Annotated in this window: 104 protein-coding genes and 1 tRNA gene (2 of these 105 running past the window's edge); 66 read left to right on the forward strand and 39 right to left on the reverse strand. The window is 61.3% G+C overall.

From position 1 onward, the window contains the following. Positions 1-507 (reverse strand): peptide chain release factor 2 gene (gene prfB, locus B6S08_RS08995; protein WP_141202184.1). Its coding sequence is split into 2 segments (ribosomal slippage): positions 1-431 and positions 433-507, totalling 1,098 coding nucleotides (it extends 592 nt beyond the left edge of the window); the frame shifts between segments, so codons are not numbered across the junction. 269 nt (positions 508-776) lie between these two features. On the opposite strand from prfB, the gene B6S08_RS09000 reads away from it, so the two are divergent. The 5 genes from B6S08_RS09000 to B6S08_RS09020 all read left to right on the forward strand — a co-directional run bounded on the left by B6S08_RS09000 (position 777) and on the right by B6S08_RS09020 (position 6,925). After that, on the forward strand, positions 777-1,790 hold the full coding sequence (locus B6S08_RS09000) for an amino acid ABC transporter substrate-binding protein (protein ID WP_094200373.1): 1,014 nt from the start codon (positions 777-779) through the stop codon (positions 1,788-1,790). 75 nt (positions 1,791-1,865) lie between these two features. Next, positions 1,866-3,050 carry an amino acid ABC transporter permease gene (locus B6S08_RS09005; RefSeq protein ID WP_094200374.1) on the forward strand — a complete coding sequence of 395 codons (1,185 nt, stop codon included), beginning with the start codon at positions 1,866-1,868 and terminating at the stop codon, positions 3,048-3,050. Between the two features lies 1 nt (position 3,051). Then, a complete protein-coding gene (locus B6S08_RS09010) occupies positions 3,052-4,152 on the forward strand; it encodes an amino acid ABC transporter permease (RefSeq protein WP_094200375.1) in 1,101 nt (366 codons plus the stop codon). Between the two features lie 12 nt (positions 4,153-4,164). Next, positions 4,165-4,917 (forward strand): amino acid ABC transporter ATP-binding protein, encoded by a 753-nt coding sequence (locus tag B6S08_RS09015; protein ID WP_425435350.1) that lies wholly within the window; start codon positions 4,165-4,167, stop codon positions 4,915-4,917. Positions 4,918-5,044: 127 nt separating this feature from the next. Continuing rightward, entirely contained in the window at positions 5,045-6,925 is a 1,881-nt protein-coding gene (locus B6S08_RS09020; RefSeq protein ID WP_094200376.1) for a methyl-accepting chemotaxis protein, read from the forward strand. Positions 6,926-6,994: 69 nt separating this feature from the next. Here B6S08_RS09020 and recJ read toward each other — a convergent pair whose 3' ends face one another. Both recJ and xerD read right to left on the reverse strand, forming a co-directional pair. Next, positions 6,995-8,731, reverse strand: a complete 1,737-nt coding sequence (gene recJ, locus B6S08_RS09025; RefSeq protein WP_094200377.1) for a single-stranded-DNA-specific exonuclease RecJ — start codon at positions 8,729-8,731, stop codon at positions 6,995-6,997. Between the two features lie 529 nt (positions 8,732-9,260). Then, the gene (gene xerD, locus B6S08_RS09030; protein WP_094200378.1) at positions 9,261-10,148 is read right to left on the reverse strand and encodes a site-specific tyrosine recombinase XerD; all 888 of its coding nucleotides are present in this window, start codon (positions 10,146-10,148) and stop codon (positions 9,261-9,263) included. Between the two features lie 74 nt (positions 10,149-10,222). On the opposite strand from xerD, the gene fldB reads away from it, so the two are divergent. Then, positions 10,223-10,738 carry a flavodoxin FldB gene (gene fldB, locus B6S08_RS09035; protein WP_094200379.1) on the forward strand — a complete coding sequence of 172 codons (516 nt, stop codon included), beginning with the start codon at positions 10,223-10,225 and terminating at the stop codon, positions 10,736-10,738. A 63-nt stretch (positions 10,739-10,801) separates the two neighbouring features. On the opposite strand, the gene brnQ is transcribed toward fldB, so the two are convergent. After that, complete coding sequence (brnQ, locus tag B6S08_RS09040; RefSeq protein WP_211284182.1) at positions 10,802-12,118, reverse strand: branched-chain amino acid transport system II carrier protein; 1,317 nt, start codon at positions 12,116-12,118, stop codon at positions 10,802-10,804. 152 nt (positions 12,119-12,270) lie between these two features. Continuing rightward, a complete protein-coding gene (locus tag B6S08_RS09045) occupies positions 12,271-12,978 on the reverse strand; it encodes a tRNA1(Val) (adenine(37)-N6)-methyltransferase (protein WP_094200381.1) in 708 nt (235 codons plus the stop codon). A gap of 70 nt (positions 12,979-13,048) precedes the next feature. Between B6S08_RS09045 and srmB the strand changes: the two genes are divergently transcribed. After that, the gene (gene srmB / locus B6S08_RS09050) at positions 13,049-14,344 is read left to right on the forward strand and encodes an ATP-dependent RNA helicase SrmB (protein ID WP_094200382.1); all 1,296 of its coding nucleotides are present in this window, start codon (positions 13,049-13,051) and stop codon (positions 14,342-14,344) included. A gap of 56 nt (positions 14,345-14,400) precedes the next feature. Then, entirely contained in the window at positions 14,401-14,562 is a 162-nt protein-coding gene (locus B6S08_RS18405; RefSeq protein WP_165661233.1) for a hypothetical protein, read from the forward strand. Positions 14,563-14,692: 130 nt separating this feature from the next. Here the strand turns inward: B6S08_RS18405 and yaaA are convergent, their stop codons facing one another. The 3 genes from yaaA to B6S08_RS09065 are packed head-to-tail and all read right to left on the reverse strand — an operon-like array spanning position 14,693 to position 17,664. Beyond that, positions 14,693-15,472, reverse strand: coding sequence for a peroxide stress protein YaaA (gene yaaA / locus B6S08_RS09055; RefSeq protein WP_094200383.1), 780 nt, complete (start codon positions 15,470-15,472; stop codon positions 14,693-14,695). A 7-nt stretch (positions 15,473-15,479) separates the two neighbouring features. Continuing rightward, positions 15,480-16,589 carry a PilT/PilU family type 4a pilus ATPase gene (locus tag B6S08_RS09060; RefSeq protein WP_094200384.1) on the reverse strand — a complete coding sequence of 370 codons (1,110 nt, stop codon included), beginning with the start codon at positions 16,587-16,589 and terminating at the stop codon, positions 15,480-15,482. Between the two features lie 40 nt (positions 16,590-16,629). After that, on the reverse strand, positions 16,630-17,664 hold the full coding sequence (locus tag B6S08_RS09065; protein WP_094200385.1) for a type IV pilus twitching motility protein PilT: 1,035 nt from the start codon (positions 17,662-17,664) through the stop codon (positions 16,630-16,632). Between the two features lie 31 nt (positions 17,665-17,695). Here B6S08_RS09065 and B6S08_RS09070 point away from each other — a divergent pair, with 31 nt between their 5' ends. From B6S08_RS09070 to B6S08_RS09115, 10 genes are all read left to right on the forward strand, one after another. After that, positions 17,696-18,388 (forward strand): YggS family pyridoxal phosphate-dependent enzyme, encoded by a 693-nt coding sequence (locus B6S08_RS09070; RefSeq protein WP_094200386.1) that lies wholly within the window; start codon positions 17,696-17,698, stop codon positions 18,386-18,388. Positions 18,389-18,398: 10 nt separating this feature from the next. After that, entirely contained in the window at positions 18,399-19,223 is an 825-nt protein-coding gene (proC, locus tag B6S08_RS09075) for a pyrroline-5-carboxylate reductase (RefSeq protein WP_094200387.1), read from the forward strand. Positions 19,224-19,232: 9 nt separating this feature from the next. Continuing rightward, on the forward strand, positions 19,233-19,784 hold the full coding sequence (locus B6S08_RS09080) for a YggT family protein (protein ID WP_094200388.1): 552 nt from the start codon (positions 19,233-19,235) through the stop codon (positions 19,782-19,784). Positions 19,785-19,873: 89 nt separating this feature from the next. Next, entirely contained in the window at positions 19,874-20,287 is a 414-nt protein-coding gene (locus B6S08_RS09085) for a DUF4426 domain-containing protein (protein WP_094200389.1), read from the forward strand. Between the two features lie 160 nt (positions 20,288-20,447). Next, entirely contained in the window at positions 20,448-21,080 is a 633-nt protein-coding gene (gene rdgB / locus B6S08_RS09090; protein ID WP_165661230.1) for an RdgB/HAM1 family non-canonical purine NTP pyrophosphatase, read from the forward strand. Then, complete coding sequence (gene hemW / locus B6S08_RS09095; protein WP_094200391.1) at positions 21,080-22,225, forward strand: radical SAM family heme chaperone HemW; 1,146 nt, start codon at positions 21,080-21,082, stop codon at positions 22,223-22,225. The genes rdgB and hemW overlap by 1 nt, the downstream gene beginning before the upstream one ends. 51 nt (positions 22,226-22,276) lie before the next feature. Further along, complete coding sequence (gene zapD, locus B6S08_RS09100) at positions 22,277-23,011, forward strand: cell division protein ZapD (RefSeq protein ID WP_094200392.1); 735 nt, start codon at positions 22,277-22,279, stop codon at positions 23,009-23,011. Then, complete coding sequence (gene yacG / locus B6S08_RS09105) at positions 23,008-23,199, forward strand: DNA gyrase inhibitor YacG (protein ID WP_094200393.1); 192 nt, start codon at positions 23,008-23,010, stop codon at positions 23,197-23,199. Before zapD ends, yacG begins: the two co-directional genes overlap by 4 nt. Beyond that, a complete protein-coding gene (mutT, locus tag B6S08_RS09110; protein WP_094200394.1) occupies positions 23,189-23,593 on the forward strand; it encodes an 8-oxo-dGTP diphosphatase MutT in 405 nt (134 codons plus the stop codon). Before yacG ends, mutT begins: the two co-directional genes overlap by 11 nt. Positions 23,594-23,707: 114 nt before the next feature. Further along, on the forward strand, positions 23,708-25,666 hold the full coding sequence (locus B6S08_RS09115) for a methyl-accepting chemotaxis protein (RefSeq protein ID WP_094200395.1): 1,959 nt from the start codon (positions 23,708-23,710) through the stop codon (positions 25,664-25,666). A 46-nt stretch (positions 25,667-25,712) separates the two neighbouring features. Here B6S08_RS09115 and parC read toward each other — a convergent pair whose 3' ends face one another. The 7 genes from parC to B6S08_RS18410 all read right to left on the reverse strand — a co-directional run bounded on the left by parC (position 25,713) and on the right by B6S08_RS18410 (position 33,047). Continuing rightward, a complete protein-coding gene (parC, locus tag B6S08_RS09120; protein ID WP_094200396.1) occupies positions 25,713-27,965 on the reverse strand; it encodes a DNA topoisomerase IV subunit A in 2,253 nt (750 codons plus the stop codon). Between the two features lie 14 nt (positions 27,966-27,979). Beyond that, positions 27,980-29,875 (reverse strand): DNA topoisomerase IV subunit B, encoded by a 1,896-nt coding sequence (parE, locus tag B6S08_RS09125; protein ID WP_094200397.1) that lies wholly within the window; start codon positions 29,873-29,875, stop codon positions 27,980-27,982. 474 nt (positions 29,876-30,349) lie between these two features. Further along, entirely contained in the window at positions 30,350-30,919 is a 570-nt protein-coding gene (locus tag B6S08_RS09130; protein WP_094200398.1) for a YqiA/YcfP family alpha/beta fold hydrolase, read from the reverse strand. Between the two features lie 2 nt (positions 30,920-30,921). Then, positions 30,922-31,752 (reverse strand): 3',5'-cyclic-AMP phosphodiesterase, encoded by an 831-nt coding sequence (cpdA, locus tag B6S08_RS09135; protein WP_094200399.1) that lies wholly within the window; start codon positions 31,750-31,752, stop codon positions 30,922-30,924. Between the two features lie 8 nt (positions 31,753-31,760). Next, positions 31,761-32,201: a DUF1249 domain-containing protein gene (locus B6S08_RS09140; RefSeq protein ID WP_094200400.1), complete on the reverse strand. Its 441-nt coding sequence runs from the start codon at positions 32,199-32,201 to the stop codon at positions 31,761-31,763. A gap of 29 nt (positions 32,202-32,230) precedes the next feature. Then, a complete protein-coding gene (gene nudF / locus B6S08_RS09145; protein ID WP_094200401.1) occupies positions 32,231-32,848 on the reverse strand; it encodes an ADP-ribose diphosphatase in 618 nt (205 codons plus the stop codon). 34 nt (positions 32,849-32,882) lie between these two features. Beyond that, positions 32,883-33,047, reverse strand: a complete 165-nt coding sequence (locus B6S08_RS18410; RefSeq protein WP_165661224.1) for a hypothetical protein — start codon at positions 33,045-33,047, stop codon at positions 32,883-32,885. A 27-nt stretch (positions 33,048-33,074) separates the two neighbouring features. Here B6S08_RS18410 and tolC point away from each other — a divergent pair, with 27 nt between their 5' ends. Then, a complete protein-coding gene (gene tolC, locus B6S08_RS09150) occupies positions 33,075-34,382 on the forward strand; it encodes an outer membrane channel protein TolC (RefSeq protein ID WP_094200402.1) in 1,308 nt (435 codons plus the stop codon). A gap of 92 nt (positions 34,383-34,474) precedes the next feature. Then, complete coding sequence (gene bamJ / locus B6S08_RS09155) at positions 34,475-34,948, forward strand: BamJ family beta-barrel-assembly machinery protein (RefSeq protein ID WP_094200403.1); 474 nt, start codon at positions 34,475-34,477, stop codon at positions 34,946-34,948. A gap of 5 nt (positions 34,949-34,953) precedes the next feature. Here the strand turns inward: bamJ and B6S08_RS09160 are convergent, their stop codons facing one another. Genes B6S08_RS09160 through B6S08_RS09175 form a run of 4 tightly spaced genes read right to left on the reverse strand, consistent with a single transcriptional unit; the run spans position 34,954 to position 38,924 of the window. Continuing rightward, positions 34,954-35,976, reverse strand: a complete 1,023-nt coding sequence (locus tag B6S08_RS09160; protein ID WP_094200404.1) for an AbrB family transcriptional regulator — start codon at positions 35,974-35,976, stop codon at positions 34,954-34,956. After that, entirely contained in the window at positions 35,973-37,487 is a 1,515-nt protein-coding gene (locus tag B6S08_RS09165) for a tripartite tricarboxylate transporter permease (protein ID WP_094200405.1), read from the reverse strand. The genes B6S08_RS09160 and B6S08_RS09165 overlap by 4 nt, the downstream gene beginning before the upstream one ends. 4 nt (positions 37,488-37,491) lie before the next feature. Continuing rightward, positions 37,492-37,926 (reverse strand): tripartite tricarboxylate transporter TctB family protein, encoded by a 435-nt coding sequence (locus B6S08_RS09170; protein WP_094200406.1) that lies wholly within the window; start codon positions 37,924-37,926, stop codon positions 37,492-37,494. 11 nt (positions 37,927-37,937) lie between these two features. Next, complete coding sequence (locus B6S08_RS09175; RefSeq protein WP_094200407.1) at positions 37,938-38,924, reverse strand: Bug family tripartite tricarboxylate transporter substrate binding protein; 987 nt, start codon at positions 38,922-38,924, stop codon at positions 37,938-37,940. Positions 38,925-39,084: 160 nt separating this feature from the next. On the opposite strand from B6S08_RS09175, the gene B6S08_RS09180 reads away from it, so the two are divergent. The 10 genes from B6S08_RS09180 to nirD all read left to right on the forward strand — a co-directional run bounded on the left by B6S08_RS09180 (position 39,085) and on the right by nirD (position 52,294). Beyond that, positions 39,085-39,768, forward strand: coding sequence for a response regulator transcription factor (locus B6S08_RS09180; RefSeq protein WP_094200408.1), 684 nt, complete (start codon positions 39,085-39,087; stop codon positions 39,766-39,768). Further along, positions 39,765-41,168 carry a sensor histidine kinase gene (locus B6S08_RS09185; RefSeq protein WP_094200409.1) on the forward strand — a complete coding sequence of 468 codons (1,404 nt, stop codon included), beginning with the start codon at positions 39,765-39,767 and terminating at the stop codon, positions 41,166-41,168. Before B6S08_RS09180 ends, B6S08_RS09185 begins: the two co-directional genes overlap by 4 nt. After that, positions 41,165-42,193 carry an ABC transporter substrate-binding protein gene (locus B6S08_RS09190; protein ID WP_094200410.1) on the forward strand — a complete coding sequence of 343 codons (1,029 nt, stop codon included), beginning with the start codon at positions 41,165-41,167 and terminating at the stop codon, positions 42,191-42,193. Before B6S08_RS09185 ends, B6S08_RS09190 begins: the two co-directional genes overlap by 4 nt. Before the next feature lie 149 nt (positions 42,194-42,342). Continuing rightward, positions 42,343-44,952: a nitrate reductase gene (locus B6S08_RS09195; RefSeq protein WP_094200411.1), complete on the forward strand. Its 2,610-nt coding sequence runs from the start codon at positions 42,343-42,345 to the stop codon at positions 44,950-44,952. A gap of 282 nt (positions 44,953-45,234) precedes the next feature. Beyond that, entirely contained in the window at positions 45,235-46,602 is a 1,368-nt protein-coding gene (locus B6S08_RS09200) for a CmpA/NrtA family ABC transporter substrate-binding protein (protein ID WP_094200412.1), read from the forward strand. 17 nt (positions 46,603-46,619) lie between these two features. Next, positions 46,620-47,591: an ABC transporter permease gene (locus tag B6S08_RS09205; protein ID WP_094200413.1), complete on the forward strand. Its 972-nt coding sequence runs from the start codon at positions 46,620-46,622 to the stop codon at positions 47,589-47,591. 11 nt (positions 47,592-47,602) lie between these two features. Next, positions 47,603-48,418, forward strand: a complete 816-nt coding sequence (locus B6S08_RS09210) for an ABC transporter ATP-binding protein (protein ID WP_094200414.1) — start codon at positions 47,603-47,605, stop codon at positions 48,416-48,418. Positions 48,419-48,461: 43 nt separating this feature from the next. Then, positions 48,462-49,223, forward strand: a complete 762-nt coding sequence (cobA, locus tag B6S08_RS09215) for a uroporphyrinogen-III C-methyltransferase (protein ID WP_094200415.1) — start codon at positions 48,462-48,464, stop codon at positions 49,221-49,223. A gap of 225 nt (positions 49,224-49,448) precedes the next feature. Next, the gene (gene nirB / locus B6S08_RS09220; protein WP_094200416.1) at positions 49,449-51,962 is read left to right on the forward strand and encodes a nitrite reductase large subunit NirB; all 2,514 of its coding nucleotides are present in this window, start codon (positions 49,449-49,451) and stop codon (positions 51,960-51,962) included. After that, entirely contained in the window at positions 51,959-52,294 is a 336-nt protein-coding gene (gene nirD, locus B6S08_RS09225) for a nitrite reductase small subunit NirD (protein ID WP_094200417.1), read from the forward strand. Before nirB ends, nirD begins: the two co-directional genes overlap by 4 nt. A gap of 40 nt (positions 52,295-52,334) precedes the next feature. On the opposite strand, the gene hldE is transcribed toward nirD, so the two are convergent. Next, the gene (gene hldE / locus B6S08_RS09230) at positions 52,335-53,759 is read right to left on the reverse strand and encodes a bifunctional D-glycero-beta-D-manno-heptose-7-phosphate kinase/D-glycero-beta-D-manno-heptose 1-phosphate adenylyltransferase HldE (RefSeq protein ID WP_094200418.1); all 1,425 of its coding nucleotides are present in this window, start codon (positions 53,757-53,759) and stop codon (positions 52,335-52,337) included. A 129-nt stretch (positions 53,760-53,888) separates the two neighbouring features. Here hldE and lpxL point away from each other — a divergent pair, with 129 nt between their 5' ends. Continuing rightward, positions 53,889-54,815: an LpxL/LpxP family Kdo(2)-lipid IV(A) lauroyl/palmitoleoyl acyltransferase gene (gene lpxL / locus B6S08_RS09235; RefSeq protein ID WP_094200419.1), complete on the forward strand. Its 927-nt coding sequence runs from the start codon at positions 53,889-53,891 to the stop codon at positions 54,813-54,815. Between the two features lie 59 nt (positions 54,816-54,874). On the opposite strand, the gene glnE is transcribed toward lpxL, so the two are convergent. Next, positions 54,875-57,748, reverse strand: coding sequence for a bifunctional [glutamate--ammonia ligase]-adenylyl-L-tyrosine phosphorylase/[glutamate--ammonia-ligase] adenylyltransferase (gene glnE, locus B6S08_RS09240; RefSeq protein ID WP_094200420.1), 2,874 nt, complete (start codon positions 57,746-57,748; stop codon positions 54,875-54,877). A gap of 156 nt (positions 57,749-57,904) precedes the next feature. Here glnE and B6S08_RS09245 point away from each other — a divergent pair, with 156 nt between their 5' ends. The 3 genes from B6S08_RS09245 to B6S08_RS09255 are packed head-to-tail and all read left to right on the forward strand — an operon-like array spanning position 57,905 to position 59,290. After that, positions 57,905-58,318 (forward strand): YjfI family protein, encoded by a 414-nt coding sequence (locus B6S08_RS09245; RefSeq protein ID WP_094200421.1) that lies wholly within the window; start codon positions 57,905-57,907, stop codon positions 58,316-58,318. Positions 58,319-58,328: 10 nt separating this feature from the next. Next, a complete protein-coding gene (locus B6S08_RS09250; protein WP_169716381.1) occupies positions 58,329-58,955 on the forward strand; it encodes a hypothetical protein in 627 nt (208 codons plus the stop codon). After that, the gene (locus B6S08_RS09255; protein ID WP_094200422.1) at positions 58,952-59,290 is read left to right on the forward strand and encodes a hypothetical protein; all 339 of its coding nucleotides are present in this window, start codon (positions 58,952-58,954) and stop codon (positions 59,288-59,290) included. The genes B6S08_RS09250 and B6S08_RS09255 overlap by 4 nt, the downstream gene beginning before the upstream one ends. A gap of 70 nt (positions 59,291-59,360) precedes the next feature. Here the strand turns inward: B6S08_RS09255 and B6S08_RS09260 are convergent, their stop codons facing one another. Next, positions 59,361-60,872 (reverse strand): CYTH and CHAD domain-containing protein, encoded by a 1,512-nt coding sequence (locus B6S08_RS09260; protein WP_094200423.1) that lies wholly within the window; start codon positions 60,870-60,872, stop codon positions 59,361-59,363. Between the two features lie 168 nt (positions 60,873-61,040). Here B6S08_RS09260 and B6S08_RS09265 point away from each other — a divergent pair, with 168 nt between their 5' ends. The 3 genes from B6S08_RS09265 to B6S08_RS09275 all read left to right on the forward strand — a co-directional run bounded on the left by B6S08_RS09265 (position 61,041) and on the right by B6S08_RS09275 (position 63,725). Then, on the forward strand, positions 61,041-61,721 hold the full coding sequence (locus tag B6S08_RS09265) for a TIGR00153 family protein (protein ID WP_094200424.1): 681 nt from the start codon (positions 61,041-61,043) through the stop codon (positions 61,719-61,721). 22 nt (positions 61,722-61,743) lie between these two features. Continuing rightward, complete coding sequence (locus tag B6S08_RS09270; RefSeq protein WP_094200425.1) at positions 61,744-63,009, forward strand: inorganic phosphate transporter; 1,266 nt, start codon at positions 61,744-61,746, stop codon at positions 63,007-63,009. 98 nt (positions 63,010-63,107) lie between these two features. Further along, positions 63,108-63,725: a TIGR04211 family SH3 domain-containing protein gene (locus B6S08_RS09275; RefSeq protein WP_094200426.1), complete on the forward strand. Its 618-nt coding sequence runs from the start codon at positions 63,108-63,110 to the stop codon at positions 63,723-63,725. A 91-nt stretch (positions 63,726-63,816) separates the two neighbouring features. Here B6S08_RS09275 and B6S08_RS09280 read toward each other — a convergent pair whose 3' ends face one another. Next, on the reverse strand, positions 63,817-64,791 hold the full coding sequence (locus B6S08_RS09280; protein ID WP_094200602.1) for a hypothetical protein: 975 nt from the start codon (positions 64,789-64,791) through the stop codon (positions 63,817-63,819). A gap of 141 nt (positions 64,792-64,932) precedes the next feature. Here B6S08_RS09280 and putA point away from each other — a divergent pair, with 141 nt between their 5' ends. Together putA and B6S08_RS09290 are read left to right on the forward strand one after the other, a co-directional pair. Further along, entirely contained in the window at positions 64,933-68,100 is a 3,168-nt protein-coding gene (gene putA / locus B6S08_RS09285) for a bifunctional proline dehydrogenase/L-glutamate gamma-semialdehyde dehydrogenase PutA (protein ID WP_094200427.1), read from the forward strand. A 181-nt stretch (positions 68,101-68,281) separates the two neighbouring features. Continuing rightward, positions 68,282-69,511 (forward strand): multifunctional CCA addition/repair protein, encoded by a 1,230-nt coding sequence (locus B6S08_RS09290; protein ID WP_094200428.1) that lies wholly within the window; start codon positions 68,282-68,284, stop codon positions 69,509-69,511. Here the strand turns inward: B6S08_RS09290 and B6S08_RS09295 are convergent. Then, the gene (locus tag B6S08_RS09295; protein ID WP_094200429.1) at positions 69,502-70,302 is read right to left on the reverse strand and encodes an undecaprenyl-diphosphate phosphatase; all 801 of its coding nucleotides are present in this window, start codon (positions 70,300-70,302) and stop codon (positions 69,502-69,504) included. The two genes, B6S08_RS09290 and B6S08_RS09295, sit on opposite strands and share 10 nt — an antisense overlap. A 63-nt stretch (positions 70,303-70,365) precedes the next feature. Then, on the reverse strand, positions 70,366-70,734 hold the full coding sequence (gene folB / locus B6S08_RS09300; protein ID WP_094200430.1) for a dihydroneopterin aldolase: 369 nt from the start codon (positions 70,732-70,734) through the stop codon (positions 70,366-70,368). A gap of 103 nt (positions 70,735-70,837) precedes the next feature. Here folB and plsY point away from each other — a divergent pair, with 103 nt between their 5' ends. Continuing rightward, on the forward strand, positions 70,838-71,446 hold the full coding sequence (plsY, locus tag B6S08_RS09305) for a glycerol-3-phosphate 1-O-acyltransferase PlsY (protein WP_094200431.1): 609 nt from the start codon (positions 70,838-70,840) through the stop codon (positions 71,444-71,446). Between the two features lie 65 nt (positions 71,447-71,511). On the opposite strand, the gene tsaD is transcribed toward plsY, so the two are convergent. After that, positions 71,512-72,537 (reverse strand): tRNA (adenosine(37)-N6)-threonylcarbamoyltransferase complex transferase subunit TsaD, encoded by a 1,026-nt coding sequence (tsaD, locus tag B6S08_RS09310; RefSeq protein WP_094200603.1) that lies wholly within the window; start codon positions 72,535-72,537, stop codon positions 71,512-71,514. Positions 72,538-72,711: 174 nt separating this feature from the next. Between tsaD and rpsU the strand changes: the two genes are divergently transcribed. The 5 genes from rpsU to B6S08_RS09335 all read left to right on the forward strand — a co-directional run bounded on the left by rpsU (position 72,712) and on the right by B6S08_RS09335 (position 77,670). Then, complete coding sequence (gene rpsU, locus B6S08_RS09315) at positions 72,712-72,927, forward strand: 30S ribosomal protein S21 (RefSeq protein WP_014293599.1); 216 nt, start codon at positions 72,712-72,714, stop codon at positions 72,925-72,927. A gap of 15 nt (positions 72,928-72,942) precedes the next feature. Then, positions 72,943-73,386, forward strand: a complete 444-nt coding sequence (locus B6S08_RS09320) for a GatB/YqeY domain-containing protein (protein ID WP_094200432.1) — start codon at positions 72,943-72,945, stop codon at positions 73,384-73,386. Between the two features lie 75 nt (positions 73,387-73,461). After that, positions 73,462-75,237, forward strand: coding sequence for a DNA primase (gene dnaG, locus B6S08_RS09325; protein ID WP_094200433.1), 1,776 nt, complete (start codon positions 73,462-73,464; stop codon positions 75,235-75,237). Between the two features lie 192 nt (positions 75,238-75,429). Then, entirely contained in the window at positions 75,430-77,313 is a 1,884-nt protein-coding gene (gene rpoD / locus B6S08_RS09330) for an RNA polymerase sigma factor RpoD (RefSeq protein ID WP_281254926.1), read from the forward strand. A gap of 280 nt (positions 77,314-77,593) precedes the next feature. Further along, positions 77,594-77,670: transfer RNA gene (locus B6S08_RS09335), tRNA-Ile, on the forward strand. Positions 77,671-77,797: 127 nt separating this feature from the next. Here B6S08_RS09335 and B6S08_RS09340 read toward each other — a convergent pair. Next, entirely contained in the window at positions 77,798-78,343 is a 546-nt protein-coding gene (locus B6S08_RS09340; RefSeq protein ID WP_094200435.1) for a TetR/AcrR family transcriptional regulator, read from the reverse strand. Positions 78,344-78,689: 346 nt separating this feature from the next. Here B6S08_RS09340 and B6S08_RS09350 point away from each other — a divergent pair, with 346 nt between their 5' ends. Further along, positions 78,690-79,130, forward strand: a complete 441-nt coding sequence (locus B6S08_RS09350) for a hypothetical protein (RefSeq protein ID WP_211284183.1) — start codon at positions 78,690-78,692, stop codon at positions 79,128-79,130. 73 nt (positions 79,131-79,203) lie between these two features. On the opposite strand, the gene B6S08_RS09355 is transcribed toward B6S08_RS09350, so the two are convergent. Genes B6S08_RS09355 through B6S08_RS09365 form a run of 3 tightly spaced genes read right to left on the reverse strand, consistent with a single transcriptional unit; the run spans position 79,204 to position 82,893 of the window. Continuing rightward, positions 79,204-80,310: a mandelate racemase/muconate lactonizing enzyme family protein gene (locus B6S08_RS09355; protein ID WP_094200438.1), complete on the reverse strand. Its 1,107-nt coding sequence runs from the start codon at positions 80,308-80,310 to the stop codon at positions 79,204-79,206. Between the two features lie 13 nt (positions 80,311-80,323). Further along, the gene (locus tag B6S08_RS09360) at positions 80,324-81,721 is read right to left on the reverse strand and encodes a YfcC family protein (protein WP_094200439.1); all 1,398 of its coding nucleotides are present in this window, start codon (positions 81,719-81,721) and stop codon (positions 80,324-80,326) included. A gap of 14 nt (positions 81,722-81,735) precedes the next feature. Next, entirely contained in the window at positions 81,736-82,893 is a 1,158-nt protein-coding gene (locus B6S08_RS09365; RefSeq protein ID WP_094200440.1) for a M20 metallopeptidase family protein, read from the reverse strand. 221 nt (positions 82,894-83,114) lie between these two features. On the opposite strand from B6S08_RS09365, the gene B6S08_RS09370 reads away from it, so the two are divergent. From B6S08_RS09370 to B6S08_RS09400, 7 genes are all read left to right on the forward strand, one after another. After that, positions 83,115-84,014: a LysR family transcriptional regulator gene (locus B6S08_RS09370; protein ID WP_169716382.1), complete on the forward strand. Its 900-nt coding sequence runs from the start codon at positions 83,115-83,117 to the stop codon at positions 84,012-84,014. 196 nt (positions 84,015-84,210) lie between these two features. Continuing rightward, positions 84,211-85,098, forward strand: coding sequence for a dihydrodipicolinate synthase family protein (locus tag B6S08_RS09375; protein WP_094200442.1), 888 nt, complete (start codon positions 84,211-84,213; stop codon positions 85,096-85,098). Positions 85,099-85,209: 111 nt separating this feature from the next. Beyond that, positions 85,210-86,061: an NAD-dependent protein deacetylase gene (locus tag B6S08_RS09380; RefSeq protein ID WP_245849837.1), complete on the forward strand. Its 852-nt coding sequence runs from the start codon at positions 85,210-85,212 to the stop codon at positions 86,059-86,061. Between the two features lie 242 nt (positions 86,062-86,303). Further along, positions 86,304-86,636, forward strand: a complete 333-nt coding sequence (locus B6S08_RS09385; RefSeq protein WP_094200443.1) for a gamma-glutamylcyclotransferase family protein — start codon at positions 86,304-86,306, stop codon at positions 86,634-86,636. A 275-nt stretch (positions 86,637-86,911) separates the two neighbouring features. Continuing rightward, complete coding sequence (locus tag B6S08_RS09390; protein WP_094200444.1) at positions 86,912-88,588, forward strand: sensor histidine kinase; 1,677 nt, start codon at positions 86,912-86,914, stop codon at positions 88,586-88,588. Then, positions 88,585-89,295 carry a two-component system response regulator BtsR gene (gene btsR / locus B6S08_RS09395; RefSeq protein ID WP_094200445.1) on the forward strand — a complete coding sequence of 237 codons (711 nt, stop codon included), beginning with the start codon at positions 88,585-88,587 and terminating at the stop codon, positions 89,293-89,295. The genes B6S08_RS09390 and btsR overlap by 4 nt, the downstream gene beginning before the upstream one ends. A gap of 140 nt (positions 89,296-89,435) precedes the next feature. Continuing rightward, positions 89,436-90,872, forward strand: a complete 1,437-nt coding sequence (locus B6S08_RS09400) for a carbon starvation CstA family protein (RefSeq protein ID WP_094200446.1) — start codon at positions 89,436-89,438, stop codon at positions 90,870-90,872. Positions 90,873-90,935: 63 nt separating this feature from the next. Here B6S08_RS09400 and B6S08_RS09405 read toward each other — a convergent pair whose 3' ends face one another. Continuing rightward, entirely contained in the window at positions 90,936-91,754 is an 819-nt protein-coding gene (locus B6S08_RS09405) for a DUF2797 domain-containing protein (RefSeq protein ID WP_094200447.1), read from the reverse strand. Between the two features lie 69 nt (positions 91,755-91,823). Next, on the reverse strand, positions 91,824-92,513 hold the full coding sequence (locus tag B6S08_RS09410; RefSeq protein WP_094200448.1) for a GntR family transcriptional regulator: 690 nt from the start codon (positions 92,511-92,513) through the stop codon (positions 91,824-91,826). Positions 92,514-92,715: 202 nt separating this feature from the next. Here B6S08_RS09410 and B6S08_RS09415 point away from each other — a divergent pair, with 202 nt between their 5' ends. The 5 genes from B6S08_RS09415 (at position 92,716) to B6S08_RS09435 (ending at position 97,480) form a co-directional block, all read left to right on the forward strand. Then, on the forward strand, positions 92,716-93,054 hold the full coding sequence (locus tag B6S08_RS09415; protein WP_094200449.1) for an SAF domain-containing protein: 339 nt from the start codon (positions 92,716-92,718) through the stop codon (positions 93,052-93,054). Beyond that, positions 93,051-94,229, forward strand: a complete 1,179-nt coding sequence (locus B6S08_RS09420; RefSeq protein ID WP_094200450.1) for a UxaA family hydrolase — start codon at positions 93,051-93,053, stop codon at positions 94,227-94,229. Before B6S08_RS09415 ends, B6S08_RS09420 begins: the two co-directional genes overlap by 4 nt. Before the next feature lie 11 nt (positions 94,230-94,240). Further along, entirely contained in the window at positions 94,241-95,359 is a 1,119-nt protein-coding gene (locus B6S08_RS09425; protein WP_094200451.1) for a mandelate racemase/muconate lactonizing enzyme family protein, read from the forward strand. Positions 95,360-95,379: 20 nt separating this feature from the next. Continuing rightward, on the forward strand, positions 95,380-96,939 hold the full coding sequence (locus tag B6S08_RS09430; protein ID WP_165661185.1) for a BCCT family transporter: 1,560 nt from the start codon (positions 95,380-95,382) through the stop codon (positions 96,937-96,939). A 121-nt stretch (positions 96,940-97,060) separates the two neighbouring features. Continuing rightward, positions 97,061-97,480, forward strand: a complete 420-nt coding sequence (locus B6S08_RS09435) for a VOC family protein (RefSeq protein ID WP_094200453.1) — start codon at positions 97,061-97,063, stop codon at positions 97,478-97,480. Here the strand turns inward: B6S08_RS09435 and B6S08_RS09440 are convergent. Beyond that, positions 97,443-99,371 carry a metallophosphoesterase family protein gene (locus B6S08_RS09440; protein WP_094200454.1) on the reverse strand — a complete coding sequence of 643 codons (1,929 nt, stop codon included), beginning with the start codon at positions 99,369-99,371 and terminating at the stop codon, positions 97,443-97,445. The two genes, B6S08_RS09435 and B6S08_RS09440, sit on opposite strands and share 38 nt — an antisense overlap. A 205-nt stretch (positions 99,372-99,576) precedes the next feature. Between B6S08_RS09440 and B6S08_RS09445 the strand changes: the two genes are divergently transcribed. Both B6S08_RS09445 and B6S08_RS09450 read left to right on the forward strand, forming a co-directional pair. Next, positions 99,577-101,247 carry a methyl-accepting chemotaxis protein gene (locus B6S08_RS09445; protein ID WP_094200455.1) on the forward strand — a complete coding sequence of 557 codons (1,671 nt, stop codon included), beginning with the start codon at positions 99,577-99,579 and terminating at the stop codon, positions 101,245-101,247. A 135-nt stretch (positions 101,248-101,382) separates the two neighbouring features. Then, a complete protein-coding gene (locus B6S08_RS09450) occupies positions 101,383-102,420 on the forward strand; it encodes an AI-2E family transporter (RefSeq protein ID WP_094200456.1) in 1,038 nt (345 codons plus the stop codon). 68 nt (positions 102,421-102,488) lie between these two features. Here the strand turns inward: B6S08_RS09450 and B6S08_RS09455 are convergent, their stop codons facing one another. Genes B6S08_RS09455 through puuE form a run of 3 tightly spaced genes read right to left on the reverse strand, consistent with a single transcriptional unit; the run spans position 102,489 to position 104,492 of the window. After that, complete coding sequence (locus B6S08_RS09455; RefSeq protein ID WP_094200457.1) at positions 102,489-102,998, reverse strand: ureidoglycolate lyase; 510 nt, start codon at positions 102,996-102,998, stop codon at positions 102,489-102,491. Positions 102,999-103,056: 58 nt separating this feature from the next. Next, the gene (uraD, locus tag B6S08_RS09460; RefSeq protein WP_094200458.1) at positions 103,057-103,572 is read right to left on the reverse strand and encodes a 2-oxo-4-hydroxy-4-carboxy-5-ureidoimidazoline decarboxylase; all 516 of its coding nucleotides are present in this window, start codon (positions 103,570-103,572) and stop codon (positions 103,057-103,059) included. After that, positions 103,572-104,492 carry an allantoinase PuuE gene (puuE, locus tag B6S08_RS09465; protein ID WP_094200459.1) on the reverse strand — a complete coding sequence of 307 codons (921 nt, stop codon included), beginning with the start codon at positions 104,490-104,492 and terminating at the stop codon, positions 103,572-103,574. The genes uraD and puuE overlap by 1 nt, the downstream gene beginning before the upstream one ends. A gap of 360 nt (positions 104,493-104,852) precedes the next feature. Between puuE and uraH the strand changes: the two genes are divergently transcribed. Then, positions 104,853-105,206, forward strand: a complete 354-nt coding sequence (uraH, locus tag B6S08_RS09470) for a hydroxyisourate hydrolase (RefSeq protein ID WP_094200460.1) — start codon at positions 104,853-104,855, stop codon at positions 105,204-105,206. Positions 105,207-105,297: 91 nt separating this feature from the next. Beyond that, on the forward strand, positions 105,298-106,641 hold the full coding sequence (locus B6S08_RS09475) for an NCS2 family permease (RefSeq protein WP_094200461.1): 1,344 nt from the start codon (positions 105,298-105,300) through the stop codon (positions 106,639-106,641). Positions 106,642-106,783: 142 nt separating this feature from the next. Here B6S08_RS09475 and B6S08_RS09480 read toward each other — a convergent pair whose 3' ends face one another. Continuing rightward, on the reverse strand, positions 106,784-107,122 hold the full coding sequence (locus B6S08_RS09480) for a DUF3461 family protein (RefSeq protein ID WP_094200462.1): 339 nt from the start codon (positions 107,120-107,122) through the stop codon (positions 106,784-106,786). A gap of 210 nt (positions 107,123-107,332) precedes the next feature. Here B6S08_RS09480 and B6S08_RS09485 point away from each other — a divergent pair, with 210 nt between their 5' ends. Next, positions 107,333-107,581, forward strand: a complete 249-nt coding sequence (locus tag B6S08_RS09485; RefSeq protein ID WP_094200463.1) for a hypothetical protein — start codon at positions 107,333-107,335, stop codon at positions 107,579-107,581. Positions 107,582-107,623: 42 nt separating this feature from the next. On the opposite strand, the gene B6S08_RS09490 is transcribed toward B6S08_RS09485, so the two are convergent. Both B6S08_RS09490 and B6S08_RS09495 read right to left on the reverse strand, forming a co-directional pair. Then, positions 107,624-108,028 (reverse strand): DUF3461 family protein, encoded by a 405-nt coding sequence (locus tag B6S08_RS09490; RefSeq protein WP_094200464.1) that lies wholly within the window; start codon positions 108,026-108,028, stop codon positions 107,624-107,626. 209 nt (positions 108,029-108,237) lie between these two features. Next, on the reverse strand, positions 108,238-109,563 hold the full coding sequence (locus tag B6S08_RS09495) for an aldehyde dehydrogenase family protein (protein WP_094200465.1): 1,326 nt from the start codon (positions 109,561-109,563) through the stop codon (positions 108,238-108,240). Positions 109,564-109,729: 166 nt separating this feature from the next. Here B6S08_RS09495 and B6S08_RS09500 point away from each other — a divergent pair, with 166 nt between their 5' ends. The 3 genes from B6S08_RS09500 to B6S08_RS09510 form a co-directional block, all read left to right on the forward strand. Continuing rightward, the gene (locus B6S08_RS09500) at positions 109,730-111,511 is read left to right on the forward strand and encodes a SulP family inorganic anion transporter (RefSeq protein ID WP_094200466.1); all 1,782 of its coding nucleotides are present in this window, start codon (positions 109,730-109,732) and stop codon (positions 111,509-111,511) included. Between the two features lie 142 nt (positions 111,512-111,653). Further along, positions 111,654-112,634 carry an AAA family ATPase gene (locus B6S08_RS09505; RefSeq protein ID WP_094200467.1) on the forward strand — a complete coding sequence of 327 codons (981 nt, stop codon included), beginning with the start codon at positions 111,654-111,656 and terminating at the stop codon, positions 112,632-112,634. Positions 112,635-112,636: 2 nt separating this feature from the next. Beyond that, positions 112,637-113,492: the beginning of a cobaltochelatase CobT-related protein gene (locus B6S08_RS09510; RefSeq protein WP_094200468.1), read on the forward strand. It continues 899 nt past the right edge of the window; only the first 856 of its 1,755 coding nucleotides appear in the window; the start codon lies at positions 112,637-112,639; its stop codon lies off the right edge, out of view.

Genomic DNA, 113,492 nt, shown 5'->3' on the forward strand with positions numbered 1-113,492 from the left:
GACAGTTCGATAATCTCGGTCTTGAAGCCGCGGGCTTCACCCCAGCGCAGGTACATACGCAACACCATGTTGCACCAGTCCTGGGCCTCGGTGCCGCCGGAGCCGGCCTGCAGATCCAGGTAGCAGTCGGACGCATCCTGTTCGCCGGAGAACATGCGGCGGAATTCCAGATCCTCGAGCTTTTTCTCAAGACCGTCCAGGTCGGACTTGGCTTCCTCGAAGGTATCTTCGTCTTCTTCTTCTACCGCCAGCTCAACCAGCTCGCCGATATCGGCGATGCCCTGGTCCATTTCTTCCAGGGTGTTCACCACGGTTTCCAGGGCGGATCTTTCCTTACCCAGTGCCTGGGCGCGCTCGGGCTGGTTCCATACATCCGGCTGTTCCAGCTCGGCGTTTACTTCTTCCAGACGCTCTTTTTTGGCGTCATAGTCAAAGGTACCCCCTAAGAAGCTGCGCCCGTTCAGACAGCTCCTTAAGTTTGTTGTACACAGGGTTTGTTTCAAACATGGACTGACAGACTCTCTGTTTACTGAGTGAGTGGTTTTGGCGCCTCGCCAAAATGAGGCGATCATTCTACCCAAAGCCGGCCCCGAACGCAGCAACAGGCGCGTATTTTCATGGAAGATCCCCCCCTGAATCCGACCCGAATGCGGCCGTTAATTTATGCCTTGCCTGCAGCCAACCCGGTTCTTTGTGCTAATACTCTAAGTGGCATCGCGGTTTTATGCCTTGAGTGAATAACGCTATTTTGCATCGCCATTCAAGAGGACGTGATTATGACAGGCAAAGGAAAAGCAGCCCTGCTGGTGGCCGCCAGCCTGATGGCCGGTACCCTTCAGGCCGCCACCCTGGACGAGGTAAAACAAAGAGGGGTACTTAAGTGCGGTGTTAACAGCGGCCTGCCGGGCTTCTCCAACCCCGACGACAAGGGCGTGTGGAAGGGGCTGGACGTGGATCTGTGCCGGGGCATTGCCGCCGCCGTCTTCAATGACGACGGCAAGGTGCAATATATTCCGCTCAACGCCAAGGAGCGCCTGACCGCGCTGCAGTCGGGCGAAATTGACGTGCTGTCACGCAATACTACCTGGACTTCCAGCCGGGATACCGAGCTCGGCGTCAATTTCGCCGGCATCAACTATTACGACGGCCAGGGATTTCTGATCAACAAGAGCCTGGGCGTCAGCAGTGCCAAGGAGCTGGATGGCGCCGCCATCTGCATTCAGTCGGGCACCACCACAGAGCTGAACGTGGCCGACTATTTCCGCCGCAACGGCATCGGCTACAGCGCCGTGGTGTTCGACACCTCGGAGCAAACCGTGCAGGGGCTGGAAGCGGGCCGCTGCGACGTGCTGACGTCGGACCTGTCCCAGCTGTATGCCCTGCGCATCAAGCTGTCCAAACCCGACGAGGCCGTGGCCCTGCCCGAGGTCATTTCCAAGGAGCCCCTGGGCCCCTCGGTGCGTCAGGGGGATGATCAGTGGTTCAACATTGTGAAATGGACCCATTTCGCCATGGTCAACGCCGAAGAGCTGGGGCTGACCAAAGACAATGTGGACGGCATGAAGAGCAGTGAAAACCCGGACGTACGCCGCCTGCTCGGCCTGGAAGCCGATTTCGGCAAGGGCATGGGGCTGGACAAGGACTGGGCTTATCGCATCATCAAACTGGTAGGTAACTACGGCGAAATCTTTGACGCCAACGTCGGCCAGGACTCCCCCCTGAAGATCGAACGGGGTCTCAACGCCCTGTGGACCGAGGGCGGCCTGCAATACGCCCCACCGGTACGCTGATGCCAGTCCGGGCTGCCTGCGGGCAGCCCGATGGCCTGTGGTGAAGCTGTTTGAGCCATATTCAAGGATGAAGCCATGTCGTCACCGGTTAAGCCTTCTGCCCCTCCAGTAAAGTTCTGGCGCGATCCGGCCAAACGGGCGCTGCTGTTTCAGTTGGTACTGCTATGCGCCGTGGCCGCCTTTATCGCCTTTATTGTCAACAACACCCTCAATAACCTCAGTACCCGCGGCATTACCACCGGCTTTGGTTTTCTTGACGATCCCGCCGGGTTTGCCATCGCCCAGTCCCTTATTCCTTATGCCGAGACCGACACCTATGGCCGCACTTTTGTGGTGGGCCTGCTCAATACCTTGCTGGTGTCCTTTCTCGGTATTATCGGCGCTACCCTGCTGGGTTTTGTCATCGGCGTGGCCCGGCTTTCACCCAACTGGCTGATCGCCCGGCTGGCGTCGGCCTACGTGGAGCTGTTTCGCAATATTCCACTGCTGCTACAGATGTTTTTCTGGTATTTCGCGGTGCTGCGCACCCTGCCCGGCCCCCGCGACAGCCTCAGCCTGAATGACAGCGTGTTTCTCAATGTGCGCGGCCTGTATCTGCCCGAGCCCATACCGGGCAGTGGCTTTATTTGGATCTGGCCGGCTCTGCTGCTGGCGCTGGTACTGGCATTCTGGCTGGTGCGCTTCAATCATCGTCGCCAGGACGCCACCGGCCAGCGCCTGCCGGTCTGGTCGATAAGCCTGGGGCTGGTTATTCTGCTGCCCGGCCTCACCTTTCTGGCGCTGGGAGCACCGCTGGAGTGGAACTACCCCGAGCTGCGCGGCTTCAACTTTCGCGGCGGCATGACCATCATTCCCGAATTTTTGGCGTTGTGGCTGTCGCTGACCGTGTATACCGCCGCCTTTATCGCCGAAATCGTGCGCTCCGGTATTCAGGCCATCTCCCACGGCCAGACCGAGGCGGCCCACGCCCTGGGCATCAAGGACAGCCTGACCCTGAGGCTGGTGATCATTCCCCAGGCGCTGCGGGTAATCATACCGCCGCTCACCAGCCAGTATCTCAACCTGACCAAAAACTCGTCGCTGGCCACCGCCATTGGCTATCCGGATCTGGTTTCGGTGTTTGCCGGCACCACCCTCAACCAGACCGGCCAGGCCATCGAGGTGATTGCCATTACCATGCTGGTATACCTCAGCATCAGCCTGGCGGTGTCCTTCTTCATGAACTGGTTCAACAGCCGTATGGCGCTGGTGGAGAGATAGCATGTACAAAGACACCCTGACGCCGGAACGTCCGGCGCCCGTTTCCCGCAAGGGGTTAACCGGCTGGCTCAGGACCAACCTGTTCTCCGGCCCCCTGAACTCGGCGGTCACCCTGCTGGGCCTGTACGGTCTCTATCTGATCCTGGTGCCCATTATCGACTGGGCCCTGCTCAGTGCCGACTGGACCGGTGTCAGCCGGGACGCCTGTACCAGCGGCGGCGCCTGCTGGGTCTTTATCACCAACCGGTTGCAACAGTTCACCTACGGCTTTTACCCAAGCGATGAACTGTGGCGCATCAACCTGACCTTTGTGCTCTTTGTGGCCCAGCTGCTGTGGCTGGCCCTGCCCCGGCTGCCGGGCAAAATGTGGCTGGGCCCCTTTATGGTGCTGGTATTTCCGCTCATTGCCTGGGTGTTGCTCTACGGCGGCTGGTTTGGCCTGACCGAAGTGCCCACTCACAACTGGGGCGGCCTGACCCTGACCCTGATACTGGCGGTGGTGGGCATTACCGCCGCCCTGCCCATCGGCACCCTGCTGGCCCTGGGCCGGCGCTCGCACATGCCGATAGTACGCAGCCTGTCGGTGGTGTTTATCGAGTTCTGGCGCGGCGTGCCCCTGATCACGGTACTGTTTATGTCGTCGGTGATGCTGCCGCTGTTCGTGCCCGAGGAGCTGACCCTCGACAAGCTGGTGCGGGCCATGATCGGCATCATCTTCTTTCAGTCTGCCTACATGGCCGAAGTGGTGCGTGGTGGCCTGCAGGCCATTCCTCGGGGCCAGTATGAGGCGGCCGCGGCACTGGGCCTGAACTACTGGAAAATGATGGTGCTGATCGTGCTGCCCCAGGCGCTGAAGCTGATGATTCCGGGCATCGTCAACACCTTTATTGCCCTGTTCAAGGATACCAGCCTGGTGCTGATCATCGGCCTGTTCGATCTGCTGGCCATCGTCCAGGCGGGGCTGGCCGATCCCAACTGGCTGGGGTATGCCACCGAAGGCTATGTGTTTGCCGGCCTGGTGTTCTGGGTGTTCTGCTATGGCATGTCGAAATACAGCCAATACCTGGAACGCAAGCTGCACACCGGTCACAAGAAACGTTAGTGGAGTAAGTACATGGAAGCACAACAACAGGAAGCCATGGTGACCCTGCGCGGCGTGAACAAGTGGTATGGCGACTTTCACGTGCTGCGCGACATCGATCTGACTGTGGCCAGGGGCGAGCGCATCGTCATCTGCGGGCCTTCGGGCTCGGGAAAGTCCACCCTGATCCGCTGTATCAACCGGCTCGAAGAGCACCAGCAGGGAGACATTCTGGTGCGCGATACGCCCCTCACCAATGACCTCAAGAACATCGAGACCATTCGCCGGGAAGTGGGCATGGTGTTTCAACACTTCAACCTGTTTCCCCACCTGACGGTGCTGGAAAATTGCACCCTGGCGCTGATCTGGGTACGCAAGACCCCAAAGAGGCAGGCCGAGGACATCGCCATGAAGCTGCTGACTCGGGTCAAGATAGAAAACCAGGCCAAAAAATACCCGGGGCAACTGTCGGGCGGTCAGCAACAGCGGGTAGCCATTGCTCGCAGCCTGTGCATGAACCCGGAGATCATGCTGTTTGACGAACCCACCTCGGCACTGGATCCGGAAATGATCAAGGAAGTGCTGGACGTCATGATAGAGCTGGCGGAAGAAGGCATGACCATGATGTGCGTCACCCACGAGATGGGCTTTGCCCGCACCGTGGCCGATCGGGTCATTTTTATGGATGCCGGCCAGATCATCGAGGAAAACGATCCCGAAACCTTTTTCCATCATCCCCAGTCGGAACGCACCAAGCTGTTCCTGAGCCAGATCCTGGGCAACTGATGCAACGGATTGCTCCGTGCCGGCGGGCAGCATGTCGCCGGCATCGAAAAACAGTATAAAGTTTCACTCAAGCTTTTCATAATGGCGGCCGATATAGCTGTTACCTCCCTTTCCCTTAATAGCGAATATGCAGAACCTTCAACTAAAGCACAAAATACTACTGAGCTTTATGGTAGCCATCGTGCTTACCGTGGCCGCCCTCAGCACCCTGAGCTTTCGGGATATGAAAGCCCAGCTGTATCTAGACAGCGAGCAACTGGTGGCCGGCCTGGCGGCACGGGAAACCGCCAAGGTGGCCGAATGGCTGCGTATTCGCCAGGCCATGCTCACCGCCGCCGGCCAGCAGCTGGAAGGTAACCCCCGGCCGGCGCTGCAACTCGTGGAGCAGGCGGGCGATTTTCAGCTGGCCTATCTGGGCACCACGGAAGGCGTGATGATCGACGCCCAGCCGCGGGATCGCAGCGGCTATGATCCCCGCACCCGTCCCTGGTACAAACAGGCCCTGCAGGCCAATACCGCCATGGTCACGCCTCCCTACGAAGATGTAGCCTTTGGTGTCACCGTGGTGACCCTGGCCCAACCGGTAACCACCTCCACCGGACAACTTTTGGGTATCATCGGTGCCGATGTGGCCATTTCCAGCCTGGTGAACGACGTCAACGCCATTCGCTTACCCGCTCAGGGCCAGGCCATGATGCTGAGCCGGGACGGAACCCTGATCGCCTATCAGGACGCCAGCCTGGCGCTGCAACCGGCCACTCGCCTGGCCGAGGAGCTGACCGCCGGCAACCTGTCCCGCTGGCAGGGCAGTGAGCGCCTCAACCCGGTCAGCATCAACGGTACCGACAAGCTGATCCATGTCAGCACCATTCCCGGCAGTGACTGGCAGCTATTGTTCATGCTCGACAAGGCGGCGCTGGAAGCCCCCCTCAGCACCCTGTTGTGGCGTCAGCTCGGCTTGTCGGCCCTGGTGATTCTTGCCGCCCTGGTATTGATTGGCCTGCTGCTGCAATTTCTGCTGGGTCCCCTGCTCAAGGTGTCCCGAGCCCTGGCCCAGATTGCCGATGGCCGGGGCGATCTGACCCAGCGCATTGAGCTGCATGGCCGCGACGAGGTCGGCCTGCTGGCCGCCAACTTCAACCGCTTTGTGGCCAGCCAGGCCGAGCTGATCCGACACATTCGCCAGCAGGCCGAATCCCTGGGCGGTAACGCCGAACAGGCCTCGGTGCGTGCCAACCAGACCGTGACCGAACTGGGCCGGGCCCAGCAGGAAGTCACCATGGTGGCCACCGCCGTGACCGAAATGGCCTCGGCCACTCAGGAGATCGCCCACAACGCCGAGCAGACCGCCACCGCGGCACAGCAGTCCAGCGCCAGCACCGAGCAGGGCAAGCAGCTGGTGCACAAGACCCGGGATTCCATCTTCAGCCTGGCCAGGGAAATGGAGCAGGCGGCGGCGGTGATCACCCGCCTCGACCAGCACGCCCACGATATTTCCAGCGTGCTGGCTACCATTCAGGGAGTCGCCGAGCAGACCAACCTGCTGGCACTGAACGCCGCCATTGAAGCGGCCCGGGCCGGTGAGCAGGGCCGGGGCTTTGCGGTGGTGGCCGACGAGGTGCGGGTGCTGTCCCAGCGCACGCATGCTTCCACCGAAGAAATTCAGGGCACCATAGACACCCTGCAACAGGCCACCGGCGAAGCGGTGAAACTGATGCAGGCCAGCCGCAACATGGCCGAACTGAGTGCGGAAGACGCCGAGGCCGCGGCCCAGGCACTGGAAGAGATCACCGCCGCCGTGGGGCTGATCTCCGATATGGCCAGCCAGATCGCCACCGCCGCCGAGGAGCAGAGCCAGGTGACCGGGGAAATTACCCAGAACACCACCGCCATCAAGGATGTGTCGGACGAGTTGGCGAGCGACGCCGAGCAGTCGTTGCAGCAGTCAAAGGATCTGCACCGCCAGGCCGGCGAGCTCAATGGCCTGGTCAGCGCCTTTACCCTGTAAACTCAAAAAGGGCTCAATGAGCCCTTTTTCTTTTCCGTCATTTCGGCTCGCAGGCCGAAGTCGCGAGCTTCACACCAGCGGCGCCAGCCGTTCCACCAGCAATTGCAGCTGGCGCCGCCCCTTCCATTCGTTCACATCCAGCTTGTATACCAGCTGCACTTTCTGAATGGCGGCATTGGGCCAGGTGCCCAGATCCACGTTAAAGGCGATGGCGTCGATGACGGTGCGGCCCTCGTCCGGGCTCAGCACCAGCTTGAGGTGTTTGTCGCCCACCAGCCGTTGCTGAATAATGCGAAACTCGCCGTCGAACAGCGGTTCGGGAAAGGCCTGGCCCCAGGGGCCGGCAAAACGCAATTGCTCGGCCAGTTCCAGGGTCAGCTCGGCAGCGGTGAGCTCGCCGTCACTGAGGATCTCGCCGGTGAGCAGCTCGGGACTGACCCACTCCTCCACCATGGATTCAAAAGCCGCCTTGAACGGCTCAAGCGCCCCCTTGGACAGCGACAGCCCGGCAGCCATGGCGTGACCGCCAAACTTGGTGATAAGACCCGGATGACGGCTGTTCACCGCTTCAAGCAGATCCCGCAGATGCACCCCGGGAATGGAGCGACCCGAGCCCTTGAGCTCGTCGTCGCCGGCTTCGGCAAAGGCGATAACCGGGCGGTAATACTGCTCCTTGATGCGTGAGGCCACCAGCCCCACCACCCCCTGATGCCAGTCGTCCTGGTGCAGCACCAGCCCCGACGGCAAGGCGCCGTCACTGATGCGCACCTTGGTGAGTGTTGCCAGGGCTTCCTGCTGCATGCTGGTCTCAATGGCCTTGCGCTCCCGGTTGAGCTCGTCCATCTGGGCCGCCAGCCGGCGGGCCTCGTTGATATCGTCGCAGAGCAGGCAGGCCACGCCCATGGACATATCATCGAGCCGGCCCACGGCATTGAGCCGCGGCCCCAGGGCAAAGCCCAGATCCGAGGCCACCAGCCGTTGCTGGTTGCGCCCGGAAATATCGATCAACGCCTGAATGCCGGGGCGCAACCGGCCGGCGCGCATGCGCTGCAGCCCCTGATGCACCAGCACCCGATTGTTACCGTCGAGCGCCACCACATCGGCCACGGTACCGAGCGCCACCAGATCGAGATAATCCGCCATATTGGGCGCACGAATGCCCTGTTGCTCAAACCAGCCCCGTTCGCTCAGGGCCGAGCGCAGCGCCAGCAGCAGGTAAAAGGCCACCCCCACCCCGGCCAGATTTTTGGATGGGAAGTCGCAGCCGCGCTGATTGGGGTTGACGATGGCATCGGCCGCAGGTATTTCGTCGCCGGGCAGGTGATGGTCGGTCACGATCACTCGCATGCCCGCGGCTTTTGCCGCCGCCACCCCGCTGATGCTGGAAATGCCGTTATCCACGGTGATCAGCAGCTCGGCCCCCAGTTCCACCGCTTCTTCCACTACTTGCGGACTCAGTCCGTAGCCATAATCAAAGCGGTTGGGCACCAGGTAGTTGACCCGCTGCGCGCCCATGGCGCGCAGGCCGTGCACCATCAACGCCGAGCTGGTGGCACCGTCGCAGTCAAAGTCACCCACGATCAGAATGCTGCGCTGCTCATTCAGCGCCTGCACCAGCAGTCGCACCGCCTCATCCATGCCGCGCAACGCCGGCTTGTGCAGGGCGTTGGCCTGCAGGTTGAGCTGCTCGGCCTCGATGACGCCACGGCTGGCATACAACCGCTGCAAAATGGCGGGAAGATCGGCGGGCAACCGGTGAGCCACCGGCTCACGCCGGCGAATGGGCAGGGAGGAAGACACTGACATAAAAATACTGGCTGTTTAAACAGGCGAACAACACTAACCGGGCAAGGTGAAATTTGCAACGCTCTCCCGAAGACGAAGCAGCAGCGCGGTTGCGCTACGCCGACACGCTTCAGGCCATGCCACTCACGATTTCAGCCAGCTGCAAACATTCACCGAATGTTCGGTCAGGCTGAAATCGCTCCTCCCGGCGAGCAAGCTCGCCCCATGAACGCTCGGCAAATGCATCTGACCGCCATGGATGGCGGGAATGCCGAAAATGCAGGAGCAACTTTTCGGCCCTGGCAGGTGACGGTCGGCGACGGCAATCCCCACTGCTGCTTCGTGCAGTACCGTAGTTGACTGTTAGTCAAAGTAGGTTGCGAATGAACGAAGCGAATTCCAACACTCGGCAGACGCCATTCATTGTTGCGATTCACTGCGTTCATCGGCAACCTACGGCCCACCTGTTGTCAGCCTTCATGTGAGCCCACAAGCACGGCGCAGTGCCTCCAGCCAAACGACTTAAAGCTTCAAGCTCCGCCGCAGGCGGTTACCCCCGAGGGTGATGCTCTTCGTGCAGGGCGTTGAGGCGGTGGGTGGCCACATGGGTGTAGATCTGGGTGGTAGACAGATCCGAGTGGCCCAGCAGCATTTGCACCACCCGCAGATCGGCACCGTGGTTAAGCAAATGAGTGGCAAAGGCATGGCGCAGGGTGTGGGGCGACAATTCCTGGGTTATGCCGGCGCGCAGGGCGTAATGCTTGATGCGGTGCCAGAAGGTCTGTCGGGTCATCTGCCGAGCCCGCCGGGACGGAAACACCACGTCCGACGCCTGCTCTCCCAATAGCGCCGCCCGCCCTTCCTTGAGAAACCGGCCCAGCCAGTACAGGGCTTCTTCCCCCATGGGCACCAGCCGCTCCTTGTTGCCCTTGCCGGTTACCCGCACCAGCCCCTGGCGCAGGCTGATGCTTTCCATCGACAGGCTCACCAGCTCGGTGACCCGCAAGCCGCTGGCATAGAGCAGCTCCAACATGGCCTTGTCGCGCAGCTCCAGGGGATCACCGGGCTCGGGGGCATCGAGCAACGCCGACACTTGCTGCTCGCTCAGATCCTTGGGCAGCCGCTTGGGCAGCTTGGGCCCGGCAATCAGCGCGCTGGGGTCGTCGTTGCGCAGTTGCTCCCGGTGCAGGTACTGAAAAAAACGCCGCAACACACTCAGCATGCGTGCCGTGCTGCTGGCCTTGAAACCGAGGTCAATGCGATGGGCCAGGTATTGCTGCAGGGTCAGGCTGTCCACCGCCAGCAGGCTGCCGCCCTCACCGTCCAGCCAGACGGCGAAGTGGCCCAGATCGCTGCGGTAGGAAGACAGGGTATTGTCGGACAGCCCCTTTTCCAGCCAGAGGGCGTCAATAAACTGCTCGACCAGCGGATGACTCATGTTGACTCCGTGCTCCGCCCGGCAGGCGGCTTCTGTTATGATGGCGCCATTCTGTGAAACAAGAACGGAGCCCCATGAATATCGGTTTGTTTTACGGCTCGACCACCTGCTACACCGAGATCGCGGCCGAGAAAATTCGCGACCAGCTCGGTGCCGAGCTGGTTGATCTGCATAATATCAGGGATGTGCCGCTGGCGCGTACTCAGGACTACCCCATTCTGATCCTTGGCATTTCCACCTGGGATTTTGGCGAACTGCAGGAAGATTGGGAGTCCCACTGGGACGATATCGATTCACTGGATCTGGACGGCCATGTGGTGGCGCTGTTTGGCATGGGCGATCAGCTGGGCTACGGCGAGTGGTTTCAGGACGCACTGGGCATGCTGCACGACCGAGTGGTGGCCCGGGGCGCCAGCGTGGTGGGCTACTGGCCCAATCAGGGTTACGAGTTCGAGGCCTCAAAGGCGCTCACCGAAGACGGCAAGTATTTTGTCGGCCTGTCGCTGGACGAAGCCAACCAGTATGACGACACCGACACCCGCATTGAAACCTGGGTGGCGCAGATCCTGGACGAGATTGCAGCGCTCTAATCTCCTCTTCCCTCAACGAAAAAAGCGGCCTAAGGCCGCTTTTTTGATTTAACCGGATCGCACTCAGGCGGTGGCGTGTTGCGGTGCCTTGCCGGCCACCAGGCCAACCACGGCGGCCAGGGCGGTGGGCAGGGTCCAGGCCATACCCACACCGAACAGCGGCATAAAGTCGAGCAGGCTCATGTCGAGGCCGGCGGCCTGCAGGCCGTCGAGCAGGCCAAAGAAAAAGGCCACGCTCATAATCAGGCGAAAGGCGAACACCGGGGCCCGCATCAACGGCCGCAGGAAGGTGGCCACCACCAGGGCGATGGCCACCGGATAGAGGGCCACCAGAATGGGCACAGACACACTGATCAGGGTGTTCAGGCCCACATTGGCCACCAGCATGCAGGCGGTGGCGATGCCGATCACCCAGCTTTTATAGCTGCCCTTGCCGGTCAGGTTATGGAAGTAATCGGCGCAGGAGGATACCAGGCCCACCGCCGTGGTCAGGCAGGCCAGGGTGACGATGGCCGAGAGGATCCACAGCCCCGGCTCACCAAACAGCGACAGCACGTAGGCACTGATGATCTCGCCGCCATTGCTGGCGTCCATCACCACGCCCTGGCTGGTGCCGCCCAGCACAAACAGGGAAATATACACAAAGCCCAAGCCGGCGGCGGCGATCAGCGCCGCGGCCATCAGGTAGCGGGACTGGGCACGGGTGTCGGTCACGCCCTTCTTGCGCAGCACGTCCAGGATCAGCATGGCGAACAACAGGGATGCAAATGTATCCATGGTGTTATAGCCCTCGATAAAGCCCTTCACAAAGGGCTGGGCCAGGTAGGCCTCGGTGACCGCCGGCTGTGTTCCCTGGGGATTCACGAACACCGCAATGGCCAGGGCCACCAGCAGCACCAGCAACAGCGGCGTCAGCAGCTTGCCCACCGCCTCCAGCAACCGGCCCTGACTCAGCGACAGCAGTAGCGCTACGCCGAAAAACACCAGGGTGTAAAGGGTCAGCGCGCCCTGGCCCGGGTTGTCGAGAAAGGGCTTCACGCCCATTTCATAGGCCACCAGGCCGGTGCGGGGCGCGGCAAAGGCCGGGCCGATGATGATGAAGATGGCACTGCCCATCAGGGTGATCACCAGGGGCGGCAGGTAACGCCCCATCACCGGCAGGCCGCCACCGGCCAGGGCCGCAGCCACCAGGCCGGCCAGGGGCAGGCCCACCGCCGTGGTCAGAAAGCCAAACATGGCGCTGGTCAGATGCTCACCGGCGAGAAAGCCGGCCAGGGGGGGGAAAATGATGTTTCCGGCCCCGAGAAAAAAGGCGAATGTCATGAAGCCAAGCCCCATAACATCAAAGGTGGACAGTGGTTTTTTCAAGACAAACCTCATGGCGGCGATGCGCAAAATGAAAGTTTCGTTTGGAAACTAAGCAATTAAACAAGACGATGCGCTGCCATTCCGGGTTTGTAAAATACTAAAAACTGGCAGCGCGCGAGCTGCCGAATAGCATAATGATGTGAAAATTATCTTCAATGCAAAATTTACATCTTAAGATAGAAGGGCGACACCATACCTTTGTATATATCGCCATATCCTCCATTCTCAGTATTTATGACGATATCACCCGCAATCAAACAGTTTTTGATCCTGCCAAAGCGCAGCAAAAAACGACCCGGACTTTTGCCTTCCCGCGTGATAACCGACTGCCGCTCCAGCAAAAACAACCCATTTGAATCCGCTTGTTGCAGGGCATCCTGCTGTGCCTGCCAGGGCAGCACCAGACATAACAGCCCGGTCGGGCTCAGCAACCGGCTGCAATGGGCAAACAGCTCAGCCAGACTCAGGCTGCCGCCATGACGAGCGCGGGCCCGGGCGGCACAGTCAAAGGCCTGCCCCGGGGCAAAATAGGGCGGATTGGACACGATCAGCTCAAAGGGTTCGGCCTCAAACTGCTGCAAGGCGCCCTGAACAATGCTGATCTGCCCGGGCCAGGGCGAAGCCGCCACGTTGTCGGCGGCCTGGCCGGCGGCCGCCTCATCCAGCTCGAGCCCGGTAATGTGTACCTCTTCGTCGCCACGCTGCGCCAGCATCAGCGCCACCAGCCCGGTGCCGGTGCCCACGTCCAGAATACGCCTGGCCCGGCCCAGGGGTGCCCAGGCCCCGAGCAGAATGCCGTCCGTGCCCACCTTCATGGCACAGCGGTCGTGATGAACATGAAATTGCTTGAGGGTAAAACCGCGGCCGGCCATGGTGATCCTGTGAGTATTTTGGTGGAAGTTCGCCTATAATACTCGGCCATTTTGGCTGACGGAATTGAACATGAGCAGTATGACCTTTGAGCAACTGGAGCTGGACCCCATTCTGGTTCGCGCCCTGGCCCGCATGGGCTATGCCAGACCCACCACCATTCAGAGCCAGGTCATACCCGAAGCCATGAGCGGCCGGGACATCATGGCCTCCGCCCCCACCGGCACCGGCAAGACCGCGGCCTTTCTGTTGCCCGCCTGCCAGCACCTGCTCGACTTTCCCCGGCGCCAGGCCGGCCCGGCCCGAGTGCTGGTGCTGACCCCCACTCGGGAGCTGGCCAAGCAGATTGCCGACGACGCCAAGGCCATGCTCAAGGAAACCGGCCTGCGGGTGGAAACCATCACCGGCGGCGTGAATGCCGAAAAGCACCTGCCGGCCCTGACCAAAACCACCGACATCGTCGTGGCCACCCCCGGAAGGCTGCTGCAATACATAGACGAAGAGTCGTTCGACAGCCGCGACATTGAAATGCTGATCCTGGACGAAGCCGACCGCATGCTCGACATGGGCTTTATTCAGGACGTGGATCGCATTGCCGCCGAGGCCCGCTGGCGCCGCCAGACCATGCTGTTTTCCGCCACCCTGGAAGGCCGTGGACTGACCAAATTTGCCGCCGACATTCTCAAGGAGCCGGTAGAGCTGTCTGCCGAGCCGCCCCGCAGCGAGCGCAAGAAGATCAACCAGTGGCTGCACCTGGCCGACGACCCCGAGCACAAGTTCGCCCTGCTCACCCACCTGCTGCGCCAGCCCGACGTCACCCGCAGTATCGTATTCGTCAAAACCCGGGACCGGCTGATGGAGCTGGCCAGCCGGCTGCAGCAGGAAGGCCTGGACAACGCCTGGCTGCGCGGCGAAATGGATCAGGACAAGCGTTTTGAAGCACTGCGCCGCTTTCGCAACGGCAAGGTCAACATTCTGGTGGCCACCGATGTCGCCGCCCGGGGCATCGATCTGCCCGAGGTCAGCCATGTGATCAACTACGACATGCCGCGCACCGCCGACGTCTATGTGCACCGCATCGGCCGCACCGGCCGGGCCGGCCGCAAGGGCACCGCCATCAGCCTGGTGGAGGCCCACGACATGGCCATGGTGGTCAAGGTGGAGCGTTACACCGATCAGAAGCTCAAACGCCGGGTCATCGACGAACTGCGCCCCAAGCACAAGGAAGCGGCGGTGGCGGTGCGCAAGAAAAAGGACACCGACGGCAAGGGCAAAAAGGCCGCCCAGCCCAAGAAAAAAGCCCGCCTGCGTGACCAAAAGGCCAAGGGACAGCCCCGCTGGCTGAAGGACAAGCAGGACAAGGAATAATCCTTTCCCGGCCTGAAGGCTATACTGGCGGTAACTCAGGCAAGGGAGCCAATGCCATGACCACCAGGCAAGAAAAGGAACGCCGCCGGCTGCAGCGCCGCAAAAACCTCGATCGCCGGGCCAGAATTCGCTGGGAGCCGGAAAAGGATCCCCTCGACCGGCGCGAACGGGGCGGTCGGCGCGAAGACGATATCACCGGCCCGAAATGGCTGAAATAAAAAAACCGGCCCAGTGGGCCGGTCGAAAAAACAAAAGAGAGAGTCAAAAAAGGGAATTGCTGAAATTCAGTAGACACATCCTTATAGAGGGGTGCCGTCCGGGAAAGGTTCCCGCCCTTTTTCATTTTTTTCAGGAATTTTGCTCTTCCCGCCGAAACACCAGCTCGGTGGCGGTCGATTCTTCTTCCACAAAATAGTAACCGGCGGTATCAAAGGCGGTCAGCTGGCTCACTTCAGTGAGCCGGTTTTCGATGATGTAACGGGCCATCATGCCCCTCGCCTTCTTGGCATAGAAACTGATGATCTTGTACTGACCGTTCTTGCAGTCCTTGAACACCGGCGTCACTATCTGGCCTTCCAGCCGCTTCGGCTTCACCGCCTTGAAATACTCGTTTGAGGCAAGGTTAATCAGCACGTTGTCCCCCTGCTCCGCCAGTGCCCGGTTCAGGGCATCGGTGATGATATCGCCCCAGAACGCATACAGATCCTTGCCCCGGGCGTTATCGAGCTTTGTTCCCATCTCCAGCCGGTAGGGCTGCATCAGATCCAGCGGCCGCAACAGGCCATACAGACCCGACAGCATACGCATGTGGGCCTGGGCAAAGGCAAAGTCGCCCGGACTCAGAGTGTCGGCGTCCAGGCCGGTATACACATCACCCTTAAAGGCCAGCAGCGCCTGTTTGGCATTTTTCGGTGTAAATTCCGGCTGCCAGTCGGCAAAGCGGGCGGCGTTCAGGCCCGCCAGCTTGTCACTGATCTTCATCAGCCTGCCAATGTCGGCCGGAGTCAGTTCACGGGCCCGCTCAATCAGCTCGGCGGAGTGCGCCAGCAGCTCGGGTCGAGTGTAATCGGCAATCACCGGCGGCGTGTCGTAGTCCAGGGTCTTGGCGGGGGACACCACTATCAGCATATGGTCCTCAGGGTTCTATGGTTACGTTATCAAGCAGATCGGAGTCGAGACCGCGCCCGCCCTGCAGCTTTATCATCAGCCGCAGATCATTGGGCGAGTCGGCGTAGGCCAGGGCTTCGGTGTAGCCTATATGCTGCTGGCTGTAGAGGTCAAACAGCGCCTGATCAAAGGTTTGCATGCCCGCTTCCCGGGACTTGGCCATGATGTCCTTGAGCCGGTGCATGTCGCCCTGACGAATCACGTCGGCCACCATGGGGGTGTTGAGCAGGATCTCAAAGGCGCCCCGGCGCTGCTTGCCGTCCCGGGTCGGGATCAGTTGCTGGGCCACAATGCCCCGCAGATTGAACGACAGATCAAACTGCAGCTGGCGGTGCTTATTCTCGGGCACCAGGTGCATGATGCGGTCAATGGCCTGGTTGGCGTTGTTGGCGTGCAGGGTGGCCATGCACAGGTGACCGGTTTCGGCAAAGGCCAGGGCATAGCCCATGGTTTCTTCGGAGCGAATTTCACCAATCAGAATGACATCGGGGGCCTGGCGCAGCGAGCTTTTCAGCGCGGCATCAAAGGACTCGGTGTCGATGCCCACTTCACGCTGGGTGACGATCGACTGCTCGTGCTGATGAATAAACTCCACCGGATCCTCAATGGTGAGAATATGGCCGCCGGCGTGGCGGTTGCGGTGGCCGATCATGGCCGCCTGGGTGGTGGACTTGCCCGAACCGGTTCCGCCGACAAACAGCACCAGCCCTTTCTTGGCCATGGCCACCTCGCGCAACACCTCGGGCAGATACAGCTCTTCAAAGGTGGGAATGCGGCTTTCGATGCGGCGAATGACCATGCCCGCCTTTTCCTGCTGCCAGAAGGCACTGACCCGAAACCGGCCGTGCTCGGGATGGTTAATGGCGAAGTTGGCTTCCTTCTCGGTGTGAAAACGCGCGCGCCACTCCTCGCTCATGCAGGACTCCACCAGCGCCAGGGCATCGGCCTCCGATAGAGCCACCTCAGCAATGGGCACCAGCCTGCCCTGGGACTTGACGGTGGGCGCCACCCCCACCGAGATATACATGTCCGATCCCTGCAGCTCGCGCATGTTTTTCAGTAATGAAGCCAGTTCCATCGTGTTCTCCGCTGGGTGATACAGGAAATGAAGGCCGGGCTCAGATCCCCTGGGGATCCACCGCCTTGATGCGGGCATCGGCGGGGGAGACCTCGCCGCTGGTCACCAGCCGCTTGAGGGACTGATCCATGGTTTGCATGCCGTGGGCCATGCTGGTCTGGATCACCGAATACATCTGCGCCACCTTGTCTTCCCGAATCAGGTTGCGAATGGCCGGGGTGCCCAGCATGATCTCGTGGGCCGCCGCCCGGCCGCCGTTGATCTTTTTCAGCAGGGTCTGGGAGATCACCGCCTTGAGCGATTCCGACAACATGGAGCGCACCATGTCCTTTTCCGCCCCGGGAAAGACGTCGATGATACGGTCTATGGTCTTGGCCGCCGAAGAGGTATGCAGGGTACCAAACACCAGGTGGCCGGTTTCGGCGGCGGTCAGTGCCAGCCGAATGGTTTCCAGATCCCGCAATTCCCCCACCAGAATAATGTCGGGGTCTTCCCGCAGCGCCGAGCGCAGGGCATTGCTGAACGACAGGGTATCCCGGTGCACTTCCCGCTGGTTGACCAGGCACTTCTTGTTGGCATGCACAAATTCAATCGGGTCTTCAATGGTGAGAATATGCTTGTTAAAGTTCTCGTTGACATGATTGACCATGGCCGCCAGGGTGGTGGACTTGCCCGAGCCGGTAGGGCCGGTGACCAGCACCAGGCCGCGGGGATATTCGGAAATGGTGCGAAAGATGTCCGGCGCATTGAGGTGCTCCAGGGTCCAGATTTCGCTCGGAATCACTCGGAACACTGCCGCCACGCCCCGGGCCTGGTGATAGGCGTTCACACGAAAACGGGCCAGCCCCGGCAGCTCAAAGGAGAAGTCCACTTCCAGGTGCTCTTCCAGTTCCTTGCGCTGGCGATCGTTCATGATGTCATATACCAGGCGATGCACTTCCCGGTGATCCTGTACCGGCAGGTTGATCTTGCGTACGTCGCCGTCCACCCGGATCAGCGGCTGCACCCCGGCGGAGAGGTGCAGATCCGAGGCGTTATGCTTTACACTGAACGCCAGTAATTCCGTAATATCCATATTCAGCCCCTGTCGTTTTTTTGGTTATCGAATGAATACTATCACACAGCATCTGCAAGACGTTTACGACAGAATAGCCGATGCCGCCCGCCATGCCGGCCGCGAGCCACACGAAACCGATTTACTGGCGGTCAGCAAGACCAAACCCGCCACCGACGTGGCCGCGGCCTGGGCCGCCGGCCAACGCCGCTTTGGCGAAAACTATGTGCAGGAAGCGGTGGACAAGATCACCGCCCTGAAAAAGACCTGCCCCGACATCGAGTGGCATCTTATCGGCCCGCTGCAATCCAACAAGAGCCGGCCGGTGGCCGAACATTTTGACTGGGTGCAGACCGTGGACCGACTCAAAATTGCACAGCGCCTCAATGATCAACGCCCGCCCCATATGCGCCCGCTCAATGTCTGCCTGCAGATCAACGTCAGCGGCGAGGCCAGCAAATCGGGACTGAGTCCCACCGAGGCCGAAGCCCTGGCCGAACAGGTGGCCGCCCTGCCCCGGCTGTGCCTGCGTGGCCTGATGGCAATTCCGGAGGCAACCGACAATTCCGACACCCTGCGGGCACAATTACTAGAGTTGAAACAACTCTTTGATAGAATGCAGAAAAAACACCCCCAGCTGGACACCCTGTCAATGGGGATGAGCAACGATTTGGAACTGGCAGTGGCCTGTGGCTCCACCCTGGTACGGGTGGGCACTGCCATCTTCGGCTCCCGCAACCCTTGAGTGATCATTGATGGAACACAGAAAACTCGCCTTTATCGGCGCGGGTAACATGTCCCGCAGCCTGATCTCCGGGCTGATCCAGTCCGGCTACCCGGCCGACCACATTATCGCCGCCAATCCGTCCCGACCCAAGCTGGATGCCCTGGCCGCCGACTTTGGCATTTGCACCACCCAGAACAACCTCGAGGCCATTGAGCAGGCCGAGGCGGTGGTACTAGCGGTCAAACCCCAGATGATGGCCGCCATGCTCGGCGAGCAGCTCGCCGCCGGCGCCCGCTTTGATGGCAAGCTGCTGATCTCCATCGCCGCCGGCATCAGCGTGGCCCGGCTGGAGCAAATGGCCGGTGGCCACAGCAACCTGGTGCGCACCATGCCCAATACCCCTTCACTGCTGGGGCTGGGCATGACCGGGCTTTACGCTCGCCCCCATGTGGCTCAGGCCGACCGGGACTACTGCCAGCACATGATGGAAGCGGTGGGCCAGGCACTGTGGGTGGCCGAGGAAGACGGCATCAATCAGGTGATCGCCGCTGCCGGCAGCGCCCCTGCCTATTTTTTCCTGTTTATGGAAGCCATGGCCAAAGAGGCCGAGCGCAACGGCTTCTCCGCCGATGAGGCCCGTCTACTGGTGCAGCAAACCGCCCTCGGCGCCGCCAACATGGTGGCCGCCAACCCGCAGTTGTCTCTGGGCCAGTTGCGTGAGCAGGTCACTTCCAAGGGCGGCACCACCGCCGAAGCCATTCGCAGCTTTAACGACAACGGCCTCGACCGTCTGGTGGCAGACGCCATGGCCGCCGCCGTGGCCCGTGCCCGGGAACTCGAGAGCCAGCTTTAAGGACCCATGATGAACACCGCTTATTACCTGATTAACACGGTTTTCGATCTCTACCTCATGGTGGTGCTGTTGCGTATCTGGCTGCAATTGGCCAGGGCCGACTTCTACAACCCCTTCAGCCAGTTCGTGGTCAAGGCCACCAACCCGGTACTCAAGCCCCTGCGCCGGCTGATCCCGGGCTTTTTCGGCATCGATATGGCGGCGGTGTTGCTGGCGCTGATAGTGGCCACCATCAAACTGGCCCTGTTCAAGGCCATGAACCTGCTGTACGCCGACTGGAGTACCGTGGTGCTGGTGGGGCTGATCACCGTGCTGAAAAAGGCCGGGGTTATGCTGTTCTGGATTCTGATCATTCGCGCCCTGCTGAGCTGGGTGAGCCAGGGCCGCAGCCAGATTGAATATGTCATGTACCAGCTCACCGAGCCCCTGCTGGCGCCGCTACGCCGTGTGATCCCACCCATGGGCGGGCTTGATTTGAGTATTCTGGTGGCCTTTATCGCGCTGCAGGCGCTGAACTGGCTGATGGGGGATCTGTTTGGCCCGCTGTGGTGGCAGCTGTAACCTTTCGGGCAATCACGGAGCGTGGCTGGAGAGCGGCGGCGCTCCTGACCTAAACTTTTGGTGACCGCCACTGGAAATAAGGAATCGTTATGTTCAAAGCAATGCTCACCGCGCTGGCCCTGCTGTTTGCCCTGCCGGCCTCGGCCGAGGAAACCCGCATCGGCGACTGGACGGTGCATTACAGCGCCTTCCCCTCCACCTTTCTTTCCCCTGAAGTGGCCCAGGGCAACAACATAGAGCGCAGCCGCTACAACGGCCTGCTCAACATTGCCGTGCTCGACGCCGACGGCAAGCCGGTACAGGTTTCCCTGAGCGGCCAGGGCAAGAACCTGCTCGGCAACGTACGCCGGCTGGAGTTTCAGACCATTCGCGAAGGGGAGGCCCTTTACTACATTGCCCAGTATCCCTACCGCAATGAAGACAATGTGCTGTTCACCATCGATATTCAGGGCGCCCGACAGGGCGGCGAACTGAGCTTTCGCCATACCTTCTATACCGATTGAGCTCTTGCGGGCCGGTGAGGGGTGAAGCGTAAGGGGTGAGGAGCAGGTCACGGCTGGCACCTCCCCACCTCACACCTCACCCCCTATCTCCTCACCCCTATCCCCTCACTCCTCACCCCACTCTCCTTCCCCCCTCACATCTTACGGTCACGGTGGTATCATGCCCGCTTGCGGTATTCCACAGGAGCGAAAGGTGACTCAACAAATCGTACTGGCCTCCGGCAACGCCAAAAAAGTAGCCGAACTGCAGAGCCTGCTGGGTGGACTGGGCATGACCGTGGTGCCCCAGACCGAGCTGGGCGTGACCGATGCCGATGAAACCGGCACCACCTTTGTGGAAAACGCCATTATCAAGGCCCGCCACGCCGCGCAAGTGACCGGCCTGCCAGCCATTGCCGACGACTCCGGCCTGGCGGTGGACGCCCTCGGCGGCCGCCCCGGCGTCTATTCCGCTCGCTTTGCCGGTGAGCATGCCACCGATCGGCAAAACCTCGAGCTGCTGCTGGAGCAAATGCGGGAGGTCCCGGCCGACAAGCGCCAGGCCACCTTCTGGTGTGTACTGGTATTTATGCGCCACGCCGACGATCCCACGCCGCTTATCTGTACCGGCCGCTGGCAGGGTGAAATCACCACATCGCCCGAAGGCGAGAACGGTTTTGGCTATGATCCGGTGTTTCTCGTGCCGGAAGCGGGCAAGACGTCCGCCGAGCTGACCCCGGCCGAAAAAAATCGCCACAGCCACCGCGCCAGCGCCCTGCATCAACTGCAGCAACTGCTGCAAGAAGCTATCTGATGCTGACACTGCCGCCGCTCAGTCTGTATGTGCACATTCCCTGGTGCGTGCAAAAGTGCCCCTATTGCGACTTTAACTCCCATGCCTTAAAGCACGACATTCCCGAGCAGGAATATATAGATGCCTTGCTGCAGGATCTGGATGCCGATCTGCATTTCGCCCAGGGACGCAAGCTGCACAGCATCTTTATCGGCGGCGGCACCCCCAGCCTGCTGAGCCCCGAGGCCATCGGCCGGCTGCTGGCCGGCGTGCGGGAGCACCTGCCCTTTGAAAACGACATCGAAATCACCCTGGAAGCCAACCCGGGCACGGTGGAAGCAGGGCGCTTTGGCGGCTTTCGCGAGGCCGGCGTCAACCGCATCTCCATTGGCGTGCAAAGCTTTCAGGGCGAAAAGCTCAAGCGCCTGGGCCGCATTCACGATCCCGAGCAGGCCCGCTTTGCCGCGCGGGAAGCCGCCGGGGTGGGCCTCAACAGCTTTAACATCGATCTGATGCACGGCCTGCCGGAGCAGCGCCTGGAAGACGCCCTGTTTGATCTGGAACAGGCGCTGGCGCTGGCGCCGCCGCACCTGTCCTGGTATCAGCTCACCATAGAGCCCAACACCCCCTTTGCCTCGCGCCCGCCGGCGCTGCCGGAAGACGACACCCTGGCGGAGATCTATGAGCGCGGCCACGAGCTGCTGCTGGCCCATGGCTATCGGCAATATGAAGTTTCCGCCTACGCCAGACCCGGTTTCGAGGCGAAGCACAACCTCAACTACTGGCGCTTTGGCGACTACCTGGGCATCGGCTGCGGCGCCCACGGCAAAATTACCCTGCCGCTACAGGGACGCATTCTGCGCACCGTCAAGGTCAAGCACCCCAGGGGCTATCTGGAGCCGTCGCGACCCTACCTGGATCAGCACTGGCACATAGCGGCGCAGGATCTGTCGCTGGAATACTTCATGAACCGGCTGCGCTTGTTCGAGCCCATTCCCAAGGACGAGTTCACCGTCCTCACCGGCCAGCCCCGAGAGCGGCTGCAAGCCCCGCTGGCCGAGGCGTTGCGGCTGGAGCTGCTGGAAGACAGTGGCACACACTGGCGGGTTACGCCGCTGGGGCGGCGCTTTCTCAACCGGTTGCTGGATTTGTTTCTTGAGGAGTGAAGCGGGTACACTTGCGGCTATTATTGCCCTGAACCACAGGCCAAGCGCGTTATGTCATCACTGGTTTACGAATTTCCGCTCAATGAAAAGTGCCGCAACTACCTGCGGCTGAACGAGCTGCTGCAACAGATTGAACAGTGCCGGGGGCTGAATGCGCCCGGCCAGGCCACCGCCCTGTTCAAAGCCCTGCTCGATACCCTGGAGTTGCTGGAGCGCTGCGATCTGCGCGCCGATCTGGCCAAGGATCTGGAGCTGCAAAAAGGCCGGCTGGAAGCCTGGGCCCAGGTGCCCGGGGTAGACGCCGCCGCCCTGGCCCAGTTTTCCCACAAGCTGGAGTCCCTCAGCCAGCAACTGCCCCGCAGCGCCCGTCTGGGCCAGACCCTGCGGGAAGACCGGCTGCTCTCGGCGGTGCGCAGCCGCTTTGCCATTCCCGGCGGCCTCTGCCCCTTTGACGTGCCCCAGCTGCATCACTGGCTGCACCAGCCGGTGGAACGCCAGCAGCAGGATCTGGATGGCTGGGTGGATCAGCTCGCCCTGCTCAAACAGGGCCTCAGCCTGCTGTTAACCCTGTGGCGGGAGAGCAGTCAGTTTCAGCCCCAGCGGGCCAATGCCGGCTTTTTCCAGGACAGTGCCGAGCATACCGACATGATTCGGCTGCGCCTGCCCGCCGAGCTGCCGGTATACCCTGTGGTCAGCGGCAACAAATACCGTTTTACCATTCGCTTCATGCCGGTGGGCAACACTGACATCGGCAACATCGACTTTGAACTGGCAAACATCAAATGAGCACGATCACGACTGTCCCCTGCCCCACCTGCGGCACCGCCGTGGAGTGGGGTAAACAAAGTCCCTTTCGCCCCTTCTGCAGTAAGCGCTGCCAGCTGATCGATCTGGGCGAATGGGCCGATGAGGAAAAACGCATTCCCGGCGAGCCCGCCTGGCTGCCCGAACAGGATGGCGAAAATGAGTTCTGAGGGTAAAAAATCGATACTGGTGGCGGTGGGCGTGGTGCAAAACGCCGCCGGCGAGATTTTTGTCTGCCGCCGCGGCGAGAGCCAGCACCAGGCCTTTAAGTGGGAGTTTCCCGGTGGCAAGGTGGAAAGCGGTGAAACCGTGGCCCAGGCCCTGGCCCGGGAGCTGGAAGAGGAAATTGGCATTCAGGTGAGCGTCTGCGAACCCTTGATGCGCCTTGAGCACGACTACGGCGACAAGCGGGTGACCCTCGATATTCGCCGAGTCACCGCCTTTACCGGCGAGCCCCACGGCCGCGAGGGCCAGCCCAGCCGTTGGGTGCCGGTGCCAGAGCTGCACCACTACGACTTTCCCGCCGCCAACCGCCCCATCCTAGACAAGCTGCTAGAACGCTGATCACAGCGGCAGGCTCGGCCCGTCGCAACCAGAATAAGTGACGACGGTGCCGGCTAAGCCTGCCGGCGCTGAAGACGTGACGCTATCGGTTTCGTAATCCACCCAGAACCGTTCATGCGCATACGACACAAACTGTTGCTGACCCTACTGCTGGCTAGCTTGCTTCCGACGGGTCTACTGTCCTACCTTACCCTGCACCAGACTTGGGATCAGGCCGAGCAGCGTCTGCAGGAGTTGAGCCTAGCCGAAATCCGCACCCTGGAGCAGGCCTTCGCCGACTATTTCGATCAAATCGGCCAGAACGTTGACTACCTCGCCTCCTCCCCCATGCTGGCCCGGGCCGACACCAGCCTGAGCCACTACCATCTGGGACCGGCCCAGCGTATGACACCGGACAAGAATGGCAACCTCGAAGCCGACATCTACCGGGAATTCGAGCGTTTTGCCAACACCCATCCGGGCCTGGCCTATGTCTACATGGGCACCAGGGAGGGCGGCTATGTACAGTGGCCCCTGGGCGAGGTTACCGCCGGTTACGATCCCCGCAAGCGTCACTGGTATCAACTGGCCAGACAGCGGCCCGGCGAGGTGATCCGCACGCCGGCCTACTACTGGGCGGCGGACGACAACACCATGGTCGGCATGGCCCGCAGTTTTCGCAACCAGGCCGGTGAGGAATACGGCGTCATGGCCATAGACATCTCGCTGAAGGCGCTGACCGAGATGGCCCGGCAGGCGCGCCTGGGCGAGCGCGGCTACCTGATGCTGGTGGAGGACGGCGGCACCGTGCTAGTGGATGCCGCCCGTCCGGAACACAACTTCAACCCCCTGGCCGAGCTGGAAAATCCGGCCTACCGCCGCCTGGCCGACGCCGACGACGGCATGCTCACCCTGGAACTCGAGGGCGAAACCTACCGGGCCCTGGTCTATCCCTCAGCCCGCCTGGGCTGGAAATTCATCGCCCTGATGCCGGAGCAGGAAATGCTGGCGCCGGCCCGGCAAATGCTGTGGACCACGCTGGCCACCAGCGCCCTGCTGGTGGCATTGGTATTGCTGCTGGCCTGGTGGCTGTCAGGCCTGGTGGTGAACCCCATTTTGCAGGTCAGCCGGGGGCTGAAGGACATCGCCCAGGGTGAAGGGGATCTGACCCGTCGCCTTGAGGTACTCAGCCGGGATGAAACCGGCGAGCTGGCGCGATGGTTCAATCAGTTCCTGGAATCTATCCAGCAGCTGGTGATCCGTATCAAGGACACCGCCCATCAGGTCGACACCGTGTCTGCCCTCGGCCGTGAGAACGCCACGGCGGTAGGCACCGCCAGCGGACATCAACTGGCGGAAGTGGAGCGCATGGTCACCGCCCTGACCGAGATGACGGCCTCCGCCAACGAGGTGGCCCAAAGCTGCACCCGCTCGGCCGAGGCGGCGGCCCGGGGCCAGCTCGCCAGTGATCAGGGCAAGGCCGTGATGCTGGACACGGAAGAAAGCGTACGAGCGTTGAGCGAGCAACTGGGCCAATCGGCACGGCATATTTGCCAGCTAGAAGCAGAAAGCGCTCGTATCAATTCAATTCTGGAAGTGATCCGCGGCATCGCCGAGCAGACCAACTTGCTGGCGCTCAACGCCGCCATTGAAGCGGCCCGGGCCGGCGAGCAAGGCCGGGGCTTTGCGGTGGTGGCCGACGAAGTACGCACCCTAGCCCAACGCACCCAGGTATCTACCGCCGAGATCGACAGCCTGCTGGCCGATCTCAACCAGCAAACCCGCCAGGCGGTAGACAACATGACCGCCAGCCAGCAACAGTCGGAGCTGGCGGTACTGCGCTCGAGCCAGGCACGGGAAGCATTTGAAGCGATCAAGATATCGGTCGACGAGATCACCGACATGACGACCCAGATCGCCAGCGCTGCCGAACAACAGCACCTGGTGGCGGAGAGCTTCAACGCCAATATCGGCGCTATTCACGGCGCCGCCGGTGAGGTTAACGAGGTGTCGACCCGGGTGGCCGAACATGCCGGTCGCCAGGCCCGGCTCGCCGGCGAGCTTGGGCAGCTGATGGCCCAGTTCCGCAGCTGACGCAACCGGAGAAACGGAAAGGCCGGGCATCCCCGGCCTTTCGCACTTACTCGGATTGTTCAATCTCAAGGCTGTCCACCCGTTGCAGGCCGCGGGGCAGCAGGGCGCCGCGGCGACCGCGCTCGCCCTGGTAGTGGGCCAGATCGGCGGGCTTCAGGGTCAGCTTGCGCTTGCCGGCGTGCAGGGTGACGCTGGCGTCTGCCGGCACCACCGCCAGCTGCTTGATAAAGTCTTCCCGCGCCTGCACCTTGGCACCGGTAATGCCAATGAGCTTGTTACCCTTGCCCTTGGCCAGCATGGGCAAGTCCTTCAGCGGGAACAGCAGCATGCGGCCCTCGTTGGTCACCACCAGGCACAGCTCGCTGTCCACCTGTGCCACCGGCACGGGTTTCAGCACCTCGCCGCCGGCGGGCACCGTCAGCAGCGCCTTACCGTTCTTGTTGCGGCTGACCATGTCACCGTAGCGGCAAACAAAGCCGTAACCGGCGTCGGACGCCAGCAGGTAGAGCCGATCTTCCTCGCCGGTGAGCACAAAGCGGGCCTGCTCCCCCGGGCTCAGGCTGCAACGGCCGGTCAGCGGCTCACCCTGGCCCCGGGCCGAGGGCAGGCTGTGGGCGTCCAGGCCATAGGCCCGGCCGGTGCTGGACAGAAACACCGCCATCTGGTTGCTGCGCCCGGGGGCGGCATCGAGAAAGCCGTCGCCGGCTTTGTAGCTGAGCCCGGCGCCGTCCACCTCATGGCCCTTGGCGGAGCGGACCCAGCCTTTTTCCGACAGCACGATAGTGACCGGCTCACTGGGGATCAGCTCTTTTTCACTCAGGGCCCTGGCCTCTTCCCGCTCCACCAGGGGCGAGCGGCGATCGTCGCCGTATTTCTCGGCGTCGGCCAGGATCTCTTTCTTGAGCAGGGTGCTGAGGCGGCGCTCGGAACCCAGAATCTGGGCCAGCTTGTCCCGCTCGGCGGCCAGCTCGTCCTGCTCGCCGCGAATCTTCATTTCTTCCAGTTTTGCCAGGTGGCGCAGTTTCAGCTCGAGAATGGCTTCGGCCTGAGTGTCGGTGAGGCCAAAGCGGGCCATCAGCACCGGCTTGGGCTCATCCTCGGTGCGAATGATCTCAATCACGTCATCGATATTGAGAAAGGCGATCAGCAAACCGGCGAGAATATGTAACCGGGCTTCCACCTTGTCGAGCCGGTATTGCAGCCGACTGCGCACGGTCTCCCGGCGAAATTGCAGCCATTCGCCGAGAATACGCTCCAGGCTCTTTACCTGGGGCCGGTTGTCCAGCCCCAGCATGTTGAGGTTGACCCGGTAGTTCTTCTCCAGATCCGTGCTGGCGAACAGGTGCTGCATCAGCTGCTCCACGTCCACTCGGTTGGAACGGGGAATGATCACCAGCCGGGTCGGGTTCTCGTGATCCGACTCGTCCCGCAGGTCCGCCACCATGGGCAGCTTCTTGGCCTGCATCTGACCGGCGATCTGCTCCAGGATCTTGGCGCCGCTGGCCTGATGGGGCAGCGCGGTAATGACGATATCCCCCTGTTCCTGATGGTAGACGGCGCGCATCTTGATGCTGCCCTTGCCGGTTTCATAGATCTTTTGAATATCGGCCCTGGGGGTAATGATCTCGGCCTGGGTCGGGTAATCGGGCCCGGCCACATGGGCCATCAACTCGCTGACCGTGGCCTTGGGGTGGTCCAGCAGATGCACACAGGCATTGGCCAGCTCCCGGGCGTTATGGGGCGGAATGTCGGTGGCCATGCCCACGGCAATGCCGGTAACGCCGTTCAGCAGTATGTGCGGCAGCCGGGCCGGCAGCATGCGCGGCTCCTTCATGGTGCCGTCGAAGTTCGGAATCCACTCCACCGTGCCCTGACCCAGTTCGGACAGCAGCAGCTCGGAGAAGCGCGACAGCCGCGCCTCGGTATAGCGCATGGCGGCGAAGGATTTGGGATCGTCCGGCGCCCCCCAGTTGCCCTGGCCGTCCACCAGCGGATAGCGGTAGGAAAAGGGTTGGGCCATCAACACCATGGCCTCGTAACAGGCGGAATCGCCGTGAGGATGGTATTTACCCAGCACGTCGCCCACGGTACGGGCAGATTTCTTGTGCTTGGACAGGGCCGACAGCCCCAGCTCGCTCATGGCGTAGATGATGCGGCGCTGAACCGGCTTGAGGCCGTCGCCAATGTGCGGCAGGGCCCGGTCCATGATCACGTACATGGAGTAATTCAGGTAGGCCTGCTCGGTAAAGGTGTGCAGCGGCAGGCGCTCCACCCCTTCCATGGTAAAATCTTGATTCATATTGTTTTATATCCTCAGGCCAGGGGGTCGACCATATTGCCCTTGGTTTCCAGCCATTCCCGGCGATCGCCGGCGCGCTTTTTGGCCAGCAGCATGTCCATCAGCTTTTCGGTGGCCTCGCTGTCGTCCACGGTCAGCTGCACCAGCCGGCGGGTGTTGGGATCCAGGGTGGTTTCCCGCAGTTGCTTGGGGTTCATCTCGCCCAGGCCTTTAAAGCGGGTGACCTGCACCTTGCCCTTTTTCTTCTCGGCGCGAATGCGCTCCAGCACGCCGTCGCGCTCGTCTTCATCCAGGGCGTAGAACACTTCCTTGCCCACATCGATGCGGTACAGCGGCGGCATGGCCACAAACACGTGTCCCGCCGCCACCAGATGGCGAAAATGGCGCACGAACAGGGCGCACAGCAGGGTGGCGATGTGCAGGCCGTCGGAATCGGCGTCGGCGAGAATACAGATTTTGCCGTAGCGCAGGCCGGACAGATCGTCCGAGTCCGGATCCAGGCCAATGGCTACAGAAATATCATGCACTTCCTGAGAGGCCAGCACCTGGCCGGATTCCACTTCCCAGGTATTCAGGATCTTGCCACGCAGCGGCATGATGGCCTGAAATTCCCGATCCCGAGCCTGCTTGGCACTGCCGCCGGCGGAGTCCCCTTCCACCAGAAACAGCTCGCCCTGCAGCGGATCGGAGCAGGCGCAATCGGTGAGCTTGCCGGGCAGCGCCGGCCCTTGCGTGACCTTCTTGCGCACCACCTTCTTGGCCTGACGCAGCCGGCGCTGGGCGCTGCTGATGCACAGCTCGGCCAGTTGCTCGGCCAGTTCGATATGCTGGTTCAGCCACAGGCTGAAGGCGTCCTTCACCACGCCGGAGACGAAGGCCGCGCACTGGCGGGACGACAGCCGTTCCTTGGTCTGGCCGGCAAACTGGGGATCCTGAATTTTCACCGACAGAATGTAGGCACAGCGCTCCCAGATATCGTCCGGGGTCAGCTTGACGCCCCGGGGCAGCAGGTTGCGGAATTCGCAGAACTCGCGCATGGCATCCAGCAGGCCCTGGCGCAGGCCATTAACGTGGGTGCCGCCTTGGGCCGTGGGGATCAGGTTGACGTAACTTTCCCCCAGGGTCTCGCCGCCCTCCGGCAGCCAGCACAGGGCCCAGTCCGCCGCCGAGTGTTCGGCGGAGAAGCTGCCGGTAAAGGGTGCTTCCGGCAGGCAGGGGGAGTCCTTGACCGCTTCCACCAGGTAGTCCTTAAGGCCGTCCTCATAGCACCACTCCAGGGTTTCGTTATTGGCCTTGTCGTCAAAGCGAATGGTGAGCCCCGGGCACAGCACCGCCTTGGCCCGCAGCAAATGCTTGAGCCGGGAGGCGGAGAAACGGGGCGAGTCGAAGTAGCTGCCATCGGGCCAGAACCGCACTCGGGTGCCGGTATTGCGCTGGCCGCAGGTGCCGGTGACCGCGAGTTCACTCACCTTGTTGCCATGTTCAAAGGCCATTTCAAACACCTGGCCGCCCCGGCGCACGGTGACCTCCACCCGCGAACTGAGGGCATTGACCACGGAAATGCCTACCCCGTGCAGGCCGCCGGAGAACTGGTAGTTCTTGTTGGAAAACTTGCCGCCGGCATGCAGTTTGCTGAAGATCAGCTCCACCCCGGAAATGCCCTCTTCCGGATGAATGTCCACCGGCATGCCGCGGCCGTCGTCGACCACCTCAAGGGACTGATCCTCGTGCAGGATCACCTCCACCTTGCGGGCATGGCCGGCCAGGGCTTCGTCCACGCTGTTGTCGATGACTTCCTGGCCAAGGTGGTTGGGGCGGGCGGTGTCCGTATACATGCCGGGGCGACGTCGCACCGGCTCCAGGCCATTGAGCACCTCAATGGCGTCGGCAGTATATTGACTCGATGTCATGTTGACCTTCGGTAATCTGGGGTTATTGCCGGATCTTACTACTCGAAGCCCATTGCGGGAAGAAGGAAGCAAAACCGCCGGAAGCCGGAAATAATATCGTTTGCAGGCCAGTGCACTGCCGTCGGCCAAAGGGCACAGCTTCGCCGGCACGCCGTAAACCCATCCATGGGGGCTCCGTTGCGCCATCCATGGCGCAAAGGGCACGGCAAAGCAGACACCCTTTGCCCTCCTAAGGACACTCGGCGTTGGCTGTCAGCTTACGGCAACGCCGGTGTTGCCCGAAGCAGCAGTGGGGATTACCGAAGCCGACCGTCAAATGTCATGGATGACATTTGACGAGCGTCCCACGGATGGGCTCGAAGCGTGTCGTGAAGTGTAACCGCGCTGCTGCTTCGCTTTGCAGCGGGCCAGACAGACGATATGCATTCCCACGCGGAGCGTGGGAACAAGAGACTGGTTTCCGGCTTTCAAGGCTTACAGCTGCAGAAAGCGGATGATCTGGGCGCAGTAGTGCTCAAAGCCGATAAAGGCGTGGTCACCGCCTTTCTGAATGCAGGTTCTGGCGAAGTGGTAGTAATCGAGGGCTTCCCGGTAGTCGAGCACCTCGTCCCCCTGCTGTTGCAGCAGCCAGATGCGGTCCAGGCAGGTGGGGGCATTTACCCTGAGCTCGGCCAGCTCGGCCATATGCCGCTCGGTCAATGTGTAGCGCTCGTGGGTGTAGGGATTCACCTGCTCGCCCAGCCAATCGGCCAGTAATACATGGGGGTTCACCGCCGGGTTCACCACCACGGCGCGCACGCCATACTGCTCCGCCACTCGGGTGGCCCAGAAGCCGCCCAGGGACGAGCCCACCACACCGAAAGGAACACTCTGTTGGTCACAAATGGACGCAATCTGTTCCCAGGCCGCCGCCGGGGTGGCCGCCAGCTGCGGGCAGATCAGCTCGATATCGGGCCTGTGCTGCTGCAGGTGCTCCCGCATCAGCCGGGCCTTGATGGAATTGGGCGACGAGTTGAAGCCGTGCAGATAAAGCAGGGTCGCCATGGTCAATACCCCCTGGCGCTGAAGTCGGGCACAAAGGCATTGGGTGGCAGTCGCCATACTCGGGTGCTGAGCCGGCCGTCAGGATAAAGCGACAGCTGGCGCCAGCCCGGGGCCATATAGTCCAGGGCAAAATCGTCAGACAGCGGCTTGAACTGAATGCAGGTAGAGGGGCTGGCCAGGTAGCGAATGCCGTCAAATACCTGATCAAAGCCCTGGTGTACATGGCCACACAGTACCACGCTGTTGGCCTGGTGACGGGCCAGTCTGACCTGCAGTTGCTCGGCGTTGCGCAGGTTGTGCTGATCCAGCCAGGCGCAGCCCACCGGCACCGCCTGATGATGCACCGCCAGCAGCAGGTGATGCTGCGGATAGTGCTCCAGGGCCGTATCCAGCAGCGTCAGCTGGGCCTCGCTCAGCCGGCCACAGGTTTCTCCCTGAGCCTGGGAGTCGAGCAACAACACCTGCCAGTGCTCTCCCAGCAAATGGTTGGCCTGGCTGACGCCGGCGGCATCCAGCTCCGCCTGCATCACCGGCGCCTCGTCGTGATTGCCGGGCAACCAGAACACCGGCGGGGTCAGCTCACTCATCATGGCCACGAAGTGACGATATGACTCGGCACTTTGATCCTGGGACAGATCACCGGTGGCCAGAATGGCATCGCAGCCGGCCAGCTCTTCCTTCATGGCATTCACCACCGCCCGGCAACTGTGCCAGGTGGCCACGCCCAGCAATTCTCCCTCCCGGTCGGCAAACAGGTGGGTATCGGTAATCTGGGAAAGTTCGGCCACACCATTCCGGGAATGGGTATCAAGGGGAACCGTGGAAAGGGTCATTGCCTCGCTCAAAGCTGTTTGATGGTACTGAATCCGTGTTGCAGGCAACATCTCAGCCATTCGGCGAGAAAGAAGTTTACCTGTTCCTTTTCGTTGCGGTGGTGCATGTTTTTATTGGGATAATCATAACTTGGCTGCAGGGTGGAAATCTGCTGACTGGCACACACTTCGGCCATTCTGACGTCGTGGTAGAGCCGCACCCGCACCTTCATGCGCATGAATACCGGCAATCCCGGGGTGCACTGCTCAATGGACACATGCCAGGTGTAGGGGGCCGTTTCCAGCACCCGCAACACAAACAGCACCCGCTCGCTGATGCCCACCGACAGGCTCTCCCCCACCTGCGCCTCGTTGGGCAGCAGGCGCATCAGGGCCATATAGTTGGTGTCGCAGGTGCGCTGCAATCCTCTCAGATCCGGCACATGCTTGCGGGCGGTAGTGAAAACCAAGTTCGTCTCCTCGTCTTGTGTGGGCCAGGCTATTTCCAGAGCCCGGACTCACGCTTCAATGCCAGCCACTGCAGGGCAATCACGCTGGCGGCGTTATCTATTCTACCATCCTCCAGCCATTGCATCGCCTGCTCCCTTGGCAGCCGGTGCACGCGAATGTCTTCCCCTTCGTCGGCCAGGCCGGCGTGGGTGGCGGCCTGGGCGGCATCCACCTCGCCCACAAACACGGTAATGCGCTCGCTGCAGCCCCCCGGGCTGGAGAAATACCCCAGCGCCCGGGTCAGCCGCCCAAGTGTCAGTCCGGCTTCTTCTTCCGCTTCCCGGCGCACCACGGCTTCTTCCGATTCGCCGGCCTCGACGATGCCCGCCACAATCTCCAGCAGCCAAGGGCTGTCCTGATGATGAATGGCTCCCACTCTGAACTGCTCCACCAGCACCACCTCATCACGCACCGGATCATAGGGCAGCACCGCCGCCGCATGGCCTCGGTCAAACAGCTCCCGCGTCAGCTCCGGGCCCCAGCCGCCACCAAACAGCCGGTGCCGCAGGCGCACTCTCAGCAAGCGAAAAAATCCTTTATAGCCGGTTTCCTCGGCCACAATCTGCATGTCCTGGCGCCCAAAACGGGCATCATTGTGCTTGCTCATGTGCGCTCCCCGCTTGACATTCCGGCGGCAAAATTTAGACTGAAACGCCGCCAATGAATGAACGTTCATTCTTGTTCGTCATGGGCTTTAGGGCCACCCATGCCAACGCATTTGCCGTGCCGCTGCCGGCATGGCCCGCCCATGTTACCGTTATACTGAACAGACGAAAACCGACTGCCTGCATGAGCAGGGTGATCATGGCTCCATCCGTTAACAAGGCCAACGCATGAAAAAAACACTGTTGTCGACCCTGGTACTGCTGTGCACGGCGGGCCAGGCGCAGGCCGAAAACCTGCTGGAAATCTACCAACAGGCCACGCAAAACGACCCTCAGGTACGCGAAGCCAAGGCGCGTCGCGACGCCGCCTTTGAGAAAATCAACGAGTCCCGCGCGCCCCTGCTGCCCCAGGTGGATCTGAGCGCCGGCGCCAACTACACCCAGAGCAATCAGACCGATTCCACGGTCACCAATGCCGGCGTCAACCTGAGCCAGGCGCTGTATCGCAGATCGAGCTGGGTCAGCCTCGACATCACCGAAAAACAGGCCGCCCAGAGCGAAGTCAGTTACAAGCAGGAACAGCAGGCATTAATCGTGCGCGCCACCCAGGCCTATTTCAACGTGCTCAACGCCGAAGATGCCCTGAGCTTTGTGCAGGCCAACAAGGAGGCGGTCAGCCGCCAGCTGGAGCAGACCAAACAGCGCTTTGAGGTGGGCCTGAGCGCCATGACCGATGTGCACGAGGCCCAGGCCCAGTTCGACCAGGCACTGGCGGACGAAATTCTGGCCCGCAACGCCCTCGACAACAGCAAGGAAGCCCTGCGCGAACTCACCGGCATGCACTACGACCAGCTGGCGCCGCTCAATACCGACAGCTTCAGCCCGCAGGCACCGGTCATTCGTGCCGATGGCTGGCTGGAGATCGCCCTGGAGCAGAACCTGGAGCTGCACGGCCAGCGCATCGCCAAGGACATTGCCAACGAGCAGATCGATCTGGCCCGGGCCGGCCACCACCCCACCCTGGATCTGAATGCCGGCCTCAACAGCCGTCGTACCGATTTCAGTGGCACTTCCACCGACAGCAATAACGCTCGCGACAATACCCTGAGCGAAGGCACCCTGGGCGTCAGCTTTAACCTGCCGCTCTATTCCGGTGGCGCCACCAGCTCGCAAGTGAGCCAGGCCCAGTACAACTATGTGGCGGCCAGTGAAGTGCTGGAAAAAAGCTTTCGCTCGGTGCAGAGCAGCGTCTATTCCTCCTATAACGACGTGACCGCAGCCCTTGGCTCCATCCGTGCCTTTGAGCAGCTGGTCATTTCCGCGGAGAGCGCCCTCAGTGCCACCGAGGCCGGCTACGAGGTGGGCACCCGCACCATCGTCGACGTGCTCAACGCCACTCAGCAGCTGTACGATGCCCGCCAGCAGCTGTCATCGGCCCGCTACAACTACATCGTCAGCCAGCTGCAGCTCAAACAGGCCGCCGGCAACCTGACCGAGCAGGATCTGATCGACATCAATAACGGCCTGCAGCGGTAACGTTGGATGTAAAGCGTAAGATGTAAAAACGTAAGACCCGGGGAAGGCATCTGCCTTCCCTGGTCGTTACCGGGACAAACTAAGGAATTCGCGTGTTTAAAATTATTCTGGGCCTCGCCCTGGTGGCACTGGTGGTGCTGTTTATCTATCGCTCTCAGGGCAACAAGCAGGCGGCGGCCGAGAACATTCGGGCCGGCGACGCCTTTCTGGCCGACAACCAGCAAAAGGAAGGGGTGCAAACCACCGAGTCCGGCCTGCAGTATCAGGTACTGAAAGCAGGTACCGGCACGGTACACCCCAAGGCCAGCGACAAGGTCACCGTGCACTACCATGGCACCCTGCTCGACGGCAGCGTGTTCGACAGCTCGGTGGAGCGGGGCGAGACCATACAGTTTGGCCTCAACCAGGTGATCAAGGGCTGGACCGAGGGCCTGCAACTGATGGTGGAGGGCGAAAAGACCCGCTTCTTCATTCCCGCCAGGCTGGCTTACGGCAACCGCGCCGTGGGCACCATTCCGCCGGGATCCGTGCTGATCTTTGAGGTCGAGCTGTTCAAGATCAACTGATCACCCTAGCCCGTTTTCGTGTTGGGAGCATCAACGCCGGCCCGGCGCATCAGCCAGCCGGCCATCATGCCCAGAAACACAATGCGCAGCACATGATGAAAGATCACCCATGACGGCTCCAGCCCGGTGACCAGGGCCAGGTAGATCATGGCTTCCACCGCCCCCGGGGCATAAGCCAGCCACACCTGAAACACCGGCAGCCCCAGCCACCAGCCGACCAGCCCCGCCCACAGCAGCGACACCAGCGAGCTCGACAGGCTCACCAGCAGCCCCGCTGCCAACAGGGTGGCCATTTCCCGCGCCGGCAGCGGCCGAAGCCGGCTGCCCACCAGGGCCCCCAACAACACCATGCTCACCGGGATCAGTCCGTCCACCGGCAGCGCCGGCTCACCCAGCCAGGCGGCGCAGGCACCGGCAACGAACACGCCGGAGAGGATATGGCTGGCGGGCACTCTGAACCGGGCCAGCAGTTCGCCACTTCCCCAGGCCAGTATCACCAGCGCCAGGCTGGCAACGGCCGACAGGGTCTGGCTGGCGGGCGTGGCCGCCAGCGGCACCCATTCCAGCACCATGGCGGTGCTGACCGTGGCCACCAGGGCAATGACCCGCACCGTTTGTGACAGGATGACGCGAATGGGATTGTCCAGCTGCGTGGCCAGGGCCGCCATCACCGACAACGCCCCCGGGGACGCGCCCATGGCCGCCTCCTGCCGGGACCAGCCGAGCCGGTGCAGCAGGTATTGGCCGAGGGGCATCTGGGTGGCCAGACACAGCAAAAGCCCCGCCACGCTGACCAACAGCGAGGCGGGGCCGGGCAGGTGCAAGTCCAGCCGCAGCCCCACGGCCACGCCCAGACAGGCCTGTATTGGCGGCATCAGCCGGCGGGGCAGCGCGACCCTGACGCCGAGCAACACGGCCACCGTGACCGCCAGCATGGAGCCCAGCAGCCAGTCGGAAGGAAAGCCGGCCCAGTGGGCCAGCCCGCCTCCTGCCGCGCCCAGCGCACCGGTACGCAGCCAGCTCATCATGCTTCGGCAGCCGCCTGCTTCTGGCGCAGTGCGCGGCGACGCTTCATCACCAGCGGCAGCACCAGCACCATGGCACTCAGGGTCCACAGGGTCAGGGTCACGCCGTTGTTAAACAGTATGCCCCAGTCACCGGCACTGATGGACAACGCCCGGCGCAGGTTGTCTTCCAGCACCTCACCCAGCACCAGGCCAAGGATCACCGGCGCCAGGGAGAAGCCCAGCTTGCGCAGCAGGAAACCAAACACACCCAGCAGTATCATAAAGAACAGATCAAAGCTGGCGCCGTGAATGGAGTAGATGCCCACAAAGGTCAGCATCACGATCACCGGCACCAGGTAGGCCTGACGCACGCTCAGCATGCGCACGAAGATACCGACCAGGGGCAGGTTCATCACCAGCAGCGCAATGTTACCCACGAACATGGAGGCGATCAGGCCCCAGGCAATGTCCGGCTTCTGGCTGAACAGCAACGGACCCGGGGTCACATCAAACAGCAGCAGGGCGCCCAACAGAATGGCGGTGGTGCCGGATCCGGGGATCCCCAGGGTCAGCATGGGCACCATGGAGCCCACCGCCGCCGAGTTGTTGGCCGCTTCGGGCGCCGCCAGGCCGCGCACATCGCCGTTACCAAACTCGTTGTTCTCGCCGGCCATGCGCTTTTCGGTGCCGTAGGCCACGGCGCTGGCCACGGAAGCACCGGTACCGGGCAGCACGCCGATCACAAAGCCCACCAGGGTCGAGCGCAGCACGGTCCAGCGTACCTGCACCAGATCCGCCGCCTTGACGAAGGACTTGCTGACCTTTTCCAGCCGGCCACCGCCACCGTAGTGATGCTCCACCAGCAGCAGAATTTCGCTGATGGCGAACATGCCGATCACCACCACCAGAAAGTCGATGCCGTCAAACAGGCTGGTCAGGCCAAAGGTAAAGCGCAGCACGCCGGTGCCGGAGTCCACTCCCACGGTGGCCATGGCCAGGCCGATAAGGGCGCCGATCACGGTTTTTACCGGACGCGAGCCCACCATGGACGCCAGGCAGCACAGCGCAAATACCATCAGCGCCACGAACTCCGCCGGGCCAAAGGTGACCGCCAGCCGGGTCAGCAGCGGGGTAAAGATCACCAGCAGGATCAATGCCCCCATGGAGCCGGCAAAGGACGACACCGCCGACAGCGCCAGCGCCCGGCCACCCTCGCCCCGCTTGGCCATGGGATGACCGTCCAGGGTGGTCATGATGGCGCCGGCATCCCCGGGCACGTTCAGCAGAATACTGGAAATACGACCGCCGTACTCGGCGCCGTAATAGACCCCCGCCAGCAGAATAATGGCCGACGCCGGCTCCAGGCCCATGGAATAGGCCAGGGGCAGCAGAATGGCGATGCCGTTGATGGGCCCGATGCCCGGCAGCGCCCCCATCAGGGTGCCGAAAAAGCAGCCGGCCAGCACCAGCCCCAGGTTCATGGGCGTCAGGGCCACGGCAAAGCCGCTGGCCAGGGTAGACAACACATCCATGACATTAACCTCCAAACACCGTGCCCACCGGCACATTCAGCTCCAGCAACCCGCTCATCACCAGGTGCCCCACGCCGCCCAGTGCCGCGGAGTAAACCAGGGCCCGGCCCCAGTCCAGCCCGAACAGGCGGGCAAACAGGGTGCCGACCAGCCAGGTGGACAGCACAAACCCCAGCAACTCAAAGCTCCAGGCATAGACCAGCAGGCACAGCACCACCACCACGTGGCGAACAAACAGGCTGCGGCCATAGGCCTCTTTCAGCCGGTCGGGCCGAATGGCCAGCCACAGCGCGGTGCCCAGCAGCAACACCGCCAAAATCAGCGGTATGGCCTTGGGCCCTACCGGCTCATACTGAAAAGGCACGTCCAGTTGCCAGGCGGCGCCCCCCAGGGCCACCGCCAGCACCATCAGCGCCAGCGAAAAACAACGATCCGCCATGACGCCACTCCTTATCTGAGCAGTCCCATTTCTCGGGACAGGTTCTGAAACTTCTCGATTTCCGCCTTCACATAGGCTTCATACTCGGCACCGGACATGGACAGCGGGAACAGCCCCTGATGGTCGCGCACCTGGGCAAAGGCATCGTTCTGATAGAGTTCGTTGAACTGCTGCACCCAGTAACCGTAGGCCTCGTCGGAGGCATCGGGTGCCATGTAGAAGCCGCGCATGATGGGCCATTCCATGTCGAAACCCTGCTCGGTGGCGGTGGGAATGCCGGCAAAGTCGCCCTCCAGCCGCTCCGGCGCCATCACCGCCAGCACCCGCACTATGCCGGCGTCCAGCTGGCCCTTGATCTCGGACACATCCCCCGGATACACCTGAATGTGGTTGCCCAGCACCGCCGCCATGGCGTCGCCGCCGCCCTCATAGGCCACATAGCGCATGGCGCGCGGATCCAGCCCCAGGCTGCGATACAGGAAGGCCGCCTTCATCCAGTCCTGACTGCCCACGGTGCCGCCGGCGCCAAACACCAGCTTGTTCGGGTTGGCCTTGAGATCCGCCGCCAGCTCCTCCAGGCTTTGCCAGGGCGCGTCGGCCTTGACGATAATGGCGCCATAGTCGGTGCCGATGGAGCCCACCCAGCGGGCGTCATCCACGTCCAGATCCCGGCCGAACTTGCTCAGGGCCAGGTTGAGGGAAGAGCCGGAGCTGAACGCCACCACGGCGTTGTTGTCTTCACGGCGGTTGCTGTTCATGTGGGTGTAGGCCACGGCGCCCACGCCACCGGGCATAAAGGTCACTCGCATCGGCTCATTGAGCAGGCCGGACTTGTCCAGGCCGTTGGTCAGAATGCGGCAGGTCAGGTCAAAACCACCGCCCGGCTTGGCCGGCGCAATGCACTCCGGCTTGTCGGGGGTAAATTCGGCACTGGCGGTACCCGTCATCATCAGCAGGCCGGCGCCCAACAGGGCTTTGGTCAGGGAATGCAGCTTCATAACAGTTCTCCTTGTTTGGGGTTCCATGGCACACTCTCGGCCAGGTGAAGCCAGCCGCTTGTCGCCAAACCGAAGGTTGTTAACAAGGGCTTTACATTTACCTATGCTACTGCCCAAAGCTGTCACCAGGCTGTCATGAGCAAGGAAGGGGCCACAATAAATGCGCATTCTCGTGATCGAAGATACCACCGTGCTGGGCGAGGCCATTGCCGAGCGGCTGCAGAAGCTGGGCCACGGCACCGATCTGATTGGCAATGGCCGCCAGGCCGCCGACTGGCTGCGCCACCAACAGGTGGATTTGATCATTCTCGATCTCAACCTGCCGGGCCTGGACGGCGACGCCCTGCTGACGGAGCTGCGCCAGCGCAAGAACAGCACGCCGGTGCTGATCCTGACCGCCCGGGACGGCATCAACGATCGCATCAAGCTGCTGGATTCTGGCGCCGACGACTACCTGGCCAAGCCCTTTGACTTTGGCGAGCTGGAAGCCCGGGTGCGGGCCCTGCTGCGCCGCCGCCAGGGTTATGCCTCGGACGTGAGCGAGCACGGCAACCTGGTGTTCAACCGCACCGCCAAGACGGTCACCATTGCGGGCGAGCCCTGCGGTCTGGTGAACCGGGAGTTCCGCCTGCTGGAGATCTTTCTCTCAGGGCTGGAACGGGTCATGAGCAAGGAAGAGCTCACCGACCGGCTGTTCAATGCCGACGAAACCCCTTCTGCCAACGCCATTGAGCTCTATGTGGCCCGGCTGCGCAAGAAACTGGCGGGCAGTTCGGTGCGCATTCAGACCCTGCGCGGCCTGGGTTATGTCGCCCATGTGCAGACGGAAAACAGCCAGCCATGACCCCGACGGACGACGTGCACCACCCGGCCCTGCGCCGCCGGCTGCTGGTGCTGAGCGGCGTGGTGCTGACGGTACTGGCACTGCTGGCACTGGCGCTGATGCACAATTATGCCCGCCGCACCGCCGATCGCAGTTACGACATGATGCTGAACAGCGCCATACTGCAACTGGGCCAGTCGGTGCGCCACACCGGCCAGGGCTTTGCCGTGGATCTGCCGGTGGCGGCCTTTGCCACCCTGGCCCAGGCCCCGCAGGACAGGGTGTTTTACCGCATCAGCGTCAACGGCGAGGTACTGACCGGCTACCCGGACCTGCCCGCCCCGCCGCCCCGCGCCCCGGAGGAGCAAGCCCTGACGCAAGCCAGGCCGGATTTTTTCAACCTCACGTATCAGGATGAGGCCATTCGTGTGGCCCGGCTGGTGCGACTCAACACCGAGCGCCTGCCCCAGGACGAAATCGTGATCGAGCTGGCCCAGACCCGGCTGGCCCGGGACGCCATGGCCGAGGCCATGCTGCATCCGGCCCTGGAGCTGATGCTGGCGGTACTGGCGGTGGCCCTGGGTCTGCTGTGGCTGGGCATCTATTACGCCTTTAGTCCGTTTCGGCAGTTGGCCCGGGCCCTGTCCCGGCGCTCGCCCCGGGATCTGACCCCCCTGGCGCTGCCGGTGCCGAAAGAAACCCTGCCCCTGCTCGACACCATCAACGACTTCATCGCCCGCCAGCAAGCCCTGCTGGAACGGGTGGAGTCCTATACCTCGGTGGCCGCCCATCAGCTGCGCACGCCCCTGGCCACCCTGCGGGCCCTGTGCGAAAACGCGCGGGACGAGGGCGATAACGGCCGTCGGCAACGACTGCTGGCGCAACTGGTGGAGCAATGCGATCAGCTGTCTTTAACGGTGCGTCACCTGCTCAATCAGGCGCTGCTCGATCACCGCTTTCACAGCCGCGAGCCGGAGCCGGTGGCGCTCAACGCCCTGGTACGGCAGGTGTGCATGGAGCTGGCAGTCCAGGCCCTGCATCGGGGCGTGGAGCTGGCCTTTGTGCCGGCGCCGGCGGAGCGGCAACTGCGCGGCGACGCCTTTGCCCTGACCCAGATGCTCAACAACCTGATCGAAAACGCCGTGGCCCACAGTCCGGCCGACGGCCTGGTGGAGATCGCCGTGGGTGCCGACGGCTGCATTTACATTCGGGATTCGGGCCCGGGCATTGCCGACCAGGAGAAAGAAAGGGTGTTTGAACGTTTTTACCGAGGCACCGCCAGCCGCCATCACGGCAGCGGCCTGGGCATGGCCATCGCTCGGGACGTGGCCGAGCACCATCATGCCCGCATTCGCCTCACCGATAACCACCCTCACGGCCTGACGGTGGAAATTCGTTTTGGCACGGAGGCCTGGCTGTGAACTGGCTGATCCTACTGCTGTTATGCCTGCTGCCGACGGCGTGGGCGGAACAAAGCATACGGCTGCCTGCCACCGGGGTGGAGCAAACGCAACTGGTGCTCTATAGCGCCACCGACTACCAGCACATGGCGCCCCTGCTGCAGGCCTTTCAGCGTCGCCGGCCCGACGTGGCCATTGTCTTTGTGGACTTCAATTCCCAGCAGCTGTATCAGCGCTTTCTGGAAGAAGGCAGGGACTCACCGGCCGATCTGTTGCTGAGCTCGGCCATGGATCTGCAGCTTAAACTGGTCAACGACGGCCATGCTCGGCCCTGGCACTCCGACCGCACCGATGCCCTGCCCGCCGGCGTGCACTGGCGGCATGAGCTGTTCGCCCTGACCGTGGAGCCGGTGGTCATGGTATTCAACCGCGATCTGTTGGGCCCTCATGCCCTGCCCCGCAGCCGCCAGGAGCTGCTGGCCCTGCTGCGCCGGGATCCCGCGCGTTTTCAGGGGCGTATTCGCGCCTATGACATCACCCAGAGCGGCGTGGGCTATTTGCTGGCCACCCAGGACAGCCAGCAGGGGGAAAGCTACGGCCGGCTGCTGGAAGCCTTTGGCGGCCTGTCGGTACGCCTGAGTGAAAGCAGCAACCAAATGCTCACCGAGCTGGCCGAAGGCCGGGCCGTGCTGGGCTATAACCTGCTGGGCTCTTATGTGGCCGCCGCCGTCGACAACCATCCCCAACTGGCGGCGGTGGCTCCCCGGGACTACAGCCTGCTGTTGATGCGCCTGGCGCTGATTTCCCGCTATGCCCGGCAGCCACAACTGGCGGGCGAGCTGCTCGACTTTATGCTGTCCCCCGTCGGCCAGGCGGCGCTGGCCGACGGTGGCCTGCTGCCGCTGTTTACCCCCGAAGCCGGGCTGACCGTGCGCCCCGAGGGGCCGGTCACCCCCATTCCCCTCACCCCGGCACTGCTGCCGGCACTGGATCCCCTCGACAAGCAGGGTTTTATACGCACCTGGACCGGCTCCATGGCGCCCTGAGCCGCTGCACCACGCCGGGCGCCTGCCTTGTATTGGTGCAGCACATCTTTCGCGCAGAAACATAAACAATTGATAAGTAAACATTTATAAAAATGGCACGGCCCTTGCCTGATGAGATGAACCATCTTTTTATGTTTTGCAGGGCCACGATGACAGCTTTCACTGAGACCACCTGTCCCTATTGCGGCGTTGGCTGCGGCATACGGGTCGACCAGCAAGGCGCCGTACAGGGCGATAAACGTCATCCCGCCAACCGGGGTGCCCTCTGTGTGAAGGGCACGGCACTGACGGAAAGCCAGCGCCTGCCCAGTCGCCTGCTCTACCCCAGGATCAAGGGAAAGGAAGTGGACTGGCCGGCGGCGATCGAACACATCGCCCTGCGCCTGAACGACATTATCGAGCAACACGGCCCAGAGGCGGTGGCCTTTTACGGCTCGGGCCAGATGCTGACCGAAGACTACTATGTGGCCAACAAGCTGATGAAGGGCTTTATCGGCTCGGCCAATATCGACACCAACTCCCGGCTGTGCATGTCGTCCGCCGTCGCCGCCCACCAGTACGCCTTTGGCGAGGATGCGGTGCCCGCCTGCTACGACGACATCGACGAGGCCGAGCTGGTGGTGATCGCCGGCGCCAATACCGCATGGACCCATCCGGTCCTGTTTCGCCGGCTGGAAGCCGCCCGGGCCGCCAAGCCGCGCCAGCAATGGGTCGTGATCGACCCCAGGGCAACCGCCACCGCCCGTCAGGCGGATCTGCACCTGGCCATCACCCCGGGCTCGGATCTGGCGTTGTTCAACGGTCTGGCCCGCTATCTGCTAGACCAGGGGGCCATCGATCGGGATTTCGTCACTCGGCATGTGGCGGGCCTGGACGAACTGCGGCAGCAGCTGTCCGCGCCCGAGTTCGCCCCCGAGCAAGTAGCCGACACCACCGGCCTGAGCCTGGAACGGCTGCTGCATTTCTATCGCCTGTTCCAGGCCCACCCCCAAACCCTGACCCTGTTCTGCATGGGCATCAACCAGTCGCTCCAGGGCACCCACAACGCCGGCGCCATCATCAATTGCCACCTGCTCACCGGCCGTATCGGCAAGCCGGGCGCGGCGCCCTTTTCACTGACCGGCCAGCCCAACGCCATGGGCGGACGCGAGGTGGGGGGGCTGGCCAATCAGCTGGCGGCCCACATGGACTTTGCCCCCGCCAACCGGGACAGGGTAGCCCGCTTCTGGGGCACCGAGCGCCTGGCCCAGGGGCCCGGGCACAAGGCCATGGACATGATGGCGGCGCTGGAGCGGGGTGAAATCAAGGCGTTGTGGGTGATGGGCACCAATCCGGCGGTGTCGCTGCCCGACAGTGCCCGGGCCCGTCGTGCCCTGGCCCGTTGCGAGTTGCTGATCGTCTCCGACATCAGCCCCGCCACCGACACCGCCCGGCTGGCCGACGTGCTGCTGCCCGCCGCCGGCTGGGGCGAAAAGGACGGCACCGTCACCAACTCGACACGCATCATCTCCCGCCAGCGCCCCTTTCGCGCGGCTCCGGGGGCCGCCAAACCGGACTGGTGGGCCCTGTGCCAGGTGGCACGCGCCATGGGCTTTACCGGTGCCTTTGACTTTGACTCCCCCGCCGCCATTTTTCGTGAACACGCCGCCCTTTCCGGTTTTGAAAACCGGGGCGAGCGGCTGTTCAACCTGGGGGCGCTCGGCACCCTGAGCGATGCCGACTACGACGCCCTGCACCCGTTGAGCTGGCCCCTGGCGGGTCAGCACGGCGGCCCGGCCCGACTGTTTGCCGATGGCCGCTTTGCCACTGCCGATGGCCGGGCGCGGCTGCGGACGGCGGCTCCGCAGGCCGGCCCCGGCACCCGGGCGTTACTGCTCAATACCGGCCGGCTGCGGGATCAGTGGCACACCATGAGCCGCACCGGCCATGTGGCACGGCTGATGGCGGCGGCCACCGAGCCTCGGGCCCACCTGCACCCCGACACCCTGGCCCGCCTCGGACTGGGCCAGAATGATCTGCTGGCCCTCAGCAACGCGCGAGCCAGCATACTGGTGCGCCCGGTGGCCGACGATGACATGGCCCGCGAACAGGTGTTTGTGCCCATGCACTGGAGCGGAGAGTTCAGTGCCGGTGGCCGGGTCAACGATCTGACCGAAGCCCGGGGCTGTGCCCTGTCCGGCCAGCCCGCCTTCAAGCAAAGCCAGGTGCAGGCCAGCCCGGTCAGGCCCGGCTGGCAGGCCAGCTGGATTGCCAGCGAGGCCCCGGCCTCGCTGCCGGCCTGGTGGAGCCGGCGGCCGCTGAGCCGGGGCGAATGCTGGAGCCTGGCCGGACTCGAGGGCTCCGCCGAGGAGCTGCGCGCCGGGCTGACCGTCACCGACAGCTGGCTGGACTGGCCCCTGCCCCAGGGCCGGCTGCTGATTCGACTGACGGCAGGCAAGGTCAATGCCCTGCTGCTGCTGGGGTTGTCACCCTGGCACATCGATGCAGAGCCGCTGGCCGCGCTGCTGGATGCCCCCCTGCAACCCAGTTTGTTACTTACCCGGCTGGGTCTGGCCCTGGCCGGCAACAGCCGGCTGGTGTGCAGCTGCTGGAGCGTCAGCGAGGCACAAATCCAGCGCACCATAGAGCAGCACGACCTCACAACGCTGGCGCAACTGCAGCAACAGCTCAAATGCGGCACCCGCTGCGGCTCCTGTGTGCCGGAGCTGAAACAGATTCTGGTCGCGTGCCGGTCCCAAACGCGGGAGACCAGCACCTGATCCCCAGGTTCCATTAACTCCGGTCTGCCCGGGGCGTTTCCTCCACTCCTGCCCGTTTGGCGACTCCCATGCTTGCATGGGAGTTTTTTTTTGCGCCCGGCACCGAGTGGAAACCTCTGCATCATTGTGGTGAAACGCCTGCCCGCAAACAGGCGCCCCTTGTTGGCAAGAAAAACAAAAAACCAACAAAATCAAAATCTTAAAATTGGCACATATCTTGATACTTAACCTGTAATCACCGGTTTTTCCGGCCAAGGAACCAACCTCACAGGGAGTATCATCATGACGTTATGGCAAACCACAGCAACGGCCTGCACCCTCGCCCTGAGTCTGGCCGCCCCCCTCGCGGCCCAGGACGGGCCCGGACCGGCGGAAAAGGACGAGCTGACCCTGGGCTTTATCAAGCTCACCGACATGGCCCCCCTGGCCATCGCCTACGAGAAGGGCTTTTTTGAGGATGAAGGGCTCTATGTCACCCTGGAAGCCCAGGCCAACTGGAAGGTGCTGCTGGACAGGGTCATTTCCGGCGAACTGGATGGCGCCCACATGCTGGCCGGCCAGCCTATCGGAGCCTCCCTCGGCATCGGTACCCAGGCCGACATCATCACCGCCTTCAGCATGGATCTGAACGGCAATGCCATTACCGTGGCCAACCAGGTGTGGTCAACCATGAAACCGCACCTCGAACATGATGCCGCCGGCAAGCCGCTGCACCCCATTTCCGCCTCCGCGCTCAGGCCGGTACTGGAGCAATATCAGCAGGATGGCAAAAGCCTGAACCTGGGCATGGTGTTTCCGGTGTCTAGCCACAACTACGAACTGCGTTACTGGCTGGCCGCCGGTGGCATTCATCCCGGCTACTACGCCCCTCATCAGGGCGACAACAGTGGTCAGCGCCAGGCCGAGGTACTGCTCTCGGTCACCCCGCCGCCCCAGATGCCGGCCACCCTGGAAGCCGGCACCATCGCCGGCTACAGCGTGGGCGAACCCTGGAACCAACAGGCGGTGCTGAAGCAGATCGGGGTGCCGGTGATCACCAACCACGACATCTGGCCCCACAACCCGGAAAAGGTATTCGGCGTCAGCCAGGCCTGGGCCGATGCCAACCCCAACACCCACCTGCGGCTGATCAAGGCCCTGCTGCGTGCCGCCCACTGGCTGGATCAGGGGGACAACGCCAACCGACCGGAAGCGGTGGAGATACTGTCACAGCCCTACTATGTGGGCGCCGATAAAAAGGTGATCGCCGCCAGCATGACCGGCTCCTTTGAGTACGAGCGCGGCGATGTACGCCCGGCCCCCGACTTCAACGTGTTCTTTCGCCACAACGCCACCTACCCCTGGTACAGCGATGCCATCTGGTTCATGACCCAAATGCGCCGCTGGGGCCAGATTGCCGACGCCAAGAGCGATGACTGGTACCTGGAGCAGGCCAGACGCATCTATCGCCCCGACATCTACGTGCAGGCTGCTCGCGCACTGATCGCCGAGGGCAAGCTGAATGCCGCCGACTTTCCCGATCTGGACCAGCGGGACGGTTTTCGCCCGGCCACCAGCGCCTTTGTCGACGGCGCCACCTTTGACGGCCGCAAGCCCAACGCCTACATCGACCAGTTCGCCATCGGCCTGACCGGCGACACCCGGCTGTAAGCAACGAGGAGAGTAAAATGAGCATCAACGTAATTTCACTGACCCACTGGTCACGGCTGACCTCGCCTCGAAGCTGGTCAAAGGCCATGACCCCTCTGCTCGGCCTCACCGTGTTCCTGCTGCTGTGGCACCTGCTGGCGGGCCAGGTGCAGACCTCCCTCGGCACCCTGCCCGGCCCGGTGCAGACCGGCCAGCAGCTGATGAACCTGGTGCAGGAGCACCAGCGGGAACGGGATCGGGAGCAACAGTTCTATCAGCGCCAGCTCGATCGCAATCAGGCCCTGTTGGCGAAAAACCCCGAGGCCGAGGTGCGCATGCGCACCTTTAACGGCCGCCCCACCTTTTTCGACCAGATAATGACCAGCCTGAAAACGGTGGCCGCCGGCTTTCTGCTGGCCACCGCCATCGCCATTCCGGCGGGCATTGCCCTGGGCCTGAATAAGACCCTGCACCAGGCGATAAACCCGCTGGTACAGCTGCTCAAGCCGGTGTCGCCCCTGGCCTGGCTGCCGCTGGTGACCATAGTGGTGAGCGCGCTTTATGTGAGCCCGGATCCGCTGTTGTCCAAGTCGTTCCTGATCTCGCTGTTCACCGTCACCCTGTGCTGCCTGTGGCCCACCCTGATCAACACCGCGGTGGGCGTGGCCAACCTGGACCAGGATCTGAACAACGTCAGCAAAATGCTGCGCCTGGGCAACCTGACCCACGTACGCAAAATCGTGCTGCCGAGCGCCATTCCGATGATTTTCACCGGCCTGCGGCTGTCACTGGGGGTGGCCTGGATGGTGCTGATCGCCGCCGAAATGCTGGCCCAGAACCCGGGACTGGGCAAGTTCGTGTGGGATGAGTTCCAGAACGGCAGCAGCGACTCCATGGCGCGCATCATGGTGGCGGTCGTGGTCATCGGCCTTATCGGCTACCTGCTGGACCGCCTGATGCTGGGCCTGCAGCAACGCCTGTCCTGGGACAAAAACAGCAACCACCGCTAAGGAGCACAACCATGAGCAAACATTACCTGGAACTGAGCGGTATCGACATGCGCTTTCGCACCGACAAGGGCGAATTCGAGGCGCTGAAAAACGTCAACCTGCGCCTGAAAAAGGGCGAATTCGTGTCGCTCATCGGCCATTCCGGCTGCGGCAAGAGTACCGTGCTCAACCTGGTGGCCGGGCTGCATGAGCCCAGCAGCGGCGGCGTGATCCTGGATGGCCGGGAAGTGGACGGCCCCGGCCCGGAGCGGGCGGTGGTGTTTCAGAACCACGCCCTGCTGCCCTGGCTGACGGTGGAGCAAAACATCGCCCTGGCGGTGGACAACACCTTTCCCCACCAGGGCAAGGCGGAGCGCCAGGAGCGGGTGCGGCACTTTCTGGAGCTGGTGCACATGGGGCACGCCGCCCATAAGCTGCCCGGCGAAATTTCCGGGGGCATGAAGCAGCGGGTCGGCATCGCCCGGGCGCTGTCGGTGGATCCCAAGGTGCTGTTGATGGACGAGCCCTTTGGCGCCCTCGATGCCCTCACTCGAGCCCACCTGCAGGACTCGCTGATGGAGATTCAGGCCGAGCTCGGTAATACCGTCATCATGATCACCCACGACGTGGACGAGGCGGTGCTGCTGTCGGATCGCATCGTGATGATGACCAATGGCCCGTCCGCCACCATCGGCGAGATCCTGCCCATCAGCCTGGCCCGCCCGCGCAACCGGGTGGCGCTCAGCGACGACGGCCATTATCACCAGTTGCGCCGACGTGTGCTGAGCTTCCTTTATGAAGGTCACAACAAGGTCAGCCCCCTGGATAAAAAGGCCAGGGTGGCCTGAGTCCGGCATCGTTACAGGGGCCCTCGGGCCCCGGGAGGAAACCATGACATCCCCTATTCATGTCACCCTGGTGGGCGCCGGCCCCGGCGATCCCGAGTTGCTGACCCTCAAGGCCCTGCGCGCCATCGAGCGGGCCGATGTGGTGGTCTACGACAGCCTGGTCAGCCCCGACATACTGGCGCTGATCCCGACCGGCGTGAAACGCATTGAAATGGGCAAACGCTGCGGCCGCGCCAGTGCCCGCCAGGAAGACATCTGCACCCTGCTGGTGCGCCTGGCCCGGGCCGGCAACCGGGTGGTGCGGCTCAAGGGCGGCGATCCCTTTATCTTCGGACGTGGCGGCGAAGAGGCGCTCGTCCTGCGCCGGCACCACATTCCCTTTAGCGTGGTGCCCGGCATTACCGCCGCCCTGGGCTGCGCCGCCTCGGCCCTGGTGCCCCTGACCCACAGGGGAGTGGCCCGGGCCGTCACCCTGGTGACCGGGCATCTGCAGCAGGGCGGTGAATTTAAAGGCTGGTCCGCCCTGGCCCAGGCCGGACAGACCCTGGTGTTTTACATGGGGCTGGAGCAGGCCGCCGTCATTCAGCAGCAGCTGCTGGCCGCAGACTGCCCGGACTCGCTGCCGGTGGCACTGATTGAATCCGGCACCACCGCCGCCCAGCACATTACCACCACGGAGCTGGGCCGGCTTGCGGCCACCGCTGCCGGCCTCCCCCCGAGCGGCCCGGTATTGATGATCATGGGCGAGGTAGTTCGGCTTCGCGCCGGACTCACCACCACCCTGGAGGCCCTCGCCGTCGCCTGACAGTTTCAAATGACCATAAAACCTGCCTCACGCTGGGGATGCGGCTGCTCATTAAACGGGCAAGAAGACACAACCGAAAATAAAAATATCTATATATCAGATAGTTAAATATTGGCATAAATATTGATGCTCCCTGTGCAGGCGCAAGCCGCACAAGGAAGGGGCCATACCAAGGCCACCACCCCATCAACCCGCAAGCAAGTCCTGGGTGGCTTAAGGATAGCAATGATGAAACAGACACTGATTGTCATCGGTAACGGCATGGTAGGGCATCACCTGCTGCAACAGCTGGTCGAGCAGAATGCCGGGGAACAGTACCAGATCACGGTATTCGGCGCCGAGCCACACCCCGCCTACGACAGGGTGCACCTGTCCGAGGTCTTTGGCGGCAAGGAGCCCGCTGAACTGCTGATGGCCGGTCCCGAGTGGTATGGCGACAACGGCATCGAACTACGCCTGAACGAGGCGGTCACCGCCATCGACCGGCATGCCCGCACCCTGACCACTACCACCGGTGCCGTGCTGGCCTACGACCGCCTGGTGCTGGCCACCGGATCCACCCCCTTTGTGCCCCCCATTCCCGGCCGGGAGCGGGAGCGCTGCTTTGTTTACCGCACCCTGGAGGATCTGGCCGCCATTCGGGACGCCTGCCAGGGGGCCCGTACCGGCGTGGTGATCGGCGGCGGCCTGCTCGGCCTGGAAGCCGCCAATGCCCTGCGCCTGCTCGGCCTGGAAACCCATGTGGTGGAATTCGCCCCCCGGTTGATGCCGGTGCAGCTGGACGAACGGGGCGGCGAACTGCTCAAGGAGAAAATCGAGCGGCTGGGGCTAACGGTGCATACCAGCAAGGCCACCCAGTGCATTATCGACGGTGAAGGCGCCAGCCACCGGCTCAAGTTCGACGATGGCGAGCAACTGGAAGCCGATGTGCTGGTGTTCAGCGCCGGCATTCGGCCCCAGGACAGCCTGGGTCGCGAGGCCGGCCTGGTGCTGGGCGAACGGGGCGGCATTTGCATCAACGACGGCTGCCAAACCTCGGATGCGAATATCTATGCCATCGGTGAATGTGCCCTGTGGCAGGGCAAGCTGTTTGGCCTGGTGGCCCCGGGCTACCAGATGGCCCGCACCGTGGCCGCCGGGTTGTTGGGCGGTGATGCCCGTTTTCAGGGCGCCGACATGAGCACCAAGCTCAAGCTGTTGGGGGTGGACGTGGGCGCCATCGGTGATGCCCATGGCCAGACCCCGGGCAGCCAGGAGGTGCTGTTGCTGGACCGCAGCAAGGATCTGTATAAAAAGCTGGTACTGAACGAGGCCGGCGATCACCTGCTGGGGGCCGTGCTGGTGGGCGATAACGGTGACTACGACAGCCTGCTGCAGACCTACCTCAACGACCTGCCGCTGCCGGCCCATCCCCTGGCCCTGCTGGTGCCGGAAGACGCCGCCGGTGGCGCTCCCAAGGCGGCCCTGCCGGCCAGCGCCACCGTCTGCTCCTGCCACAATGTAAGCAAGGGCGCCATTATGGCGGCGGTGCAGGACGGCGCCTGCGACCTGGCGGCGGTCAAGGCCTGTACCAAGGCCGGCACCGGCTGCGGCGGCTGTGCCGGGCTGCTCACCCAGGTGGTGAACCAAACCCTGGAGGAGCAGGGCATCAGCGCCGACAAGGGGCTGTGCGAGCACTTTGGCTACAGCCGCCAGGAACTGTTCCACCTGATCAAGGTCGGCAACATCAGGCAGTTCGACGAGCTGCTGCACCGGCATGGCAGCGGCCTGGGCTGCGATATCTGCAAACCGGCGGCGGCCTCCATTTTTGCTTCCCTGTGGAACGAACACGTGCTGTCGCCCGAGCACCAGCCGCTGCAGGACACCAACGACACCTTTCTCGCCAATATGCAAAAGAACGGCACCTATTCGGTGGTGCCACGAGTACCGGGCGGCGAGATCACGCCGGATCAACTGATCGTGCTGGGCCGGGTGGCCAAACGCCACGACCTCTACACCAAGGTGACCGGCGGCCAGCGTATCGACCTGTTCGGCGCCCGCCTGGAACAACTGCCGCTGATCTGGCAGGAGCTTATCGACGCCGGCTTTGAAACCGGCCACGCCTATGGCAAGTCGCTGCGCACCGTCAAGTCCTGCGTCGGCTCCAGCTGGTGCCGCTATGGCGTGCAGGACTCCCTGGATCTGGCGGTGGCCCTGGAGCACAGATACAAGGGCCTGCGCTCGCCTCACAAGCTGAAATTCGCAGTGTCCGGCTGCACTCGGGAATGCGCCGAGGCCCAGAGCAAGGACGTGGGCGTGATCGCCACCGACAAGGGCTGGAACCTCTATTTCGCCGGCAACGGCGGCATGCGCCCACGCCACGCCGATCTGTTCGCCACCGATCTGGATACCGACACCCTGATCCGCTATATCGACCGGCTGCTGATGTTTTACGTGGCCACCGCCGACCGGCTGCAGCGCACCTCGGTATGGATGGAGAACCTGGAAGGCGGCCTGGACTACCTGCGCCAGGTCATTATCGACGACTCCCTGCGCCTCGCCGACGAGCTGGAGGGGCGCATGGCCCATGTGATCGCCAGCTATCGGTGTGAATGGAAAGCCACCCTGGAAGATCCGGAAAAACTCAAGCGGTTCAGAAGCTTCGTCAACACCGACGACACCGACCACAGCATTGTCTTTGAGCGCAGGCGCGGCCAGATCCGCCCGGCCGATTCCATTGATATCAAGGAGGTATCATGAGTCTTGTTCGTCTTTGCCACGTCGGCGACATTCCCGAGCACAGCGGCGTGGCCGCCCTGGTGGCGGGCCGGCAACTGGCCCTGTTCAACCTGCCCGGACTCGGCTTTTTCGCCCTCGACAACTGGGATCCCATCGGCCGTGCCCAGGTGCTGGCCCGGGGCATAGTGGGCGACCTCAAGGGCGAGCCCTGCGTGGCCTCGCCCCTGTACAAGCATCATTATTCGCTGAAAGACGGCCGCTGCCTGGAACAGGAGGGGGTCAGGGTGCGGGTATGGCCGCTGATCACCCAGCAGGATCAGCTGTGGCTGGAGGCAGCCAGCCTGAAGGAATAAACAGCGGGGCCGACAGGCCCCGTTTTTGTGCCAACGCCCCTCAGCGGGTGCGAATGGCCTCGATAATGGCGGTGGTGGAGCAGCCGTCCTCGAAGTTGAGCACTTTCACCTCGCCGCCGTTGGCGGTCACTTCCTCAAAGCCGGCGATGTCTTCCGGCTTGTAGTCGCCGCCCTTGACCAGAATGTCCGGCAGCACCCCGGCGATCAGCCGCTGGGGGGTGTCTTCGGCAAAGGGCACCACCCAGTCCACCGCCCCCAGCGCCGCCAGCACCGCCATGCGGCGATCCACGGTATTCACCGGCCGGCCTTCGCCTTTCAGCGCCCGCACCGACTCATCGGTGTTCACCGCCACGATCAGCCGGTCACCCAGCTTGCGGGCATTGTTGAGGTAAGACACATGGCCGGCGTGCAGAATGTCGAAACAGCCGTTGGTCATCACGATTTTCTCGCCCCGGCGACGGGCCGCTTCCACCACGAACTTCAATTGTTGCTCGCTCACCACGCCCATGCCCGACTCGGGACCACCGTAGAGCTCATTGGCCAGCTCGATGGCGGAGACGGTGGAGGTACCCAGCTTGCCGACGACGATGCCGGCGGCCACGTTGGCCAGGGCGCAGGCTTCTTCCATTACCAGGCCGGCGGCCAGACTGGTGGCCAGGGTGGCGATGACGGTATCGCCGGCGCCGGTGACGTCATACACCTCGTGAGCCCGGGCCGGCAGGTGCAGCTCGTCTTCGTCCTTACGGATCAGGGTCATGCCGTGCTCGGAACGGGTCACCAGCAACGCCTGCAGTTCAAAGCGTGCGATCAGCTCCCGGCCCCGGGCCACCAGCTCCTGCTCGTCTTTCACCTTGCCCACCACGGCCTCAAATTCGCTCATGTTGGGGGTCAGCAGGGTGGCGCCGCGGTATTTCTCGAATTCGGTGCCTTTTGGATCGACCAGTACCGGCACCCCGGCCCGATTGGCGGCCCGAATCAGTTCCTGCACTCGGGCCAGGGCGCCCTTGGCATAGTCGGACAGCACCACTACCCCGGCTTCACCCAAAGCGGCATCATGCTTATCACTCAGGGGCGCGGCATCTTCGGCGTTAAAACCGTCCTCAAAGTCGAGCCGCAGCAATTGCTGGTTGCGACTCATGACCCTGAGTTTGGTGATGGTGGGGTGGGTAGCGTGGCGCACGAAATCGCAATCCACGCCGACCGCCTGCATGCGTTCCTGCAGGGCATTGGCGGCCTCGTCGTTGCCGGTCAGGCCCAGCAGGCGGGCGCCGGCGCCCAGGGCGGCCACGTTCAGCGCCACGTTGGCGGCCCCGCCCGGACGTTCCTCATTGTGTTCAACCTTGACCACAGGCACCGGGGCCTCGGGGGAGATGCGTCCGGTTGGGCCCGACCAGTAACGGTCCAGCATCACATCCCCGACCACCAGCACCCTGGCGCCATCAAATTCCGGCAGCTTGATCTTCATAGGTTCCGACTCTTTGACACATGGAAAGGCAGAATAATATCACAGCCTGAACGGCTTGAGTGCGCACGGGTGGTCATTGCCGCCGGAGTTATTTAGAATCCGGCCATTCACCTTAACTGGCGTCGTTCCATGCAAGACCACCGGCTTCCCCCTTTTCGCGCAGCCCTGCTGCACCCGCGCTTCTGGCCCGCCTGGCTGGGGCTGAGTGTGCTCTGGCTGCTGGTGACCCTGCTGCCCTGGCGCGCCCAGATGGCACTGGGTCGGGGGCTGGGGCGACTGTCGATGACGGTGCTCAAGTCCCGGGTGAAGGTGGCGCGGCGCAACCTGGAGCTGGCCTTGCCGGAACGTGAAAAAGCCGAGCGCGAGCGGTTGCTCAAGGCCAATTTTGAAAACGTGGGCTGCGCCATTTTTGAAACCGGCATGGCCTGGTTCTGGCCCCACTGGCGCATGCGTGCCCTGACCACCATGGACGGCACCGAGCACGTGGATGCCGCGGTGGAAAAAGGCAAAGGCATGCTGTTGCTGTCGGCGCACTTTCTCACCCTGGAACTCAACGCCCGCCAGTTTGGCCTGTACCGCCCCGGCGTGGGCGTGTATCGCCCCAACACCCATGCAGTGCTGGAATACGCCCAGGTACACGGCCGCTGCCGGTCCAACAAGTATCTGGTAGACCGGCTCGACATCAAGGGCATGCTCAAGGCGCTGCGCGCCGGCGATGCGCTCTGGTATGCGCCGGACCACGACTATGGCCGCCATGCCAGCGTATTTGTGCCCTTTTTCGCGGTAGACAAGGCCGCCACCATCACCGGCACCGCCACCCTGGCGCGGGTGAAAAACACCGTTACCCTGCCCTGCTTTACCCTGCGAGAGAAACACGGTTACCGACTGGTGATTCAGGCGCCGCTGGAGAGCTTCCCGGTGGGCGACGACGAGACCGACGCCATTACCGGCAACCGAGTGATTGAAGCCGCCATTCGCCGCGCCCCCGAGCAGTACATGTGGCTGCACCGCCGGTTCAAGACGCGGCCCGAAAGAGGCATGCCGTCGCGGTATTGATGCCACAAGGCGTTATCTGTGAGGGGTGGAGCACTGCAGGCGGTGTTTTCCCTCCCCCTTCACACCTCACTGCCTTTCAGCCATTTATTCCAGCTTGCCACCACCCACTCCCGCTCCTGGGTGAGCTCGGTATCGGCAACTCGACCGGGTTGATCCGACAGGCTGAGGCGATGGCCCCGGTCGCGAATGGCGCAGTAGGCCCGGCGCAGGCGCAGGGACTCGTCTTCGTCAAGCAGCCCCACCTCCACCGCGGTTTCCAGAATGCGCATATTGTCGGACCAGCGAGTAAGCCCGGCATGCTGCTCACTGTAGGCCAGGACCAGATACTGGGTCAGAAACTCGATGTCGGCCAGGCCACCCACCGATTGCTTGAGGTGAAACTCTCCCGGGCCGGCCTTGATCAGGTGGGCGCGCATTTTTTCTCGCATGGCCACCACCTCGCCGGCCAGCTCGGCATGATGGCGGGGTTTGGCCAGCATGCCGGCGCGAATGCGCGCGAACTCTTCGGCCAGGGCTGGCTCGCCCACTATCATGCGACTGCGCACCAGGGCCTGGTGTTCCCAGGTCCAGGCATCCTTCTCGAGGTAATGGCCGTAGGCGTCGAGGGGGGTCACCATCAGCCCGGCGTTGCCGCTGGGGCGCAGGCGCATGTCCAGCTCATAGAGCACACCACTGGCGGTGCGGGTGCTGAACAGGTGAATAATGCGCTGGGCCAGCCGCAGGTAGAACTGACGGCTGTCCAGGGGCTTGTCGCCGTTGGTCTGGCCGCCCATGCCGCTTTGATGCACAAACACCAGATCCAGATCCGAACTGTAGGCCAGCTCGATGCCACCCAGCTTGCCGTAGGCCACCACGCCAAAGCCCTTGTCACCACTGTCGGCTAGCTGGGCCGGCACGCCGTGACGGGCGCTGATCTGAGTCCAGGCCTGATTAACCACCTCTTCCACGATGGCTTCCGCCAGCCAAGTGAGGTGATCGCTCACTTTCATCAATGGCAGTGCACCGGCGATGTCGGCGGCGGCAATGCGCAGCAACTGAATCTGCTTGAACTGACGCAGGGCCTCCATCTGCTGCTCAACGTCCTCTTCCGGCACCCGCAACAGGAACTGGCGCAGCTCGTCCTTGTAAGCGTCCAGTGGAATGGGGTTATACAACACCTGAGGCACCAGCAGCTCGTCCAGCAGAATGGGAAAGCGCGCCAGCTGCTCGGCCACCAGTGAACTGGCCTCGCACAGTCGTATCAGCTGGGTCAGGGCCCCGGCGTTTTCCACCAGCAGCTGCAGGTAGGCGGTACGGGTGGCAATTTGCAGCAGCAGCTTCTGCAATCGGGCAAACAAAATGCCGGGGGTATCGGACTGGCTGACCCGCTCCAGCAGCACCGGCATCAGTTTTTCCAGCGCCTGCCGCCCCTGAGGGCCCATGGCCCGGCGCGGGCATTCGTCCTTGAAGGCATTCAGGGCGCCGGCCAGCCGTGCCGCCTTGTCGCCGGCCATGCCCTGCTCTGCCAGCAAGGCCGCCAGCTCACCCTCTTCTTCCCAATCGGTCTGCCAGATATCCGACCAGATCTGGGCCACACTCTCGTCTTCCGCCTCGGTGCTGTCGCCGATAAGCAGCTCAAACTGGCGGTGTACGCCGCTCATGGCGGCCTGCAGGGTAACCAGAAAGGCGTTCCAGTCGTCATGGCCGGTAAGCCAGGCCAGCCGGGTCTGGTTGAGCTCGTCCTGGGGCAACGTCTGGGTCTGCTGATCTGCAAAGGCTTGCAGGTAGTTCTCCACCTTGCGCAAAAAACGGTAACTGGCGTGCAGCTGCTCGGTCACCTCCGGTTCAAGCGCTCCCGACTCGCAGGCCGCCGCCAGCGCCTCGGGCAGATGGCGCACCTGCAGCGCCGGCTCCCGGCCGCCACGGATCAGCTGAAACACCTGGGCGATAAACTCCACCTCACGAATGCCGCCGGCACCCAGCTTGATGTTGTCTCTCAGGCCCTTGCGGCGCACCTCGGCGGCGATCATGGCCTTCATCTGACGCAGGGAGTCGATCACCCCGAAGTCGATATAGCGGCGAAACACAAAGGGCTTGAGCATGGCGCGCAACTCGGCGGTGTATTCGCCCTCGTCGTTGAGAATGCGCGCCTTGACCATGGCGTAGCGCTCCCAGGTGCGGCCATGATGCTGGTAATAGTCTTCCATGGCGGTAAAGCTCACCGCCAGCGGCCCCGACTCGCCAAAGGGCCGCAGGCGCATGTCCACCCGGTATACCTGGCCGTCTATGGTGGTCTGGTTAAGGGCATTGACCAGCTTCTGCCCCAGGCGAATAAAAAACTGCTGGTTGGCCAGCTCCCGCCGTCCGCCCCTGGTCACACCGTTGTGGGGAAAGGTGAAGATCAGATCGATATCGGAAGAAAAGTTGAGCTCGCCGCCGCCCAGCTTGCCCATCCCAAGAATCAGCAGGGGCACCGCATTGCCCTCGGCGTCGGTGGGCGTGCCCAGCTCGGCGCACTGGCGCCGGTACAGCCAGCGGTAACTTTCCACAATCAGGGCATCGGCCAGGGCCGAAATATGCACAAAACTTTCTTCCACCTCGGCCCCCAGCAGCATCTCCCGCCAGGCGATCAACAACAGCTCCCGCCGCCGAAACTGGCGCAGCAGCCGCATCATGGTAGCCTCGTCACTCACCTCTCCCAGCATGGCAGCCAGCTCGGGCCGATAGCGACCGGCCCGGTCGCCGTTGAACAGATCCCGCTCATCCTCCAGCTCCAGCGCCAGCTCGGGCTGACGGCACAGGCTGTCGGCGGCGAAGTCACTGCAGGCAAACAGCCGTTTCAGCCGCTCGATGCGCTCGGCATCGAGCCGGGGCAAAACCTCGGCAGCGCGCTCTTCAAAATGGGACCAGTGCTTGTCGGCCTGAGCGGCGAGCAGGGCGGGCAATGCAGACATGGGCAATTCCTTCTGTATCGGCGATAGGGCTCAGACTACCACCCTTGCCGGCACGGCACAGCGGGCCGAGCGCAAATTATCACGCACCACGCCGCACTTGCGAAGGCAAGGCCGGCTGAATTAGTCTTTAGCCGACTTATTATGTCAGGATACTTCATGGAACTATCAGTTATCGGCCGTCACCTGGAGCAGCTGGGTGAGGCTTCGACCACCGGTTTTGCCTTTCAGTGCTACCCCATTCCCGGCGAAGTGGAAGTACTGCGGGTCACGGTGGAAGGGCGGGAAGAGCTGCCCCTGTTTATTTCCGTGTCTGACGATCAGATTTTGTGCATAAGCTACCTGTGGGACGAGAGTCAGGTCAATCCGGCACGGCGCCAGGCCATGCTGGAAGCCATGCTCGACATGAACATTCCCATGCCGCTGTCGGCCTTTGCCCGGCTCGACGACTGGTATGTGGTGTTTGGCGCCCTGTCGCTCAACTCGGCCCTGACCGACATCGAACACGAGCTGGCGGTGCTGAGCGACAACTGTCTGGAAGTGATCGAAGACATGGCGGAATTTTTGTTGTGAGGGCGCCACGATGAGCGTATTGGGTCAGGTACTGCGCAGCCTGCAGGATGCCAAGGACGGCGGCCTGGATTCGGAACGGGTATGTGTGCAGCTGGTGCAGGACTGCCGCCATGCGGAGCAGCACATGACGGGGCTGGCGCGCCAGTGCGAACAACTGAGGACGGTGCTGGCCACCACCACCGACCGACGGCAGCGGCTGGGCGAGCGCCAGGCCGGGCTGGAGCAGGCCGTGCTGGCGGCGCTGGACGGCGATGACCAACAGGCCCACACCCTGGCCGAGACACTGGCGGAGCTGGAAAACGAGCAGGAAGGGCTGGCGGCGCAACAAGCCCATGACGAAAAGCGTCTGGCCCATTACCGCCGTCGCTGGCACGAGGCAGAACGCCACTATCACGATCTTTGCCGGCAGCTGGCCATGGCCAACACCACCCGCTGTGTGCGCCAGACCATGGCCGCCATTCGCGAGCATCCGGCGGTCACCCTGGTCAACGCCAAACAGGCACTGGCCGATATTCGCGCCCGTGAGCGGCAGCAACACACCGATGATGAACTCGCCCCCGCCGGCGGCGAGCCTCGCCGCCACAGTGCCGACGAGGTGCTGGCCCGGCTGCGGCAACAACGGAATACTCGCCCATGAATCAACGCAAGCTGCCCGATAAATGGCAGAGCTCGGTGCGCGCCGCCCGGGCGGTGCAGGTAGCCTTTGACATGGATGAACAACTGCAATACCGCATTCGCCGCGAGGCCCTGGACAACGGCCTCAGCCCCTCGGATCAGATCCGTCATATTCTGAGCCTGCCCACCTCGGCCAAGCCCAAGCGCCCCCGGCTGACGGTTTCCCTCAGCCCGGACGATTACGTACGTCTGGCCCAGCGTTACGGCCTGGAGCCGGAACAGCAACTGGAGATCAAGCACAGGGTGATGGACGAGCTGCTGGAATACAGCAAAACCAAGGCCCCTTCAAAGGGCTGAAGGCAGGAAGACAAATCCAGTTGCAAGTTGCCCGAGTGTATTCGGGCAACTTGCTTTCGGCCTGAAAAAATCAGCGCCAGTAAGGCGTCAACTCCAGGGCCTGGCGGCGGGACTGCTCCAGGGCTTCCAGCAAAAAGCCCTGCTTGCGATCCAGCCACTGTTCCAGTTCGTCGGCCTCCTCGGCCTCCAGCCGCTCCACCAGCTCCGGCAGGGGCGAAAGCATGTCCAGATCTTCAATGCCGCGCAATATATCGAGCCAGGGCATGCGAAAGCCCAGCCGATCCGCCTCCGGAAACAACGGGCTGAAACACAAGCCCACCATGAGGTTGCGGCGCAGCTTGCCCTTTTGCTGAATATACTGCTCCACACTCAACTCATCGGCCCCCAGCGCGCTGTGACGCAGGGTCTGCCAGCTGTCTTCCAGCAGTGGCGCGGCCAACTCATCCACCGGTGCCGACAACAGTGCCTGTTGCTCCCGGGTCAGCCCGGCACGCCAGTCCTGACGGTAAAGCCAGTGGGTCAGGCCCAACACCAGGCGGCCATAACGGGGGCCGTGCAGCAGTTCGCGCAGCCGCTCCTCGGCCGGCAGCCCCTGCTGTTGTTCACCCAGCAGCCTGAGCAGGCTTTTGCGGCAGTCGAGCCGGCGCAGGTAGTGGCCCTTGTCGGTCGTCAGGTGGGCCAGCATTTGGGCCCGATCCAGCCAGGACAGCTGCTGTTGCAGCCACAGCAAATCGTCGACCCAGCCGCTGTTAACCCTGAGTGACACCCGCTCGCCAAACATCAGCAATATCTGGTGCACCAGGGCGGCACCTTCCCGCAACTGTACCAACCAGTCGATGCCGGGCCGGGCCAGCCAGCCCTCCTCGTGATGTTGCCAGTGCGTCAGGGCCTGATGCAGCAGGGTCACCATTACCTGCTCACAGGATTCATTCGGCTGCAATACCGGCGGCTCCAGCGCCTGCAGTTCGGGCATGGGGCTGAGCCCCGCCAGCCGGTAGCCACGCTGGGCCTTGGACACCGCCCCCAGGCGCAACCCGCCCCGCTGCACCAGGGCATCGGCCAGCTCAAACAGCACCGAGGCGTCCCCCCGTACCAGCTCCAGCTCCAGCTCGTAAATGGGCTCGCGCAGCTCTCCTGCCTGCACCTCACCCTCGTCCAGGGCCAGCTCGATTTCGGTACCATTCAGCTCTATTAGCCAGCGATGGCGCATAAAATCGGTGCAAAACAGCGGCTGCAGCCCCTGCTGCAGGGCGTGCGGGTCGGCGCCGTCGGGCCAGATACTGGCGGGAAACAGCGACAGATCCGGATTGTGCACATCCAGGGGCACATTGTATTCGGGTCTTTGATGCAGGCCGCCCACCTGGCTGCCGGCGAGCTTGACGGTCTGTTCCAGCTCGCCGTTGCGGCTGCGAATGCGCAGCCCGGCGCCGAGTCGGCGCAATCCGAGCTCGGCGGTGTCGAAATAGGTATTGGCGAGGTGCTGGCGGTCGTGTTCAAGAATTCGACAGGGCGGCAGCAGATCGGGCAGGGTGTCGCCGAGGGGGCCCGAGACAAGAAACTTGATCTCGATTTCTGTATCCATAAGGGTGTCCGGAAAAACCAACCTTCTGTTTTGAAAGTGAAAGCAAAAAACCCCACCACAGTAGCATGACAGTTTTATGAAAAATGCTGTTTTCTTGCCTGGGGAGTTACGTTACCATTCGCGCCACATTGACGTATCGAGTGTTTTTTCACCGACACAGGGTTGGCTATGCCAGTTAATACTATTTTGGGACTCTTTGCCAAGTCTCCTATCAAGCCATTGCAGAAGCATGTGATGAAGGTCCATGAAGCTGCACAGCAGTTGGTTCCCTTCTTCGACGCCATGTGGGAGCAGGACTGGGAAAACGCCGAATTAATCCAGCGTCGCATCTCCCAGCTTGAACGGGAAGCCGATGCGCTGAAGCGGGAAATCCGCCTCAAACTCCCCCGCGGTCTCTTTATGCCGGTTGAACGTACCGACATGCTGGAACTGCTCACTCAGCAGGACAAAATCGCCAACAAGGCGAAGGACATCTCCGGCCGCATCGTGGGTCGCCAGATGGCCATTCCGGTCGAACTCAAGTCCGCCTTTATGGATTACCTCAACCGTTGCATTGATGCCACCGCCCAGGCGGCCAAGGCCATCGACGAGCTCGACGAACTGCTGGAAACCGGCTTCAAGGGCCGGGAAATGGATCTGGTGACCGACATGATCCATCAACTCGACCTCATCGAGGACGATACCGACGTCATGCAGGCCAAGCTGCGCAAACAGTTGCAGGCCATTGAAGACAGCTACAATCCCATCGACATCATGTTTCTCTACAAGATCCTTGAGTGGGTCGGCGATCTGGCAGACCAGGCCGAGCGGGTTGGTTCCCGCCTGGAACTGATGCTGTCTCGTTCCTGAGTGAAACAACCAAGGTAAATAAATGGATATCATTGCTAACTACGGCACCACGCTTATTCTGGTGGCGGCCGTCTTCGGCTTTTTCATGGCCTGGGGCATTGGCGCCAACGATGTGGCCAACGCCATGGGCACCTCAGTTGGTACCCGCTCACTGACCATCAAGCAGGCGATCATTATCGCCATGATCTTCGAATTTGCCGGTGCCTATCTGGCCGGCGGCGAGGTCACTTCCACCATTCGCAAGGGCATCATTGATGTGGGGGCCTTTGACGGCCATCCGGATCTGCTGGTGTTCGGCATGATTGCCTCGCTGCTGGCTGCCGGTGCCTGGCTGCTGCTGGCCTCCTGCTTCGGCTGGCCGGTGTCCACTACCCACTCCATTATCGGTGCCATTATCGGTTTTGCCCTGGTTTCTCTGGGCTCGGAAGCGATTCAGTGGACCATGGTGCTGGGTATCGTCGGCTCCTGGATCATTACTCCCGCGCTGTCGGGTCTGCTGGCCTACTTTACCTTTGTCAGCGTGCAGCGACTGATTTTCAACGCCGACAACCCCCTGGCGGCGGCCAAGAAGTACGTGCCGGCCTATATCTTCCTGACCGCCATGGTGATCTGCCTGGTGACCCTGAAGAAAGGCCTCAAGCACGTGGGCCTGGAACTGACCGATGTGCAGAGCTGGGGCCTGTCGGTACTGGCTTCCCTGGCCCTGGCGGTTCTGAGCGCCGTCTATATCAAGCGCCAGCGCTACAATCCCAACGATGACAAGGACATGCATTTCTCCAACGTGGAGAAGGTATTTGGCATTCTGATGGTGATTACCGCCTGTGCCATGGCTTTTGCCCATGGCTCCAACGACGTGGCCAATGCCATCGGTCCGCTGTCGGCCGTGGTCAGCACGGTGGAAAATGCCGGGCAGATTGCCGGCAAGGCGTCCATTGCCTGGTGGATACTGCCCCTGGGCGGCATCGGTATCGTCATTGGTCTGGCATCCCTTGGCCACAAGGTCATGGCCACCGTGGGCACCGGCATTACCCACCTTACTCCCAGCCGGGGCTTTGCGGCCCAGCTGGCTACCGCTGCGACAGTGGTGATCGCATCGGGTACCGGTCTGCCCATTTCCACCACCCAGACCCTGGTGGGGGCGGTGATCGGTGTCGGCATGGCCCGGGGCATCGCTGCCCTGAACCTCAATGTGGTGCGTAATATCGCCGTTTCCTGGGTAGTAACCCTGCCCGCCGGCGCCATACTGGCCATCGTATTCTTCTATGCCATTCAGTGGATGTTTACCTGATACCACTCGACAACAAGGGGGCTTCAGCCCCCTTGTTCTTGTTATGCCCTCTCGCCGCCATTACCATGGCCCCATCATCAACACCCAAGGATCTTCAGGTGAACGCAAAACTTCTGCTGCCGCTGCTGTGCGGCCTGCTGTGGGTGAGCCAGGCCAGCGCCGCCACCCGTTACATTTCCGATGACGTTTATGCCTTTATTCATGCCGGCCCGAGCAACCAGTACCGCATTATCGGTACCGTTAATGCCGGCGAGCCGGTGGACTACCTCAAACGCGACGCCGACACCGACTATGTGCAGATTAGGGATGCCGACGACCGTACCGGCTGGGTAGACGGCCGCTTTCTGCAGACCGAGGAAAGTTTTCGTTCCCGACTGCCGACGCTGGAAAACGAGCTTAGCGACGCCCGAGACAAGCTGGCCAACACCGACGAGCGCCATGCCCAGGACGTGGCCGACAAGGTCAACCTGATCGAGCGCCAGCGGCAGGAACTGACCACGCTCAAGGCCCGGCTGAGCGAGCTGAGTGCCAGCCACGAGCAGCTGTCCAGCGAGAACCAGCGGCTCTCCAGCCTGATGGATGACAAGGAGCACCGCATGCGCCTGGACTGGCTGGTGCACGGCGGCCTGGTGGCCGGTGTGGGCGCCCTGGTGGGCTTTGTGCTGCCGATGGTGCCCCTGCGTCGGCGCAAGCGCCAGGACAGATGGATGAACTGATTTTTCGAGTATTCGGGACCCGGAATATGGAACGGGTTCCGGGCATAAAAAAGCCGCCGGCATTGCCGGCGGCTTTTTTTGTCTGCGGCGCTTATTCCTCACTCAGCGCAAAGTGCCGGTTGGGCTTGCGGTAGACCACACCATCCTGCTGCAGCCAGTGAAAAATGTCTTCCACCTCTTCCCGGGACTTGTTCAGCAGTGCCGACACCGCGCCCTTGGCGCAGCGCAGCTCGCCGGCCTTCAGCCGCGCCACCAGCTCGTGGTAGTAATCCGGGCGTTGCATGGGTGTAACAGCGCCGGAAGGCTCATTCACCGGCTCGGTCACGGGCTGAACCGGGGCCGGCAGGGCGCCGTGCTGGCGATGATGACGGCGAAAACGAATCTCCTCGCCCAGCAGTGAAATAAAGAAGGCAGCAAAGAAGTCGAGCAGCATCGACAGCGCCGCCACTATACCGAACTGTACTCGGGACAACGGCCAGCCCAGGCCTTCGGCCAGACTGCTCATCAACCCCATCAGCGAGCTCTGGCTTTCCACCGCCACACGATCCCGCTCCCGACGCAGCTCATCCTGCTGGGCCATCAGCGCCTGATTGCGCTGCAGCATGCGGGTCATGCCGGTGGCAATGCGCTCCATCTCGATATAGGCCTGGGCCGCCTGCTCGTTGATTTCAATTTCCCGCCCCAGGGCGGCAATCTTGTCGTCATAGCTCTGCACCAGCGCCGCTTTGGCTTCGTCCCCCTGCAGCAGGGTATTGGTGGCGGCGTTGATGCCGCCCACGCTGCCGGCGATCGACAGCGCGGCCAGAATGCCGTAGAAACAGAACGCCTTGCCCGCCCCCCATCGATCCCGGCGATTGAGCCGCTCGCCCATTTCATACCAGATGTAGAACTTGCCCACCTCAAACACCAGCGCCAGGCCACCGAACATCGCCTTCATCAGCGGCCCCTGCTCCAGGGACAAAAACAGCAACAGGGAAAACACCATGGAGGCGGCGATGGAGGCGCCGGTAATGAGATAAATCACGAACAGGGCAAAGGGCCCCTTGGGAAGACGTTGATAATGCACGGACTGAATACCACAAACAAAACGAGCGGGCATTATAGGGTGCGCGGATCCTCAGGCAAGGGCTCGGTCACGGCGGTTTGAACTATATTCATTGCAGCAAGGCGCCTTCGCTTTACCACTCGTAACCTCAGGACTCTCGCCATGTTTACCGTCGCCAATGTCTTTGCCCCCGACTATCGCCCGTCCGATCTGGCCACGCTGCGCCAGGACATTACCCACAACTACGCCGTGGACGAAAATGCCTGGCTGGCCCGATTGCTGGAACAGGTGCCCGCCGGCCGCGATCAGCTGGCACGACTGGGCGAACGGGCGCGACGACTGGTGACCCGTGTACGGGAAGAAAGCGACGGCGGCGACGGCATCGACGCCTTTTTGCAGCAATACAGCCTGGACACCCAGGAAGGCATCATTCTGATGTGCCTGGCCGAGGCACTGCTGCGCATTCCCGACAGCCATACCGCCGACGAGCTGATCAAAGACAAGCTGTCCGGCGCCGACTGGGCCAGACACTTTCGCCAGAGCGACTCCACCCTGGTCAACGCCTCCACCTGGGGCCTGATGCTTACCGGGCGCATCGTACGCATGGACAAAACCCTGGACGGCAACCCGGCCAACGTACTCAGCCGCATGATCAACCGCCTGGGCGAGCCGGTGGTGCGCTCGGCCATGTACGCCGCCATGAAAATCATGGGCAAGCAGTTCGTGCTGGGGCGCACCATAGCCGAAGCCCTCAAGGCCAGCCGCAAGTCCCGGGAGCAGGGATACACCCATTCCTACGACATGCTCGGCGAGGCGGCCATGACCGCCGCCGATGCCGAGAAATACCGGGCCGACTACGCCAGCGCCATTGCCGCCGTGGGCAGTGAAAAGCTCAATAACCCCTCGGTGCCGCGGCCGTCCATCTCCATAAAGCTCTCCGCCCTGCACCCACGCTATGAAGAGGCTAGCCGCGAGAGGGTGCTTACCGAGCTGTATGCCACGGTCAACGATCTGCTGCATACCGCCCGCCGGCTCGATGTGTTTATCACCATAGACGCGGAAGAAATGGACCGGCTGGAGCTTTCCCTGGATCTGTTTGAAAAGCTCTATCGCAGCGAGGTGAACCGGGGCTGGGGCGGCCTGGGGCTGGTGGTGCAGGCCTACTCCAAACGGGCGCTGCCGGTGCTGTGCTGGCTCACCGCCCTGGCCCGGGAGCAGGGCGATGAAATTCCGCTGCGGCTGGTCAAGGGCGCCTACTGGGACAGCGAAATCAAGCACAGCCAGCAGGCCGGACTTGATGGCTATCCGGTTTATACCCGCAAGGCGGGCACCGATGTGGCCTACCTGGTGTGTGCCCGCTACCTGCTGAGCCAGGCCACCGAAGGCGCCATCTATCCGCAGTTTGCCACCCACAACGCCCACACCGTGGTGGCAGTGCTCGACATGGCCGGCGAACGCCACTTTGAATTTCAGCGCCTGCACGGCATGGGTGAGGAGCTGTACGACGCCGTGCTGACCGAAAACCCCAGCCTTAACTGCCGCATTTACGCCCCGGTGGGCGCCCACAAGGATCTGCTGCCCTACCTGGTGCGGCGACTGCTGGAAAACGGCGCCAACACCTCCTTTGTGCACAAGCTGGTGGATCCCGATACCCCCATCGATACCCTGATCAGCCACCCGGTCACCAGCCTGCGGGAAAGCCGCAGCCTGGCCAATGACAGAATTCCCCTGCCGCCGGCCATTTTTTCCGATCGTAAAAACTCCGCCGGCATTAACCTGAACATTGAGGCGGTGCGTGCCCCCCTGTTCCAGCGGCTGGAACAACTCGCGAGCAAGTCCTGGCAGGCCACGCCCCTGGTGGCCGGCAAGGCGGTGGCCGGTGAAAAACGCCCGGTACTGAGCCCCCAGCATCGGGAGCACAGGGTGGGTGAAGTGGTGTTCGCCGACAAGGCCACGGTAGAGCAGGCCATTGGCCATGCCGACAACGCCTTTCGTGACTGGCGCGATACCCCGGTCGAGGTCAGGGCGCAGGCCCTGGAAAAGCTGGCGGACCTGCTTGAAAGCCACAGCGCCGAGTTTATCTCGCTGTGCACCCGTGAAGCGGGCAAGCTGCTGCAGGACGGCATTGATGAAGTGCGCGAGGCGGTAGACTTCTGCCGTTATTACGCCGTTGAAGGCCGGCGGCTGATGGCCGAACCCACCAAGCTGCCCGGCTACACCGGTGAGCTAAACCTGCTGCAGGCTCAGGGGCGCGGCCCCTTCGTGTGCATCAGCCCCTGGAACTTTCCGCTGGCGATCTTTCTCGGTCAGGTCAGCGCCGCCCTGATCACCGGCAACACCGTGCTGGCCAAGCCCGCCGAGCAAACCAGCCTGATCGCCCATCTGGCAGTGACCCTGGCCCATGAAGCCGGTATTCCCGGTGATGTGCTGCAGCTGCTGCCCGGGGATGGCGCCGTTACCGGTGCGGCGCTCACTCAGGACTCGCGCATTGCCGGAATCTGCTTTACCGGCTCTACCGACACCGCCCGGCTGATTAACCAGACCCTGGCCAAACGCAGCGGCCCCATAGTGCCGCTGGTAGCGGAAACCGGAGGCCAGAACGCCATGATAGTGGACTCCACCGCCCTGCCCGAACAGGTGGTGCGGGACGTGCTGCGCGCCGCCTTTCAGAGCGCCGGCCAGCGTTGTTCGGCACTGCGGGTGCTGTATCTGCAGAGCGACATCGCCGACCGCGTGCTGGAGATACTTGAAGGGGCCATGCAGGAGCTGAGCGTGGCCGATCCGGCGCACTGGTCCACCGACGTGGGTCCGGTGATCGACGCCGATGCTCAAAAAGGGCTGCAGGCCCACCTGGACGCCATGAAGGCCGCCGGCAACAAAATCATTGCCGAAGCTCCCATGAGCGCGGATTGTGCCCACGGCTTTTACATTCGCCCCACGGCGCTGGAGGTCGGTAGCATAGGCGAACTCAAGAAGGAGCAATTCGGCCCCATATTGCACGTAGTGCGCTTCAAGGCGAAAGACATCGACCGCGTGCTCGACGACATTAACGCCACCGGCTACGGCCTGACCCTGGGTGTACACAGCCGTAACGAGTCATTCGCCGCCCATGTGGCCAAGCGCGCCGAGGTGGGCAACGTCTATATCAACCGGGATCAGATTGGTGCCATGGTGGGCGTGCAGCCCTTTGGTGGCCGCGGCCTGTCCGGCACCGGTCCCAAGGCCGGTGGCCCCCATTACCTGAGCCGCTTTATTACCGAGAAGACCATTACCAACAACACCACCGCCATCGGCGGCAACGCCACCTTGCTGTCGCTGGGTGAGGGGTAAAAAGCCGAAAGATGAAGGTAAACCAAGTCCGAACACACCACTTCGGCTCGCGGGCCGGAATGACGCATGAAAGTGTCACTGACACAACGCAAAATAGTGAAAATGCTTCTCAAAGGCGCCGAGGCGCCTTTTTCATTTTCAGCCGTTATAATGGCGGTTTTGCATACGGGGGAAGCGGGCCTTGAAAATCTATCTGGTGGGGGGCGCGGTCAGGGACACACTGCTGGGCCTGAACGTCAAAGAGCGGGACTACATGGTGGTGGGCGCCACGCCCGCACAGTTGCTCGACCTTGGCTACTCCCAGGTGGGCAAGGACTTTCCGGTTTTTCTGCACCCCAACAGCAAAGAGGAATATGCCCTCGCCCGCACCGAACGCAAGGCCGGCAGCGGCTACACCGGCTTTATCTGCGATTTCGGCCCCGAGGTCACCCTGGAGGAGGATCTGCGCCGACGGGACCTCACCATCAACGCCATTGCACAAAACGATGCGGGGGAGCTTATCGATCCCTACGGCGGTGTCGCCGATATCGAGGCGCGAGTGCTGCGCCATGTGTCCGAAGCCTTTGCCGAAGATCCGCTGCGAGTGCTGCGGGTGGCGCGCTTTGCCGCCCGTTTTCATCACCTGGGCTTTACGCTTGCCCGGGAAACACACGCCCTGATGCAGAACATGGCCGCCAGTGGCGAGCTCACCGCCCTGACGCCGGAACGAGTGTGGAAGGAAACCGAAAAGGCACTGGCCAGCGACAACCCTCAGGTATTTTTTGAGGTGCTGCGTGCCTGCGGCGCCCTGGCGGTACTGTTTCCGGAGGTGGACGCCCTCTTTGGTGTTCCCGGACCCAAAGACTGGCACCCGGAGATCGACACCGGCCTGCACACCATGATGGTGGTCAAACGGGCCGCCGAGCTGGGGGCCAGCCTGCCCTGCCGCTTCGCCGCCCTGTGCCACGATCTGGGCAAGGCCCTGACCCCGTCGGAAAAATGGCCCAGTCATCACGACCACGGCGAACTGGGCATCACCCCCATTCGCGCCCTGAGCGCACGGTTAAAGGTACCCACCGAACACAAGGAGCTGGCGATGCTGATGAGCCGCTGGCACATTTGCATGCACCGGCTGGCCGAGCCGGCGCCGCAGCAGGCCCACACCGTGCTGGAGCTGATGGACCACACCGACGCCTGGCGCAAGCCGGAACGCTTTGCCGAACTGCTGCTCTGCGCCCAGGCGGATCTGCAGGGCCGGGCCGGCTTTGAAAACCGCCCCTATCCTCAGCGGCAGCAATTATGGCAATGGCTGCAGGAGCTGAAGCGCATTACCGCCCAGCCCTTTGTGGCTCAGGGACTAAAAGGCCCCGCCATTGGCGAGGCCATTCGTGAAGCCAGGCTGGCACGACTCGAGCAATTGCTTCAGGCCTGAGTCAGTACCCCGATCAAGACGGCACCCAGGGCCAGCCGGTACAGCACAAAAGGCAGTACTCCCAGCCGGTTGAGCAGGTTCAGGAACAGGTGAATGCAGGCCAGGGCGCTGGCAAACGATACCAGCACCCCCAGGGAAACCGCCGGCCACGGCATGACGGCGCCACTTGCCACCAGGCCACTGGCCTGATGACTGCCCGCCAGCAATATCACCGGAATCGACATCAAAAAGGAAAAGCGCGCCGCCGCCTGCCGGGTCAGCCCCAGCATCAGGCCGGCGGTGAGGGTAATGCCACTGCGCGAGGTGCCGGGGATCAGCGCCAGTGCCTGGGCACAGCCCAGGATCAGGGCGCCCCGCCAGCCGGCCTGGTACTCATTCTTGCACTGGCGGGCCATGCGATCCGCCCACCACAGCAGCAGACCAAAGACGATGGTGGCCATGGCAATCACCCAGCCCGAACGCAAATAGGCACCGATAAGATCCCCCAGCAACAGCCCCGCCACACAGGCGGGCACCGTGGCCAGGATAATGCACCAGGCCAGTTTCGATTCGGCACTGTGACCGCCACCGCGCAGCGAAACCCACCAGCTCTGCGCCAGGGTCACCACCTCACGCCTAAAGTAGTAAAGCACCGCCAGCAGGCTGCCCAGGTGCACGGCCACGTCAAAAGCCATGCCCTGATCGGGCCAGCCCAGCAAGACGGAAGGTAACACCAGGTGAGCGGAGCTGGATACGGGGAGAAACTCGGTCAGACCCTGAATAAGGGCCAGCAGAATGGCATGAACTTCCATGACGCCGCGCTCTGAAACAAGAAGGATTCCAGTATAACGGCGCTCAATGACAATGGAATGACGTTAATCGCGCAGGTTGCGAGTGGCGAAACGCTCGATTTCCACGCCAACCCCGGCAGCATTGGGCACGGCGGCGGGTTTGGTGAGACGCACCTTTACCGACTGCACCGGGAATTCGGTCAGAATCAGTCGCGCGATGTGCTCGGCCATGGTTTCCACCAGTTCCACGTGGTTCTGCTCGGCATAGGCGGTCACTTTATGCGACAAGGCGGCATAGTCCAACGCCTTGCTGATGTCGTCACCCGCCGCCGCCGGACGATTGTCATAGCCCATCTCGAGATCGAAACGAATTTTCTGGCGAATGCCTTTTTCCCACTCGTAAACGCCTATGGTGGTCAACACTTCAAGGCCTTGCACAAACACTTTATCCATCGTCACTGTCTTCTGTTAAGCTGTGGCTGTCTTTGGCGAGCAGGCCCTGAGGCCCAATCAGCGCGCCATCATAACGGATTGACCCCGGGGTATAAACCACGAGATGACCGCCCTAACGCTGTTCATGATCATACTGGCTTACCTGGGAGGCTCGGTGTCCAGCGCCGTGCTGATCTCACGCCTCTACCGGCTGCCGGACCCCAGATCCCATGGCTCCGGCAACCCCGGCGCCACCAATGTACTGCGCACCGGCAACCGCAGCGCGGCGGTGTGGGTGCTGTTGCTCGACATTCTCAAGGGCACCCTGCCCGTGTACCTCGGCTGGTTTCTCGACATCAGCCCGCTCTACCTGGCGCTGATTGCCATGGCCGCCTGCCTGGGGCACATGTTTCCGTTATTCTTTCACTTTCGCGGCGGCAAGGGCGTGGCCACTGCCCTGGGCGCGCTGTTGCCCCTGGGCATGGACATGGCCGGCCTGCTGATGCTGACCTGGCTGGTCAGCCTGGGATTGTTTGGGTACTCGTCCCTGGCCTCGCTGATCACCGCATTGTTCGCGCCGCTGTTTGTGTATTTTATCAAGCCCGAATACACCCTGGCGGTGGCGCTGTTGTCCTGCCTGATCATCATTCGTCATCATCGCAATATCAGCCGGCTGTATCACCATGAGGAAACCCCCATCCTCAACCGGCTCAAGCGCAACCGAGAGAAGTGAACCGCGTGAGGGGTGAGGAGTGAGGCGTACGGTAAAACCCCGATACGCTCCTCACTCCTGTCTCCTCACCCCTCACCGTCAACAGGGGGCAGTTCGTCCAGTGGCCAGCGCGGCCGTGCGCGCACCAGCAGCGGTTCAACCTGATTGGCTTTTAACCGCTGCAGGCCGGCGTAGGCAATCATGGCGCCGTTGTCGGTGCAGTATTCATTACGCGGATAGAATACCTCGCCGTTCAGCTTGTTCATCAGCGCTTTCAGCTGCTCCCGCAGTGACACATTGGCGCTGACGCCGCCGGCCACCACCAGGCGATTGAGCCCGGTCTGCTCCAGCGCCCGCTTGCACTTGATGGCCAGAGTGTCGACCACCGCCTGCTGAAAGGCATGGGCAATGTCGGCCCGGGTCTGCTCATCATCGCCTTCGGCGGCGATAGTGGTAGCGGTGGCGGTCTTGAGCCCGGAAAAGCTGAAATCCAGTCCGGGTCTGTCGGTCATGGGCCGGGGAAACCTGAAGCGGCCGGGCACGCCTTGCTCTGCCAGCCTGGCCAGGCGCGGACCGCCCGGGTAGTCGAGCCCCATCAGCTTGGCGGTCTTGTCAAAGGCCTCGCCGGCGGCATCGTCGATGGACTCACCGAGGATCTCATAGCGGCCAATGCCATCCACCCGCACCAGCAGGGTGTGCCCACCGGACACCAGCAACGCCACAAAGGGAAAGGCCGGCATGCGCTCTTCCAGCATGGGGGCCAACAGGTGCCCTTCCATATGGTGCACCGCCACCGCCGGCTTGCCCCAGGCAAAGGCCAGGCTGCGACCTATGGTGGCGCCCACCAGCAACGCGCCCATCAATCCGGGGCCGGCGGTGTAGGCCACGCCGTCGATGTCGTCCTGGCTGCAACCCGCGTCTTTCAGTGCCGCCTCGATCAACGGAATGGTCTTGCGCACGTGATCCCGGCTGGCCAGTTCGGGCACCACACCGCCGTAGTCCGCATGAAGTTTCACCTGGCTGTAAAGCTGGTGAGAGAGAATGCCGAGCCGGTCGTCATAGATGGCGATGCCGGTTTCATCGCAGGAGGTTTCGATGCCAAGTACACGCATGGGAAAAATGAATAACGCTGTCGAAAAATAGGCAACCATGTTACCCTGCCCGCGCTTTTTTAACCAGTAAAGGGTTGCCGGTCTTTACATCCGGGCCCGGTTAATAGTAGAATTTCGCACCATTTTATTGTCATGCTGGTTGGTAACAGGCCAGTTAACCGAGGTGAGAGGCACATGCCAGTAATTAAAGTACGTGAAAACGAGCCCTTCGACGTAGCCCTGCGTCGCTTCAAGCGTTCCTGCGAAAAGGCCGGTATTCTGTCTGAAGTTCGTCGTCGCGAGCACTACGAGAAGCCGACTACCGAGCGCAAGCGCGCCAAGGCTGCCGCTGTTAAGCGTCACGCCAAGAAGCTGGCTCGCGAAAACGCACGTCGCACTCGTCTGTACTAAGGCGTTGTTGATCTCATGTCTTTGAAAGACCAGCTGTCAGCCCAGCAGAAAGATGCCATGCGCGCCCGAGACAAGGCTCGCCTGGGCACCCTGCGTATGCTGATGGCCGAGATCAAGCAAAAAGAGATCGACAGCCGCGAAACCCTGGACGATGACGGCATCATCGCGGTAATCACCAAAATGGTGAAACAACGCAAGGATGCCGCCAGCCAGTTCGAGCAGGCCGGTCGTCAGGAACTGGCCGACGGTGAACGCCAGGAAATTGCGGTGCTGCAGGAATTCCTGCCGCAACCCCTGACCGAAGACGAGCTGGACGCTTTGCTCACGCAGGCCATCGCCGACACCGGCGCCACCGGCATGCAGGACATGGGCAAGGTGATGGCGGCACTCAAGCCGCAAGTCCAGGGCCGTGCAGACATGGGCAAGCTCAGCGCCACTATCAAGGCCAAACTGGCCTGATTACCGCCGCTGAGCTGCCAACGGGCCGTGCTTCGAGAGAATGCACGGCTTTGTTTTTTGCTTTAACGGTGAATCATGGCTGGCAGAATCCCCCAACAATTTATTGATGACCTCCTCGCCCGTACCGACATAGTCGACCTTATCGATCAGCGGGTAAGACTCAAAAAAGCCGGCAAGAACTATCAGGCCTGCTGCCCCTTTCATAACGAAAAAAGCCCGTCCTTTACGGTCAGCCCGGATAAACAGTTCTATCACTGCTTCGGCTGTGGCGCCCACGGCACCGCCCTTGGCTTTTTGATGGAATATGACGGACTGGAATTTCTCGACGCCATTGACGAGCTCGCCGCAATGCACGGCCTTACCGTGCCCCGAGAAAGCACAGGTGGCAGTTCGCCCCAGCAACAGGCGGCGGCCCGGGCCGAGCGTCAGGATCTCTACGGTCTGCTGAATGACATTGCCCGTTTCTACCAGCAGCAGCTGCGCAACGCGCCGGCGGCCATTGACTACCTCAAGGGCCGAGGCCTGAGCGGCGAAGTGGTGAAGCGTTTTGGCATCGGCTATGTGCCCGACAGATGGGACGGGGTTAAGCGCCAGTTCGCCGGCAATCGCGACGCAGAACGCCAGCTCATCGACGGCGGCATGCTGCTGCAAAGCGACAACGGCCGGATCTATGACCGTTTTCGCGATCGAGTGATGTTCCCCATTCGGGACAGGCGCGGCCGTACCATCGGCTTTGGCGGCCGAGTGCTGGGCGACGGCACCCCCAAATACCTGAACTCACCGGAGACCCCGGTGTTTCACAAGGGCCGCGAGCTCTATGGCCTCTATGAAGTGCGCCAGGCCCACCGCAACCCGGAGCGGGTGCTGGTGGTGGAAGGCTATATGGATGTGGTGGCCCTGGCCCAGTTCGGCATTGATTATGGGGTGGCCAGCCTCGGCACCTCTACCACCCCCGATCAGCTGCAACTGTTGTATCGCACCACTCGCGAGGTGATCTGCTGCTACGACGGCGACCGCGCCGGCCGTGAGGCCGCCTGGCGGGCACTGGAAAACGCCCTGCCGCTGATGCAGGACGGCCGCAGCCTGCGCTTTGTGTTTTTGCCCGATGGTGAAGATCCCGACAGCCTGGTGCGCAGCCAGGGCAAGGACGCCTTTGAACGACTCCTGGGTAACGCCCAGGACTTCGGCGATTTTCTGTTTGAGCGCCTGGCGCAAGACAGCATGGAAGGCGACGCCGGACAGCATGAGCTGGCCCACAAGGCCGCCGAGGCCATTATGCGGGTGCCCGAGGGCTTTACTCGGGAAGGCCTGGTGACCCGGCTGTCGCGCCAGCTCAACTGGGGCGAGAACGAGCGCCGGGTAAAGGAGCTGTTTGCGCGGTTAAAGCCCGCCGACGACAAGGAAAAACCGGCACCGAGCCGGCCGCAAAAACTAAAACTGACGCCACTTCGACGGGCCATTGCCCTTGTGCTACAATATCCGGCTGCCGCAGCCCGGCTACCGGATATTCCGGCGCTGGAAGAGCTATCTCTTCCGGGCATGGAGCTGCTGCTGGCCCTGCTGGGCCAGGTGCGAGAGCAACCCGCCCTCAGCACCGCCCAGCTGCTGGAACACTGGCGTGGACACCCGTCCGAGCCAGCCCTGTCGCGGCTGGCCATGGCCGACAACGCGGTTGCCGGCGACCATATCGAGCAGGAATTGCAGGATATCTTCGTGGTGCTTATCAACGATTACCTGGCACAGCGCATTGAGCTGTTACAGCAAAAAAGCCGCAGCCGGGACGGACTGACGCCATCGGAAAAACAGGAATTGGTGCTGTTGCTGACCGAGAGCAAGGGCGGCACGGCCTGAAGCATTTGAAAAACGGGCACACTGCCCCAAAATTGTAATGAAGGCCCGGACCACGGGTAATTGAAGAAACCAATGCAGGCTGCAGCACGCTCGGCTCAAGGGCGAGGTGTTGGCAAGCTCGGATCAGTTAGTCAGACTGGTCAAATTTTGTTATAATCGGCCACTTGCGCGCCACAAAATGTGTGCCCCAGAGTGCTACACCCTCTTGCAACATCTAACCGGACGAGTTCTATGGAGCAAACCCCGCAGTCACAGCTTAAGCTTCTCGTTGCCAAAGGTAAAGAACAGGGCTACCTGACCTACGCCGAGGTAAATGATCATCTTCCTCAGGATATTGTCGACTCCGATCAGATCGAAGACATTATCCAGATGATCAACGACATGGGCATTCAGGTGGTGGAAAACGCCCCCGACGCCGATGACCTGATGATGTCGGAAACCAACACCGACGAAGACGCTGCCGAAGCCGCCGCCCAGGCGCTGGCGTCTGTTGAATCTGAAATTGGCCGTACCACCGACCCGGTGCGCATGTATATGCGTGAAATGGGTACCGTGGAGCTGCTCACCCGCGAAGGCGAAATCGACATCGCCAAGCGCATTGAAGACGGCATTAACCAGGTGCAGAGCTCGGTTTCCGAATATCCGGAAGCCATTACCTCGCTGCTGGATCAATTCGACCGCTTTGAAGCCGGCGACATCAAGCTGAGCGACATTATTTCCGGCTTTGTTGATCTGGATGAAGCCGACGACGTGGCCCCCACCGCCACTCACATTGGCTCCGAGCTGAGCGACAAGGACCTCGACGACGAAGACGACGACGAGGATGAAGACGAAGACGACGATGACGACTCCGACGGCGACAACGGCCCGGATCCGGAAGTGGCCCGGGAAAAATTCGGCCAGCTTCGCGTTCAGTACGAAGCCGTAAGAGACAGCATTGCCGCCCACGGTCGCACCTCCGCCGAGGCCGCCGAGCAGATCACCGCCCTGGCCGACCTGTTCCGTCAGTTCCGTCTGGTGCCCAAGCAGTTCGACCGTCTGGTGAACAGCATGCGCGACATGATGGAGCGAGTGCGGGTGCAGGAGCGCATCATCATGAAGCTCTGCGTTGAGCAGTGCAAGATGCCCAAGAAGACCTTCGTGCAGGCCTTTGCCCACCACGAAAGCGAGCAGGCCTGGTTTGACGCCCAGCTGGCCGCCGGCAAGACCTGGTCTGCCCGGCTGGAAGCCGTGGCCGAAGACGTGCAGCGCGCCATTGGCAAGCTCAAGGTGGTGGAAGAGGAAACCGGCCTCACCATCTCCCAGATCAAGGACATCAACCGCCGCATGAGCATTGGTGAGGCCAAGGCCCGCCGTGCCAAGAAGGAAATGGTGGAAGCCAACCTGCGTCTGGTTATCTCCATTGCCAAGAAATACACCAACCGCGGCCTGCAGTTCCTGGATCTGATCCAGGAGGGCAACATCGGCCTGATGAAGGCGGTAGACAAGTTCGAATATCGCCGAGGCTACAAGTTCTCGACCTACGCCACCTGGTGGATCCGTCAGGCCATCACCCGCTCTATTGCGGATCAGGCCCGTACCATTCGTATTCCGGTGCACATGATCGAGACCATCAACAAGCTCAACCGAATTTCCCGCCAGATGCTGCAGGAAATGGGCCGCGAGCCCACCCCGGAAGAGCTGGCGCACCGCATGGCCATGCCGGAAGACAAGATCCGCAAGGTGCTGAAAATCGCCAAGGAGCCGATCTCGATGGAAACCCCCATCGGTGACGACGAAGACTCCCATCTGGGCGATTTTATCGAGGACACCACCCTGTCGCTGCCGGCGGACTCCGCCACCAGCGAGAGCCTGCGTAACGCCACCAAGGACGTGCTGGCCGGCCTGACCGCCCGGGAAGCCAAGGTACTGCGCATGCGCTTTGGTATCGACATGAACACCGACCACACCCTTGAGGAAGTGGGCAAGCAGTTCGACGTTACCCGTGAGCGTATTCGCCAGATTGAAGCCAAGGCCCTGCGCAAACTGCGCCACCCCAGCCGCTCCGAAGTGCTGCGCAGCTTCCTCGACGAGTAAGCACAACCGCAACACAAGATTTAAAGGGCGCTTCGGCGCCCTTTTTCTTTGCCCTCCGCTCAAGTCGGGCAAAGGAATTGCTTCTCCGACACGCCGTGAACACCTCCCTGTGGGATCCGCTGCGGCATCCCTGCCGCAGCGGGTACGGTGAAGCAGCTCCCTTTGCCCACCTCTCTAATATCAGCATGCCTACCCCTCCAACCGCTTAAAAATCAAGCGCCTAAGCTTTCACACCGGCTGGACAGGCCCCCACCCGTTCCCCTATAATCAGCGCACTTTTGGCCCCTTAGCTCAGTTGGTTAGAGCACACGACTCATAATCGTTAGGTCCCCAGTTCAAGTCTGGGAGGGGCCACCATACAGACACAGCAAAAAGCCAGTAGCATCAATGCGCTGGCTTTTTTGTGCCGCCACTATGCTTCTGGCTCCTGAGCGCTCCCTGACTAAACAGCTTTCCGGCATTCAACCACTCGCCCTCAGAAACGCTATGCTCCCCCGCACAGGAACAGCCCATCATCGATCAGGGCCAGCTTATCACGCAGATTTTTCAGCATGACGTCCCGGCTTTGCCGGCCCTGCAGGCCGTTCAGTAACGTCATGAAGTAACAGTCCATCAACAGGTCGGCCGCAGCCCGGTTGTAACGGCTGCGGGAAAACAGGGTACATTTAAAGGCTTCCAGCTCGGCCTCCAGATCATGCCACTGCCAGATAAGCTCCCTGAACAGCTCGCGGCTGAACTCTCCTTGCTCAAGGTAAAAATGGTAGAGGTATGCCGCATAGTGCTGCAGCCTTTCTTTGGGATTGTGCTCCGTATCGGTTTCACCTGCATAAGCCAGGGTTTCATCCAGCTTGCTCTGTAAACCTGCTTTTAATAAGTCCAGTTTGGAGGGAAAGTGCGCAAACACGGTACCTGTCGCGACCTTCGCGGCAACGGCAATCTGCCGGGTACTGGTCTGCGCATACCCCTGGCCGGCAAAGAGCTGCCAGGCTGCTGCCAGGATCTGTGCACGGGTTTTCTGCTTCTTGTCCATCTTTCCTGTCGTCCTGCCTTTAGCGAATGGCACGATTCTAGTTGAAAATTGAGCGCGCTCAAAATATATTAATGAGCGCGCTCAATTTTTAAGGTGAGAATGATGAAATCTCTCTGTATTCGTGTACTTGGCTACGTCCTGTTTCTGCCATTTCTGTTCTTTTACAGCTACATCCTCGGGCCCGTGTTAAAAGTCATACTGGTCCCGGGTGGGCTGGCATTACTGTTCCTGATTCTGGGCTGGCGGGATGGGGTGAAGCCTTTTCTGCATCTCTGCCTGAAACCCGGACAGAAAAAAGAGTCCAAGTCCGTTTAAGACACAAGGGGCAGTGCAGAGAGTCATGCCGATGAAGAGCAAGGTATTGTTAAACGCAGGAGGAATGGCCAGTCTGCTCGCCGCCCTGTTACATCTGTCTGTTATTGCCGGTGGCCCGGACTGGTATCGTTTTTTCGGCGCGGGCGAACAAATGGCAAAACTGGCCGAGCAGAGCAGCTGGTATCCGGCATTACTCACCCTGATGATCAGCTCGCTCCTGGCCGCTGCCGCCATGTATGCTTTCTCGGGATCGGGGTTAATTGCCCGTTTACCCTGGCAACGCCCGGTGCTTTGCATCATTACCGGTGTTTACCTGTTTCGCGCCGTCTACGGTGTGTTATTCCTGCTGATAGCTGGTCGCTTTCCGCTATTACAACAGGCCACGGAAAGACCGGTATTTATGCTGGCCAGTTCACTGATCTGCCTGGCAATTTTTCTGGGAGTAAGAAGTCATTGGCATCGTTTGAGCTAATTGCAAAGCCATATAAACGATAAACGTGGGCAGGTCAGACAACCAGCCCACGTTACAGTGCTTATTGCATCAATCAGTCAATACGGTCTTCAAACACGCTGAGCGACTGGACCTTGGCATCGTCAACCTCGACTCCCAGCCCCGGGTTATCAGATAGCTCAATGTGTGTTTCGTTACCTGGCATAACGGCAACATCATCTGAAATCATCGCCGGGCCAACCATGTCATTGGCCACGATATTGCAATGCGCCATTGCCAGGTGAGCTCCCGCCAGAGTAGCCACACTCGACTCCACCATAGAGCCAATCTGACAAGGAATGTCTGCGGCCAGGCCAAGCTCGGCCATGGTACGGGCCGCATGCAGGCCTGCGGATTTCATCAGCTTGATATTCACCAGATCCGCCGCATTCAGCCTGATCACCTCGAGCATATCGCGTACGCCATGAATGGGCTCATCGGCCATGATCAATGCGTCGGTGGCGCCGGTGATCCGTGCCAGGGCTTCCAGATTTTCAATGGAGACCGGTTGCTCAAACCAGTCAACCCGATAAGGAGCCGCCTGACGGATCACCTGTAATGCCTGTTTGGCGCTCCATCCCTGATTGGCGTCCACCCTCAGCTTCACATTCGGCTTCATCGCCTCACGCACTTTCGCAATACGTTCAATATCCAGCTCCGGAGCATCACCCAGTTTTATCTTGATTGAGCTATAGCCTCGCTTGCAGGCATCCTGCGCCTGGCGCGCCATTTCTTCCGGATCCAGCATACTGATCACACAAGGCAGCTCAATACGGGTATGGTGACGGCCGCCCAGTAATGTGTAGAGCGGAACGTTACACTGCCTGGCCAGCAAGTCATGCAAGGCAATATCCAGTGCGGCTTTGGCTGAGGGGTTATGACGTATTCGGGTTTCAGCAACACGATGGAAATAACCGATGCTGTCTACCGGTTTTCCGATAAGCAGAGGAGCCAGCTCCCTGGCAATGATCTGCCGGGCCGACTGCCAGGTTTCACCCGACACATGCTGGTCAACAACGGCTTCTCCCCAGCCAACTTGTCCTGAGCTTGACTCAACCTTCACCAGAATGCTTTCAATATCTTCATAGGTATCGTAAGCAATCTTGAATGGCTGTTTGAGAGGCAGACGAATACCATAAACAGTGATTTGTTTAATTTTCATAGAAATATGTCCTTCAAGACCAGGAAATATAGTAAGCAAGGGTAACCATACTGATCGCAAGCGCCAGCTGTATCAGAAAAAGTGGCAGAATCCATTGAATCCATTTCCCCCAAGACACTCCCGCTACCGATAATCCCGCCATAAAGTAACCGGAAGTCGGTGTGATGATATTGGTAATGCCATCCCCCAGCTGAAAGGCAAGCACCGCGGTCTGCCGGGTAACTCCCACCAGGTCGGCGAGTGGCACCATCAAAGGCATGGTCAGCGCAGCCTGTCCGCTACCGGACGGCACCAGGCAATTAAGCACCAGCTGGACAAGAAACATACCGACAGCCGTCAGTACAGGAGGCATGCTCCCAATCACCTGCTCCAGCTGATAAAGAATGGTATCCAGTATATTGCCGTCCTTAAGTACAATAAGAATACCGAAGGCAAACCCCACCACCAGGGCGCCCATGGCAATTTCCTTAAGTCCGTTCACAAAATGCTCGGCGATTTCGTTCGGGCTCATCCGGGCAAATATCCCAACGGCCATGCCCATCATCAGGAAGACAGCGGATATCTCACCGATATACCAGCCATGACGTATCACGCCATATGCAATCAGCAGGATAGAGCCAGAAAACGCCGTCAGAATGAAACGGTCGGCGGTGCCGAGCGGAGCGAGATCGGATATTTCTTTATTCAGCTCAGCCGCAGAGCCTGGTGGTGACTTCACCCTGGCTGCATATAACGTGACAAACGCGATACTGACCCCGACAAATACAAACCAGTAGGCAACCCGCAAACCAAGGCCGGAGAACATGGGTAGCTGCGCAATATCCTGAGCCACACCAACCGTAAACGGGTTCATGAATGCAGCAGAAAATCCGGCACCGGCACCAACCAGCGGCACGGCAGCGGCCACCATGGCGTTATAGCCCAGCATTTTCATTATTGGCGCAAGAATAATGATGAAGGCAATACTTTCCTCCGCCATTCCAAATGTTGCACCGCCAATGGCAAACAGCAGCATCAGTAATGGAATAAGGATAAGATCATTACCCGAGAGGCTGCGGCTAATGCTGTTAACCAGTTTTTGCAGCACCCCCGTTGCCTTAAGAACACCGAATGCGCCACCGGAGATAAAAATAAAGAAGATAATACTACTGCCTTCTTTCATTCCGCTGAAAACAGCCATAAAGGGAGTTAGCAGTGTAGCTTGCTGCCCTTCCATAACGGAGTAGCTGCCGGGCACCACCACCGTTTTACCTTGCTCTGAAATAACACGTTCATAGCTGCCCGCATCAACCAGATAGGTCATTGCAGCCGCAATACAGATAAAGGTAAACAAGACCACAAAAATATGAGGAAAGGCAAATTGCCGACGCGATGTTGCCTCAAGCGTAACAGTCCTGTCCATCTGACTCATATAGCCTCCCTGGCTTACTGGTTATTGTCGAGAAAACGTCTGGCAACATGGGAAAGAAAACGGCTTCCCTTCTCCAGAATACTGTCGTTAAAGTCGTAATCCGGCTGATGGAGCTGGGGGGCATGGCAGCCGGCTCCATTACCAATCCATGCATACACACCGGGCACCTCTTCCAGAAACGCCCCCATATCGTCTGCTCCCATGCTAATGGGATGCTCAACCAGCCCCTCAGCGCCCCATAGCTCCTCTACCACGCTGCGGGACAGCACCGTCAGGTCAGGATCATTTGCTACCGGAGGCGTTGAACGCCGGTAATCAATGGTCTGAGTGCACCCTGTTGCCAGCGCCACTCCCTGTGCAATATCGTGAATCCGTTTTTCAATGTCCTGTCTGACCTCAGGCCTGAAACTGCGGGCCGTTCCCTTCAGACTGGCAGAAGTGGGGATCACGTTACTGGCAAAGCCACTTTGCAGGCTCCCGACACTGACCACCGCAATGTCTTCAGGATTAATATTGCGGCTGACTATCTGCTGCAGAGCCGTTACAAATAGCCCGGAAGCCAGTACCGGATCCGACGAAAGGTGAGGCATGGCGCCATGACCACCTTCTGCATGAAATTCGATTTCAAAGTCATCGCTAGATGCCATATGAGGCCGACCGTGTATCACAAAACGACCCGCTTCCACCCCGGGCCAGTTATGCAACCCAAACATGGCATCAACCGGGAAACGTGCCAGCAAGCCGTCCTCAAGCATCGCAGGGGCCCCGGTACCCAATTCTTCGGCGGGTTGGAAGATAAGTACAACACGGCCAGATGCCGGCCTGTTCTTTAGCAGAGACATCGCCGCCCCTATCAACATCGCCGCATGACCGTCATGGCCGCATGCATGCATCACTCCCTGATGCTCGGAAGCATGTCCGGTCACATTCGTCTCGGCGATCGGCAACGCATCCATGTCTGCTCTCAAACCAACACTGGCACCGGCGGTCAAACCATGGATAACGCCGACCACACCATGGCCACCAATGTTTTGGTAGATTTCATCCACGCCAATAGCACGTAACATGCAGACGATTCGTTCTGCCGTCTGCTGCTCGGCACCAGACAACTCCGGAAAGCGGTGCAACTCTTGTCGAAAAGCAATTATGCGCTCAATATCCTGCTTATTCATTAACCAGAACCCTCGATTTTCCGTCTTCAAAATTTCCCCAAACTACTGATTTTTTTAACAAATTCAGCGCATAAGAAGATGAAAACAACCACGGGATCTCAGCGTCCGTGAAGTTGCACTAAAAAGTGTTTTTCAGCATATTCAACGAATCAAAGGTGGAACAATACTTCTTCTCTATAGAGTCATGCCTTTCTGGTATGTCATGCAGGTCGCAGCACGTTATGGATATAAAGAAACTGAGGTACTTTTTGTCGGTCGTTAACGAAGGCTCTATCACCTCTGCGGCCAAAAAAATCCCTATCGCCCAGCCGGCCCTGACTCGTCAGATACGACTGCTGGAAGAAAGCCTGAACACCAGGTTACTGGACCGGAACTACAAAGGTGTCGCCTTAACGGCGGCAGGGGAGTTTCTGTATGAAAGCGCACGCCGGCTGGTGGATGAGTTCGACAGTATCATCATGCAGACCAAGGAAATTGCAGACGAAAACACCGAGAGTCTCGCCATTGGTATTACCACCATTCATCCCTACATACCCGGAATATCAGGACTGATCAGCAGGTTTCGCGCCCAGAACCCGAACATCAAGCTGTCACTTGAATCCATGCTGTCTGGCCCTCAGACCTCCGCCATTCTCGAAGGCCGCATAGACGCCGGTATATTATTTATGGAAGATGAGGATGAATCATTATTTGATACATTTACCATCAGTACCTATCCCATGGCCGTGATCAGCAGCCGTTATGCAGGCCTGCTGGTAACCCCTCCCAACTCGTTACATGATCTCGACGGTCTGCCCTTTATCCGCTTCAAGCGGACCTCTACTCCGGGCAGCTACGACCGTATAGACCAGCATTTTCGCGATGCCGGGATCACCCCCAATGTTATTCAGGAATGTCACGATGACATCACCATTCGCAGCCTGGTCGCGACAGGAATGGGATACGCCATCATGCCCGGCATACTCGCTGCTGGTGATGACAACCTGATTGCCTATCAACTGGATGATCTCGATATTGACTCATCACTGAAGCTGGCATGGCGTAAAGGAAGCACATCCGAAGAAGTTGAAACACTGTTGGCCATTGCCAAAAGTGAGTCAATCGCGGGCCCAGTTTCCTAGAGCAAGGAACAACAAGAACGGCAAGCCATCGGCCGGAGCGGAAACGAACCATATTAAAAACGACGGCTCTTTCAGCGCCGGTGGTCCCCAAACATGCGGACAGCCCCAAAATACATCGAAGAAAACGAGGAAGAATGGTAGCCATATAACCCCATATCCCTATCAGGCTATGCCCACCACCCAGGAGCCAGACAACATGTTTAGTGGTTTAAGCGCGTTTCCCCTTACCCCCATGAATGCGAAAGGACCGGACGAAGCGGCATTTGTGTGCCTGATTGAGCGCCTGGCCGAGGCAAAGGTGGACTCTATCGGTGCCCTGGGTTCCACCGGCAGCTATGCCTATCTGAACCGGGCCGAGCGGGCGAGAGTCGCCCGACTGGCGGTACAGCATGCCGGCCAGGTACCGGTGATGGTGGGCATAGGCGCGACGAGCACCCGAGAAGTGCTGCGCCTTGCCGAAGATGCCCAGCTGGCCGGTGCCAGTGCATTGTTGCTGGCACCTGTGTCCTATCAGCCATTGACCAGTGAAGAAGTGTACGAGCTGTATAGCAGCGTGAGTCACGAACTGTCGGTGCCGCTCTGTGTCTATGACAATCCCCGAACCACTCATTTTGAATTCAGTGACGAGCTGCATGGCCGTATCGCACGCTTGCCCGGCGTCGCTTCCATCAAAATTCCCGGTGTTCCCGCCGAACCAGAGGCCGCAAGGGAGCGAGTGGCACGTCTGCGTAAGCTGATACCGTCCCATGTATCCATCGGCATCAGCGGAGATCCCTGGGCTGCGACCGGCCTTAACGCCGGCTGTGAAATCTGGTATTCGGTGCTGGGAGGCCTCTTTCCCCAAGCCGCCCTTGCACTGACCAGGGCGGCGCAGCGGGGTGATGCCGCACTGGCCGAACAGCTATCAAGGCAACTGGCTCCGCTCTGGGCCATGTACAACCAGCATGGTAGCGCGCGAGTCACGGCTGCCGCAGCGGAATTGCTGGGGTATGTGAACGCTCCTTGCTTGCCGGCTCCTCTTCAAGCACTGAATAACACTGAGCGGACGACACTGGCCTCCTTGCTGACTAAGCTGGCGTTGTAACTGTCCTTTGCCCATGGTCATCGAGCATAAAAGGGCCAGGCCTTCAGTAAGGTTTAAATGAAAGACATTCCCCCTTGGCCTGTTCCGTCAATATATTGAATACTGTTCACTATGCCGATCAGAGAAGCCCGCACCATGACCGAAGCCCACGCCGAGCTGGTTGAGTTTATTCATCAATACCCTCGCCTGCTGGTGCTGACCGGTGCCGGCATCAGCACCGATTCGGGTATTCCCGACTACCGGGATCAACAGGGCCAGTGGAAGCGTCAGCAGCCGGTGCAGCACCCGGACTTTATGCGCTGCGAACACACCCGCAAGCGCTACTGGGGCCGCAGCCTGGTGGGCTGGCCGGTGATGCGCGACGCCCTGCCCAACCCGGCCCACAATGCCCTGGCACAACTGGAGCAACTGGGGCATGTCAGCCTGCTGGTCACTCAGAACGTCGACGGCCTGCACCAGCGCGCCGGCAGTCACCGAGTGGTTGACTTGCACGGCCGCTCCGATCGAGTGGTGTGCATGAGCTGCGACTACCGCTGCAGCCGGAACGACACCCACCGGCGCAGCGCCGAACTGAATCCGGACTTCACCCATTACACCGCCGCCACGGCGCCGGATGGCGATGCCGATCTGGAAGTGGACTTTAGCCGTTTTCGTATTCCCGAGTGCCACCGCTGTGGCGGCATTCTCAAGCCCGACGTGGTGTTCTTTGGCGACAATGTGCCCAAACAGCGTGTGGTGAATGCCCTGGACGCCCTTGAAGCTGCCGACGGTCTGCTGGTGATCGGCTCGTCGCTGATGGTCTATTCCGGCTTTCGCTTCTGCCGCAAGGCGCAGGAATGGAACAAGCCCATAGCAGCCCTCACGCTGGGTAAAACCCGCGCCGATGCGCTGCTCAGCCTCAAGCTGAATGCGTCCATCACCCCGCTGCTGCAGGCGGCATTGCACGGGCTGAATGCGCAATAACTCGCCTTTCTAAAAGCCGGTTCAAACCATTACGACAACGAGCTTGCCATTCCCCTTGGCCCATTCGGTATAATTTTCGGACGTGACCTCATGCGATCAGGCATGCACCTGACGCTCACGATGAAAAGTAAGTGTGACTATCAAACACGTCACCTCAGCCAGGAATGCGACGTACGACAAGGGAACGGTCTCAATATAGATACCCGCAGCGCGAAAAAGGTTCGCTGCCATGAGGAGGATGAATGACCACAAGACTGTTCGTTTACGGCACCCTGGGGCCGGGCAGGCCCAATGAGCATGTGCTGACCGCCATTGGCGGCTCCTGGGAAACCGCCACCATCACGGGAACGCTACGCCAGGAAGGCTGGGGGGCTGCCATGGGTTACCCCGGTATAGACCTGGATGACAACGGCGAGAAGATTGAAGGCTTTGTCTTTAGCTCGCAAAATTTGTCCGAGCACTGGGCCGCCCTGGATGAATTTGAAGGTGAGGGTTACGAGCGGGTCTTGACCAAGGTCACGCTGACGAATGGCAGCACGGTGGAAGCATACGTTTATACCTTGAGCAAAGCCTGACCGCTTTCTGAAGAACAACTCCCCGCGATTGCGGTTATCGCCGACCAGGGCCACCTGGCGGTTAGCATTGTCCTGATAAAAAGAGACATGGCGATCACCATGATTGCCATCACTCCGGTCGAACAAGTCATCACCTTGGTTAATGGGGTGACATTTTCATCAAGACAGCCCAAGCAATAAGGAATACGCCCTATTAGGCTCCAGCCCAGCCCGGTGTGTCTAAGCCCAAGACTATTGTAGAATCAGCGCCAGCCCTTCACTCCCAAGGAGCCGCCATGTCGCTCGTGCTGCTGCTTATTCAGCAGATGTCCCTGTACCTGGTCATTGTCTATCTGGTCAGCAAGACCCCCCTGTTCAGGCTGCTGACCGAACCCTCGACCCGGCTGCCCCATAAAGTCTTTATTTATCTGGTCTTTTCCGGCTTTTGCATCATGGCCACCTACTTTGGGGAGCAGACCCATGGCGCCATTGCCAATACTCGGGCCATGGGTGCGGTGCTGGGCGGCCTGCTGGGCGGCCCGGTTACCGGTACCCTGGTGGGCCTGACCGGGGGCCTGCACCGTTACAGCCTGGGCGGCTTTACCGATATGGCCTGCGCCGTGTCCACCACCCTGGAAGGCCTCTCCGCCGGCCTGGTCAGCCTTTACCTGCGTCGCACCGGCAGAAGCGAGCTGATCTTCAATCCGCTGCGGGTATGCCTGCTTACCCTGTTTGCCGAGCTGATGCAGATGGCCATTATTCTGCTGCTGGCCCGGCCCTTTGATGACGCCCTTGAACTGGTGCTGCAGATTGCACCGTCCATGCTGCTGGTCAACTCGGTGGGCGCGGCCCTGTTCATGAGCATGGTGCGCGATCAGAAAGCCATGCTCGACAAACAGTCCTCCGCCTTTTCCACCAAGGCGCTGAAAATCGCCGAGCGCAGCGTGGGTCTGCTCAGCAAGGGCTTTAATGAAGAAACCAGCGCCCAGGTGGCGCGCATTCTGATAGAAGAAACCCGGGTCGGCGCCGTGGCCATTACCGACAGGGAGAAACTGCTGGCCTTTATCGGCATCGGCGCCGATCACCATCTGCCCGGCGCCCCCATCTCTTCGCAAATGACCCTGGATGCAATTCAGCAAAACAAGGTCATGTTTGCCGACGGCGTGGATGTGCCCTACTCCTGCTCCATGTCACCCCACTGCCGCCTCGGCTCCAGCCTGGTGATTCCGCTGCGCAGTGACAACGAGGTGGTGGGCGCCATCAAGCTCTATGAGCCCAAGAACAAGCTGTTTCTCAATATCAACCGCACCCTGGGAGAAGGCATTGCCCGGCTGCTGTCCAGCCAGATCCTGTTTGGCCGATTTCTGGAGCAACGCAGCCTGCTCACCCAAACCGAACTCAAGTTGTTGCAGGCCCAGGTCAATCCGCATTTTCTGTTCAACGCCCTGGGCACCATAGGCGCCATTACTCGGCGAGATGCGAACAAGGCACGCCAGCTGTTGCAGCACCTCAGCCAGTTTCTGCGCATCAACCTCAAACGCACCACCGGCCTGGTCACCCTGGGAGACGAGCTGGAACACATTGATGCCTACCTGACCATTGAAAAGGCCCGCTTTGTCGACAAGTTGCAAGTGGAGCTGAATATTCCCGAGGCATTACACGGTTTGCGAGTGCCGGCCTTTACCCTGCAGCCCATTATCGAAAACGCGGTCAAACACGGCACCTCCCACCTGCTGGACACCGGTCATATTCGCGTCACCGCCACCCGTCAGGGCACCACCCTGCATCTGGAGGTCACCGACAACGCCGGGCTGTATCGGCCCGCAAAAGAGTCGGACGGCCTGGGCATGAACCTGGTGCACAAGCGCATTCAGAACCTGTTCGGGCCCGACTACGGCCTGAATGTCAGCTGCGAGCCCGGTGAACAGACCCGGGTTGACATTAGCCTGCCGATTACGGAGTCCTCACCATGATCACCTGCCTGATTGTTGACGACGAGCCCTTTGCCCGGGAGGAGCTGGCGGCCCAGCTGGCCGATGCCCCCGATATCGAGATTGTGGGCCAGTGCGGCAATGCCATTGAAGCCATGCAGGCCATCGGCAAGCTTCGGCCGCAACTGGTGTTTCTGGATATTCAGATGCCCCGCATCACCGGCATGGAGCTGCTCGCCATGCTGGATCCCGACACCATGCCCAGGGTGGTGTTCGTCACCGCCTACGACGAATTTGCGGTGCAGGCCTTTGAGCGCCACGCCTTTGACTATCTGCTCAAACCGGTGAACGAGCAGCGGCTGCAGCAAACCCTGGAAAAAGTACGCCGGGATCTGCGGCCGCAGCCGGTGGCAACGCTGGCCCCCGCCCGGCTCGAACACCTGCCCTGTTACAGCGGCCAGCGCCTCAAGGTGGTGCCGGTGCCAGAGGTGGAATACGTGTTCAGCGATATCGGCGGCGTGCACGTGGCCACCGCCGGCGAACAGGTGCACACCAACATGACCCTCAAGGTCATAGAAGAAAAAACCCCGCTGGTGCGCTGCCACCGGCAATACCTGGTCGCCCCCGGCGCCATAGCCGAAATTGAAATGCGCTCCGCCGGCGCCGAGATCCTTACCCGCACCGGCGCCCGCGTGCCGGTGTCACGGCGCTATCTCAAATCGCTGAAGCAGCTGCTGGGATTTCACTAGCCAACTGAGCGATCGTTCACTTTCGCTATCGACCGCTCACCCCACGGTTACGACCGCTTACCCATTTGCCGCTTTCGCCGGCGCCCCGGTTACATACACTGACAATCTTTTTACAAACCGGATACAAGAGGGATGATGTCATGACCTGGTTTCTGCTCTGTGTCGGGCTCCTGCTCGGCGGCTATTTCATTTATGGCACCTTTGTGGAAAAGGTGTTTGGCGTCAAAACCCAGAGACAGACGCCGGCGTTTACCCAGGGAGACGGGGTGGACTATGTGCCCATGTCCAAGGGCAAGGTGTATTTGATCCAGCTGCTCAACATTGCCGGCGTGGGCCCCATTTTCGGTCCCATCCTGGGGGCGCTCTACGGTCCCGCCGCCATGTTGTGGATTGTGCTGGGCTGCATTTTTGCCGGTGGCGTGCACGACTACTTCTCGGGCATGCTGTCGGTGCGTAACGGCGGGCAGTCGGTGCCCAACCTGGCCGGCAAGTACCTGGGCCGGGGCGCCAAAAACTTCATGAACGTGTTCGCCATTGTGCTGCTGCTGCTGGTGGGCGTGGTGTTTATCTCCGCCCCCGCCGGCCTGCTGGCCAAGATAACCGGCGTGAGCGTGTCGGTGTTTATCGGCGTGATCTTCGTATATTACCTGCTGGCCACCATAGTGCCGGTCGACAAGATCATCGGCCGCCTGTACCCCTTCTTTGGTGCCCTGCTGATCTTCATGTCGGTCGGCCTGACCCTGGCGCTGGTGGTCTCCAGCGAGCACAGCATGCTGCCGGGCTTTGAAGCCGGCGACTTCCTGCAAAACCTGAACCCCAACGACATGCCGCTGTGGCCGGCGTTGTTTATCACCATCGCCTGTGGCGCCGTATCGGGCTTTCACGCCACCCAGTCACCGCTGATGGCCCGCTGTGTGGAAAATGAAAGCAATGGCCGCTTCGTGTTCTACGGTGCCATGATCGGCGAAGGCATTATCGCCCTTATCTGGTGCGCCATTGCCCTGTCGTTCTTTGGTGGTGTGGACGGCCTGAACACCGGCATGGCCGGCAACCCGGCCAATGTGGTGTATGAAGCCTCTACCGGCCTGCTGGGTGTTGTGGGCGGATTTATGGCGGTGCTGGGCGTGATTGTGCTGCCCATTACCTCCGGCGATACCGCCTTCCGCTCCGCCCGCCTGATCCTGGCCGAGTATTTCAATATGCCGCAAACCCGACTGCCCAAGCGTCTGCTGCTGGCCATTCCGCTGTTTGTAATGGGTGCCGTGCTGACCCAGGTGGACTTCGGCGTGATCTGGCGCTACTTCGGTGTGGCCAACCAGGCCACCGCGGTAATGATGCTGTGGACCGCCGCCGCCTACCTGTTGCGCCACAACAAGCTGCACTGGATTGCCACCGTACCGGCCATGTTCATGACCACTGTGGTTATCAGCTTCCTGCTGAACTCCGCCACCCTGGGCGCGGGTCTGCCAATGACCCTGTCTACCGTGGCCGGCCTGGTGATTACCCTGGTGGTCACCGCCCTGCTCATCACCCGTATCAAGGGTCGTAACGAGGGCATGCTGGCCGACGAAGCCTGATAATGGTTGTCGCCAGGACCAAAAAGCCGGCCCCTGTGGGCCGGCTTTTTTTGTCTGACACACTCAGTCCAGGGTGACTTCGTAGCCGGTAAACTTGCGCAGGTTAATCACCCCGGTGTCGAGGATCAGATACTGCCCCTTGATGCCCAGCAGGGTGCCGGCCACCACGGGGTTCTTGTCAAAGTTGTGGCTGACAATCTTTGTCGGGTATTCCAGCACCGGGTAGCTGAGCTCCACCGGGGGTTCATCGAGCACGGTAATGGCCTCGTTGCCGTATTTGAGCGTGAGCTCGGCCAGCTTCTCTTTGATTTCCGGCAGCAGACGTTCGGCTTCGCCCTTGAGATCGATGGGCGTTTCATCGCCCTTCAGCATGGCGCGCCAGTTGGTCTTGTCGGCCACCATATCGGCCAGGGCCACTTCCACAAAACCGGACAACTGGCGGGTAGCCACGCTCAGAATCGGCAGCGCCTGGGTAGCACCCTGATCAATCCAGCGGGTGGGCACCTGGGTATGGCGGGTGATGCCCACCTTGATACCCGAGGTGTTGGCCAGATAGACGATGTGCTGCACCATGCAGTTGCGATCGCCCCACTCGGGCTCACGGCAGGTGCCCTCAAAATAGTGGCAGGTTTCCGGCTTCATCACGCACATGTCGCAGCGGGCCAGCTTCTTCATGCAGGGAAAGCAGTGGCCCTGAGAGTAGCTTTTTTTGGTTTTGCGGCCGCAGGCATCGCAATAGATATTGCCGCCGAAGGTCAGTTTCAGGGGCTGGCCCAGGCGGGCATTGAGGTCGATGCGGTGCTCGCCCAGGGCCAGTTCATAGGCCACGGGCGCATCCAGCCGCGCCGGCATCTTGATCAGGGTTCCGGTGAGGTTGCTCATGCTTGCTTCATCATTGTTATGGTATGAAGCCATTCTATCAGCCGAGTGAATGAGAGTCCCGGCGCCGGATCAGCGCTCGCCCGCGTCTCGCTGGCGGGACTGCTCAAAACGCGCCTTGAACTTCTCGCCGATCTCGCTAAAGGTGGTGATATTTTCTTTCGCCAGTCGTGACGCCAGCTCGGCGTTACCGGCACAGATGGCATCCACCAACGGCTGATGGCTGGCGGCAATCTCCGCCGGCTCATGGGTGACTAGATCAATGTTGAAATAAATCAGCATCTGGTTGGCCACGTTCTGGTATATGCCGTAAAGCCGCTGGTTCTCGCTCAGCTCCACAATCAGGCTGTGCAGGCTAAGCTCCATTCTGCTCAGCTCCTGACTATCCACCCCGGGGGTAGCGGCCTTCTCCAGAAACAAATTCATCATTTGCCGCAGCCGCTCGCGGCCTTCGGCACTCAGCCGCTCGGCCGCCAGCCAGGCGGAAATAGGCTCCAGAGCCACCCGCAAATGAAATAACTCCCACAGATCATGCTCATTCAGATCTATCACCTGCCAGCCCACATAGGGGGTCTGAACCACTATGCCTTCGTGGGCCAAAGTGTTCAGCGCCATGCGCACCGTGCTGCGCGACAGCTCCAGCTCCCGGGCCAGGGCACTTTCCACCAGCCTTTGCCCCATTCGGAAATGACCACTGAGGATCAGCTCGCGCAGATAATCGGCGGCTTGTTCCTCCAGGCTGCTTTTAATGATTTTTTTCATTACATATCAATCGTTAGAGTGAATCGAGCGAGAGCATTGTACCGGATTCCGCACCACGAAAGGCGTGCTGCCGGCATTCCGCCGCTCAAATATGTGTGATGAGCAGCCAAAAAATACACACATTTTACGCTGTTACTTGGTTTTAACATATGTATAATCGCCGACTGTAGATTGTAGGACAATCAACAAAAGGATAGTTCATATGACAGTTAAAGCCATTCGTCTGGCCCAACAGGACAACGTGGCCACCCTGCTGAGCGATGCGCTAAAGCATCAAGCAGTCGACGTTATCGACGATAAAAATCGGCTGGTTGGCCGCTATCAGGCACTCCAGGCCATTCCCTTTGGCAACAAGATGGCGCTGCACGCCATTGCTTCCGGGCAGCCCGTGAGCAAGGCAGGCCATGCCATTGGCGTTGCCATCTCCGCAATTCCAGCAGGTGAGCTGGTGCACGTCCAAAACGTGCGCAGCCAGCGGCTCGACATTCCGCCCGCCATTATCGGGCAGATCATTGACCAGATGCGGATCGAAACCGAATGAAACAGGAATTTCAGGGTTACCGGCGCCCCAATGGCCAGGTTGGCATTCGCAACCACATTTTGATCATCGCCATTGATGAATGTGCCGAGGGCATCGCCCAGGCCGTGCGTCAGCAGGTCAGCGAGTGCGTCATCGTCACCAATCACTACACCTGCATGTATGCCGGCAACGAAGAACTGGTCAATATCATGACCGGTGCCGCCCTTAATCCCAATGTGGCGGGAGTACTGCTACTCAACATGGGCTGCGGCAGCATAGACCCGACCCTGATCGCCACTCCGATAGAGCAGGCGGGCAAACCGGTCCGGCGGCTGTCGATCATCAGGAACAAGGGCACGCGTCAGAGCATTCGCGACGGTGTCGCCCTGGCAAAAGAGCTGGTGGCGCTGGCGGCGACAATCCCGATAGCACCGGTGGCCCTCAGCGAGCTGCTGGTGGGAGTGAAATGCGGCGGCTCCGATACCAGCTCCGGCATCGCATCCAACCCGGCGGTGGGTCGCGCAGTGGATGCCTTGGTAGATGCCGGTGCCAGCTGTGTGGCCGGCGAACTGATTGAGCTGATTGGCTGCGAAAGCATTCTGCGCCAGCGGGCGGTCAGCCCAGCGGTGGCCGACAAGCTGGAGCGGCTGATCCAGGAAGAAGAGCAGCGCTGGCACGTGCCCGGTACCGAGGTGGAAACCATGAGCATCGGCAACAGTGTCGGCGGCCTCACCACCCTGGAAGAAAAGGCTTTGGGCGCCCTGCACAAAACCGGCACCCGCCCCATTCAGGACGTGCTGCGCATTACCCCGCAAGGAATCGAAACACCTAAAGCGCCGGGTATGTACCTGTCGGAAACCACTCACCTGTGCGGTGGCTCGGGCATGCACTTTGCCGCCCTGGGGACCCAGGTCATTTTGTGGACCACCGGCGGGGCCGGCTTCAGCAACCCGATCGTGCCGGTGATTCGAGTGAGCGGCAATGCTTTGCTTATCACCGAAGACATCGACGTGGATGTAAGCGGCATCATGTCGGCTACCCAAAGCGTGGAGCAGGCGGCCGGCGACGTGCTCGACTGCCTGGGCCGGGTTATCGACGGAGAACAAACCGCCATTGAGGAAGTCGGCTTTGCCTACTGCTCGCTCTATCAGAAGGACCAGCGCCTGGAAACGCTGATCCATGCCCAACCGGTTTAAAAGAGGATTAAATGCATATAACCGATGTGGAAGTGATTTGCCTGCGGGTGCCGGCGGCGGATCAGGAGTGCGAGTGGGGCGAAGACGCGGTCATTGTGCGGGTGCACACCGACACCGGCCTGATTGGCGTGGGTGAAGCAGACAGCTCTCCCGCCGTGATCAAGGCCTGCATTGAAACGCCCCAGTCCAACCTCTATTGCCACGGTCTGCGCTCGCTGCTGATCGGTGAAAACCCGCTGGAGATAGAGCGGCTGTGGAACAAAATGTACTGGGCGTCCAACTACGTGGGCCGCCGGGGCGCCGGCATTCATGCCATCAGCGCGATCGACATAGCCCTGTGGGACATTGCCGGTCAGTTTTACCAGGTGCCGCTCCATACCCTGCTGGGCGGGCGGTACCGGAATCGCATCAAGGCCTACGGCACCTTTATTCCCGATGCCGACCCCGAGGCCAACGGTGCCATTGCCGCCGGACTGGTAGCCCAGGGCTTTACCAGCATCAAGTTTGGCGGCGGCGTGTTCGGCGACGATCCCGATACCGATGTGCGCATCGTCAAGGCGGTGCGTGAAGCCGTGGGCGAGCACATAGAAGTGCAGATCGATCTGGCGTCGAAGTGGCGCACCTCGGGGCACGCCGCCTGGATGGCCGAACGCCTGGCGCCCTTCAACCTGAACTGGATTGAAGAGCCGGTACTGGCCGACGATCTGGCCGGTTATCAGCGGCTGGCGGGAAAGCTCAAGGCCAAGCTGGCCGGGGGCGAATCGCTCACCACTCGTTACGAATTCAAACATTTTCTGGAGCATTCCGGGGTCGATATCGTACAGCCGGACATCACCCGCTGCGGCGGCATCACCGAAATGAGGAAGATCTACGATCTGGCTCAGTTGTATGGCGTGCAACTGGTACCCCACGGATTCAGTACCGGCATTTTGCTGGCCGCCTCGGTGCATTTCCTTGCCGCCAGTGAACACGGCACCCTGATGGAATACTCCCAGAGTCAAAGTCCGTTGTTCACCGAACTGGTGGCCAACCTCCTGCCTTTTGAACAGGGTCATGTTCCGGTCCCGAACTCACCCGGGTTGGGTGTGGAGCTCAACGAAGACATCCTCGACCGGTACCGTGTGTCATAAATGAAATGGAATCATTCAGCATGAAGCAAACAAGAAACACCATCGACAAACCGCTGATGCTGGTCAGTCTGACCACCATCTTTTTTATCGTGGCGGGTCTGTCTGTCTATCCCGAGCAGGGAAATGCCATTGCCAAGCGACTGTTTGGCATGCTCACCGAGCAGTTCGGTTCACTGTACCTGCTGTTTGGCTTTTTCAGCGTCATCGTGCTGGCCTGCATCGCCTTTGGCAAACACGGCAACATTCGCCTGGGTGAACACAAGCCCCAGTACAGCCTGTTTACCTATCTGGCCATGATGATCTGCGCCGGCCTGGGATCGGCCACCGTGTACTGGGCTTTTCTGGAATGGGGCTATTACTACATGAACCCGCCCTACGACATTGCCCCCCACTCCACCATGGCGGCAGAGTGGGCCACCAGCTACAACATGTTCCACTGGGGCATTTCGGCCTGGTCGCTGTACTGCATTGCCTCACTGCCGGTGGCCTATTCCTTTCACGTGCGCAAGAATTCCCAGCTTAAGCTGTCCGCCGTGTGTGAAAGCATCATGGGGCGTTTCTACAATGCCGCCGTGGGCCGAGTGATCGACACCATCTTCATCTTCAGCTGCGTCGGCGCCATGGGCATTACCCTTGGGCTGAGCGTGCCCATGGTGACCGAAGGCATCGCCTCGCTGCTGGGCACCGAAAACGGCTTTGGCATGAACCTGGGACTGATGCTGGCCATTACCGCCCTGTTTACCGTCAGCTCCTACGTGGGCATCGAAAAGGGCATGGCCAGGCTAAGCGACATGAACACCAAACTGGCGGTGCTGTTCGTACTGGCCATTCTGGTGCTGGGGCCGACTACCTTTATCATCGATCAGTCCGTCAACGGTTACGGCCTGATGCTGCAGAACTTTATTCGCATGAGCCTGTGGACCGATCCGGTGGCAGGTGGATCCTTCCCGACATCCTGGACCGTATTCTACTGGGCCTACTGGATGACCTATGTGCCCTTTATGGCGCTGTTCGTCACCAAGGTGTCGGCGGGCCGCACCCTGAAGGAAGTGATCCTCAGCATGGTCGTGGGTGGCAGCGCCGGCTGCTTTATCTTCTTTGGTGTACTGGGCAGCTACAGCATGAGTACCCATCTCCACGATCTGGTCAACGTCACCGAATCGCTCAACAGCATTGGCGGCTCGGCTACCGTAGTGGCAGTGCTTAAGACCCTGCCGTTCAGTACCCTGTTTATTCTGGTGTTTGCGGTGATGTCGGTGCTGTTCCTTGCCACCACCCTGGACTCGGCGTCTTTTACCCTGGCGGCCACCGCCTCCAACCAGCTCGACGAAAACGCCAACCCGCCTACGGCACTACGGCTGTTCTGGTGCCTGATCCTGGCGGCGGTGCCCCTGGCGATGATGTTTATCGACGCCCCCCTGAGCACGGTGCAGACCCTGGCCATCGTCACTTCACTGCCGCTGATGGTAGTGATCTTTATCATGCTGTACGGTTTCTTTCGCTGGCTTAATGGCAGGGAGACCCTGAGCCGGCAGGCTTCACATTCCGACGAACAACCGGCAGTCATCGCGGCCGATTGAGCCAGCTTGTAAACCGGAAAACTCAAAAGGGCGAAAGCGTGTGCTTTTGCCCTTTTTGCTTTTTGAGCCCCTGCTTCCATACTCAGCCTCACGCCCCCCTCAACTCATCAAGGAGCACGCCATGGCCCCCGTGCACTATCCGCGTCTGACTCACCTCGCCCTGCATGTGCGCAATCTCGACGCCTGCCTGCTGTTTTACCGGGACTTTTGCGGCATGACAGAAACCCACCGGCGGGAAAGCGGCCCCCAGACCATCGTGTGGCTGGCGGAGCCGGGCCGGGAGCAGGACTTTGTGTTTGTGCTGATGAACGGCGGCGAGGATCTGCACCTGGGTGAGCGGGACTACCGCCACTTCGGCTTTGCCCTGCCCAGCCGCGCGGCGGTGGACGCCCTGGCCGAGCAGGCCAGACGGGCGGGCTGCCTGCTGTGGCCGCCCCGGGACGAGCCCTTTCCGGTGGGCTATTACTGCGGGGTCAAGGATCCCAACGGCAACCAGGTGGAATTCAGCTTTGGTCAGCCTCTCGGTCCGGCCGCGCACTGAGCCCCGGCTTCAGGCTGTCCACCGGCTCAAGAAAGTCCACCACGCCCTCGTGGGTAATCTGCTGCACGCACACCGGCTCGCCCTGCTCGTTAAAACGCACATGGCCGATACCGGCGCGGTTGAGCAGCCGCTCGCCCTTAGACGCCGCCACCGGTGAGTGCGGGGTAATGCGCAGCCGACGCCGGCGGGTGAACCAGTTCAGCGGCGAGCGCGGCGCATAGAGCCAGCGGTTGAGCCGGTCGAGCACGTCCAGCAACCGGCGCGGAAACTCATTCTTGATGCCACTGCTGGTGATCTGCCAGATATGGGGCTCGCCCCCCCGGTGTCGCAGGCGAATGTCGTACATAAAGGAGTAGTGCACGTCGCCGGAGAGGATCACGTAGTTGGCCGGCGTGCGGGCATGACGAAAGATATTCAGGATCACGTTGGCGGTGCCCTTGTGGGCCATCCAGTTTTCCGCGTCCACCAGCAGCGGCTTGCCCAGCCAGGTAAAGATCTTCTGGATCACCTCGATCAGTTTCACCCCGAACACCGGTGTGGGCGACACCACCACCACCGACTCCTGGTGCAGCATCTCGCCCTGCAGCTCGGTGAGCGCCTCCCAGTCCATCAATCCGGACGGCCGGCTGAAATTGGACTCGGATCGCCAGCGCCGGGTACGGGTGTCGAGCACCAGCAGCCGGGGTTTTGTGTCGAGCTGATATTGCCAGCCGTCAAAGGCCAGCAGGCTGTCGATCAGCCGATCCTGGTACGCGCCGGTAGGATCCTGGCTCCAGGCCTGCAAGCGCTCCAGGGGCTCGCCGGCAAAGGCGTCGGGATCATTGCCCCAGCCCTGACAGATCAGGTAGCCCGCCAGGGCATTGCCAATGATCCGCCGGGAGAACGGATGGCCATAGGCGCTTTCCTCCCAGGCGGCGGTGAGATTCCAGTCGTCGGTCACGTCATGATCGTCAAAGATCATCAGGCTGGGCAGGTTGGCCAGCAGCCGGCGCACCGCCGGCAAGCCATCCACAAAGGCCGCAAGCCGGTCCCGCTCGTGCTGATAACGCTCGGCCAGCTTGCCGTCGAGCCGCGGCCGGTCATCGGGCAGCAGCCGCCAGGGCACCGGCGACCACACCAGCAGATACATGGCCAGCACCTCGGCCAGGGTGATCAGGTGGTTGGCGGCGCTGCTGGTGGTAAAGATGGGCTTGCGCGCCCCTTCAAAAAAACGCTTTTGCAGCGGCACGTTGGCCCGCGTGTCGGGCAGCAGCTCATTGCGCCGGTAATAGTTGAGGGGGCTGGCAAAGAGCTCGGCGCTGTCGGCCACCAGGGCCCCCTCCAGCTGCTCGTCGTACAGCCCCAGCACCTCAATCAACTGGTGAATGGCGGTCAGCATGGGGCCGGCCACGTCGTCGGCATAAATTTGGTCGCCACTCATCATCATCAGCGCCGGCCGCTGCCGAGGCTGCCGGTGGCGCTCGGCCAGCCAGTCATCCGCCGCCACCAGACCGTCGGGGGCGGCATGATGGGGCTTGCGGCAAGAGCCGTGCAGCAGGCTGTCGAGCCGCTCCCGAATCACCAGCGCCGGCAGGCTTTCCCCCTGGTAACACAGCTCCCCGCCCCAGTCGGCCATGCCCTGCCAGTGTGGTTCGTTCACTCGGCACCATTGCAGATCGTAGGGCAGATGGGTGTCGGTGGGCAGGGGGTCGTCCAGCCTCAGATCCAGCAACTGAATAAAGCACGACTCGCCCACCCGCAGTTGCCGGTGGCCGTCACCGGAAAATGGCAGCGGGTCGCGGCCGGGCAGACACAGCCGAAAGTTCAGGGCTTCGCGGCTGGCCAGCCAGAATACCAGGCGTTCACTGTTGGCGCGGCGCAGCAGGGGGCCGGCGAGAATGGTGGAATCCATGAAACATCCGATGGGTAAATCAACATGGCCATGATAACCACTGCCGCTCGAGCTTGAAAGAAAAGCCCCCTCAAGGCCGGACGACTTCTGCCGTTACCCTTGAAGACGCCACTCGGTGACGAAACGGTTATTTTGTATCATCTTTAATGACACTTATGAAACAAAATGATACAACCATGTAAACAACCAAATGGTGAGATCAAGGATGAAACGACTTTCCATCAGGCAAAAGATTTTGTTGCTGGCCCTGCTGCCCCTGTTGCTGCTGGCCGCGGTCAGCACCTGGGTCAATGTATCCCAATCCATGCGCCTCAAGGAGCTCAGCGGCGAAAGCCTGCATCGCTCCCTGCTGGAATCCCGCAAGCAACAACTGGCCAATTACATGGAGCTGGCCATCACCAGCATTCAGCCACTGCTGGCTCGGGGCGATACCGCCATTGCCCGGGATCAGCTGCGCCGGCTGCGCTTTGACAATGGCGCCGGCTATTTCTTCGTTTACGATCACCGGGGCGTACAGGTGGTCAGCGCCGACAACCCGGGCCGGGAAGGCAATAACTATCTCAATGCCACCAGCCCGGACGGCCGCCACCTGGTGCAGGAATACATCGAGCTGAGCCGGGACGGCGGCGGCTATGTGGAATATAGCTGGCCCAAGCCCAACAGCGACGAAGGCGCGCCCAAGTTGGCCCATATCATGCCCGTACCCGGCACCGACTGGCTGCTCGGCACCGGTTTTTACATCGACGATCTGCTGGCCACAGTGGCAACCCTGGAGCGGGAGCTGTCGTCCTCGGTACGCCAGGGCATGATCAATTCCGCCCTGTCGGCGGCCCTGCTGCTGGCACTGATTGCCGCCGTCGGCCTGGTCATCGCCCGGGGCATTCACGCCCCCATTCGCCAGGCGGTGGTCACCATGGAAAACATCGCTCAGGGGGAAGGGGATCTGACCCGCCGGCTCGATGCCGGCCAGCACAACGAGCTGGGCACCCTAGCCCGCTGCTTTAACCAGTTTGCCGGGCAAATAAGCGAGCTGGTGCAGAACACCCGCCACTCCGCCAACACCCTGCAGCAGGCCAGTGACGAACTGCAGCGCTTTATGCGGGAAACCGAAGCCGGCATTGATCGCCAGCACCACGAAAGCGATCAGCTGGCCACCGCAATGAACCAGATGTCGGCCACCGCCCAGGAAGTGGCCAGCAGCGCCGCCAACGCCGCCGAGGCCGCCGAACAGGCTGAACGCCTGGTGACCAATGCCCAGCATCAGCTGCAGGGCACCATAGCGGTGATTGACGGCCTGGAAAACCAAGTGGCGGCCGGGGTGGATATCATTCAGCGGCTGGGCAAGGAATCGGAGCAGATTGGCACCGTTCTTGACGTGATCCGCGGCGTGGCCGAACAAACCAACCTGCTGGCGCTGAACGCCGCCATCGAAGCGGCCCGGGCCGGCGAGCAGGGCCGGGGATTTGCGGTGGTGGCCGACGAGGTACGCACCCTGGCCGGCCGCACCCAGACCAGCACCGAGGAGATCCATACCATGATCACCCAGTTGCAGCAGGGAGCCAAGGAGGCGGTACAGGCCATTGAAAGCATTCGCGACGGCAGCAGTCACACCGTGGCCGAGGCCAGACGCATTGACGAGGCCCTGCTCGACATCGGCACCGCGGTAAACACCATCAACCTGATGAACGCCCAGATCGCCAGCGCCGCGGAAGAGCAAACCCAGGTGTCGGAAAGCATCAACACCAATGTGCACCAGATAGTGGCCATTGCCGAGCAGACCAACGCCGGCTCCCGGGCCGCCAGCGAAACCAGCCGTCAGGTGGGTGAGCTGGCCAGCAGCCTGCAACAATTGGTGGGTCGCTACCGCACCAGCTGAGTCTGAGCGGCAGTAACCAGCTGCAAGCTGAGTGCACATGCCGGCGGCCTCTGACCGCCGGCCCCCTTTAACCGCTGGCCAGTCCCACCGCCCTTCTTTACACTGGCTGTCCGTTTCTTTCGGATCCTTGCCAACATGCGCGAAAAACTCGAACAACGTTCCTTTCTGTTTACCCTGCTGCTGGTCAGCCTGCTGTTCGGCCTGGTGCTCAAACCCTTCTGGGGCGCCATTTTCTGGGCCTGCGCCATTACCGTGATCTTTTCGCCGCTGCAGCACCGTATTCTCGGACGCATTGGCCACAAGCCCAACCGCGCCGCCCTGCTGACCCTGCTGGTATGTGTGGTGATCGTGGTGCTGCCGGTGCTGTTTATCGCCACCTCCTTTATTCAGGAAGGACTGGCGCTGTATCAGCGTATCGATCAGGGCGAGGTCAGTCCGGGCAAGCTGCTGACCCAGGTGCGCAACGCCTTTCCGCTGCTGCCCGATCTGCTCGGCCAGCTGGGCATCAACCTGGACAGTGCCAAGCTCTCGGAAACCGCCCTGGCCGGCAGCAAGGTGCTGGCGGAAAAGGCGCTCACCGCCGGCCAGAGCACCTTTGGCTTTGTGGTGGACGTGGCGCTGATGCTGTATCTGGCGTTCTTCCTGCTGCGCGACGGCAACCAGCTCACCGAGCTGATGGTGCGGGCCCTGCCCCTGGGCGACGACCGCGAGCGCATGTTGTTTGCCAAGTTCTCGGAAGTGACCCGGGCCACGGTCAAGGGCAACATTCTGGTGGCCATGGCCCAGGGAGCCCTGGGCGGCTTTATTTTCTGGGTGCTGGGCATTCCCGGCCCGCTGCTGTGGGGGGTGGTGATGGCGTTTCTGTCGCTGATCCCGGCCATAGGCGCGGCCCTGGTGTGGTTGCCGGTGGCCATTTACCTGTTCGCCACCGGCGAGTGGCTGTCAGGCGCCGTGCTGGTGGCCTTTGGCGCCCTGGTCATCGGCCTGGCCGACAATGTGCTGCGGCCGCTGCTGGTGGGCCGGGACACCAAGCTGCCCGACTACCTGGTGCTGTTTTCCACGCTTGGGGGGATCAGCCTGATGGGGGTCAACGGTTTTGTCATCGGCCCCCTGGTGGCGGCACTGTTCCTGGTGTTCTGGGATATCTTTACGCGGGAGTTCAACGGCCGCTAAGCGGCGGCTTTCCCCGACAAAAAAGGCCCGCACGGTGTGCGGGCCTTTTCTTATTCGGCAATGCCGGTTCAGTCGAGCTCAATGCTCAGCTGAATCGACTCGTCGAAGTAAAATTCGTCACAGTTGTTGCCCGGACCGCTGCGATCCACCACCAGGAACTCGTCGTTGTCGCGCAGCGCCATGATCGGATGGTGCCATACGCCCCTGTGGTAGTTCACACCCTGGCGACCGGTGGCACGGAAGGCGCGCACGGTGGCCGGGTCGATATGCATGCTGCCGTCGCCAACCGGCGCCACCACCAGCAGGAAGTCATGACCGAACAGCGGAATGAACGACTGGGAACCAAAGGGATGGCGCTCCAGCATTTTCACCTGCAGCGGGTATTCCAGCATTTCGGCGCGGAAAATATTGATGATGCCCTGGCCCTGTTCGTCCAGCTGCACTTCGCCCAGCTTGTGATAACGCTGAGTGGAGCCGTTGTTGATCATGAAATAATCACGACCTTCGGATTCGATCACGTCGCCAAAGGGAGCAAAGGCTTCCTTGGTCAGCGGCTCGATCTTGAGAGTTTTGATCATTGCTGCCTCCTGCAGAGAAGAAAGAAAGGCGAGGCACGAACGCGCCTCGCCGGTTGGATTACATGTCGTTCAAACGGAACGCGGCAATCTTGTTGATTTCGGCAACGGCGCGATCAAACTCGGTGTCGTAGTCGTTGTGAATGCGCTCTTCAAAGGCCGCCAGGATCTGGTGACGATTGGAACCCTTCACCGCCATGATGAAAGGAAACTGGAATTTTTCCTTGTAGGCGTTGTTCAGGAAGGTGAAGCGCTCAAACTCTTCGGCGGTACACTCGCTGATGCCGGCACCGGCCTGCTCGTTGGTGGAGGCTTCGGTCAGCTCGCCCCGCTGGGCAGCCTTGCCGGCCAGATCCGGGTGAGCATTGATCAGGTCAAGCTGAGCCTGCTTGTCGGCGTTCAGCATCACACCGCTCATGCGGGCGTGCAGATGTTCAATCTCGTTGTCGGCCTCGGTCAGGCCCTGATCGAAGGTCTGCTCGGCCACCCAGGGAGAATGCTCATAGATGTCGGCGAAGGTCTTGACGAATTCGTCGCGGCCCAGGGTGCTGGGCTTGCAGGTCTTGAACAGGCTCATTACTTGTTTCCTTTGTAGGGGTGGTGCTCATGCCAGTGCTTGGCAATGTCGATGCGGCGGGTGAACCACACCTTGTCGTGGCTGCGGGCGTACTTGATGAAACGCTCCAGACCGGCCATGCGGCCCGGACGGCCCAGCAGGCGGCAGTGCATGCCGATAGACAGCATCTTGGGTGCTTCGGCACCTTCTTCATACAGTACGTCAAAGGCGTCTTTCAGGTACTGGTAGAATTCTTCACCGGTGTTGTAGCACCCCTGGCCAAAGCGCATGTCGTTGGTGTCCATGACATACGGAATCACCAGGTGGCCCTTGCCGTTGTTGTCTACCCAGTAAGGCAGGTCGTCACCGTAGGAGTCGGAGTCATACAGGAAACCGCCCTCTTCCATCACCAGCTTGCGGGTGTTGGGGCTGTCACGGCCGGTGTACCAGCCCAGCGGGCGCTCGCCACAAACACGCTCAAAGATGTCCAGCGCCTTGTACAGGTGCTCGCGCTCTTCTTCTTCGCTCATGAACTGGTAGGTGATCCACTTGTAGGCGTGGGAGCAGATCTCGTGGCCTTCGTCCATGAACGCCTTGGCGATTTCCGGATAACGCTCGATGGCGGTGGCCACGGCGAAGATGGTCAGCGGAATGTCGTAGCGCTTGAACAGGCGCAGCAGGCGCCAAACACCGGCACGGCTGCCATATTCATAGATGGATTCCATGCTCATGTGACGAGCGTCGGGGAAGGACACGGCCGCCGGCATTTCGGACAGGAAGGCTTCAGACTCACCATCGCCGTGCAGCACACAGCGTTCACCGCCTTCTTCATAGTTCAGTACGAAGTTGATGGCGATACGGGCATCACCGGGCCATTTGGGGTGAGGCGGGTTGGCGCCATACCCGACGAGGTCGCGCGGATAGTCTTTGTTTTGGCTCATCGGAAAACTCCTAAAAAACAACGGGTTATCTGCCGGCCGGGAGCAGCCGGATAAAGAGAGTTTGACGGTCGTCACAATCTTCCCATTGTATACAATAAAATCAACTTATGTAAATGACCGGTTTAGTTTTTGTATCGGAATGGTCCGGCAATTCTTGCTTTGCGGCGCCAAAGCAAAGACAATCGACAATGAATCAAGACCCCAGCGCTGAAAAATGTGAACTGGCGCGTCAAAAAAATATCTTTATGTTAAAATAATGTAGACTCGACAGTTGTCTTGATGTAAAAACACTTCTGCCGGCGAAGACCGTCGGCAGTACCTTGGACTTTGAAGACGCTTTACGCGCAAGGTAACTTGAAAATGGGAAGATTAACTACTCACGTACTCGATACTGCCAAGGGCCTGCCCGGCTCCGACATCAAGGTTGAACTGTACAAGGTGGATGGCGAGCAAACCACGCTGATCAACACCGTATACACCAACCATGACGGCCGTACCGATGCGCCCATCCTGGAAGGTGCAGACTATGTTTCCGGTAAATACCAGCTGGTCTTCCACACCTCTCCTTACTTCAAGAAACAAGGTATTGAACTGCTCGAGCCGGCGTTCCTGGATGACGTTGTTATCCGTTTCGGTATTGCCGAGGGCGAAGAGCACTATCACGTACCCCTGCTGATCGCGCCCTACAGCTACTCTACCTACCGCGGTAGCTAAAGGGTCGCAGACGGCTCCTGCCCATGCCGCCGGCTCAGGGAACGACTGGCGGCATGGGCAGTCTGCACACTACCCACGAGGATTTCCGGTTATGGAACACGCCAAGCACGAGCCAACCCCTCAGTCCCTTCCCACCTCTTCGGGATTTCTGGACAGGTTGTTCAAACTCAGCGCCCATGGCACTACGGTCAAAACCGAGCTGGTTGCCGGTCTGACCACCTTTATTACCATGGCGTACATTATTTTCGTCAACCCCACCATCATGGCCAGCTCCGGCATGGACGCGGGCGCCGTGTTCGTGGCCACCTGCCTTGGCGCCGCCGTGGCCACCCTGTTTATGGGGCTGTACGCCAACTGGCCGGTGGGGCTGGCACCAGGCATGGGCCTGAACGCCTTCTTTGCCTTTACCGTGGTCGGCGAGATGGGCTACAGCTGGGAAGTGGCCCTGGGCGCCGTGTTCTGGTCCGGCATCATCTTTACCGCCATGAGTTTCTGGAAGATTCGTGAATGGGTACTCGACGCCATTCCCGAGTCCTTGCGCTATGCCATGACCGCGGGCGTGGGCCTGTTCCTCGGCCTGATTGGCCTGAAAACCGCCGGCATAGTAGTGGACAACCCCGCCACCCTGGTGAGCATGGGGGACTTTACCAACCCCAACGCCTGGCTGGCCGCCGTCTGTTTCCTGATCATTGCCGCCCTGGCCCACCGCCGTGTGTTTGGTGCCGTGCTGATCGGCGTGCTTGGCACCACCCTGGTGGGCCTGGGCATGGGCCTGGTGGAATACAACGGCATTTTTGCCGCACCGCCCAGCATCACTCCCACCCTGTTCAAGCTGGACATCATGGGTGCGCTGGATGTGGCCATGGTGACCGTGATCCTGTCGTTCCTGTTTGTGAACATGTTTGACACCGCCGGCACCCTGATGGGCGTGGCCGAGCGTGCCAACCTGCGCCGCGCCGATGGCAGCATTGAAGGCCTGAAGAAATCCCTCAAGGCCGACAGCGCCTCTTCGGTTGTGGGCACCTTTATCGGTTGCCCGCCGGTCACCAGCTATGTGGAAAGCTCGGCCGGCGTGGCCGCCGGGGGTCGCACCGGCCTGACCGCCGTGACCATTGCCGCCCTGTTCCTGCTGTCCATCTTCCTGGCGCCGCTGGCCGGCATGGTGCCCGCCTACGCCACCGCGGGGGCGCTGATTTACGTGGCCTTTGCCATGATGAGCAGCCTGGCCAATATCGACTGGCAGGATTACACCGAAATGGCCCCGGCGGCGCTGACCGCGCTGATGATGCCGCTGACCTTCTCCATTGCCAACGGCATTGCCATGGGGTTTGTGGCCTACGCCGTGCTCAAGGTAGCCACCGGCCAGGCCAACAAGGTGTCGGTAGGTGTTTATGTACTGAGCGCCATCTTCGTGGCCAAGTTTATCTATATGTAAGCAGCCACTGCCGCATACAAAAAGCCACCGTTCGCGGTGGCTTTTTTGTTGGTTTGCAGGTCCCGGTTTATCGGGCCGCTGGCTGACTCGCCCGAGTGCAGTCGGGCCTGTAAAGCGGGCCTCACAACCGGATCTTGAACACTCACCCCGCCAGCCGGCTCATGCGCCGACGCAGCTCGCTCATCTTGTCATTCATCACCTGCTCAAAGCGGGCCAGCTCCTGCAGCAGCCGCTCCCGGGAACTTTGCCGGCCCAGCAGCCGCTCCAGCTCGTCAATGGCAGCATCCAGCGCCTGGGCCACTTCCCGGTTGATCACCTGGGGAAAACGAAACTTGAGGCTGGCGGGCAGGCAGGAGTCGGCATCGCGCTCGAACCAGACCTTCAGCTCCTTGTGGGTGTCGGCGTCACGCAGGCGAAAACGGCTGATACGGTCGATGTCTTCAATGCCCATGGCGGCCAGGGTGGGATAGGCCTGATTCATAACAACCTCCGGTTCGCGAACAACTCGCTTACATTGTGTTAACCAAAGGCTAGTCACTTGCGCAGACTGTGATTAGAGCCAGTTGCCGGCGGCCGCTGAGACCAGCTGGCTCCATTGATCGGCCCGTCCTGGTGCTAATGCCAAACCCTGGCCGCTCCTAGAGTGAAGGACACTACCTGTGCATATAACAAAACAAGACAAGGAGCCGTTATGGCAGCAACTACCCTCACCCTAGAACTGAGCCCGGAGCTCGCCGCGCTGTTTGAACAGTACGAAGCCCTGACTCGCGTCAGCGCCGAGCAATATGTGCAGCAACTGGTGGAAAAGACCCAGCCCACCCTGGAAGCCATGGTGGCGGCGCTGCAGGAAGCCGGCGACGACGAGGCCGCGGTCATGGAGCTATTTGGCAAAAAAATGGCCGAGTCCATGCTGCGCCAGCAGCAGGCGGTTCAGGCCTGAGGATCGAGTGATAGCGCAGGCTGAATGCCTGCGCTTCAGAACTTACTTCAGCGCCTCTATCTGTCGGCGCAATTCGTCCAGCTTGTCCTGCATCACCCGCTCCATGTGCTCCAGATCCGCCAGCAACTGCTGCTTGGTATCCAGGGTCGCCTCGTCGCTGTGCGTTTCGCCGCCCAGCAGCCGGTGCAACTCCAGCAGCGCCTGGCGCAGCACCGGGCTGGTGTCTTCCAGCCGGTGCCACTGCTCGGTTTTCTGAAATTCCATGGGGCCAAGGGAGCCAGGCCGGGCAAAGGTGAACTTCTTGCTGCGCGACAACAGCGAGCCCTTGGGCCTGTGGTAATAGATCTTGAGCACGTCGGCCCGGGCTTCACGCCTGAGCTGATAGCGGCTGATGTTGTCAAAAGAGGTAATACCCATCTGGGTGAGGGTCGAGTAGTGTTCGGTCATTGCTGCCCATCTCAAAAAATCGGTGTTCAACACATTTCGCCCGCCGGCGAAAAGGCTGTTGCTGACGGCGTTCTTCCTTGAGCAGCACCGGCGCGAAGGCCAAAAAAGCAACAGGGGCGGCAAGTCTGCCATGGCCGGCTGCCACCGGACAGGGCCAGTTAACCCGACTCACTGGAACCAGTCGGCCTGAGCTCGTCAGGCCGACTGGTTCAGGCAGACACCAGCACCGTTTTACTGCGACTGAAGCGTTTTAACGGCAGCCGCTGATCCGGGCTGGACTGCGGCGGCCAGTGGCTGTTGTGGTAAGGGTTCGGGTTGACCCGGCACAGATCAAAGGGCAACGACCGGGCCAGCTGCTCGCCCCGGGCCAGATCCCGTGTCCAGATGGAGGCGATACCATCGGGAGACATGGACCGGCACAAGGCCTGCATGCCGTGCTCGTCCGCCACCCGCAGCACACTGCTGACGGGGCCGGCGGGCCAGGCGGGAAACAGCGTCGTCGCCGGATCCTGCCCTTCGATCAGGGTGGCCGGGTAATACCAGCCTTCCTCGTCGGGCAGATAACCGCCACAACGAATGCGCCCGCCCTGGCGCTCGGCCTCACGCAGCTGACGCTCCAGCCACTCCCGCTGACCGCTTTTGGCCAGCGGTCCCAGCTCGGTGTCACTGTCGTCGGGCCGGCCCGAGCGCAGCGAAGCCAGCCGTTCACCCAGCCGCTCCAGAAACGCCTCCGCCAGGCCGGGGGTGATCAACACTCCGCCCTCGCTCTGGCGCCAGCTGGCCCGGTAACGAAAACAGCCATTCAACACCGACTCCACCGCCGGCTCCAGGTCGGCGTCGTCCAGGATCAACTGCAGATCCGCCTCGGCCAGCTCCAGGATCACCGGCTTGAGCCGGCCCCCCGCCAAGGCGGCCATGATGGCCCCGCCCTGGCGCTCACCACTGTAGGCCAGGCCGCCGATGCGCGCATCCGCCACCACTCCGGCCACCTGCTCCTTGGAGATGCGCAGGGGGGTGATCAGGCCTTCCGGCACCTCGGCCTCGGTCATCAACCGCGCCAGCAGCTCCACCAGCCGGGACAGGTGTTCCGCCGGCTTCAGCAACAGCCCATTACCGGCCATCAGCGCCGGCGCCAGCAACCGAACACATTGCCACAGCGGGGCCGGGCCGGCGGTAAGCGCCAGCATCAGTCCCAGCGGCCGCTGGCTGACCTGGCTGCGCGCCGCAGGCAGCATGGCCTGACCGTTGGCGGCGAAATGGGCGCACTCTTCGGCACAGCGTTCCACTTCCCGCAGGCAATCCTTCAGCAGGGTGCCGGTTTCCAGGCAGAGTTCCCGGGCCATGCGCTCACGGCCGGCCGACAGCGCCGATGCCAGCCGGTACAGCAGGGCGGCCCGTTCCGACGGCGCCTCGTGCTGCCATGCCTGCGCGGCCTGATAGGCCTGGTGCAGCCGCTGCTCCAGCCGGTCTTCACTCAGGCAGGCATGGTGGGCCAGCACACGGCCCGAACTGGGATCAAAGGAAACAAAAGTCATCGCAAGGCTCCTTGGGCCGGGCTGTCCGCACCCTCATCGATGATATCGGCTGGTATACTCAAGGCTATGGTGACACTCGACACCAGATTTTCATCGACGTTATTGACTTGTTAACTGGCCGGCAATGGCCAGTTTCCCCTGTTTAATGGAACCAGGGAGGATTTCCATGCCCGAGCCGAAAGCCGGCCAGGCTTCTCGCTGGCAGCGCCTGCTGCCCTTTCTTGGCTGGTGGCCTATGGTCAATGGCGCCAGCCTGCGGGCCGACGCCCAGTCCGGCCTGACCAACGCCATTGTGGTGCTGCCCCAGGGGGTGGCCTATGCCCTGATCGCCGGCCTGCCGCCGGAGTACGGCCTCTACGCCGCCATTATTCCCGCGGTGATTGCCGCCCTGTTCGGCTCCTCCTGGCATTTGATCTCCGGGCCCACCGCCGCCATGTCGGTGGTGGTGTTTACCTCGGTGAGCCCGCTGGCCGAACCCGGCACCGCCGCCTTTATTGCCCTGGCCCTGACGCTGACGCTGATGAAGGGGGTGTTTCAGCTGGTGCTGGCCCTGGCCCGGCTCGGGGTGCTGGTGAATTTCGTGTCCCAGTCGGTGGTGATCGGCTTTACCGCCGGGGCCGCCGTGGTGATCGCCTCCAGTCAGCTACCCACCCTGCTGGGGATCAGCGTCGACAATGACGGCAGCGTCACCGGCACCTGGTGGCAGCTGCTGCATCATTTGAAGGAAGTGGACTATTACACCCTGTCGCTGGCGCTGTTCACCGTGCTGGCCTGTGTGCTCATCAAGCGCTGGCGGCCGCGCTGGCCCAACATGCTGCTCGCCCTGGCGCTGGCCAGCGGCCTGGCGGTGTTGATGGATCCTGGCCATGAACATATCGCCCTGGTGGGTGCCATTCCTTCAGGCCTGCCGCCGCTCAGCCTGCCCGATTTCAACCTGGCCAGCATCAGTGCGCTGGCGCCGGGCGCACTGGCCATCAGCCTGCTGGGGCTGGTGGAGGCCGCCGCCATTTCCCGGGCCATCGCCAGCCGCTCGCACCAGCGCCTCGACGACAATCAGGAGTTTGTCGGCCAGGGGCTGTCGAACATCGTCGGCGCCTTTTTCTCCTGTTACGCCTCGTCAGGCTCCTTCAGCCGCTCCGGCATCAACTACACCTCGGGCGCCCGCACCCCCATGGCGGGTATCTTTGCTTCCGGGTTTTTACTGCTGATTATTCTGCTGATCCCGGGCATCACCACCTGGCTGCCACGCCCGGCCATGGCCGGTCTGCTGCTGGTGGTGGCCTGGAACCTGATCGACTTTCGCCATATTCGCATGATCATTCGCGGCTCCCGCTCCGAAGCCACGGTGCTCACCGCCACCTTTGGCGCCACCCTGCTGGTAGAGCTGGAATTCGCCATTTATACCGGGGTGATACTGTCGCTGGTGTTTTATCTCAAGCGCACCTCCACTCCCAGGGTGGTGTCGATATTGCCCGATCCGGACAGCAAGCATCCGTTTTTCGTCAACGCCGAGCGCCGCCGCCTGCCCTATTGCCCCCAACTCAGAGTGATTCGCATTGAGGGCTCGCTGTTCTTTGGTGCGGTCAACCATGTGCAGGAATATCTGCAGGCCATTCGCGAGCCCCGGCTGCTGATCGTGGCCAACGGCATCAACTTCGTCGACATGGTCGGCGCCGACATGCTGGTGCAGGAGGCCGAACGCCGTCGGGAGCTGGGCGGCGATCTGTATCTGTGCAACCTGCGGGAAGGGGTGCTGCGCTTTCTATTGCGCAACAACCGCCTCGACGAAATTCGCCGGGATCATGTATTTATCAACAAGGGCCAGGCCATACACCGCATTTATGATCAATTGAATGCGGATATTTGCCGCACCTGCACCGCCCGCATTTTCAGGGAGTGTCATATTCGGCCGCCGGGCCAGCAACTCGACGTAAAGCAGGCAGACTAAGGAAGGAAGACTAAGGAAGGAAGACTAAGGAAGGCACTGGCCATATGGCCGGTGTCTAACTGGCCCTGTTCCGGGCGAGGGTGAAGGTTAGAGTGGGTTAACACTTTTTTTACTTTCAGCCGTTGCCAGTGAGGCCAGTGCCATGACCGATCTTCTTCACGACCACCCCAGCCAGTTGCGCCCGGTGCGCGAACTGTTCAACCTCGACGTGGACATGCAGGTGCCGGTGTTCGAACACAGGGACGAGCACGTGCCCGATATCGATCCCAACTACTGCTTCAACCCGGACGTCACCCTGGCCATTCTGGCCGGCTTTACCCGCAACCGCCGAGTACTGCTGCAGGGCCTGCATGGTACCGGCAAATCCACCCATATCGAGCAGGTGGCGGCTCGCCTCAACTGGCCCTGCGTGCGGGTCAACCTGGACGGCCACATCAGCCGTCTGGATCTGGTGGGCAAGGACACCATAGTGCTGGAGGAAGGCAAGCAGATCACCCGCTTTCAGGAAGGCATAGTGCCCTGGGCGCTGCGCCGGCCGGTGGCGCTGATCTTTGACGAATTCGACGCCGGCCGCCCGGACGTGATGTTCGTCATTCAGCGCATTCTGGAGCAGGACGGCAAGTTCACCCTGCTCGATCAGAACCAGGTGATCACCCCCAACCCGCATTTTCGGCTGTTTGCCACCGCCAATACCGTGGGGCTCGGCAACGTCACCGGCCTGTATCACGGCACCCAGCAAATAAACCAGGCCCAGATGGATCGCTGGAACATCGTCGCCAAGCTCGACTACCTGCCTCGGGAAGACGAAATCAGCATCATTCAGGGCAAGGTGCCCCGCTACAACGACGCCCGCGGCTTTGAACTGATCAGCAGCATGGTGGCGGTGGCCGAGCTGACCCGGGCCGGTTTTGCCGCCGGGGATCTGTCCACCCTGATGTCGCCCCGCACCCTGATCGCCTGGGCCGAAAACACCGAGATCTTCGGGGATGCGGCGCTGGCGTTCCGGCTGTCGTTTCTCAACAAGTGTGACGAGGCCGAACGCCCGCTGGTGGCCGAATACTACCAGCGCTGTTTTGACCAGGAGCTGGTCGAGCCACAAGCCCTGCAACTGACGGCCATTTAATCATGGCTGCCTCATCCCACACGCCTCAGGATGCCGCCGCCGAAGCCCGCCGTCAGCAGCGGCTGGAAGAGCTGTGCGCGGCACTGATACGGGCCCAGTCGGCCGAGTCCGAGGTTCGCTACCGGGGGCACCGGCTGGAATGGCGGGGCAAGGCCTATCCGCTGCGCGCGCCGCACCTGCAGCTGGACTCCCAGCAGGACGACTGGGGTTCCTGCCGGGGGGTGGCCGACGCCATTGCCCTGCGCCTGCGCCACCACGACGGCGATCTTCACCGCCACTGGCTGCCCGCACCGCCGGTGGCCCGGCTGGTGTTTGAACTGCTGGAGCAGCTCAGGGTGGAATCCCTGGTACCCGCCCATCAGCCGGGCAGCCGCCGCAACCTGCACCACAGGTTCAGTGCCTGGAGCAACCGCTTTCTGGCCTCGGGCCAGACCGAAAGCCACCTGGGGTTGCTGCTGTTTAGCCTGTCGATGATGAGCTGGGTGCAACTGGGTGGAGGCCCCATCGACGAAGGCACCGAGCACCTGATCGAGTCGACCCGCATGTTCCTGTTGCGGGAGATCGGCCAGCCCTTTGGCCGCATTCGCCGTCACCGCGAGGAGCAGGCCGCCTTTGCCGAGCAGGCACAGGCCATTGCCCTCACCGTGAGTGAGCTGGTGGACGATCTGCAGCAACAGCTGGCCGACGGTGAACAGGACAAGGAGGCCCTGGAGCAGGTGGGCAAAAGCTTTGGCCTGCTGCTGGATCTAAACGGTGACGGCGACGAAGGTGGCGGCGAGGCCGGTGGCGCTGTCGCCCGGTTCAGTGACGGTGAAGCCGCCTATCGTGTGTTCACCAATCACTTTGACAAGGAGTGGC

Source organism: Oceanimonas doudoroffii (assembly GCF_002242685.1).
GTDB classification, from domain to species: Bacteria; Pseudomonadota; Gammaproteobacteria; order Enterobacterales; family Aeromonadaceae; genus Oceanimonas; species Oceanimonas doudoroffii.

What these genes read in the sequence shown, in the direction of transcription:
- B6S08_RS09350 (WP_211284183.1), top strand. Translation starts at nt 78,690, where the DNA reads ATGAAGAGCAAGGTATTGTTAAACGCAGGAGGAATGGCCAGTCTGCTC.
- brnQ (WP_211284182.1), bottom strand. Translation starts at nt 12,118, where the DNA reads ATGAGGTTTGTCTTGAAAAAACCACTGTCCACCTTTGATGTTATGGGG.
- nudF (WP_094200401.1), bottom strand. Translation starts at nt 32,848, where the DNA reads ATGAGCAAGCACAATGATGCCCGTTTTGGGCGCCAGGACATGCAGATT.
- B6S08_RS09320 (WP_094200432.1), top strand. Translation starts at nt 72,943, where the DNA reads ATGTCTTTGAAAGACCAGCTGTCAGCCCAGCAGAAAGATGCCATGCGC.
- B6S08_RS09065 (WP_094200385.1), bottom strand. Translation starts at nt 17,664, where the DNA reads ATGGATATTACGGAATTACTGGCGTTCAGTGTAAAGCATAACGCCTCG.
- B6S08_RS09445 (WP_094200455.1), top strand. Translation starts at nt 99,577, where the DNA reads ATGAAACGACTTTCCATCAGGCAAAAGATTTTGTTGCTGGCCCTGCTG.
- uraD (WP_094200458.1), bottom strand. Translation starts at nt 103,572, where the DNA reads ATGAGCCTGTTCAAGACCTGCAAGCCCAGCACCCTGGGCCGCGACGAA.
- cpdA (WP_094200399.1), bottom strand. Translation starts at nt 31,752, where the DNA reads ATGACCCTTTCCACGGTTCCCCTTGATACCCATTCCCGGAATGGTGTG.
- B6S08_RS09365 (WP_094200440.1), bottom strand. Translation starts at nt 82,893, where the DNA reads ATGAATAAGCAGGATATTGAGCGCATAATTGCTTTTCGACAAGAGTTG.
- putA (WP_094200427.1), top strand. Translation starts at nt 64,933, where the DNA reads ATGTTTACCGTCGCCAATGTCTTTGCCCCCGACTATCGCCCGTCCGAT.
- B6S08_RS09005 (WP_094200374.1), top strand. Translation starts at nt 1,866, where the DNA reads ATGTCGTCACCGGTTAAGCCTTCTGCCCCTCCAGTAAAGTTCTGGCGC.
- rdgB (WP_165661230.1), top strand. Translation starts at nt 20,448, where the DNA reads ATGCCCGCTTGCGGTATTCCACAGGAGCGAAAGGTGACTCAACAAATC.
- B6S08_RS09115 (WP_094200395.1), top strand. Translation starts at nt 23,708, where the DNA reads ATGCGCATACGACACAAACTGTTGCTGACCCTACTGCTGGCTAGCTTG.
- B6S08_RS09505 (WP_094200467.1), top strand. Translation starts at nt 111,654, where the DNA reads ATGACCGATCTTCTTCACGACCACCCCAGCCAGTTGCGCCCGGTGCGC.
- B6S08_RS09165 (WP_094200405.1), bottom strand. Translation starts at nt 37,487, where the DNA reads ATGGATGTGTTGTCTACCCTGGCCAGCGGCTTTGCCGTGGCCCTGACG.
- B6S08_RS09250 (WP_169716381.1), top strand. Translation starts at nt 58,329, where the DNA reads ATGAGCGTATTGGGTCAGGTACTGCGCAGCCTGCAGGATGCCAAGGAC.
- B6S08_RS09000 (WP_094200373.1), top strand. Translation starts at nt 777, where the DNA reads ATGACAGGCAAAGGAAAAGCAGCCCTGCTGGTGGCCGCCAGCCTGATG.
- B6S08_RS09045 (WP_094200381.1), bottom strand. Translation starts at nt 12,978, where the DNA reads ATGGCCGGCCGCGGTTTTACCCTCAAGCAATTTCATGTTCATCACGAC.
- B6S08_RS09130 (WP_094200398.1), bottom strand. Translation starts at nt 30,919, where the DNA reads ATGGCGACCCTGCTTTATCTGCACGGCTTCAACTCGTCGCCCAATTCC.
- xerD (WP_094200378.1), bottom strand. Translation starts at nt 10,148, where the DNA reads ATGAGTCATCCGCTGGTCGAGCAGTTTATTGACGCCCTCTGGCTGGAA.
- B6S08_RS09010 (WP_094200375.1), top strand. Translation starts at nt 3,052, where the DNA reads ATGTACAAAGACACCCTGACGCCGGAACGTCCGGCGCCCGTTTCCCGC.
- uraH (WP_094200460.1), top strand. Translation starts at nt 104,853, where the DNA reads ATGGGAAGATTAACTACTCACGTACTCGATACTGCCAAGGGCCTGCCC.
- B6S08_RS09085 (WP_094200389.1), top strand. Translation starts at nt 19,874, where the DNA reads ATGTTCAAAGCAATGCTCACCGCGCTGGCCCTGCTGTTTGCCCTGCCG.
- B6S08_RS09020 (WP_094200376.1), top strand. Translation starts at nt 5,045, where the DNA reads ATGCAGAACCTTCAACTAAAGCACAAAATACTACTGAGCTTTATGGTA.
- zapD (WP_094200392.1), top strand. Translation starts at nt 22,277, where the DNA reads ATGTCATCACTGGTTTACGAATTTCCGCTCAATGAAAAGTGCCGCAAC.
- B6S08_RS09270 (WP_094200425.1), top strand. Translation starts at nt 61,744, where the DNA reads ATGGATATCATTGCTAACTACGGCACCACGCTTATTCTGGTGGCGGCC.
- B6S08_RS09380 (WP_245849837.1), top strand. Translation starts at nt 85,210, where the DNA reads ATGCCGATCAGAGAAGCCCGCACCATGACCGAAGCCCACGCCGAGCTG.
- B6S08_RS09185 (WP_094200409.1), top strand. Translation starts at nt 39,765, where the DNA reads ATGACCCCGACGGACGACGTGCACCACCCGGCCCTGCGCCGCCGGCTG.
- B6S08_RS09210 (WP_094200414.1), top strand. Translation starts at nt 47,603, where the DNA reads ATGAGCAAACATTACCTGGAACTGAGCGGTATCGACATGCGCTTTCGC.
- B6S08_RS09490 (WP_094200464.1), bottom strand. Translation starts at nt 108,028, where the DNA reads ATGACCGAACACTACTCGACCCTCACCCAGATGGGTATTACCTCTTTT.
- B6S08_RS09370 (WP_169716382.1), top strand. Translation starts at nt 83,115, where the DNA reads ATGGATATAAAGAAACTGAGGTACTTTTTGTCGGTCGTTAACGAAGGC.
- B6S08_RS09160 (WP_094200404.1), bottom strand. Translation starts at nt 35,976, where the DNA reads ATGATGAGCTGGCTGCGTACCGGTGCGCTGGGCGCGGCAGGAGGCGGG.
- rpsU (WP_014293599.1), top strand. Translation starts at nt 72,712, where the DNA reads ATGCCAGTAATTAAAGTACGTGAAAACGAGCCCTTCGACGTAGCCCTG.
- hldE (WP_094200418.1), bottom strand. Translation starts at nt 53,759, where the DNA reads ATGAAGATCAAGCTGCCGGAATTTGATGGCGCCAGGGTGCTGGTGGTC.
- parE (WP_094200397.1), bottom strand. Translation starts at nt 29,875, where the DNA reads ATGACATCGAGTCAATATACTGCCGACGCCATTGAGGTGCTCAATGGC.
- B6S08_RS09170 (WP_094200406.1), bottom strand. Translation starts at nt 37,926, where the DNA reads ATGGCGGATCGTTGTTTTTCGCTGGCGCTGATGGTGCTGGCGGTGGCC.
- glnE (WP_094200420.1), bottom strand. Translation starts at nt 57,748, where the DNA reads ATGTCTGCATTGCCCGCCCTGCTCGCCGCTCAGGCCGACAAGCACTGG.
- B6S08_RS09180 (WP_094200408.1), top strand. Translation starts at nt 39,085, where the DNA reads ATGCGCATTCTCGTGATCGAAGATACCACCGTGCTGGGCGAGGCCATT.
- B6S08_RS09495 (WP_094200465.1), bottom strand. Translation starts at nt 109,563, where the DNA reads ATGACTTTTGTTTCCTTTGATCCCAGTTCGGGCCGTGTGCTGGCCCAC.
- B6S08_RS09070 (WP_094200386.1), top strand. Translation starts at nt 17,696, where the DNA reads ATGAATACTATCACACAGCATCTGCAAGACGTTTACGACAGAATAGCC.
- B6S08_RS09385 (WP_094200443.1), top strand. Translation starts at nt 86,304, where the DNA reads ATGACCACAAGACTGTTCGTTTACGGCACCCTGGGGCCGGGCAGGCCC.
- B6S08_RS18410 (WP_165661224.1), bottom strand. Translation starts at nt 33,047, where the DNA reads ATGATCACCCTGCTCATGCAGGCAGTCGGTTTTCGTCTGTTCAGTATA.
- B6S08_RS09360 (WP_094200439.1), bottom strand. Translation starts at nt 81,721, where the DNA reads ATGAGTCAGATGGACAGGACTGTTACGCTTGAGGCAACATCGCGTCGG.
- B6S08_RS09450 (WP_094200456.1), top strand. Translation starts at nt 101,383, where the DNA reads ATGCGCGAAAAACTCGAACAACGTTCCTTTCTGTTTACCCTGCTGCTG.
- B6S08_RS09485 (WP_094200463.1), top strand. Translation starts at nt 107,333, where the DNA reads ATGGCAGCAACTACCCTCACCCTAGAACTGAGCCCGGAGCTCGCCGCG.
- B6S08_RS09015 (WP_425435350.1), top strand. Translation starts at nt 4,165, where the DNA reads ATGGAAGCACAACAACAGGAAGCCATGGTGACCCTGCGCGGCGTGAAC.
- B6S08_RS09400 (WP_094200446.1), top strand. Translation starts at nt 89,436, where the DNA reads ATGACCTGGTTTCTGCTCTGTGTCGGGCTCCTGCTCGGCGGCTATTTC.
- lpxL (WP_094200419.1), top strand. Translation starts at nt 53,889, where the DNA reads ATGCAAGACCACCGGCTTCCCCCTTTTCGCGCAGCCCTGCTGCACCCG.
- nirD (WP_094200417.1), top strand. Translation starts at nt 51,959, where the DNA reads ATGAGTCTTGTTCGTCTTTGCCACGTCGGCGACATTCCCGAGCACAGC.
- tsaD (WP_094200603.1), bottom strand. Translation starts at nt 72,537, where the DNA reads ATGCGTGTACTTGGCATCGAAACCTCCTGCGATGAAACCGGCATCGCC.
- dnaG (WP_094200433.1), top strand. Translation starts at nt 73,462, where the DNA reads ATGGCTGGCAGAATCCCCCAACAATTTATTGATGACCTCCTCGCCCGT.
- B6S08_RS09205 (WP_094200413.1), top strand. Translation starts at nt 46,620, where the DNA reads ATGAGCATCAACGTAATTTCACTGACCCACTGGTCACGGCTGACCTCG.
- B6S08_RS09260 (WP_094200423.1), bottom strand. Translation starts at nt 60,872, where the DNA reads ATGGATACAGAAATCGAGATCAAGTTTCTTGTCTCGGGCCCCCTCGGC.
- tolC (WP_094200402.1), top strand. Translation starts at nt 33,075, where the DNA reads ATGAAAAAAACACTGTTGTCGACCCTGGTACTGCTGTGCACGGCGGGC.
- recJ (WP_094200377.1), bottom strand. Translation starts at nt 8,731, where the DNA reads ATGTCAGTGTCTTCCTCCCTGCCCATTCGCCGGCGTGAGCCGGTGGCT.
- B6S08_RS09175 (WP_094200407.1), bottom strand. Translation starts at nt 38,924, where the DNA reads ATGAAGCTGCATTCCCTGACCAAAGCCCTGTTGGGCGCCGGCCTGCTG.
- B6S08_RS09405 (WP_094200447.1), bottom strand. Translation starts at nt 91,754, where the DNA reads ATGAGCAACCTCACCGGAACCCTGATCAAGATGCCGGCGCGGCTGGAT.
- B6S08_RS09060 (WP_094200384.1), bottom strand. Translation starts at nt 16,589, where the DNA reads ATGGAACTGGCTTCATTACTGAAAAACATGCGCGAGCTGCAGGGATCG.
- B6S08_RS18405 (WP_165661233.1), top strand. Translation starts at nt 14,401, where the DNA reads ATGACCACCAGGCAAGAAAAGGAACGCCGCCGGCTGCAGCGCCGCAAA.
- B6S08_RS09375 (WP_094200442.1), top strand. Translation starts at nt 84,211, where the DNA reads ATGTTTAGTGGTTTAAGCGCGTTTCCCCTTACCCCCATGAATGCGAAA.
- B6S08_RS09440 (WP_094200454.1), bottom strand. Translation starts at nt 99,371, where the DNA reads ATGGATTCCACCATTCTCGCCGGCCCCCTGCTGCGCCGCGCCAACAGT.
- B6S08_RS09255 (WP_094200422.1), top strand. Translation starts at nt 58,952, where the DNA reads ATGAATCAACGCAAGCTGCCCGATAAATGGCAGAGCTCGGTGCGCGCC.
- srmB (WP_094200382.1), top strand. Translation starts at nt 13,049, where the DNA reads ATGAGCAGTATGACCTTTGAGCAACTGGAGCTGGACCCCATTCTGGTT.
- mutT (WP_094200394.1), top strand. Translation starts at nt 23,189, where the DNA reads ATGAGTTCTGAGGGTAAAAAATCGATACTGGTGGCGGTGGGCGTGGTG.
- btsR (WP_094200445.1), top strand. Translation starts at nt 88,585, where the DNA reads ATGATCACCTGCCTGATTGTTGACGACGAGCCCTTTGCCCGGGAGGAG.
- folB (WP_094200430.1), bottom strand. Translation starts at nt 70,734, where the DNA reads ATGGATAAAGTGTTTGTGCAAGGCCTTGAAGTGTTGACCACCATAGGC.
- yacG (WP_094200393.1), top strand. Translation starts at nt 23,008, where the DNA reads ATGAGCACGATCACGACTGTCCCCTGCCCCACCTGCGGCACCGCCGTG.
- B6S08_RS09480 (WP_094200462.1), bottom strand. Translation starts at nt 107,122, where the DNA reads ATGAATCAGGCCTATCCCACCCTGGCCGCCATGGGCATTGAAGACATC.
- B6S08_RS09245 (WP_094200421.1), top strand. Translation starts at nt 57,905, where the DNA reads ATGGAACTATCAGTTATCGGCCGTCACCTGGAGCAGCTGGGTGAGGCT.
- yaaA (WP_094200383.1), bottom strand. Translation starts at nt 15,472, where the DNA reads ATGCTGATAGTGGTGTCCCCCGCCAAGACCCTGGACTACGACACGCCG.
- B6S08_RS09425 (WP_094200451.1), top strand. Translation starts at nt 94,241, where the DNA reads ATGCATATAACCGATGTGGAAGTGATTTGCCTGCGGGTGCCGGCGGCG.
- B6S08_RS09430 (WP_165661185.1), top strand. Translation starts at nt 95,380, where the DNA reads ATGAAGCAAACAAGAAACACCATCGACAAACCGCTGATGCTGGTCAGT.
- B6S08_RS09200 (WP_094200412.1), top strand. Translation starts at nt 45,235, where the DNA reads ATGACGTTATGGCAAACCACAGCAACGGCCTGCACCCTCGCCCTGAGT.
- fldB (WP_094200379.1), top strand. Translation starts at nt 10,223, where the DNA reads ATGAATATCGGTTTGTTTTACGGCTCGACCACCTGCTACACCGAGATC.
- B6S08_RS09415 (WP_094200449.1), top strand. Translation starts at nt 92,716, where the DNA reads ATGACAGTTAAAGCCATTCGTCTGGCCCAACAGGACAACGTGGCCACC.
- B6S08_RS09355 (WP_094200438.1), bottom strand. Translation starts at nt 80,310, where the DNA reads ATGAAAATTAAACAAATCACTGTTTATGGTATTCGTCTGCCTCTCAAA.
- B6S08_RS09435 (WP_094200453.1), top strand. Translation starts at nt 97,061, where the DNA reads ATGGCCCCCGTGCACTATCCGCGTCTGACTCACCTCGCCCTGCATGTG.
- B6S08_RS09455 (WP_094200457.1), bottom strand. Translation starts at nt 102,998, where the DNA reads ATGATCAAAACTCTCAAGATCGAGCCGCTGACCAAGGAAGCCTTTGCT.
- proC (WP_094200387.1), top strand. Translation starts at nt 18,399, where the DNA reads ATGGAACACAGAAAACTCGCCTTTATCGGCGCGGGTAACATGTCCCGC.
- B6S08_RS09080 (WP_094200388.1), top strand. Translation starts at nt 19,233, where the DNA reads ATGAACACCGCTTATTACCTGATTAACACGGTTTTCGATCTCTACCTC.
- B6S08_RS09195 (WP_094200411.1), top strand. Translation starts at nt 42,343, where the DNA reads ATGACAGCTTTCACTGAGACCACCTGTCCCTATTGCGGCGTTGGCTGC.
- hemW (WP_094200391.1), top strand. Translation starts at nt 21,080, where the DNA reads ATGCTGACACTGCCGCCGCTCAGTCTGTATGTGCACATTCCCTGGTGC.
- B6S08_RS09340 (WP_094200435.1), bottom strand. Translation starts at nt 78,343, where the DNA reads ATGGACAAGAAGCAGAAAACCCGTGCACAGATCCTGGCAGCAGCCTGG.
- nirB (WP_094200416.1), top strand. Translation starts at nt 49,449, where the DNA reads ATGATGAAACAGACACTGATTGTCATCGGTAACGGCATGGTAGGGCAT.
- cobA (WP_094200415.1), top strand. Translation starts at nt 48,462, where the DNA reads ATGACATCCCCTATTCATGTCACCCTGGTGGGCGCCGGCCCCGGCGAT.
- B6S08_RS09265 (WP_094200424.1), top strand. Translation starts at nt 61,041, where the DNA reads ATGCCAGTTAATACTATTTTGGGACTCTTTGCCAAGTCTCCTATCAAG.
- B6S08_RS09500 (WP_094200466.1), top strand. Translation starts at nt 109,730, where the DNA reads ATGCCCGAGCCGAAAGCCGGCCAGGCTTCTCGCTGGCAGCGCCTGCTG.
- B6S08_RS09295 (WP_094200429.1), bottom strand. Translation starts at nt 70,302, where the DNA reads ATGGAAGTTCATGCCATTCTGCTGGCCCTTATTCAGGGTCTGACCGAG.
- parC (WP_094200396.1), bottom strand. Translation starts at nt 27,965, where the DNA reads ATGAATCAAGATTTTACCATGGAAGGGGTGGAGCGCCTGCCGCTGCAC.
- plsY (WP_094200431.1), top strand. Translation starts at nt 70,838, where the DNA reads ATGACCGCCCTAACGCTGTTCATGATCATACTGGCTTACCTGGGAGGC.
- puuE (WP_094200459.1), bottom strand. Translation starts at nt 104,492, where the DNA reads ATGAGCCAAAACAAAGACTATCCGCGCGACCTCGTCGGGTATGGCGCC.
- B6S08_RS09410 (WP_094200448.1), bottom strand. Translation starts at nt 92,513, where the DNA reads ATGAAAAAAATCATTAAAAGCAGCCTGGAGGAACAAGCCGCCGATTAT.
- B6S08_RS09390 (WP_094200444.1), top strand. Translation starts at nt 86,912, where the DNA reads ATGTCGCTCGTGCTGCTGCTTATTCAGCAGATGTCCCTGTACCTGGTC.
- B6S08_RS09475 (WP_094200461.1), top strand. Translation starts at nt 105,298, where the DNA reads ATGGAACACGCCAAGCACGAGCCAACCCCTCAGTCCCTTCCCACCTCT.
- B6S08_RS09420 (WP_094200450.1), top strand. Translation starts at nt 93,051, where the DNA reads ATGAAACAGGAATTTCAGGGTTACCGGCGCCCCAATGGCCAGGTTGGC.